The organism is Burkholderia sp. ABCPW 11 (genome assembly GCF_001523445.1).
GTDB lineage: Bacteria > Pseudomonadota > Gammaproteobacteria > Burkholderiales > Burkholderiaceae > Burkholderia.
The window spans coordinates 56,098-142,267 of sequence record NZ_LOVM01000098.1; the positions used below are offsets into that span (position 1 = coordinate 56,098).

Below are 86,170 nucleotides of genomic sequence, written 5' to 3' on the forward strand. Positions count from 1 at the left end.
AGCAGGCCGGGATGCCGGTCGTCAAACAAGGAGTGGCAAAGTGAACAAGGTTTTGATGTACAGCACGCAGGTGTGTCCGTATTGCATGCAGGCCGAGCGCCTGCTGAAGCTGCGCGGTGTCGAGCAGATCGAAAAGGTGCTGATCGACCGCGATCCGGCCCGCCGCGAGGAAATGATGACGCGCACGGGGCGCCGCACGGTGCCGCAGATCTATATCGGCGACACGCACGTCGGCGGCTACGACGATCTGTCGAAGCTCGACCGCGAAGGCGGCCTCGTGCCGCTTCTGCAAGCGGCCTGATTAGGGCAGAATGGCCGCCGGCCGCGCCGCGGCTTGGGCGCGCAGGATTCATCCGTGGCGGCCGGCGCACAGCCGGGCCGCCCCGTCACCACTTTTAGGGAAACACCATGTCCGACGTCGAAAACCAACCGTTCTTCAACATCCAGCGCGTCTACCTGAAGGATATGTCGCTCGAGCAGCCGAATTCGCCGGCGATCTTCCTCGAGCAGGACATGCCGTCGGTTGAAGTCGAAGTCGACGTCAAGGCCGACCGCCTCGCGGAAAGCGTCTTCGAAGTCGTCGTGTCGGGTACCGTCACCGCGAAGGTGAAGGACAAGGTCGCGTTCCTGATCGAAGCGAAGCAGGCCGGCATTTTCGATATTCGCAACATTCCGGACGAACAGCTCGACCCGCTCGTCGGCATCGCGTGCCCGACGATCCTGTTCCCGTACCTGCGCTCGAACATCGCCGACGCGATCACCCGCGCCGGCTTCCCGCCGATCCACCTGGCGGAAATCAACTTCCAGGCGCTGTACGAGCAGCGTCTCGCGCAGCTTCAGCAGCAGGCCGGCGGCGCAGCAGGTGCGCCGAACGGCGCGCCGAATGGCACGACGCTGAACTGACGTTTCGCTCGGACCGGTGCTGGGTATGAAAGTAGCCGTTCTCGGCGCCGGTGCCTGGGGCACCGCGCTCGCGGGCCATCTGGCCGCGCGGCACGATACGCTTTTGTGGGCGCGCGACGCCGCGCTCATCGCCGGGCTACAGGCCCGGCACGAAAATTCCCGCTATCTGGACGGCATCGCGCTGCCTGACGCGCTGCGCTACGACGCCGATCTCGGCGCCGCGCTCGCGCATGGCGCCGCGGACGACGCGCTGTGCGTGATCGCCGCGCCGGTGGCCGGGCTGCGCACGCTGTGTCGCGCGATGCGCGACGCAGGCTGCGTGCCCGCGCACATCGTCTGGGTCTGCAAGGGCTTCGAGGCCGGCACGCATCTGCTGCCGCATCAGGTGATCGCGGCCGAGCTGCCCGAACAGCGGAGCAACGGCGTGCTGTCGGGCCCGAGCTTCGCGCGCGAGGTCGGACAGTCGCTGCCCGTCGCGTTGACGGTGGCGAGCACGTCGGCCGAATGCCGCGAGCGCACGCTCGCCGCGTTCCATCACGGCGCGATGCGGATCTATACGGGCGACGACGTGGTCGGTGTCGAGGTCGGCGGCGCGGTGAAGAACGTGCTGGCGATCGCGACCGGCATTTCCGACGGCCTCGGCCTCGGGCTGAACGCGCGCGCCGCGCTGATCACGCGTGGCCTCGCCGAAATGTCGCGGCTCGGCGTGGCGCTCGGCGGCCGCGCGGAAACCTTCACGGGACTCACGGGCCTCGGCGACCTGATCCTCACCGCGACGGGCGACCTGTCGCGCAACCGCACGGTCGGCCTGCAACTGGCGGCCGGCCGCACGCTGAACGACATCCTCGGCGCGCTCGGCCACGTGGCCGAAGGCGTGCGCTGCGCGCAGGCCGTGCTGGCGCTCGCGCGCGCGCAGTCGATCGAAATGCCGATCACGGAAGCGGTGTGCGGCGTGCTGTTCGACGGCATCGCGCCGCGCGACGCGGTCAGCGGTCTGCTGCGCCGCGACGCGCGCGCGGAGTAGGCCCGGCGGGATCGCCCGGCACGGGTGCGCCGGGCACGCGGCGCCAAAGCGGACTACGCTTGAAGCGTCTCCTGCGTTCCGCGAGGTCGTCATGCTGCAAATCCATTCCACCACGCTCGATGCGCAGGTCGTCGACATCACGACGCTCGACGTCGATGCGATCGTCAACGCCGCGAACGGCTCGCTGCTCGGCGGGGGCGGCGTCGACGGCGCGATTCACCACGCGGCCGGCCCCGGCCTGCTCGCCGAGTGCCGCACGCTCGGCGGCTGCGACACCGGCGACGCGAAGCTCACGCGCGGCCACGGGTTGCCCGCGCGCTACGTGATCCACGCGGTTGGCCCGGTATGGTATGGCGGCGCGCGCGGCGAGGCCGAGCTGCTTGCATCGTGCTACCGGCGCGCGATCGAGCTGGCCGAAGAGGTTGCCGCGACGTCGATCGCGTTTCCGGCGATCAGTTGCGGGATTTACCGCTATCCGGCCGAGCAGGCCGTCGACATCGCGGTCGGCACGGTGATCGAAATGCTGCCGCAGGCGCCGACTCTCGCACGCGTGGTGTTCGCGTGCTTCTCGTCCGACATTTACGACCTGTATCGCGCGCGGCTCGCGCGGATCGAGCCGCGCTGAACGTCGCGCGTCATGCGCCGCCTTCGAAGCCGGCCTGACGCCACGCCTCGAACACGACCACCGCGACCGTATTCGACAGGTTCAGGCTGCGGTTGTCCGGCCGCATCGGCAGGCGCACGCGCTGTTCGTTCGGAAAGCGTTCGAGCAGTTCGGCGGGCAGGCCGCGCGTTTCGGAGCCGAACACGAACCAGTCGCCGGGCAGGAACGCACGATCGTGGAAGCGGCCCGAGCCGCGCGTCGTGAACGCGAACATCCGCGCAGGCTCCGGCGCTTCGGCGGCGACGAACGCGTCCCAGTCGCGGTGCACGCGCATCTGCGCATATTCGTGATAGTCGAGGCCGGCGCGACGCATCCGCGCGTCGTCGAGCGGAAAGCCGAGCGGCTCGATCAGGTGCAGGCGCGCGCCGGTGTTCGCGCACAGGCGGATCACGTTGCCGGTGTTCGGCGGAATTTCGGGGGCGACGAGAACGACGTTGAACATGTTTCGGTTGGGCTGGGGCGGCCGGAGCGGCGCAGCGCGCGCGTGCATCCGGCCGGCCGGTTCGTGACGGCCGCACGCGGGCGACCGGCTTCTCTATCTAATTAATCCCTGGCGGTGCGCAGCGCAACCAGATTCGTCACGCGCGCGGCGCCCGCCGCCTTCAACGCCTGCGCGGCCGCCGCGAGCGTCGCGCCGGACGTCATCACGTCGTCGACGAGCGCGATGTGGCGACCGGCGACGCTGCCTGCCACCGCGAAAGCCGCCATCACGTTGTCGCGTCGTGCGTGCCGGTCGAGCCGCGACTGCGGCGCGGTGTCGGCGACGCGCGCGAGCAAGGCAGCCTCCGCCCGCACGCCGAGCCTGCGCGCGAGCGGACGCGCGATCGCCCACGCCTGGTTGTAGCCGCGCGCGACGAGCCGCCGGTGCGACAGCGGCACCGGCGCGACGAGGTCGAAGCTGCGCGCATCACGCGTATCGTCGACCAGCCGTGCGAGCCGGGCCGCGAATTCGCCGCCGAGCGCGAGCCGCGCATGAAACTTCAGGCCGCGCGCGAGCCCGTCGAGCGGCGCGCGGTAATCGGCGAGCGCGAGCGTCGCGTCGAACGGCGGCGGCGCGGTGCGGCACGCGTCGCACCGGTACGCGGCCGCGCGGCCGGCGCCGGGGCGACTGCCGCCGGACGATCGCGCGTGCCCGACGCCGAGCGGCAGCGCGCAGACGTCGCAGCGCAGCCGCGCTTCATTCCAGTACGCGGCATCGCAGGCGCCGCAAATCACGATGTGTGACAAATTGCCGCATAGCGCGCACCGGTTCGGCAACGCGACCGCGGCAACACGCGCGACCCATGTTCCGACGTGCGACAAAACGACGCGCGCCGAGCGTTCGGCGGAACCGCGGACCATCGCAACACTCCTGGCATGCCGCCTCAATGAAGCTTGCGAGGCGAGCGAGTATACTTCGGGCTCTTCGCCAGTGTGCCCGACATGTCCCCAGCTTCGACTTCAACCGGCCGTCCGGCCAATGACGCCAGGCGCCTGCGGCGGATCTTCGACCGCCGTGCCGCCACGTTCGATGCGGTTGCGTTCCTGCCGCGCGAGATCGCGCAGCGGATGAACGAGCGCCTCGAATACATCAAGGTGAGCCCCGCGGCCGTGCTGGATGCGGGCTGCGGCCCGGGCGACGATCTCCCGGCGCTGCGCGCGCGCTTTCCGGAAGCGCCGGTGTTCGGCGTGGACCTGTCCGGCGCAATGCTCGCGCGGGCCGGTCAGCGCGAAGTCGAGCAGACCTCCTGGCGCCGCTGGCTGCCGGCGTCGCTCGGCCGGGCGCTGGGCCAGCGCGGCCCGCGCGTCGCGCAGGCCGACTTCGCCGCGCTGCCGTTCCCGGGCGGCGCGTTCGATCTGATCTGGTCGAATCTCGCGCTCCACTGGCATTCGCGTCCCGATACCGTCTTCCCCGAATGGCAGCGCGTGCTGCGCGTGAACGGGCTCCTGATGTTCAGCACGCTCGGCCCCGACACGCTGCGCGAGCTGCGCGCGGCCTGCGCGGACGCCGAAGCGGCGCTCGGCATCGCGCCGCCCGCCGCGCGTGTGATCGATTTCGTCGACATGCACGACCTCGGCGACATGCTCGTCGAGAGCGGCTTCGAGATTCCCGTGATGGACCAGGAAGTGCTGACCGTCACCTACAAATCCGCCGATTCCCTGCTGGCCGACGTGCGCCGCTGGGGCGCCTATCCGTTCGAGCGCACGGTGCCGCGGCACGCGACGCGGCGCTTTCGCGCGGCGCTCGGCGACGCGCTGGACGCGCGCCGGCGCGAGGACGGCACCATTCCGCTGACCTTCGAGGTGATCTACGGCCACGCGTGGAAGGCCGTGCCGCGCACGACCGCGGAAGGGCACGGGATCGTGCGCATCGAGGACATCGGCAAGGGGCGTCCGAAGAATCGGTAAAGCGGTAAAGAGGGGTTTTGTTATGTCTGAAATTAGCGGCGCAAAGCGGGGTCGAATTGGCGGCTAAAACGGCCGAAAAGCTTGTCGCGCTTGGCTTGGCGGGCGATAGGCGCTTGCTTGTGGATGCCATTGAACCCGCCTATAATGCGTCAGCTTGTCGTCCCGGGGTCCCCGCAATACGGGGCGACGAGTCCGATGCAGGCATGCATCGCATGCCATTCGCGTGAGGCGGCGATGGAAGCAGCGAGGGTTTTGGCGGAGACGGCGGACAGCGAACCGATCCTCGAAGATTGGCTCATGAAACGCAACTGTTCGGTGTCGCCACGCCAGTTCGTGCTGTTTTACGCGTCGCTCGCGGGCTTCTCGCTGGCGATCGCGGCGTTGCTGATGTGGAGAGGGGCCTGGCTCGTCATGCCCTTCACCGGCATCGAGTTGCTGGCGGTGGGTGTCGCATTTGCGATCTATGCTCGCCATGCGGTCGATTACGAGCGCATCAGGCTGTTTCCGCACCGGCTCGTGATCGAGCGGATGGATGCGGAGCGGCTCACGCAGATCGAATTCAACCCGCGCTGGGTGCGGGTCGAGCCGGGTGCGACGCCACGCGATCCGATTCGGCTGGTGTCGCGCGGGCAGACCGTCGTAATCGGGCAGCATCTCGCGCAGTACAAGCGTGCGCAGTTCGCCGACGAACTGCGCGTGTCGCTCAGGCGCTGCGGCTGACGAGGCGCAGCCATCGGCCGGAACGGGCCGGCGGCTTGCGACGGGGGAGGGTTTGAATGGAAATTTTGGGTAAGGATGCTATGAAAACAATCAAGCGAGCCCTCGCGGGCGTGCTGGCATGCAGCGGATTGCTCTTTGCCGGTGCGGCCCTGGCGGTCGGTGATAGCCCGGGCGGCCCCCGTGTCAACGAGATCAACTTTCAGCCGCCGGTCACGAAAATCGCCGAGGAGCTCTACGATCTCCACACGATGATGCTGATCCTGTGTACGGTGATCTTCGTCGGCGTGTTCGGCGTGATGTTCTATTCGATCTTCGCGCACCGCAAATCCAAGGGCCACAAGGCCGCCAATTTCCATGAAAGCACGACCGTCGAGATCATCTGGACGATCGTGCCGTTCGTCATCGTCGTGCTGATGGCACTGCCGGCGACGAAGGCCGTCGTCGCGATGAAGGACACGACGAACGCCGATCTCACGATCAAGGTCACCGGCTACCAGTGGAAGTGGGGCTACGACTACGTGAAGGGCCCGGGCGAGGGCATCGGTTTCCTGTCGACGCTGACCACCCCGCGCGACGAAGTGATGGGCAAGAAGCCGATCACCGACACCTATCTGCAGGAAGTCGACAATCCGCTCGTCGTGCCGGTCAACAAGAAGATCCGCATCATCACGACCGCGAACGACGTCGTCCACTCGTGGTACGTGCCCGCATTCGGCGTGAAGCAGGATGCGATCCCCGGCTTCGTGCGCGATACGTGGTTCAAGGCCGACAAGGTCGGGACGTTCCGCGGTTTCTGTACCGAGCTGTGCGGCAAGGAACACGCGTACATGCCGGTCGTGGTCGAAGTCCTGTCGGACGACGACTACGCGAAGTGGGTCACCGCGCAGAAGGCGAAGCTCGCCAGCGCGGCGGTCGATCCGAACAAGGTCTACACGATGGCCGAACTCGTCGCGCACGGCGAGGAAGTGTACAAGGCGAACTGCGCGGCCTGCCACCAGGTGAACGGCAAGGGCCTCGGCGCGTTCCCGGCGATGGACGGCAGCCCGATCGTGAACGGCCCGATCGCGGCCCACGTCGAGCGCGTGCTGCACGGCAAGGGCGCGATGCCGTCGTGGGCATCGCTGTCGGACCTCGACATCGCTTCGGTCGTCACGTACGAACGCAACTCGTGGGGCAACCACAAGAACGACCTGCTGCAGCCGAAGCAAGTGGCCGACGCACGCAACGGCAAGATGCCGGAAGACACGGCGGGCGCGGCACCGGCAGAAGCGGCTTCGGCACCGGCGCAAGCCGCGTCGGCCGCCGAGCAGCCGGCGGCAGCGGCATCGGCCGCACTGTCGACGATCTACTTCGAGACGGGCAAGAGCGTGCTGCCGGCCGACGCAAAGGCGGCGATCGCCGCTGCGGTCGACTATGCGAAGGCGCATCCGGACGCGAAGCTCGCGCTGTCGGGCTTCACCGACAAGACCGGCTCGGCCGACGCGAACGCCGAACTGGCGAAGCATCGGGCCCAGGCCGTGCGCGATGCGCTGAAGGCAGCAGGCGTGGCGGAAGACCACATCATTCTCAAAAAGCCGGAAACGATCACGGGCGGGGCTGACGCGAAGGAAGCCCGGCGTGTCGAGATCGGCCCGGCGGCTTGACGTGTCGCTGAGTTAGTCGACGTATTCGCATTAGGAGATTCTCATGTCTAGCATCGGGCACGACGTAGCCGCGGACCACGCGCACGACGACCACGCGCACGAAGCCCCGCACGGCTGGCGTCGCTGGCTGTTCGCCACCAACCACAAGGACATCGGTACGCTGTACCTGTTGTTCTCGTTCATCATGTTCCTGTCGGGCGGCGTGATGGCGCTCGGCATCCGTGCCGAGCTGTTCGAGCCGGGCCTGCAGATCATGCGTCCGGAGTTCTTCAACGAACTCACGACGATGCACGGCCTGATCATGGTGTTCGGCGCGATCATGCCGGCCTTCGTCGGCTTCGCGAACTGGATGATTCCGCTGCAGATCGGCGCATCCGACATGGCGTTCGCGCGCATGAACAACTTCAGCTTCTGGCTGCTGCCGGTCGCGGCCGTGCTGCTGGTCGGTTCGTTCTTCGCGCCGGGCGGCGCGACGGCCGCCGGCTGGACGCTGTACGCACCGCTGTCGACGCAGATGGGCCCGGGCATGGACTTCGCGATCTTCGCGGTCCACATCATGGGCGCGTCGTCGATCATGGGCGGGATCAACATCGTCGTGACGATCCTGAACATGCGCGCACCGGGCATGACACTGATGAAGATGCCGATGTTCGCGTGGACGTGGCTGATCACCGCGTACCTGCTGATCGCCGTGATGCCGGTTCTGGCAGGCGCGATCACGATGGTGCTGTTCGACCGCCACTTCGGCACGTCGTTCTTCAACGCGGCAGGCGGCGGCGACCCGGTGATGTACCAGCACATCTTCTGGTTCTTCGGCCACCCCGAGGTGTACATCATGATTCTGCCGGCGTTCGGGATCGTGTCGCAGGTGATCCCGGCGTTCGCGCGCAAGACGCTGTTCGGCTACAGCTCGATGGTGTACGCGACGGCGTCGATCGCGATCCTGTCGTTCATGGTCTGGGCGCACCACATGTTCGCCACGGGCATGCCGGTCACCGGCCAGCTGTTCTTCATGTACGCGACGATGCTGATCGCGGTGCCGACGGGCGTGAAGGTGTTCAACTGGCTCGCGACGATGTGGCGCGGCTCGATGACGTTCGAAACGCCGATGCTGTTCGCGATCGGCTTCCTGTTCGTGTTCACGTTCGGCGGCCTGACGGGCCTGATGCTCGCGATGGCGCCGCTCGACATCCAGTATCACGGCACCTACTTCGTGGTCGCGCACTTCCACTACGTGCTGGTGGCGGGCTCGCTGTTCGCGCTGTTCTCGGGCTGGTACTACTGGGCGCCGAAGTGGACGGGCTGGATGTACAACGAGACGCGCGGCAAGATCCACTTCTGGGCGTCGATGATCTTCTTCAACCTGACGTTCTTCCCGATGCACTTCGTCGGTCTCGCGGGCATGCCGCGCCGCTATGCGGACTACCCGGCGCAGTTCACGGACTTCAACCAGGTGGCGACGATCGGCGCATTCGGCTTCGGCCTCGCACAGGTGTACTTCCTGTTCGCGGTCGCGCTGCCGGCCTACCGCGGCGGCGGCGAGCTGGAAAAGGCGTCGGACAAGCCGTGGGACGGCGCGACCGGCCTCGAGTGGACGGTGCCGAGCCCGGCTCCCTTCCACACGTTCGAGCAACCGCCGCACGTCGAGTAAGTGTCACCCGGCGTTCCGCCGCTGCCTACCGCACAGGCAGGCAGCGGCGGGCGCCGAATCGATGGATCAGCGAAGTTTCAGCGAAGTTGCAGATGACCCGGAATCCACAAGAAAGACGAACGCCCGAGCAGATCCGCGCGGGCAACAAGCGGCTCGGCCTCACCCTGCTCGTCATCGCCGCCGTTTTTTTTGTGGGTGTCGTGATCAAGCAGTGGTGGCTGTCCACCCACTGATGCAGTAATTGACGCAGTAGCGAGGAAGTCGTCGTATGTCGAAGCCGGAAGAGGGCGCCGTGGATCGTGCGTTCAATCGTTCGATGCTGGTGAAGCTCTTCGTCGTGGCCGGGCTGATGTTCGGTTTCGGCTTCGCGCTGATCCCGATGTATCGGGCGATCTGCCAGATCACCGGCATCAACAACCTGGTGCAGCGCGATGTCAGCGAGCGCGAGGTGAAGAACTCGCAGGTCGACTATAGCCGCACGGTGTCGGTCGAGTTCGACGCGAACGCACGCGGGCCGCTCGGGTTCAAGCCGGAGCACAACAGTCTCGACGTGCATCCGGGCGAACTGACGACGATCGTGTACGACGTGACGAACGGGCAGGGCCGGCCGGTCGTCGCGCAGGCGATTCCGAGCTACGCGCCGAAGCAGGCGACGGAGTTCTTCAAGAAGATCGAGTGCTTTTGCTTCACGCAGCAGACGCTGACCGCGAACGAGTCGCGCAAGATGCCGGTGGTGTTCGTGATCGACCCGAAATTGCCGAAGGACGTAAAGACGATCACGTTGTCGTACACGTTCTTCGAACTGAATACACCGGCCACGCCGGCCCCGGCGCAGCGCAGTACGGCGGCGCAGGGTGCGGCGAAGCCGGACGCATGAAGACGGAGGCGGGGCGATGACGGAGGTCAAGCGGAGCGGAACGTTCGGTCAGGCGCTGAGAGCGGTGCTGTGGTCGTTCTTCGGGGTGCGCAAGCGGCGCGACCTGGAGGCCGATGCGACGCAGCTCAATCCGCTGCACGTGCTGATCGTCGCGTTGATCGCGGCCGGCGTGTTCATCGGCGTGCTGATCCTGATCGTGCGTGCCGTCGTGGGCTGAGGCGCGCGGCTGGCGGCCCGCGGCCACGAAAGAATGCAGTGCGCGGCGCCACGGCGCGGCGTGCAGGAAAGAGCGGCGGCAGTCTCGCCGCGCAAGAAATAAAGCCGGAGCGTTTCCGGTACACAAATTGGACTGAAGTGGAGAATCAAGCATGAGCGGTCAAAACCAGACCCCGTACTATTTCGTGCCGCATCCGTCGCAGCATCCGATCAGCGCGGCCATCGGCCTGCTGGTCATGCTCGGGTCGGTAGCGCTGTGGATCAACGGTCACGACTGGGCGCCGTTTACGGCGCTGCTCGGCCTGCTGTGGTTGCTCTTCACGCTGTATCACTGGTTCGGCGACGCGATTGCCGAATCGGAAGGCGGTCATTACGGCAAGAACGTCGACAAGTCCTACCGCTGGAGCATGAGCTGGTTCATCTTCTCGGAAGTCATGTTCTTCGGCGCGTTCTTCGGTGCGCTGTTCTATGCGCGTGAAATCGCGCTGCACCAGCTCGGCAGCCTCGACTACAAGCTGATCTGGCCGGACTTCTCCGCCGTGTGGCCGAACGAAGGCCCCGCCGCGCTCGCCGGTCACTTCAAGACGATGGGCCCGTGGCCGATCCCGACGCTGAACACCGCGCTCCTGCTGTCGTCGGGCGTGACGCTGACGATCTCGCACCACGCGCTGCGCGACGATCATCGCAAGAAGGCGATTGCGTGGCTGGCCGCGACGCTCGTGTTCGGGATCTGCTTCCTGTTCCTGCAGGGCTTCGAGTACTACCACGCGTACAACGAACTGAACCTGACGCTGAACTCGGGCGTGTACGGTTCGACGTTCTTCCTGCTGACCGGCTTCCACGGCTTCCACGTGTTCCTCGGCGGCACGATGCTCGCGGTGGTGCTGGTGCGGATGATCCGCGGCCACTTCAAGCCCGATCATCACTTCGCGTTCGAAGGCGCCGCGTGGTACTGGCACTTCGTCGACGTCGTCTGGCTCGGCCTGTACGTCGTCGTCTACTGGCTGTAAATGGAAAAACGGCCCGCGCAGCGATGCGCGGGCCGTTTTCATTGGTGTGCGGGCGCGGCGGCGAAGCCGCGGCCGACACCGCCCCGGCGCCGCCGCGACTCAGTCAGGCGGCGCTTTTGCTTGGTGGCGCGGCCGTGCGGCGAAATGTCACAGCGGTCGCGGCAGCCGGCGCGGCAACGGCATCAACGTCCGATCGGCAGGCCGGTCGAATGGATCCAGCCCATCCAGTTCGCGAACAGGATGAACAGGAACAGCGACACCGACAACCCGACGCGGGTGGCGAGCGACCAGACCATGCGCTTCGTATGGCCGCGGTCGTGCATCATGAAGTAGAGCGCCGAGCCCATGCTGGCAATGATGAGGACGAAGGCGATGGGAACGAGTATGTGCATGACACGAACCGGACGACGGCAATTCGAAAGGAAGAGGATAATTATCGCACTTCGCTTTCGCGCACGTGCCGGGCGGGCCGCACGATGAAGATTCGCTGGCTGCCTGCGCTGCTGATCCTCGTCGTCGTCGCCGTCACGATCCGTCTCGGTTTCTGGCAACGCGACCGTGCGCACCAGAAGGAGGCGCTGCAGGCGAGCATCGCGCGCTACGAGCAGGCGGCACCGGTCGACCTCGGCGCGCAGCCGGTTCCGCTCGAGTCGATTGAGTTTCACCGCGTGCGGGCGAAAGGCCGTTTCATGCCCGAGCAAGCGGTGTTCCTCGACAATCGGCCGTATAACGACCAGCCGGGTTTTTACGTCGTGATGCCGTTTAAACTCACGGGCGGCGGCGTCGTGCTGGTGAATCGCGGCTGGTTGCCGCGCAACATCGCCGATCGCACGGCGATCGAGCCGTTCGCGACGCCGGCGGGCGAGGTCGAGATCGTCGGCATCGCGCGCGCCGATGCGTCGCGCGCGTTCGAGCTCGGCGAAGGCGGGTCGGCCGCGCACCAGAAGATCCGCCAGAACCTCGACGTCGCCGCGTATGCGAAGGAAACCGGGCTGCCGCTGCAGCCGTTCGTGATCCAGCAGACGAGCGACGACGGCGACAAGCTCGTGCGCGACTGGCCGGCGGCGACGACCGGCGTCGAGCGCAATTACGGTTATATGTTTCAGTGGTGGGCGATGGCGGCGGCCGCGCTCGGCTTCGGCCTGTACGCCGCGCGGCGTGCGGCGAAGAAGTCGACCGGCGCGTGAGCGTCATGCCAGGACGCGGCGTCGGCGCCGCGGGTTCGTTTCGAGAGGTCTGATTTGTCCATGCAATCTTCCCGTCAAGGTCCGGCCGCAGCGCCGATGTCGCCCGCGGCCCGCAAGCGCGGCCGCTGGATGCTCGTGCTGCTGGGTCTCGTGTGCGCCGCACCGATGATCGCGTCGTACTTCACCTATTACGTGATCAAGCCGAAGGGTGGATCGACGAATTACGGCACGCTGATCGAGCCGCAGCGCCCGATCCCGGCGGATCTGCAGGTCACCGACGAAACCGGCAAGACGGTGCCGCTGTCGTCGCTGCGCGGTGTCTGGCTGTTCGTGATGACCGACCGCAGCGCGTGCGACGACGCCTGCGCGCGCAAGCTCTATTTCATGCGCCAGATTCGCGTCACGCAGGCGGGCGAACGGCACCGGATCACGATGGTATGGCTGCGCAGCGATGCGGGCGCGACGCCGCAAAAGGTGCTGGACGCGTATCCGGACACGCGCCGGCTCGTCGCGGATCCGGCCGCGGTGGCCGCGTGGCTGCCGGCCGATGCCGGCACGAAGGACAGCGACCACATCTACATGGTCGACCCGAACGGCAACCTGATGATGCGTTTCCCGAAAGACCCGAATCCCAGCAAGATCAAGTCGGACGTGACGAAGCTGCTGAAGTGGTCGAGTATCGGTTGAGGCAAGAGGACGAGGCACCATTCCGATGTCGTATCTACTGCAACTCGGCCTGATCGGCCTGTGCATCGCACTGCTGCCGCTGTCGTACGTGTGGGTGAAGGCCGACGACGACAAGTTCCGCAAGCTCGTGTGGATCACCACGTTCTTGACCCTCGACCTCGTGATGTTCGGCGGCTTCACGCGGCTGACCGATTCGGGGCTCGGCTGCCCCGACTGGCCCGGCTGCTACGGCACGTCGTCGCCGTTCATCGCGCATGCGGCGATCACGGCCGCGCACCAGGCGATGCCGACCGGGCCGGTCAGCATGACGAAGGCGTGGATCGAGATGATCCACCGCTATTTCGCGATGGCGATCGGCGTGCTGATCATCGCGCAGGTGGCGATCGCGTGGGCCGCGCGGCTGCGCCGCCGCCCGCTGCACGTGTCGCCGTGGTGGCCGACGAGCCTGCTGCTGCTGATCCTCGTGCAGGGCGCGTTCGGCGCATGGACGGTCACGATGAAGCTGCAGCCGGTGATCGTCACGATCCACCTGCTGCTCGGCCTCACGCTGCTCGGCACGCTGGGCTGGCTCGCGGCGCGGCAGACGCCGCTGCCGTCGCATGACCCGGAGGCCGGGCGTTACCGGGCGGCCGCGCTCGCGGCGCTCGTGCTGCTGGTCGTGCAGATCGCGCTCGGCGGCTGGGTGAGCACCAACTACGCGGTGCTCGCGTGCACCGACTTCCCGACCTGCAACGGCCAGTGGATTCCGCCGATGGATTTCCAGCACGGTTTTCACCTGTGGCGCGCGCTCGGGATGACGAAGGACGGCGACGCGATCACGCAGGACGCGCTGGTCGCGATCCACTGGACGCACCGCACGTTCGCGTTCGTCGTGGTCGCTTATCTGGTCGCGTTCGCGCTGAAGATGCGCCGCTTCGAATCGCTGCGGCGGCCCGCGAACGGCGTGCTGCTGGTCGTCCTGCTGCAGTTCGTGACGGGCCTGACCAACATCGTGCTGCAGTGGCCGCTGCCGGTCGCGGTCGCGCACAACGGCGGGGCCGCGATCCTGTTGCTGCTCGTCGTCATGTTAAACTTTCGCATCCTTTCAAGCCGCCCCGGCCGTGTCGCGCAGCCCGCGCGCGACGCCGCCCCGGCGTGACCGCCCCCATGCAAAGCACCCTCTCCCAATCGCCCGGTAGCCGCTTTTCCCAGTACATGGCGCTGACGAAGCCGCGTGTCACGCAGCTCGCGGTGTTCTGCGCGGTGATCGGCATGTTCCTCGCGACACCGGGCATGGTGCCGTGGCATGTGCTGATCGGCGGCACCGTCGGCATCTGGCTGCTGGCCGGCGCCGCGTTCGCGATCAACTGCCTCGTCGAGCAGAAGATCGACGCGATGATGCGCCGCACCGCGTGGCGCCCGTCCGCGCGCGGCGAGATCACGACGCCGCAGATCCTGCTGTTCTCGGCCGTGCTCGGCAGCGTCGGCGCATGGACGCTCTATACGTTCACGAATCCGCTGACGATGTGGCTGACGATCGCGACGTTCGTCGGCTACGCGGTGATCTACACGCTGCTGCTCAAGCCGATGACGCCGCAGAACATCGTGATCGGCGGCGCGTCGGGCGCGATGCCGCCGGCGCTCGGCTGGGCGGCGGTCACCGGCGCGGTGCCGGGCGACGCGTGGATCCTCGTGCTGATCATCTTCGTCTGGACGCCGCCGCATTTCTGGGTGCTCGCGCTCTATCGCCGCAAGGATTACGAGAACGCCGGGCTGCCGATGCTGCCCGTCACGCACGGCGAGAAGTTCACGCGCCTGCACATCCTGCTGTATACGGTGATCCTGTTCGCGGTCGCGCTGATGCCGTTCATTTCCGGGATGAGCGGGGCCGTCTACCTGACGAGCGCGGTGCTGCTCGGCGCGGTGTTTCTCGCGTATGCGTGGAAGATCCATCGCGACTATTCGGACGAGCTCGCCCGCAAGGCCTTCCGCTACTCGATCGTCTATCTGTCGCTGCTGTTCGCGGCGCTGCTCGTCGATCACTATGCACGCCCGCTGCTCGGCGTGTAACCGCACGGTTTGAACGCAATGCTCCAATCACGGTTCGGGCGCCGCGCGCGCCAAGGCTGGATGCTCGCGTGCGCATTCACGGCAGCGCTGCTGCTCGCCGGATGCGACAACGCGCCGAAATTCCAGAATCTCGACATCACCGGCAACACGCAGTTCGGCAGCGACTTCTCGCTGCCCGATACGACCGGCAAGATCCGCACGCTCGCCGACTTCAAGGGCCGTGCGGTCGTGATGTTCTTCGGCTATACGCATTGCCCGGACGTGTGCCCGACCACGATGGCCGAATTGTCCGAAGCGCTGAAGCAGCTCGGGCCGGATGCCGCGAAACGCGTGCAGGTGCTGTTCGTCACCGTCGATCCGGAGCGCGACACGCCGGCGCTGCTCGGTCAGTACGTGCCCGCGTTCGATCCGTCGTTCATCGGCCTGCGGCCTGCCGACGAAGCGCAGCTCAAGAAGGTCACGAAGGATTTCCGCGTGTACTACGCGAAGGTGCCCGGCAAGACGCCCGGCAGCTACACGATGGATCACACGGCCGCGAGCTACGTGTTCGACCGCGACGGCAAGCTGCGCCTGTTCGTGCGCGACGGCCAGGGCCCGGCTCCGTGGGTCCACGACCTGAAGCTGCTGGTCGACTGACCGGCGGCCGCCGGGCGCCGGGCCCGGCGTTTCGCGTGACGGCCGTCCTGCGCCGTCGCGCTTTCCCTTTCTCATCGTGGTGCGCATGCGCTGTCCGCCGGGCGGCGCGTCGGCATGCACGCGTTGCGCGGAAGTCGCGTTACGGCAGCGCCGGCACGTTGAAGCCGGAGGCGGCGCGCGTGACCCGGAATTCCGTCACGCGATACGTGGCGAGCCCCTCGGTGACGAACGGGTCGGTCTCGAGGATCGCGTCGAGCGCGTCGCGATCGATGCGGGCCGCGAGGATCATGCCGCCTTCGCGCGGCACCTTCGGCCCCGCCGCGATGAAGATGCCCTTGTCGAACTGCGGCTGCAGGTACGCGCGGTGGCGTTCGAGCGCGTCGTCGATGCGCTCGAGCGACGCGGTGTAGTGGATGTCGATGACGTACATGGATGGCCCTGGAATGATGCCGGCGCTTCGCGCGCCGGCCGGCCGATCTTTTTAGCACAGCGGACGCGGTCTGTCGCGCCGGCGCGGCCTCGCGACGGGCGCCGTGCCTGTCGATCGCCGGTTCGCTGCGGCCGCGCGTATTCAAGATGCAAGCCTCGTTGCCGTAAATGAAAGGGCAACCGTTTGCGCGCGGCAGGCCGTTCGCGCGCCGGATGCATCGACATCGACAGAGGCACGCAGATGAGCAGAATGAGTTTGAATCGCAAGCTGTGGCTCGCGCTTGCGCTGGTATGGATCGGTCTCCTGGGCGTCGGCGCATGGAGCGCCTACGAGACCCGCGCGACGATGCTCGCCGAACGCAAGGCCGGCATCGCGAATCTCGTCGACTCGGCGGCGGGCATCGTGAAGGCCTATTACACGCTCGCGCAGAACGGCACGCTGCCCGAGGCCGACGCGAAGCGCGACGCGCTCGCGCGCCTCGCCGCGATGCGCTACGGCGATTCGGGCTACGTGTTCGTGATGGATTCGAAGCCGGTCGTGCTGATGCATCCGACGCTGCCGAAGCTCGTCGACACGCAGGTCGGCGACTATCTCGATCCGGACGGCAAGCCGCTGTTCGTGACGATCCTGAACGCGGCGAAGGCGACCGGCAGCGGTTTCGCCGAATATCGCGGGCGGCTGCCGCACAGCGAGACGGCCGTACCGAAGATCAGCTATGTCACGCGGTTCGCGCCGTGGGACTGGAACATCTCGAGCGGCGTGTTCCTGAAGGACATCGACACCGTCTACTACCGGACGCTGCTTGGCCATCTGGCCGTGGTGTTCGTGATCGGCCTCGTGATCAGCGCGGCGATGCTGGTGATCATCCGCAACGTGCGCGGCAGCCTCGGCGGCGAGCCTGACGAAGCGGCCGCGCTCGCGACGCGCATCGCGCAGGGCGACCTGACGCAGCCGGTGCCGGTGCGCGCGGGCGACCGCACGAGCATGATGGCCGCGATGCACGACATGCAGGCGCGGCTGCAGGCGACGATTGGCGGGATTCGCCAGTCGGCCGAAGCGATCGCGTCGGCGAGCCGCCAGATCTCGGCCGGCAACGACGACCTGTCGCAGCGCACCGAGGAGCAGGCCGCGTCGCTCGAGGAAACGGCCGCGAGCATGGAGCAACTGACCGCGACGGTGAAGCAGAACGCCGACAACGCGCGGCAGGCGAGCGGGCTCGCGAACAATGCGTCGGACATCGCGCGCACGGGCAGCGACGTCGTGAACCGCGTGATCGGCACGATGGGCGAGATCGACGACAGCTCGCGCAAGATCGCCGACATCATCGGCGTGATCGAGGGCATCGCATTCCAGACCAACATCCTCGCGCTGAACGCGGCGGTCGAGGCTGCGCGCGCGGGCGAGCAGGGCCGCGGCTTCGCGGTGGTCGCAGGCGAGGTGCGCTCGCTCGCGCAGCGCAGCGCGACGGCCGCGAAGGAGATCCGCGCGCTGATCGTCGATTCGGTCGAGCGCGTGCGCAACGGCTCGACGCTGGTCGGCCAGGCCGGTACGACGATGGGCGAGATCCTGCAGGCGGTCGCGCGCGTGACCGACATCATGGGCGAGATCGCGGCGGCATCCGAGGAGCAGGCGAGCGGCATCACGCAGGTCGGGCGCGCGGTCACGCAGATGGACCAGGTGACCCAGCAGAACGCGGCGCTGGTCGAGGAAGCCGCCGCGGCGGCCGCGTCGCTGCAGGAACAGGCCGCGCGGCTGCGCGATGCGGTCGGCGCGTTCCGGGTCGGCGATGCCGGCGGCCCGTCGCCGCGCGGGGCCGGTGCGCGGGCGGCCGAACCGGCCTTCGGCGCGAAGGTTGCCGACGAGACGGTGGCGGCGTGATGCGTGTCGGCCGATGGGCCGATGCGGCGATGGACCGATGCGTCGAGAAAAACTGCAACTAACGGCCGAGTCGTGCGTCGGCCGCCGGCACGGCGCCGGTGCATACCCATATGAGCGGGATGTATTTCACTTCCCGCCGATCCTGTGACACCATTTGGCCCTTCCTGCGAGTCGGGGCATACCCGTATCGCGCCCCATTTCAAGTAAGCAAGAAAGCGAGAAACAGATGAAGCGTCGCAGTCTCCTGAAGGTATTTTCCGTGCTGGCCACCGGTGCCGCGCTGACGCTGTCGGTAGGCGCGCACGCCGAAGACAAGGTGATCAAGGTCGGCACGGTCGCCGGCCCGGATTCGGAAGTGTGGCAAGTCGTGCAGAAGGTCGCGAAAGAGAAGGAAGGCCTGAACGTGAAGGTCGTCGAGTTCAACGACTACGTGCAGCCGAACGCGGCGCTCGATTCGGGCGACCTCGATGCGAACAGCTTCCAGCACCAGCCCTACCTCGACAGCCAGGTGAAGCAGCGCGGCTACAAGATCGTCAGCGCGGGCCTGACCTACATCTCGCCGATCGGGGTGTACTCGAAGAAGTTCAAGTCGCTTAAGGACCTGCCGCAGGGCGCGAAGCTCGCGGTGCCGAACGATCCGTCGAACGAAAACCGCGCGCTGCTGCTGCTGCAGACGCAAGGCGTGATCAAGCTGAAATCGGGCGCCGGCACGGGCGGCAACAACGCGACGGTGCTCGACATCGCCGAGAACCCGAAGAAGCTGAAGATCTCCGAACTCGACGCCGCGCAACTGCCGCGTGTGCTGTCGGACGTCGACGCGGCCGTGATCAACACGAACTACGCGCTGGCCGCGAACCTGCAGCCGACCAAGGACGCGATCGCGCTCGAATCGCTGACGAGCCCGTACGCGAACCTGATCGCCGTGCGCGCGAAGGACAAGGATCAGCCGTGGGTGAAGAAGCTGGTCAAGGCGTACCAGTCGCCGGAAGTGAAGGAATTCATCAAGAAGCAGTTCAAGGGCTCGATGGTCGCGTCGTTCTGAACGCCGCTCACCGGTCGGACCGCTGAACGAACAGGGCCTGCTCGCGCAGGCCCTTTGTTCATTGGTGCGGCAGGCGCGCGCCGACCCTACATCTCGCCGCGCCGCGAGCAGATCGCCATGATCTGCTGGATCGCGTAGTTGTCGCGCACGCCGGGCAGCGACTGCACGATGCACTCGTGAACGCGCCGCTCGCGCGGCAGCAGCATCGCGTTGTTGCGGTACAGCGCGTCGCACGAGCGCTGGATCAACTGCGCGGCGGCGCCGTTGCGGCTTTCGCGCAGCGCATTGAGCATGCAGTCGTCATATTGCGCGCTGCCGTCGGTCAGCGCGAATGCCGCGCCCGGCAGCGCCTGCGCGACGGCCGCGAAGGCGATCGCACGAATCGTTCGTTTCATGTCCCCTCCGATGGTGTGGATCGGGTCGGCGGACAGCATAACGTAAAGCCGCGAGCGCGGCTGGCGCGTTGCGCCGGGACCGGCGCGGAGCGCCGCCAGCCGGGCTTTCCAGGCATTTCATGGCAGCGCGGCGGCGCCGCGTATCGGCCGCTCGCGCGAAAGCGCGGAGTCAGGCGGTGGTCTGCGGAAATGGTATCCTCGTGCGTTCGCCGCCGCACGCTTTCCCGGAGCGTGCGCGGGCCGATCGCCCGCGTCTCGCACGTGCGGCGGGCGCCCGCCCGACGGCGGCGGGAATCCATCATCCAGAACCGACACAATACGGGGGAGACTCACCCATGAATCGTTTCAAGACTTTCGCGATCCGTTCGATCACGGCCGGCGTCGCCGCCCTCGCGCTGGCCGGCGCCGCGCACGCACAGACGGTCAAGGTGCTGTCGATCGTCGACCATCCGGCGCTCGATGCGATCCGCGACGGCGTGCGCGCCGAACTGAAGGCGCAAGGTTACGGCGACGACAAGCTCAAGTGGGAATACCAGAGCGCGCAGGGCAACACGGGCACGGCCGCGCAGATCGCACGCAAGTTCGTCGGCGACAAGCCCGACGTGATCGTCGCGATCGCGACACCGGCCGCGCAGTCGGTCGTCGCGGCGACGAAGAGCGTGCCGGTTGTCTACTCGGGCGTGACCGATCCGGTCGCCGCGCAGCTCGTGAAGGGCTGGGGGCCGTCGGGCACCAACGTGACGGGCGTATCCGACAAGCTGCCGCTCGACCGCCAGGTCGCGCTGATCAAGCGCGTCGTGCCGAATGCGAAGACGGTCGGCATGGTCTACAACCCGGGCGAGGCGAATTCGGTCGTCGTCGTGAAGGAGCTCAAGGAGCTCCTCGCGAAGCAGGGAATGGCGCTGAAGGAAGCGGCCGCACCGCGCACCGTCGACATCGGCCCGGCCGCGAAGAGCCTGATCGGCAAGGTCGACGTGATCTACACGAACACCGACAACAACGTCGTGTCCGCGTACGAAGCGCTGGTGAAGGTCGCGAACGAAGCGAAGATTCCGCTCGTCGCGGGCGACACCGACAGCGTGAAGCGCGGCGGCATCGCGGCGCTCGGCATCAATTACGGCGATCTGGGCCGGCAGACCGGCAAGGTCGTCGCGCGCATCCTGAAGGGCGAGAAGCCGGGCGCGATCGCGTCGGAGACGAGCAGCAACCTCGAACTGTTCGTCAATACGGGCGCGGCCGCGAAGCAGGGCGTCACGCTGGCGCCGGATCTCGTGAAGGAAGCGAAGACGGTCATCAAGTAAGCCCGCGGCCCGACCGCCGCGCTTGCAGGCCCGATCCGGGCCTCGACGACATCGCCGGACGGGCGGCTCCCACCCGGGCCGCCCGTTCGCTTCGCCCGGCCGTACACGTCCGACCGGGAAGCAACAGGATTTTCCCATCATGTCTCTGTTCTCGTTTCTGGGCGCACTGGAGATCGGCCTGATCTTCAGCCTCGTCGCCCTCGGGGTGCTGATCTCGTTTCGCATCCTCAACTTCCCCGACCTCACCGTCGACGGCAGCTTTCCGCTCGGCGGCGCCGTCGCCGCGACGCTGATCTCGGCCGGCTACGACCCGTTTTCCGCGACCGCGCTTGCGATCGTCGCGGGCGCGCTGGCCGGCTTCGTCACCGGCTGGCTGAACGTGCGCCTGAAGATCATGGATCTGCTCGCCAGCATCCTGATGATGATCGCGCTCTACTCGGTGAACCTGCGGATCATGGGCCGGCCGAACGTGCCGCTGATCACCGAGCCGACGCTGTTCACCGTGCTGCAGCCCGACTGGATGCCCGATTACGTGCTGCGCCCGGCGCTGCTCGCGATCGTCGTCGTGGTCGCGAAGCTCGGCCTCGACTGGTTCTTCTCGTCGCAGCTCGGCCTCGCGATGCGCGCGACCGGCGCGAATCCGCGAATGGCGCGTGCGCAAGGCATCGCGACCGGTCGCGCGACACTCGCCGGGATGGCGCTGTCGAATGCGCTCGTCGCGCTCGCGGGCGCCCTGTTCGCGCAGACGCAGGGCGGCTCGGACATCTCGATGGGGATCGGCACGATCGTGATCGGGCTGGCCGCGGTGATCATCGGCGAGACGCTGCTGCCCGCACGCCGGCTGGTGCTGACGACGCTCGCCGTCGTGCTCGGCGCGATCGTCTACCGCTTCTTCATCGCGCTCGCGCTGAACAGCGAATTCATCGGTCTGAAGGCGCAGGACCTGAACCTCGTGACGGCCGCACTCGTCACGATCGCGCTGGTGCTGCCGGCGACGCGCAAGAAGCTGTTCGCGCGCAAGAACGGAGGGGCATGACATGCTGTCCGCACAAGACCTGAAACTCACGTTCAATCCCGGCACGCCGATCGAGACGCGCGCGCTGCGCGGGCTGTCGCTCGAGATTCCCGACGGCCAGTTCGTCGCGGTGATCGGCTCGAACGGCGCCGGCAAGTCGACCTTCCTCAATGCGGTCAGCGGCGATCAGCGCGTCGATGCGGGGCGCATCGTGATCGACGGCGCGGATGTGACGCGCAAGGCCGCGTGGGACCGCGCGCACCTCGTCGCGCGCGTGTTCCAGGATCCGATGGCCGGCACCTGCGAGGCGCTGACGATCGAGGAGAACATGGCGCTCGCGATGGCGCGCGGCGTGCGGCGCGGTTTCCGGGCCGCGCTCGATCGCCCGTCGCGCGAGCTGTTCCGCGACAAGCTGCGGCTCCTGAACCTCGGGCTGGAAAACCGGCTGACCGACCGGATCGGGCTGCTGTCGGGCGGGCAGCGGCAGGCCGTGAGCCTGCTGATGGCGTCGCTGCGGCCGTCGCGCATCCTGCTGCTCGACGAGCACACGGCCGCGCTCGACCCGAAGACGGCCGCGTTCGTGCTGGAGCTGACCGCGCGCATCGTCGCCGAGAGCAAGCTGACGACGATGATGGTCACGCACAGCATGCGTCAGGCGCTCGACTACGGCGATCGCACGGTGATGCTGCACCAGGGGCAGGTCGTGCTCGACGTGTCGGGCGACCAGCGCAAGGGACTCGACGTGCCGGACCTGCTGCAGATGTTCGAGAAGGTGCGGCACGAGCAGCTCGACGACGACGCGTTGTTGCTGGGGTGATTTGGGCTGCTTTCGGCTGTTTTGGCTGGTCTCTCGGGTGTTCCCGGCTGCTTTCGCCGGATCCCGGCTGATTCAGGCTGATCCGGGCTGATCGACCGGACGGCTGCTCGGGCCGCCCGGCCGGCGCGCAGGTTTGGCGTCGGTCGAGCGGTCCGTTTTCGTATGCGGAATACGGCCGTTCCGTCGCGTCGGCGCGACCTTCGATTTCGCAGCGGCGGACGCGTGCGTTCCGGCCCTCCCGGGCCTTCCGACGATCTGCATGTCCCTTTTTGTTGAGACCTGACAGCGCCCGGCACGATCCTCTATACTGTATATCCATACAGCATCGAGCCGCATGATGTCCGCGTCATCCCTGTCCCCCGAAACCCTTCATCCGTCGCTGTGGCGCGGCTCGCAGCTTGCGCGCGGCGGTCTGCGCACGATCGATACGGGCTTCGCGGCGCTGTCCGCCGAGCTGCCGGGCGGCGGTTGGCCGGTCGGCGGCCTCGTCGAACTGCTGGCCGCGCAGCCGGGTTGCGGCGAGATGCGGTTGCTCGCGCCCGCGCTTGCCCGCAGCGTCAGCACCCGGCGGCCGCTCGCGCTCGTCGCGCCGCCGCAGTCGCCGCATGCCACCGCGCTCGCCAGTCTCGGCGTGCCGGCCGACACGCTGCTGTGGCTGCGCGCCGGCAGTCGCACCGATGCGCTGTGGGCCGCCGAGCAGGCGCTCAAGACCGGCTGTTGCGGCGCACTGCTGCTCTGGCAGGACGCGCGGGCCGATGCGCTGCGGCGCCTGCATCTCGCGGCCGCGCGCACGGGCGACACGCTGTTCGTGATGCTGCGCCCGATGTCGGCCGCGCGGCAACCGTCGCCGGCCGTGCTGCGCGTCGCGCTGTATCCGGTGCCGGGCGGCGTGTCGCTCGACATCGTCAAGCGTCGCGGGCCTGCGCGTAGCGAGCCGCTCGTGCTCGATTTGCCGTCGCCCATCGTGGAGAGCCGCTATGCGCGTCTTGCTCGGCATCCATCTGCCGCGCCTGCCGCTCGACGTGTGCGTCCCGCCGCCGTCTGACGCAGCCGCCGGCCAGGCCGGCAGTGCGGTGCTCGAGCAGGGTGTCGTGCTGATTGCCGATGCGGCCGCGCGCCGGCAGGGCGTGCGTGCGGGCATGAAGCGCGGCGGCGTGCTCACGCTTGCGCCCGACACGCAGCTCGTCGAACGCGATCCCGCCCGCGAAGCCGATGCGCTGCGCGCGGTCGCGCTCGCGTTGCTGCGCTTTTCGCCGTGCGTTGCGTTCGACGACGAAGCCACGCTGATCGTCGACGTCGGTCCGAGCCTGCGCCTGTTCGGCGGCTTGCCGTCGCTGTGCCGCCAGGTGCGCGCGACGCTCGCGGCGCTCGGCTATGCGGCGCGCCTGTCCGCCGCGCCGACCGGGCGCGGCGCGTGGCTGCTCGCACGCACGTCGGCGCGAGCACGCATCCGGCGCCGCGTCGCGCGCCAGGCCTCGCTCGTCCGCACGCTCGACCGGCTGCCCTGTGTGCTGCTGCCCGATGCGCGTCCGTATGCGGGCTGGTTCGACGGCCTCGGCTGCCGCACGCTCGCCGATCTGCGCCGCCTGCCGCGCGCGGGGCTGCAGCGGCGCTGCGGTCCCGCGCTGCTGGCCGCGCTCGATCGTGCGTACGGCGAAGCGGTCGAGCCGCTCGCGTGGATGGCGGTGCCGCCCGTGTTCGACGTGCGGCTCGAATTGCCGGAGCGCGTCGAATACGCGGAAGCCGTGCTGTTCGCCGCGCGGCGGCTCGTCGTGCAGCTGTGCGGCTGGCTGGCCGCGCGGCAGCTGTCGTTGGCCGCGATGACGTTCGAGCTCGAGCACGAGCGCGGCCGTCAGACCGTGCCGCCGACGCCGCTCGAGCTCGCGTTTGCCGCACCCGTGCGCGACGACGCGCATTTCATGCGGCTGCTCGGCGAGCGGCTCGCACGTGTCGAGTTGCCGGCCGCGGTGATCGCGGTGCGCCTGAAGGCCACGCGCGTCGAATCGGTCGCGCCGCCGGCCGACGATCTCTTTCCCGAGCCGGGCGGGACGCGGGAAACCCGCGAGCGGTTGTTCGAACTGCTGGTCGCCCGGCTCGGCGCGGAGAACGTATTGCGCGCGGCGCCCGTCGCCGATTACCGGCCCGAGGTGGCGAACCGCTGGCTGCCGCTCGATGCGCAGGCGGGCAAGCCGGCCGGCGGGCCGCCGGCCGTGCCGCTGCGTCCCGCGTGGCTGCTCGCCGAACCGCTGCCGTTGCTGATGCGCGGCGAGCGGCCGGTATTTCATACACCGCTGCGGATGATGTCGTCGCCGGAGCGGATCGAGGCCGGGTGGTTCGACGGTCAGCTCGCTGCACGCGATTACCACGTCGCGCAGGACGAAGCCGGTGCGTGCTATTGGGTGTTCAGGGAGCGAGCGGGAAGCGAGTCCGAACCGCACTGGTTCCTGCACGGCCTGTTCGGGTGAACGAAGATGGTTGCGGATTTCAGCGGGCTGCCCGATTACGCGGAATTGTTCTGCCGCTCGAACTTTTCGTTCCTGCATGGCGCGTCGCATGCGGAAGAACTGGTCGAGCGCGCGGTGGAGCTCGGCTATCGCGGGATCGCGATCACCGACGAATGCTCGCTCGCGGGTGCGCCGCGCATGCATGTCGCGGCGAAGGCGGCCGGGCTGCCGCTGATCGTCGGTTCGTACTTCGAGGTGACACCGGATGACGTCGCGCCCGGCCACGATCCGGGCCCTGGTTCGTTCGGGCTCGTGCTGCTCGCGCAGAACCGCGAGGGGTACGGCGACCTGTCCGAGCTGATTTCGTGGCGGCGGATGGCGGCGCCGAAGGGGACGTACACGCTGACGCCGCGCATGCTGTCGGCGCCGCCGGCAGCGTTCGCACACTTGCGCGGCATGCCCGATTGCTTCGCGATTCTCGTGCCGGCGTATCCCGTTCGCGCGAATGTGCTCGATGCGCAGGTCGCGTGGTTCCGCGCGACGTTCGGTGAGCGGGCGCGGCTCGGGCTCGTGCAATTGCAGCGCGCGCTGGATGGTGTGCAGCGCGACGAGATTCGCGAGGCCGGCGAGCGACGCGGCGTGCGCGTCGTCGCGCTGGGCGACGTGACGATGCACCGGCGCTCGTGCAAGCCGCTGCAGGACGTGATGACGGCGATCCGCGTCGGGATGCCGGTGTCGGAATGCGGCCATGCGCTCGCACCGAACGCGGAACAGCATCTGCGTTCGCGCGGGCGGATCGCGAAGCTGTTTTCGTCGGCGGAGATCGCGGAGACGTGTGCGATGCTCGATGCATGCAATTTCGAACTCGCCGATCTGAAGTATGAATATCCACTCGAACTCGTGCCGCGCGGTCACACACCGACCAGTTACCTGAAGCAGGAGACGTGGGCAGGTGTCGCTCGACGCTATTGGAATGGTGTGCCGGCGAAAGTGGCGAAGCAGATTCGATATGAGCTTGCCCTGATCGCAAAGCTGGAGTACGAACCGTTCTTCCTGACCGTCTACGACATCGTCAAATACGCGCGCAGCCAGAACATCTTGTGCCAAGGGCGCGGGTCGGCCGCGAACTCGGTGGTCTGTTATTGCCTCGGCATCACCGAAGTCAATCCGGATCAAAGCACGATGCTGTTCGAGCGCTTCATCAGCGTGGAGCGCGGCGAGCCGCCGGATATCGACGTCGACTTCGAGCATCAGCGTCGGGAAGAAGTGATTCAGCACATCTACCAGAAATACGGACACGACCGCGCGGCGCTCGCGGCCGCCGTTTCGACGTATCGTCCGCGCGGCGTGCTGCGCGAAACCGGCAAGGCGCTCGGCGTCGATCCGATGCTGGTCGACCGTGTCGCGAAGGGGCATCGCTGGTTCGACGGCAGCCGCGATCTGCTGCAGCAATTCGCGTCGGTCGGGCTCGATCCGGCGACGCCGATCATTCGCGCATGGGCCGAACTGGCGGGGCGCCTGCTCAACTTTCCGCGTCATCTGTCGCAGCACTCGGGCGGCTTCGTGATCAGCCGCGGCAAGCTCACGCGGCTCGTGCCGGTCGAGAACGCGGCGATGGACGGGCGGCGCGTGATCCAGTGGGACAAGGACGATCTCGAAGCACTCGGGCTGATGAAGGTCGACGTGCTCGCGCTCGGCATGCTGTCGGCGTTGCATCGCGCGTTCGACCTGCGCACCGCGTGGCGCGGCCCGGCGAAGGACGGCAAGCCGTTCACGCTGAAGCACATTCCGCAGGACGACGAAGCGACCTACGACATGATCTGCCGCGCCGATACGGTCGGCGTGTTCCAGATCGAATCGCGCGCGCAGATGTCGATGCTGCCGCGGCTGCGGCCGCGCGACTATTACGATCTGGTGATCGAGGTTTCGATCGTGCGCCCCGGGCCGATCCAGGGCGGCGCCGTGCATCCGTATCTGAAGCGGCGCAGGATCAAGGCGGGGGAGGAGAAAGGGAAGATCACCTATCCGAGCGACGCGCTGAAGGAAGTGCTCGAACGCACGCTCGGCATCCCGATCTTTCAGGAACAGGTGATGCAGATCGCGATCGTCGCGGCCGGCTTTACACCCGGCGAAGCCGACAAGCTGCGTCGTGCGATGGCCGCGTGGAAGCGCCGGGGCGATCTTGGCCCTTACCACGACAAGATCGTCGACGGCATGCTGGCCCGCGGCTACACGCGCGAATTCGCCGAACAGATCTTCGAGCAGATCAAGGGCTTCGGCGAATACGGGTTCCCCGAAAGCCACGCCGCGAGCTTCGCGAAACTCGCGTACGCGAGCAGTTGGCTCAAATGCCACGAACCGGCGATCTTCCTCGCCGCGCTGCTGAACAGCCAGCCGATGGGTTTCTATCCGCCGTCGCAACTCGTGCAGGACGCAAAGCGCCACGGCGTGCAGGTCCTGCCGATCGACGTGACGCAAAGCGGTTGGGAGGCATCGCTCGAAGCGCTGCCCGGCCAGCCGCCGCCACACGGCCAGCCGGCCGTGCGGCTTGGCCTGTCGCTCGTGAGCGGCTTCGGCGAAGCCGCCGCGCGCCGCATCGAAGCCGCGCGCGTAGTGGGCCCGTTCATGAGCGTCGACGAACTCGCCCGCCGCGCGCAGCTCGAACGGCGCGACCTCGAAGCGCTCGCCGCCGCGAACGCGCTCGCGACGCTCGCCGGCCATCGCCGCGATGCGCTATGGCAAGCGGTCGCCGCGGCGCCGGAGCGCGACCTGCTCGCCGCCGCGCCGATCGACGAACCGGACAAGCCCGCGCTCGGCGCGCCGTCCGAAGCTGACGAGATCCTCGCCGATTACGACACCACCGGCCTCACGCTGAACCGCCACCCCGTCGCGTTGCTGCGGCCGGCGCTGCGCGCGCGGCGGCTGTCGTCCGCGGCCGAACTGCGCGATCGCCCCGACGGCCGGCTTGCCCGCGCGTGCGGGCTCGTGACCGCGCGGCAGATGCCGGGCACCGCGAAAGGCGTGATGTTCATGACGCTCGAAGACGAAACGGGCTGCGTGAACGTGATCGTCCGGCCCGAACTGCTCGCGCGGCAGCGTCGCGAAACACTCGATTCACGGCTGCTTGCGGCGTCCGGCGTGTGGCAGGTCGTGAGCGACGTGCGGCACCTCGTCGCGCAGCATTTCGAGGATCTGACGCCGCTGCTCGGCGGCCTGCGCACGTCGAGCCGCGAATTCCACTGACATTCCGCCGCCGTCCACGGCCCCCGAACGACTCCCCTGACGCGAACCGCCGGCCCGGCGGCACATCGCCACGCGATGCATACCAGTTGGCTCAATTGGTTCTATTCCGGTCTCATATCCACTCCCGAAACACGCCTGAATCCCACCCGGTAACTGTCCCCTTGCATACCACCCCGGGTAAATCCCTATCCTGCGCCGCGTTGTAAACAAAGGCTTTTCCGGCGCTAAAACGCTTGCCGTGCAAGGCTTTCGGCGATTTTCGCGGTGCTAATACCAGTTCGTTGACTGGTATTATGGTGGTTATATAATGCGTTCACTTTCGACGGTCCGAGATCGTCGTCCGACACGCGGAGGCACATGGAAACCGGCTGGTCCGAACTGGCGCCCGATCCCCTCGACGATACGCCGCTCTATCTGCAGCTCGCCCGCAAGCTGGCGAGCGCGATCCACGCCGGCGCATGGCGGGCCGGCGAGGCGCTGCCGTCGGAGCGGCTGCTGTCGGTGTCGGTCGGCGTGTCGCGGATCACCGCGCGTCGGGCGCTCGCGCTGCTGGTCGAGCAGGGACTGATCAAGCGGGCGCGCGGCGCGGGCAGCTTCATCACGCCGCGTGTCGCCGATCCGCTGTCGCATCTCGTCGGCTTCACCGCGAAGATGCGGCAGCGCGGCTTCGTGCCCGATTCGGTGTGGCTGTCGCGCACGCTGCGCGCCGCGAGCCGCGACGAGACCACGCATCTCGGCCTCGCGCCCGGCGCGACGGTGGCGCGGCTCGAACGGCTGCGCCGCGCGGACGGCATCGTGATGGCCGTCGAGCATTCGACGCTGCCCGCCGCGGTGGTGCCCGATCCGCAGGCGCTCGGCGCGTCGCTGTACGAATATCTCGACGCGCGCGGTATGGCCGTCGTGCGCGCGCTGCAGCACTTTCGCGCGGCGAACGCGACGCACGCGATCGCGAAATGGATGGCGGTGAAGCCGGGCTCGGCCCTGCTGGTGATCACGCGGATCGGCTACGGCGCCGACCAGCGCGCGATCGAAATGAGCGAAACGTATTGCCGCGACGACTACTACGACTTCGTCGCCGAACTGAAACGCTGACGCGGGAGACTGCCGGCGCACCACGCGCGATGGAACGCAATCGCGCGCGATGAATCGCAACGAATTGGCAAATCACGACGCGGATGCCCGCGTCACCGGATCATCAAGAGAACGTCATGCTGACTGGCAACATCCTCACCCCCGACGGCTGGATTCACGGTTCGCTCGATAGCGAGAACGGTCGCATCACCACGCTCGACGGCGTGCCCGTCGATCCCGCGCAGAACGACGCACCGTACATCCTGCCTGGCTTCATCGACCTGCACGTGCACGGCGGCGGCGGCGCCGACGTGATGGAAGGCGGCGACGCGATCGAAACGATCGTCCGCACGCACGCGCAATTCGGCACGACGAGCCTGCTCGCGACGACGATGACCGCGCCGCGCGACGAGCTGATGGAGGTCGTCGCGAACCTCGGCGCCGTCGCGCGCACCCGCACGCCGGGCGGCGCGCGCGTGCTCGGCGTGCATCTCGAAGGGCCGTACATCAACCCCGGCAAGCTCGGCGCGCAGCCCGACGCGGCCGTGTCGGCCGCGCTCGACGAGGTGCTGAAGTACCTGTCGATCGCGCCGATCCGCGTCGTCACGCTCGCACCGGAAATCGCGGGCCACATCGAGATCATCGGCGAGATGGCCGCGCGCGGCGTGCGCGTGCAGCTCGGCCACTCGCTCGCGACCTACGACGACGCGGTCGCCGCGCTCAAGCACGGCGCATGCGGCTTCACGCATCTGTTCAACGCGATGTCGCCGCTGCATCACCGCAACCCGGGCCTCGTCGGCGCGGCGCTCGCGCACGCCGAATACGCGGAAATCATTCCCGACCTGCTGCACGTCCATCCGGGTGCGATTCGCGCGGCGCTGCGCGCGATCCCGCGCCTGTACGTCGTGACCGACAGCACATCCGCCACCGGCATGCCCGACGGCGAATACCGGCTCGGCAGCCAGCACGTGACGAAGTGCCTCGGCGGCGTGCGGCTCGCCGACGGCACGCTCGCCGGCAGCACGCTGACGATGGACCAGGCGCTGCGCAACCTCGTGTCGCTCGGCCTGCCGATCGCCGACGTGTCGAACCGGATGTCGCGCTACGCGGCCGATTACCTCGGCGTCGCCGATCGAGGCCGCCTCGAGCGCGGCGCATGGGCCGACCTCGCGGTGTTCGATCGCGACCTGAACCTCACCGCGACCTACGTCGAAGGAGAATCGATTGTCGAATATGCTTAAGGAAGCGCGCGAGTCCGCCCAGGTCGTCGCCGCGCAGATCGCCGACACCGCGCGCGTCGAAGCGCTCGCCGGCCAGTTGCTCGATCACCCGCCGGCCGTCGCCTTGACGGTCGCGCGCGGCAGCTCGGATCACGCCGCCAGCTATTTCGCGAGCCTGACGATGAGCCGCCTCGGCGTGCCGGTCGCGTCGCTGCCGATGTCGGTCGCGACGCTGCAGCAGGCGCCGCTGAAGGTGCAGGACCAGCTCGCGATCGCCTTTTCCCAGTCGGGCAAGAGCCCCGACCTCGTCAATACGATGGCCGCGCTGCGCGAAGCCGGCGCACGCACCGTCGCCGCCGTGAACGTGCTGCCGTCGCCGCTCGCCGACGCGTGCGAGCACCAGTTGCCGCTGCTTGCCGGCCCCGAGCTGTCGGTCGCCGCGACCAAGAGCTATATCGCGATGCTGTCGCTGTCCGCGCAGATCGTCGCGTACTGGCAGCGCGACGCTGCGCTGATGACCGCGCTGCGCGGCCTGCCCGACGTGCTCGCACAGGCCGGCCGGCTCGACTGGTCGCAGGCCGTCGGGGCGCTCGCGGGCGTCGAGCGGATGATCGTCATCGGCCGCGGCCTGGGCCTCGCGATCGCGCAGGAAGCCGCGCTGAAGCTGAAGGAAACGTCCGGCATCCAGGCCGAGGCGTTCTCGAGCGCCGAAGTCCGTCACGGCCCGATGGAGCTGATCGACCGCGACTATCCGCTGCTCGTGTTCGCGCCGCCCGGGCCCGAGCAGGCCGGCCTGCTGCAGCTTGCCGCGGACATGCGCGCACGCGGCGCCGCCGTGCTGCTCGCGGCGCCCGCCGGCACGCCCGGCGTATCGGGCACCGTGCTGCCGCTCGCGCAGTCCGCCCATTCGGCGCTCGACCCGATCGCCGCCATTCTTTCGTTCTACGTGATGGCGGCGGATCTCGCCGTCGCGCGCGGCCGCAATCCCGACACGCCGCGCCACCTGAACAAAGTGACAGAAACGCACTGATAGCCGAGAAAGCCGATGAGACGCGCCGAGGAATCCCAGTTGAAGAGCCCCACCCACGATCAGATCGTTCTGCTCAGCCCGTTGACGGGGCCGATCGTCGCATTGGCCGACGTGCCCGATCCGGTGTTCTCCGGCGGGATGTTCGGCGACGGCATCGGCGTCGACCCGCTCGCGGGCCGGCTCGTCGCGCCGTGCGCGGGCGTCGTGTCGCATTTGGCGCGCACCGGCCACGCGGTGACGATCACGACGCCGCAAGGCGCGGAAGTGCTGCTGCACATCGGCATCGACACCGTCGAGCTGAACGGGCAGGGCTTCATCGCGCATGTCGAAGCCGGCGCGCGCGTCGAAGCGGGTGCGCTGTTGATCGAGTTCGACCAGGACGCGGTGGCGCGCCACGCGCATTCGCTCGTGTCGGTGATCGCGATCGCGAATTCCGACGCGTTCGAGGTCGTCGATCGCGCGAGCGGTTTCGCGACCGCCGGCGAGACGCCGTTGCTCGCGCTGCGCGGCAAGGGCGACGCCGCCGCGCAGGCGGCGCAGGCTGGTGCTGCCGCGCACAACGAAGTGCGCCGCGAGATCGTGCTCGCGCAGCCGGGCGGCCTGCATGCGCGGCCGGCCGCACGGGCGCGTGAAGCCGTGCGCGGGTTCGACGCGACCGTCGATGTGCTGTTCGACGGCCGCAAGGCGTCGATCGCGAGCGTCGTCGGCCTGCTCGGCCTCGGCGCCGGCGAAGGCGCGACGGTCGAACTGGTCGGCCGCGGCGCGCACGCACAACAGGCCGTCGATGCGGTCGAGCACGAGCTGCTGCGCGAAGCGCACGGCGAAGTGGAGGAACAGCCGGCGCGGCTGAAATCGCCCGCGCCGCAGACGGTCGCCCGCCACAGCGGCGCACCGCGCGATGGCGCGCCCATCGATCCGAACACGCTCGCCGGCGTATGCGCGTCGCCCGGCATCGCGGTCGGCACGCTGGTGCGTCTCGACGATGCGGACATCGTGCCGCCCGAACAGGCGACCGGCACGCCAGCCGCGGAAAGCCGCCGGCTCGATCAGGCCCTGAAGGCGGTCGACGCCGAACTCGGCGAAACGGTGCGCAACGCATCGGCGCGCGGCGCGGTCGGCGAAGCGGGCATCTTCGCGGTGCATCGCGTGCTGCTCGAGGACCCGACGCTGCTCGACGCGGCGCGCGACCTGATCAGTCTCGGCAAGGGCGCGGGCTTCGCATGGCGCGCGACGATCCGCACGCAGATCGACACGCTGTCGAAGCTCGGCGACGCGCTGCTCGCCGAACGCGCGGCCGACCTGCGCGACATCGAGAAACGCGTGCTGCGCGCGCTCGGCCACACGAACGGCGCCGCGCGTGCGCTGCCCGACGAGGCCGTGCTCGCGGCCGACGAGTTCACGCCCTCCGACCTGTCGTCGCTTGATCGCGAGCGCGTGACCGCGCTCGTGATGGCGCGCGGCGGCGCGACGTCGCACGCGGCGATCATCGCGCGGCAGCTCGGCATCCCGGCGCTGGTGGCGGTCGGCGACGCGCTGTACGCGATTCCGGACGGCACGCAGGTCGTCGTCGATGCGAGCGCGGGCCGGCTCGAACACGCGCCGACCGCGCTCGACGTCGAGCGCGCGCGGCACGAGCGCCAGCGCCTGGACGGCGTGCGCGAGGCGAACCGGCAACAGGCCGGCGAGGTGGCCGCGACGGTCGACGGCCGCGCGATCGAAGTCGCCGCGAACATCGCGACGCTCGACGACGCGAACACCGCGGTCGACAACGGCGCGGACGCGGTCGGCCTGCTGCGCACCGAGCTGATGTTCATCCATCGCCAGGCCGCGCCGACGGCGGTCGAACACCGGCAGAGCTACCAGTCGATCGTCGACGCGCTGCAGGGCCGCACGGCGATCATCCGCACGCTCGACGTCGGCGCGGACAAGGAAGTCGACTACCTGACGCTGCCGCCCGAACCGAACCCGGCGCTCGGCCTGCGCGGCATCCGTCTCGCGCAGGTGCGCCCCGATCTGCTCGACGATCAATTGCAGGGCCTGCTCGCGGTGAAGCCGTTCGGCGCGGTGCGCATCCTGCTGCCGATGGTGACCGACGCGGGCGAACTCGTGCGGTTGAGAAAGCGCATCGACGAATTCGCGCGCGCGCAGGGCCGTACCGAGCCGATCGAGGTCGGCGTGATGATCGAGGTGCCGTCGGCCGCGCTGCTGGCCGACCAGCTCGCGCAGCACGCGGATTTCCTGTCGATCGGCACCAACGACCTGACCCAGTACACGCTCGCGATGGACCGCTGCCAGGCCGACCTGGCCGCGCAGTCCGACGGCCTGCATCCGGCCGTGCTGCGCCTGATCGACATCGCGGTGCGCGGCGCGGCAAAGCACGGCAAGTGGGTCGGCGTGTGCGGTGCGCTCGGCGGCGATCCGCTCGCGGTGCCGGTCCTGGTGGGCCTCGGCGTGACCGAACTGTCGGTCGACCCGGTGTCGGTGCCGGGCATCAAGGCGCGTGTGCGCCGTCTCGATTACCAGTTGTGCCGTCAGCGCGCGCAGGATCTGCTCGCGCTCGATTCGGCACAGGCGGTAAGGGCAGCAAGCCGCGAGGTCTGGCCGCTCGACTGACGTCGACGGGGGGCGCGCGACCCGTTTTACTACGAAAGCAATTAGGTCAACGACGCTTAATGACGAGACATGGATTGGAGGACTGAATGGACGGGAACCCGTTTCTGAAGATACAGGGCCTGGGTCGGGCGCTGATGCTGCCGATCGCGGTATTGCCGGTCGCCGGCATCCTGCTGCGGCTCGGCCAGCCGGATGTGTTCAACATCAAGATGATCGCCGACGCCGGCGGCGCGATCTTCGACAACCTGCCGCTGCTGTTCGCGATCGGCGTGGCGGTCGGCTTCGCGAAGGACAACAACGGCGTGGCGGCGCTTGCGGGCGCGATCGGTTACCTGATCGAAACCGCGATCATGAAGGACATCGATCCCAAGCTGAACATGGGCGTGCTGTCCGGGATCATCGCGGGTGTCGTCGCGGGCCTGCTGTACAACCGCTACAAGGACATCAAGCTGCCGGACTACCTCGCGTTCTTCGGCGGCAAGCGGTTCGTGCCGATCATCACGGGGCTGGTCTGCGTGATATTGGGCATCGCGTTCGGGTACGTGTGGCAGCCGATCCAGCATGCGATCGATGCGGCCGGCCAGTGGCTGACGACGGCGGGCGCGATCGGTGCGTTCGTGTTCGGCTTCCTGAACCGTCTGCTGCTCGTCACCGGTCTGCACCACATCATCAACTCGCTCGCGTGGTTCGTGTTCGGCAACTTCACGCCGCCCGCCGGCGGCGAGATCGTGCACGGCGACCTGCACCGCTTCTTCGCGGGCGACCCGACCGCGGGCACCTTCATGGCCGGCTTCTTCCCGATCATGATGTTCGGCCTGCCGGCGGCGTGTCTCGCGATGCTGCACGAAGCGCCGAAGGAGCGCCGCGCGATGGTGGGCGGCCTGCTGTTCTCGATGGCGTTGACGTCGTTCCTGACCGGCGTGACCGAGCCGATCGAGTTCAGCTTCATGTTCCTCGCGCCGGTGCTGTACGTGATCCACGCGGTGCTGACGGGGTTGTCGCTCGCGATCTGCCAGATCCTCGGCGTGAAGCTCGGCTTCACGTTCTCGGCCGGCGCGATCGACTACGTGCTGAACTACGGGCTGTCGACGAAGGGCTGGATCGCGATTCCGCTCGGCATCGCGTATGGCGCCGCGTACTACGGGCTGTTCCGCTTTTTCATCCGCAAGTTCAACATGGCCACGCCGGGCCGTGAGCCGGCATCGACCGACGCAGCCGCGCAATCGTACGCTTCGGGCGGCTTCGTCGCGCCGGGCGTGGCTGCAACGGCTGCCGCACCGCGCGCGCAACGCTACATCGCCGCGCTCGGCGGGGCGGCCAACCTGTCGGTCGTCGATGCGTGCACGACGCGCCTGCGCCTGACCGTCGTCGATCCGGAGAAGGTATCGGAGCCGGAACTGAAGTCGATCGGCGCACGCGGCGTGCTCAAGCGCGGCGGCAACAGCGTGCAGGTGATCATCGGGCCCGAGGCCGACATCATCGCCGACGAGATGCGTGCCGCGATCGGCGGCGGCGCGGCCGGTGCCGCATCGGCGGCAACCGGCGCTGCCGCGCAGCCCGTCACGGGCGCGGCCGCCGGGCCGCTCGATCCGGAGCCGGCCCGCTGGCTCGCGGTGTTCGGCGGGGCGACCAACGTCGCGTCGCTCGAGGTGGTGGCCGCCACGCGCCTGCGTGTGGTCGTGCGCGATCCGTCGGCGGTCGATCGCGAGCGTCTCGGCACGCTCGACGTCGCATGGGTGTCGCTCGACACGTTCCACATCGTCTGCGGCAACGCGGCGGCGCGCTATGCCGAACAGCTCGGCGCGCGCCTGCCGCCGTCGGGCGGCGGCACGGCCGCACAACCGGCGTGATGCGGTGAAGCCGGCCTGATCGATCCGCGCGGCGGACTCGGGCAGGCGGTCAAAAGAAAACGGCTTGCGACGTACGCGTCGCAAGCCGTTTTTTCTTTTTGGGGCGGGCGATGCGCGATGCGTTTGCCCGCATCGCGCATCGCCGGATGCCTTCAGCCGTTCACGGATTCGTCAGCGTGAAGGTCGGCTTCCGGTAGCCGACGCCGGCGCGGTCGAGCTTCGGCAATTCGCGTTGCGTGAGCAGCGTCGCGAAGCCGGCCCAGTCGCGCTGCAGCGCGGCGATGTCGACGTGATGCGTGTCGCCGCGCTTGAAGCGCACGCCGGCCGCATACGGCAGCTCCCAGTCGGCCCGGTGCCACGCGCGCTCGGCGAGCGCGAGCAGCCGCGGATAGGCCATGTATTCGAGGAAGGTGTCGTTGCGCATCACTTCGCCCCACGCCTGGCCCTGCATGCCTTCGATGCGCGGCGCGGCCCCCGTGCCCGTCACCTCGAACGGGTTGCCGTCACGGTCGCCCATCACTTCGGCGTTCTGCGGCAGGTTCTCCGGCGCGAACGAGAACACCTTGTACTCGTCGGTTGCGTGCGAGCCCCAGTAGTAGCCGCGCTCGCGCGGATTGAGCGTGTACGGGAAGTCGAAGTACAGATAGTCGGGCAGCGCGAGCACCGTCAGGTAGCCCTTGCCGCTCAGGTCGCGCGCGCTGTCCGACGCACCCCAGAAGATCGTGTCCCACAGCGACACCATCACGTGGCGCGTGCTGAAATCCTGCGGCCCGTTGGCATGCTTGATGCCGTCCTGCCACGCGGCCATCGTGCCGATCCCGTTCGCGTTGACCGCCGCGCTCACCTGTTTCGCGAAACGCGTCGGCAGCTCGTCGATCGACTTGATCTCGCCGCGCTGGAGCAACGCCGTGCACGCGGGCGACCGCGCCCACGGCTTGTCCTGCGCGGCCAGATCGATGCGCCCCTTGTTCGGATCGGTGCCGTTCAGCGGCTGGAAGCCGCCGCCGAGGAAGATGTTCTTCGCTTCGTCGCCGCCGTAGTGCCAGGTCTGCAGCGGCGCCTGCGCGTCCGCGTGCATCGCCGCGATCTCGCGGATCACCTTCGACGCGAAGTTGAGCGCGCCCGGCACGCACGGGTTCAGGTCGCTGCGCCGGTCGTAGAACTGCACCGTCGTCAGGTTCGTCGTGTCCTGCGGGTCGAGCAGCCGATACGCGTTCGCCTCCTGCTCGCGGCCGGCCGCATGCAGCCGCCGGTAGCGCGCCTCCATCGTCACGACGGCCGCCCGTGCATGCGCGGGCATGTCGATCTCGGGGATGATCTGCACGAAGCGCGCGGCCGCGTAGCGCACGAGCGCCACGTAGTCGTCGCGCGTCAGGTAGCCGCCGCCGGAGCGGTTGTCGGGGCCGGAGCCGAGCTGCGGCAGCAGGCAGCGCGTCTCGCTCGGGTCGTGGCAGCGGCGTGCACCGATCTCGGTCAGCTCGGGCAGGCCGGGAATCTCGATGCGCCAGCCTTCGTCGTCGGACAGATGCAGATGCAGGCGGTTGAGCTTGTACGCGCTCATCTGGTCGATCAGGCGGCGCAGCGTCGCCTGATGCTTGAAATTGCGCGCGAGATCGACGTGCATGCCGCGATGCGTGAAGCGCGGCGCGTCCTCGACGAGCATCGCCGGGATCGGGCCGCCGCCGGCCGGCGCGAGCGAGAAGAGCGTCTGCACGCCGTAGTAGAGGCCCGCGCGATCGTAGCCTTCGATCAGCACGCCGCGCGGCCCGATCGCGAGCCGGTAGCCGCCCGGTGTCGCGAGGTCGGCCGGCAGCCGGCGCGGCGCGAGTGCGCCGCGAACCGGCACGCGCGCGCCGTCGAGCCCGAGGGTCGCCGCGCGCTCGCGCAGCGCCGCGACCTGAGCGTCCGGCAGGTCCGGCAGCGAGAGTTCGACGCCGCGCAGATCGAGCGTGCCGGGCAGCGGCTGTTCGCGCTTCACGCTCGGCAGCGCGCGGCCCGGATCGGGGTGTGCGGCCACCGGCGGCGCGTTGCCGGTCGAGTTGTTCTGCGCGTCGGCCGGCAGCGATTCGACGTAGCGCAGTTCGTTGTCGGTGTCGTCGTAGCGCAGCACGGCCGGAGGCGCGCCGTCGACGACGACATAGGGGCGCGGAATCACGTCGCTGTAACGCAGCAGCCAGTATTCGGCGACGAACGGCAGCTCGATGCGCTCGCCGGGCGCGAGCCGCACCGAGCCCGGCTGCGGCGTCAGTTCGTACAGGTCGCCGGTGAGCCGCCGCAGCGCGAAGCCCGGACGATCGATCCGCAGCAGGCGGCGGATGCTGTGCAGGTAGAGCTTCCAGCCGCCGTCGGCGATCGCCTGGTGGCCGCGGTTCTGCAGGATCAGGCGGCCCGTCGCGCAGGCGGCACCGTCGGCGCCGAGATCGGCGCACGGCACGCCGGCCGCGGCCGCGTGGTTGTTGTCGACCGCCACGCGCAACGCGAGGCCGTTCGACAGCAGCGCCGCGAGACCGGCCGCCTGGGCGGCGCCGGCGCTCGCGCCAGCAGCGGCCGACACCGGCGCTGATGCCGCCGAGATCGCGGCCGGCGACAGCACCGCGATCAGCAGACCGGCAATGAGGGAGGGCAAGGTAGGTTTCATTCGAACTCCTGAGAAAAAGGGGGGCGTAGCGGCGTCGTGACGCGACGTCGCTGCGAGCGGGTCTTTCAGTGGAGCTGCGGGCGATACCAGCACGCGGGGCGATGCGGGTGCCCCGCGTGCATTCGGCACGCGGAAGCGTGCGTTACGGAACGGGTGGCGGGCATGCGTGCCGATCGGACCGGCGCGGCGGCGGGCGCGGATTCATCGGCGGCAGTTGGCAATCGCCACGCCGGCGGGGCGGCGGCAGCCGGCGGCATTCGTCCGGCCGCGCACGGTCGCGACGACGGCGCGCGCTCTCGCACACGGACGTCGACACGGCGCGCAGGCGCACGCCATATATGGAATTCGCATGTCTCCCCCACCCGGAAGGAATCGGCCTGTTAGCGGCCGTGTCCAACGATCTTATGAAACCTTTTATTGGTATTCAAGTGGTATCAATCTGGCGCTAAATTGGCATCGACGTACGGCACCTGCCGGCGCGGCCGGGACGAAAAAAAACCTCGCGCGAAGCGAGGTTCTTTCCTTTCCTGACGGCGGCGGCGGCGCGCGCTCGGCCGCGCGCGTATCGCGCGTCGATGCCGTCAGTCGCGGCGCGCGCGCACCGGCGCTTCCTGCGGCTTCTGCCGCGCTTCGAGCCACATCGCGTTGACGATGCCGAACGACAGCGCGACGCCGATACCGAGAATCCAGCTGAAATACCACATGATTCGACTCCTTGCGAAACGGTGGACGAGGGCGCGTGCGCCCCGGTCGGTTCAATGCATCAATACATCGAGTGCTTGTTCTCTTCGAGCGTCTGGTGCGTGACCTTGCCGCGCATCACGCGATACACCCAGCTCGTGTAGAGCAGGATGATCGGCAGGAACACGATCACCGCGAACAGCATCACCTGCAGCGTCATGTGGCTCGACGTCGAATCCCACACGGTCAGGCTGCTGCGCGGGTCGAGCGACGACGGCATGATGAACGGGAACATCGAGAAGCCCGCGGTCAGGATCACGCCGACGATCATCAGGCCGGTGCAGAAGAACGCCGTCTTCTCCTGCTTCGAGCCGGCGAGCAGCAGCGCGAGCACGCCGCCGGCGATGCCGACGACGGGCGCCGCGATCATCCACGGATATTCGCCGTAGTTCGCGAGCCAGAGGCCCGAACCCGCGGCGACGTCCTTGAGCAGCGGGTTCGCGACGGTGTCGGTCGGCGCGGCGTGGGTGATGTGGAAGCCGCCGATGTAAGACGCCACCAGCACGCCGGCCAGCACGAACAGCACGACCGCGAGGAACGACGCGACGCGCAGCGCGATCGACGCGCGGCGCGCGATCGCGCCGTCGGTCTTCATCTTGATGAACGCGGCGCCGTGCGCGACGAGCATCGTGAGGCTGACGAGCCCGCACAGCAGCGCGAACGGGTTCAGCAGCGCCCAGAAGCCGCCGTAGTAGGTCACGCGCAGGTCGCTGTCGAACTTGAACGGCACGCCCTGCAGCAGGTTGCCGAACGCGACGCCGAACACCAGCGCCGGCACGAAGCCGCCGACGAACAGGCCCCAGTCCCAGCCCGCGCGCCAGCGCGGGTCGGGCCGCTTGCTGCGGTAGTCGAAGCCCACCGGCCGGAAGAACAGCGCGAACAGCACCAGCAGCATCGCGAAGTAGAAGCCGGAGAACGACGCCGCGTAGACGAGCGGCCACGCGGCGAACATCGCGCCGCCGGCCGTGATCAGCCACACCTGGTTGCCCTCCCACGTCGCGCCGACGGTGTTGATGATGATGCGGCGCTCCTCGTCGGTCTTGCCGAGGAACGGCAGCAGCGCGGTCGCGCCCATGTCGAAGCCGTCGGTGACGGCAAAGCCGATCAGCAGCACGCCGACGAGCAGCCACCAGATCAGCTTGAGAGTTGCATAGTCCATAGCGATTCCTTGTTCGGTTGCGAGGGCGTGCTCAGACTGCGGCCCGCTCGCCGGCTGCGGCGAGTTCGTGGTGATAGCGGCCGGTATGCAGCGACGACGGGCCGAGGCGCGCGTACTTGAACATCAGCTTGATCTCGATGACGAACAGCGCGGTGTAGAACGCGATGAAGCCGGCGAGGCTCAGGTACAGGTCGCTCGGCTGCAGGCTCGACGCGGACAGGTGCGTCGGCAGGATGCCGGCGATGGTCCACGGCTGGCGGCCGAGCTCGGCGACGACCCAGCCGAATTCCGCGGCGAGCCACGGCAGCGGGATCGCCCACACCGCGTAGCGGAGGAACCAGCGGCGGTTGTCCTGCAGCAGTTCGCGGCGCGCGCAGAACCAGAACGCGGCGGCGAAGGTCGCGAGGAACAGGAAGCCGAGGAACACCATGATCCGGAACGAGAAGAACACGGGCGCGACCGGCGGGATCGTCTTCTGCGCGGCGGCCTTGATCTGCTCGGGCGTCGCGTCGACCACGTTCGGCGTGAACTGCTTGAGCATCAACCCGTAGCCGAGATACTGCTTGTGCTGGTCGAACAGTGCGCGGGTCGCGTCGCTCGTGTCGCCTTCCTTGATCTTCTGCAGCGCGCCATACGCGACCATCCCGCTCTGGATGTGCTCCTCGCTGTGCTTCGCGAGCTCGCGCAGGCCGATCACCGGCTCGTCGATCGAGCGCGTCGCGATCAGGCCGAGCGCATACGGGATCTTGATCGCGTAGTCGGTGCGCTGTTCTTCCTGGTTCGGAATGCCGATCAGCGTGAACGAGGCGGGCGCCGGCTGCGTTTCCCATTCGGATTCGATCGCGGCGAGCTTCATCTTCTGTACTTCGCCGGTTGTATAGCCCGATTCGTCGCCGAGCACGATCACGCACAGCGTCGCCGCGAGGCCGAAGCCGGCCGCGACCGCGAACGAGCGCAGCGCGAAGTCGACGTCGCGCTTCTTCAGCAGGTACCACGACGACACGCCGAGCACGAACATCGCGGCCGTTACGTAGCCGGCCGACACCGTATGCACGAACTTCACCTGCGCGACCGGGTTGAACAGCACGTCGAACAGGCTCGTCAGCTCCATGCGCATCGTCTGGTAGTTGAACTCGGCGCCGACCGGGTTGTTCATCCAGCCGTTCGCGACGAGGATCCACAGAGCCGACAGGTTCGAGCCCAGCGCGACGAGGAACGTGACGATCAGGTGCTTGACCTTCGACAGGCGGTTCCAGCCGAAGAAGAACAGGCCGACGAACGTCGATTCGAGGAAGAACGCCATCAGGCCTTCGACTGCGAGCGGCACGCCGAAGATGTCGCCGACGTAGTGCGAGTAGTACGACCAGTTCGTGCCGAACTGGAATTCGAGCGTGATGCCGGTCGTCACGCCCATCGCGAAGTTGATCCCGAACAGCTTGCCCCAGAACTGGGTCATGTCCTTGTAGACCTGTTTGCCGGTCATCACGTAGACCGCTTCCATGATGACGAGCAGCCAGGACAGGCCGAGCGTCAGCGGCACGAACAGGAAGTGGTAGAGCGCCGTGATGCCGAACTGCAGACGCGACAGATCGACGACTTCGCTACTTATCATGGTGGTCTCCCTCGGTAGATGCAGGCGCCGGCACCGAGAGCAGCTTCTCGGCCACGGCGGCAGGCGGCAACGACATGTGCTCGGCCTGCGGATGATTGAAGAATGCGTATTTGAGCGACATCAGGAGGATCAGCTTGACGATCAGCACCAGGGTGATGTCGCGGGCGAGGGTCGGCCCGCGTGCCCACGCGGCGATGCGCGCGCGCCAGCCGCTCGTGCCGGCCGGCCGCGAAGGCGGCGGCGCAGGCTCTTTATTGATCGAGATCAAGGTGATTATCCTGAATCGATTTAGGTCGGATTGGGGGCGACTTTACGTCGGATTTATGACGGCCGTGAAGCTGTTTTAATCCTTTTGCGCCTGACATGCCAATTTTAAAAGGACGGCTTTCCGATGCCGAGTGCTGCGCTGCGGCAGACCGTCGCGAAACATGGGGTAAAAATTGAGGCAGATCAAGGTTATGCGGAAGGGCGCCGCAAATGACGTAATACCCGATGAATCAGGTCAATTAATCGGCGAAGAAGCGGAGCGCGAAAGGCGCTGAAAAGCGGATGAAAAGCAGTGGAAAACGGATGAAAAAAAACCGCTGCCGGTCGGGCAGCGGTTTTCGATGAAGCGCTCTGAATCGTCGGGGATTTACGCGTATTCGGCGAGGGCGGTGCGCATTTTTTTCATCGCGCTCGCTTCGATCTGGCGGATACGTTCCGCCGACACGCCGAACTCCGCGGCGAGATCGTGCAGCGTCGAGCCGCCCGAGCCGTCGTCGTCGACGTGCAGCCAGCGCGCCTCGATGATGCGGCGGCTGCGCGCGTCGAGCGCGTCGAGCGCCTGCGCGATGCCGTCCGTCTGCAACATGTCGCGCTGGCGCGCGGCGAGCACGGCGGTGGGCTCGTTGTGCGAGTCGGCTAGGTAGGCGATCGGCGCGTACGATTCCTCGCCGTCTTCCACCTGCCCTTCGAGCGCGATGTCGCCGCCCGACAGGCGCGTTTCCATCTCGGTCACTTCCTCGCGCTTGACGTTGAGCTCCTGCGCGAGGCCGTCGATTTCCTCGGGCGTCATCGCCTGCATGCTCTTCTTGTGGCTGCGCAGGTTGAAGAACAGCTTGCGCTGCGCCTTCGTCGTCGCGACCTTCACCATGCGCCAGTTGCGCAGGATGTACTCGTGGATCTCGGCCTTGATCCAGTGAATCGCATACGACACCAGGCGCACGTTTTGCGCCGGGTCGAACCGCTTCACGGCTTTCATCAGGCCGATGTTGCCTTCCTGGATCAGGTCGCCGTGCGGCAGGCCGTAGCCGAGATAGTTGCGCGCGATCGACACGACGAGACGCAGGTGCGACAGCACGAGGCGGCGCGCTGCGTCGAGGTTGTTGTCTTCGCGGAATTCGGTTGCGTACCGGCGTTCCTCCTCGGCGGTCAGCAGCGGAATACGGTTGACGGCCTGGATGTACGCGTCGATGTTGCCGAGCTGGCCGGGCAACATCGAGTGGGCTGCGAGCGCCAGCGAGCCTGCCGATTCGGCCTTGGCCGGCGTCGGGCTCAGGGTGTTCGGGAGGGTCAGGGCGTTGCTCACTAAAAACTCCTTTGGAATCAGGGACAAACCCCGGTCTCGGATGAGATTCCGGAAGTCATCTTAGCACTCCCGCAAGGTGAGTGCTAATTCCTTAGAGCAGGCGGGGGCATCCGAGTTCCCCATTTTTCTATCGAATCGGTCGAGTCGATAGTCTATCTTCCGACAAGGGGCGTGGCACGAAGTTCCGTAAGCCATTGTTTTCGATGGGAATCGGTAGACGATTTCGATTTTTGTCTTTTTGGAAGCAAGCTATTTCGCTTCGTGATGCCGATCCGAAAAGTCCTTTACCATACCATTCAGTTCGCTCGGGCCCGGCCGTTGCGGCAGGCTCCATTCAACCCACAAAGTTGGAGTGTCAGATGAACAATAAGAAGAATCGCCGGCCTCGCAGCCGGCTGGTGCTGCATGCGATGCTGGCAGCATCTCTTCTGGGTGGATCGGGTGCGGCTTTCGCGGATCGATGGGGGATCCAGGCGGGCGGCGGGTTTTCGGATCGTCGCGGGATCGACAAGGCCGATATCGGCGTGGTGTGGGATCCGGGCTGGAACTGGTGGGAAATCGGCGGCTGGCACTTCGCGTTCGTCGTCGAAGGGCACGCCGGCTACTGGCACACGGGCGGCAACGTCCATGGCAGTATCGGCGAGTTCGGCGTCACGCCGATGTTCCGTTTCATCAAGAGTAGCGGGGAGATTCGCCCGTTCATCGAGGCGGGCGGCGGCGTCCGGCTTCTGACGCACCCGACGATCTCGAACAATTTCTCGCTGTCGACCGCGTTCCAGTTCGCGCCGACCGGCGGCGTGGGCGTGCAGTTCGGGCAACGGCAACAATATCAGGTCGGCTACCGTTTCGAACATGTGTCTAACGCGGGTATCAAAGAGCCGAATCCTGGTATAAATTTCCACCAGTTCTACTTGCAGTACAACTTCTGATCCGTACGCCCGTGCAAGGCGGGCGCGTTGCCGAGGAGTCAGGCGATGGCGAAGGTGGTCGATGCGATCCGCGCGCTCGAGCGCGACCGGTTCCGGGCGATGGTGGACGGCGACGGCGAGGCGCTCGACGCGCTGTTGTCGGACAAGGTGTTTTTCGTCCACACCAACGGCAAACGCGAAACCAAGCAGCAGTTCATCGACGCCATCGTCGCCGGCCGCCGCCGCTATCGCCAGATCGAAATCCAGTCGCAGGACGTGCTGCCGGTCGGCGACGAGACCTGCGTCGTCACCGGGCGCGCGTTGATCGAGATGGAAACGAACAACGGCGGCCTCGTCTTCCCGATTGCCTATACGTCCGTCCATACGCACGCCCAGGGCCGCTGGTCCCTGTTCGCGTGGCAGGCGACGCGGTGCGCGACCGAGACGTGAGCGCGGGTGGCGCTCCTTTTCATGCCTCGACCGAAGCGGCCTTGTGAGCCGCTTTTTGCTGCCTCGTGCGGCGCGGATCGCGCGGCGCACGGGCGGTCACGCACCGCTCGCTGACGTTTCAACCCTGCATCGAAGCCCGCGCTCAGGCCGCCGCGCGGCGGTCCGCGCAGTGCCACGCCGAGCGGTTGATCGCGCTGACGACCGCATCGAGCGCTGCGCTCGCCGCATCGGCGTGCATGCCGACACCGTGCCGCAGCGGCGCCTCGCCGACCCGGCAGCCGACCGATACCGCGATCCGGCCGTCCGCGGCGCGCGTGTATTCGCACGATGCGACGTCGATCGCGACGCCGGCGGCCGCCGCAAATGCCGCGGCGAAATGCCGCACGGCGTCGTCGGGCGTCGCCTCGGCGGCAGGCGCCGCCGCGATCTCGCGGTTCTGCCAGCGCGCGCCGTTGCCGTGGCGCGCGGCCGGGCCGTCGGTCTCGAAGAATTCGCGTGCGAACAGCGCGCAGATCGCGTCGCCCGTCACTTCCTCGCCCGACGCATCGGCGAGCGTTTGCACCGCATGGCTGAACTCGATCTGGACGCGGCGGGTCGGCGTGAAGCCCATCCCGCGTTCGAGCAGGAACGTCGCGCCGCCCTTGCCGGACTGGCTGTTCACGCGGATCACCGCGTCATAGCTGCGGCCGAGATCGGCCGGGTCGATCGGCAGGTACGGCACCTCCCACATCGCGTCGGGGCGCTGCTGCGCGAAGCCCTTGCGGATCGCGTCCTGGTGCGAGCCCGAGAACGCGGTGAACACGAGGTCGCCCGCGTACGGATGGCGCGGATGCACGGGGATCTGGTTGCAGCGCTCGACGACGCGGTGCACGGCGTCGATGTCGGAGAAGTCGAGGCCCGGGTCGATACCTTGCGTGTAGAGGTTCAACGCGAGCGTGACGAGATCGACGTTGCCGGTGCGCTCGCCGTTGCCGAACAGGCAGCCTTCGATGCGGTCGGCGCCCGCGAGCAGCGCGAGTTCGGCCGCCGCGACCGCGGTGCCCCGATCGTTGTGCGGATGCACGGACAGCACGATGCTGTCGCGATACGCGAGGTTGCGGTCCATCCATTCGATCTGGTCGGCGAACACGTTCGGGCTCGCGGCCTCGACGGTGGCCGGCAGGTTGACGATCATCTTGTGGTCGCGGGTCGGGCGCCACGTCTGCGCGACCGCGTCGCAGATCTCGCGCGCGAACGTCAGCTCGGTCATGCTGAAGGTTTCCGGCGAGTACTGGAAAGTCCACTGCGTATCGGGGCGCGCGGCCGCGTGTTCCTTGATGATGCGCGTGCCGTCGATCGCGAGCGCCTTCACGTCGTCCTTCGACATCCCGAACACGATGCGGCGGAACGACGGGCAGACGGCGTTGTACAGGTGCACGATCGCGCGCGGTACGCCTTCGAGCGCCTCGAACGTGCGCGCGATCAGGTCCTCGCGCGACTGCACGAGCACTTCGATGGTCACGTCGTCGGGAATCCGCTCGTCGTCGATCAGCTTGCGGACGAAATCGAAGTCGGTTTGCGACGCCGACGGAAAACCGACTTCGATCTCCTTGAACCCGATGGCGACCAGCATTTCGAAGAACTCGAGCTTCTGCTCGATGCTCATCGGCTCGATCAGCGACTGGTTGCCGTCGCGCAGGTCGGTGCTCATCCATACGGGCGCGCGCTCGATGGTGCGGGCGGGCCAGCGGCGGCCATTGAGGCGGACGGGCTCGAACGGACGGTACTTGTCTTGCGGGTTGCGCATCATCTTCTGGACCTCGGGTCTCAAGTCGCGAGCGAAGACGGGCGGCAGGGCGGCGGTGGGCGCTGCCTCGCATCCGGCGCGCGATGGCGCCGCGGATGCGGATGATCTTCGCGAATCGGCCGACGGATGGACGGACGAATGCTGACGACTTCGGGTTGTAAAAATTACGAGAGGGGTACTGCGAGGAACTGCTGGGAGGACCGTGCGGACGGCACACGGCGCTACGACAGCCTTAGGCTAGTCGTAGCGATAGCGGCCGCGCTAGGCGGCCGGAGGTAATTCGGAGGGTGTTCGGAAAGGAACGCATGACGGCCACTCTATGCCAGGATGCGCCCGCGTGTCAAATGTCGGGATAAAGGGGCGGATCGCCGCGGCGCCCTCAGCGCGCGACGCGGGCGATCCGGACGATCGTCGCGACCTGTCGCGCCACCGTGTCGGGCACCGGCACCTCGCCGCGCAGCACGGCGTCCGTCCACGCGGCCGTGGTCGCCGCATCGCGCGACTCGGGTAGGGCGACGGGCGGTGCATCGCTCGACGAACGCTCGGCGTCGATCAGCGTGTCGCACACGCCGTCGTGCAGCCAGTCGACCTGCACCTGGCGGCGCGTGTCGGCCACCGCTTCGCCTTCGGTGCCGCGCGCGAGCAGCGCGCCGCCCAGCGCGGCGTCCGGATGGTCGCGGAACAACTGCGCGAGGCTGTCGCGGTACGGCGGATGCGTGTAGTTGACGAGCCGCAGCCCGGCCGGCGCGAACGGCTGCAGGATCTTCACGAGCGTATGCGTCGAATTGCGCACGCCGAGCACGCGGCGCATCGACAGCAGGTGCGCGATGCGCGGCGCCAGCACGTCGATCGGGGCGAACGCGACCCGGCGTTCGGCGAGCGTGTCCTCGATCGCATCGTGCGACGTCGACGGCGCGAGCGACAGTGCCGAGAAAATCTCGGCGCTCGTCACGCGGCCCGGATCGCATTCCACTCCATGCACCAGCACCGGCACGCCTTCGCGCGCGAGCAGCAGCGCGAGCAGCGGTACGAGGTTCGGCTGCTTGCGCGCGCCGTTGTAGCTCGGGATCGACACCGGCCGGAACGCGGCGTCCTGCACGTGCACGGGCTCGAACGATGCCTGCGCGGCGGCGAGCATCGCGGCCAGTTCGTCGGCGGATTCGCCCTTCAGCCGATAGGCGATCAGGATCGCGCCGAGTTCGACATCCGATACGCGCGCATCGAGCATCGCGCGATAGAGCTCGAACGTGTCCTCGGCGGATAGGGCGCGTGCGCCGTGCGGGCCGCGGCCGATTTCCTTGATGAAGCGGGCGCAAGGGAACGGCGCGGCGGCGGGATCGTGGGGAGCGGTCATCGGGGCGTGGGGCGGGCGGCCGGCATCGGGCCGCGCGGCAAGCGATCAGGAATGCCCCGAGTATCGCACGGGCGCGGCCGCGCATCGCGCCGCGCTACACTCTGGTTCCCGGCGACGCGCGCATCGGCTGCGCCGCGCCCGTGCCGTTGCCGGCCGAATACGACTACGAGAGACATCCCATGAAGCTCTACAGCTATTTCCGCAGTTCCGCGTCGTACCGCGTGCGGATTGCCCTGAACCTCAAGCAGTTGCCGTTCGACTACGCACCCGTGCACATGCTGCGCGACGGCGGCGAGCAACTGAAGGACGCGTACCGCGCGCTGAATCCGGATGCGGTCGTGCCGACGCTGATCGATGGCGACGCGACGCTGCAGCAGTCGCTCGCGATCATCGAATATCTCGACGAAACCCATCCCGAGCCCGCGCTGCTGCCGAAACAGCCGGTCGATCGCGCGTACGTGCGCGCGGTGGCGCTGCAGATCGCATGCGAAATCCACCCGCTCAACAATCTGCGCGTGCTCAAGTACCTGAAGCACACGCTGCAGGTGCCCGAGGACGCCAAGAACGCGTGGTACCGGCACTGGATCGAGGCCGGCTTCGAAACGCTCGAGACGCGTCTCGCGAACGATCCGCGCACCGGCACGCTGTGCTTCGGCGACACGCCGACGCTCGCCGACATATGCCTCGTGCCGCAGGTGTTCAACGCGAACCGCTTCTCGATCGACACGACGCGTTTCCCGACGATTCAGCGGATCGTCGATCATGCGGCGACGATCGATGCGTTCAAGGCCGCCGAGCCCGGCGTGCAACCCGACGCGGAATGAGCGCGGCGCCCGTGGCGGGCAACGACCGGGCGCGCATGAAAAAGGGCGCCCGAAGGCGCCCTGTGCGAGGTGCGACGCGAGCCGGCGGCGTTCAGCCGAGCAGCGCGTCCGCGAATTCCGCCGCGCTGAACGGCTGCAGGTCCTCGACCTTCTCGCCGACGCCGATGAAGTAGACGGGCACCGGGCGTTGCCGCGCGATCGCGGCGAGAATCCCGCCCTTCGCGGTGCCGTCGAGCTTCGTGACGATCAGGCCGGTGAGGCCCAGCGCGTCGTCGAATGCCTTCACCTGCGTGAGCGCGTTCTGGCCCGTGTTCGCGTCGATCACCAGCAGCACTTCGTGCGGCGCGCCGTCGTGCGCCTTCGCGATCACGCGCTTCACCTTCTTCAGCTCTTCCATCAGATGGAGCTGCGTCGGCAGGCGGCCGGCCGTGTCGGCCATCATCACGTCGATCTTGCGCGCGCGCGCGGCGCTGACCGCGTCGAAGATCACCGCGGCCGGATCGCCGCTTTCCTGCTGCACGACCGTCACGTTGTTGCGTTCGCCCCAGACCGCGAGCTGTTCGCGCGCGGCCGCGCGGAACGTGTCGCCGGCGGCCAGCAGCACCGACTGGTCGAAGCTCTGCAGATGCTTCGCGAGCTTGCCGATGCTGGTCGTCTTGCCCGCGCCGTTCACGCCGGCGATCATCATCACGAGCGGCTGCGCGCGGCCGAGCATCAGCGATTTCTCGAGCGGCGTCAGCAACTCGACGAGCAGGTCGCGCAGCGCATTCTTCACCTGCTGCGGATCGGTCAGCCGGCCCGCGCGCACCTTCTCGCGCAGCGCGCCGAGCAGGTATTCGGTCGCGTCGACGCCCGCGTCGGACATCAGCAGCGCGGTTTCGAGCTCCTCGTACAGATCCTCGTCGATCTTCGTGTTGACGAAGACGCCGGTGATGTTCGAGCCCGTCTTCGCGAGGCCTGTTTTCAGGCGCGCGAGCCACGACTTCTTCGCGGACGCGTCCTGCTGCGGCGGCGGGACGATCTCGACCGTCTCGACGACTTCGTCGCGGCCGTCGTTGGTCGGCGTGACCGTCATCACGACGGCCGGCGCGGCCGGTTGCGCGGGCGCCTGCGGCACGTCGGCCGCGGGCGGCGTCGCGCGCGCGTCGGCGTCGGACGCTTCGTCCGCTTGCTGCGCGTCGGCCGATGGCGATTCCGCCGGATCGGGCTCCTGCGTTTTCTTGAATCGTTTGAAGAAACTGAACATGGTCTGGCGTCGGGAAGAGGGCGGCCGCCGCCGAGGGCGGGGGCGCCGGACGGGCCGTTCTGCGTTCGCGCGGGCGCGGCGCACGGCGGCCGAAACCGTGCATTTTATCAGTGCGGCGTGGCGCTCGCGCCAGTGCGCGTCGCCGCTGTGGTAACGTGCGCCTGTTTGGCGGCGCCCCCCTGCGCGCGCCCGGTCCCTCCGTTGTCGATATCCCGTATGTCCCGTTCCTCTTCCGGCCGCCCGGCGGCCACCCCTGGCCGCGGCAAGCCGCACACGATCCGCATCATCGGCGGCGACTGGAAACGCACGCCGCTCGCGGTGCTCGATCTCGACGGCCTGCGCCCGACCCCCGATCGCGTCCGCGAGACGCTGTTCAACTGGCTCGGCCAGGATCTCGACGGGTGGCGCTGCCTCGACCTGTTCGCGGGCACCGGCGCGCTCGGCTTCGAGGCCGCGTCGCGCGGCGCGGCGAGCGTCGTGATGGTCGAGCGCCATCCGCGCGCCGCGCAGCAGCTTCGTGCGATTAAGGACAAGCTCGGCGCCCGCTCGGTCGAGATCGCCGAGGCCGACGCGCTGCGGCTCGCGGCCGGGCTCACGCCGGGCGCGTTCGACGTCGTGTTCCTCGATCCGCCGTTCGACGACCTGGCCGCGCTCGAGCGCGCGATCGCGTTGTCGGCGCCGCTCGTCGCGGCCGGCGGCGCGCTGTACGTCGAAACGGGGGCGGAATTCGATCCGGCCGCGCACGACGCGCTCGCGGGCTGGCAGGTGGTGAGGCACGGCAAGGCCGGTGCGGTTCACTATCATTTGCTGCGGCGCGAAAATGATGAATAATGCGCGTTCCATACGAGGCGGCGCGCCGCAAAGGCGACGCATGCCCATCTCGGCAGCGGCGTGCGCATCGCACGGCTGCCATCCCGTTTGCGTGATGACAGGAGGAGCGACATGGTAGTCGCCGTGTATCCCGGTACGTTCGATCCGCTGACGCGCGGGCACGAAGACCTCGTGCGGCGTGCGTCGAGCATTTTTGATACGCTGGTGGTGGGTGTCGCCGACAGCCGCGCGAAAAAGCCGTTTTTCTCGCTCGAAGAACGTCTGACGATTGCGAACGAGGTGCTCGGTCATTATCCGAACGTGAAGGTGATGAGTTTCACCGGCCTCCTGAAGGATTTCGTCCGGGTCAACAATGCGCGCGTGATCGTGCGCGGGCTGCGTGCCGTGTCCGATTTCGAATACGAGTTCCAGATGGCGGGCATGAACCGCTATCTGCTGCCCGACGTCGAGACGATGTTCATGACGCCGTCCGACCAGTACCAGTTCATCTCGGGAACGATCGTGCGCGAAATCGCGCAATTGGGCGGCGATGTCAGCAAGTTCGTGTTCCCGTCCGTCGAGAAGTGGCTGACCGAGAAGGTCGCCGCGATCGGAGGCCCTGCCGCGTGACGCGGCGCCGGCCGGTTTCGTTGCGAAGCCGGCCGGCGGCCTGAAGAAGTGAGATCAGTATGTCTTTGATGATTACCGACGAGTGCATCAATTGCGACGTGTGCGAGCCCGAGTGCCCGAACGGCGCGATTTCGATGGGCCCGGAGATCTACGTGATCGACCCGAACAAGTGCACCGAGTGCGTCGGCCATTTCGACGAACCGCAGTGCCAGCAGGTGTGTCCGGTCGAATGCATTCCGCGCGATCCGCAGCATGACGAATCGCACGCGCAATTGATGGAGAAGTATCACGCGTTGATCGCCGCCAAGGGCGACGACGCATCGTGATCCTGCGCTGACACGCGCGCCTCGATGGGCTCGCGCGCGTCGCGCTTTCGGATCGGCGCCGCCCGGCGCCGGTTCTTTCGTGTCAGGCCAGCAGCTCGTGCAACGCCGCGACGAGCGCATCGCATTCGGCATCGGTGCCGACGGTGATGCGCAGGTGCTGGTCGATTCGCGGCAGCCGGAAGTGCCGCACGAAAATTTCCCGTTCCTTCAGCTTCGCCGCGATCGTGCCCGCATCGTGCGCGGGATGGCGCGCGAACACGAAATTCGCGGCCGACGGCACGATCTCGAAGCCGAGTGCGTCGAGCGCATGCGTGAGCCGCGCCCGGCTGTCGATCACGCGCCGGCAGGTGGCGTGGAAATAATCGGCGTCCTCGTAGGCGGCCTGCGCGGCCACCTGCGCGAGCCGGTCGAGCGGATACGAGTTGAAGCTGTCCTTCACGCGGTTCAGCGCGTCGATCAGCGCCGCATCGCCGAACGCGAAGCCGACGCGCATGCCCGCGAGCGAGCGTGCCTTCGACGTCGTATGCACGACGAGCAGGTTCGGATGACGGTCGATCAGCGTGATGGCCGACTGCGCGCCGAAATCGACGTACGCTTCGTCGATCACGACGACCGACGACGGATTCGCGGCCGCGATCCGCTCGACGTCAGCGAGCGGCAACGCGCGCCCGGTCGGCGCATTCGGGTTCGGAAACAGTACGCCGCCGGCGTCGTCGAGATAGTCGTCGACGCGGATCGAGAAATCGTCCGCGAGCGGTACGACCGTGGTCTCGACGCCGTACAGGCGCGCGTAGGTCGGATAGAAGCTGTACGTGATGTCGGGAAAGCGTAGCGGCCGGTCGTGCTTGAGCAACGCCTGGAACGCGTGCGCGAGCACCTCGTCGGAGCCGTTGCCGACGAACACCTGCTCGGGCGCGATGCGGTGATGGGCCGCGACCGTCTCGCGCAGCGCGCGCGCGACCGGGTCCGGATAGCGGCGCAGCGTGTCGCCGGTGTCGCCGAGTTCGCGCGCGATCGCCGCGACGACGCGCGGCGACGGCGGATAGGGATTCTCGTTGGTGTTCAGCTTGACGGGATGCGCGAGTGCGGGCTGTTCGCCCGGCACGTAAGGCACGAGTTGCTGAACGACGTCGCTCCAGTAACGGCTCACCGCATGGCTCCTGTCGGGCAAAACGTCGAGAGTACCGCATGTGCGCGCCGCGGTGGGGCGAGCGAGGCCGCCCGGTTGCGCCGAACGGCCGATGCACCGGGCCGGTGCGACGGGCGGTCAGTTGCGATGCAGTTGCATCGTCGCGCGATCGAGTTCGCCCTTGACGACCATCGGCATCACGGCGAGCGCGCGCTCGATCGATGCGTCGATCACGTCCTGTTCCTCGCGGCGCGGCGGTTTCAGCACGAAGTTCGCAACGTCGGGCTTCGCGCCGGCGCGCGCACTTTCCGGAATCAGGTCGCGCGGATGGCCGATGCCGATCCGCAGCCGCCAGTACTGCTGCGACGACAGGTGCGCGGAGATGTCCTTCAGGCCGTTGTGGCCGCCGCTGCCGCCGCCGAGCTTCAGCTTCACGGTGCCGGGCGGCAGGTCGAGTTCGTCGTGCGCGACGAGGATCTGGTCGGGCAGGATCTTGAAGAATTGCGCGAGCGCGACGACCGATTGGCCGGAACGGTTCATGTAGGTTTGCGGCTCGAGCAGGTGGACTTCCTCGCCGTGCAGGCGCGCTTTCGCATAGAAGCCGTGGAAGCGGCGCTCGTCGCGCAGCGTCGTGCCGGCTTCGCGGGCGAGCTGGTCGATCAGCCAGAAGCCGGCGTTGTGGCGTGTCGCGGTGTATTCCGCCCCGGGATTGCCGAGGCCGACGATCAGTTTGATCATGACGTTTCGAAGGCGGCGGCTGCCGCCTGGGCGCAGAAAAAGAAAAACCCGCCGGGCAGGCCGCGGCGGGTTGCGTCGACCGTTTCGTGAAACGGATCGATTGGGCGCGTGAGCGGCCGCTTAGGCAGCCGGCGTTTCGCCTTCGTCTGCTGCGTCCGACACGGCGCCAGCCGGGATCGTCGCCGATGCGACGACCGGGTTTTCCGCGTCGACGTGCGCGACCAGCGCGACGCCCTTCGGCAGCGCGATGTCCTTCGCGTGCAGCGATTGACCGGCTTCGATCTTCGACAGGTCGACTTCGAGGAATTCCGGCAGGGCAGCCGGCAGGCACTCGACTTCGATTTCCGTCGCGACGTGCGAAACGACTGCGCTCGACAGCTTCACGGCCGGGCTGACTTCAGCGTTCAGGAAGTGCAGCGGCACCTTCGTGTGCAGCTTCTTCTTCGCGTCGACGCGCTGGAAGTCCACGTGCAGCACCAGTTGCTTGAACGGGTGGTATTGCACGTCGCGCAGCAGAACCTGTTGCGACTGGCCGGCCACTTCGAGGTCGAGGATCGACGAGTGGAAGGCTTCCTTCTTCAGGGCGTGCCACAGGGCGTTGTGATCGAGTTCGATCTTTTGCGGGGCGGCTTCGCCACCGTAGACGATACCCGTGGTCTTACCGGCGTTGCGCAGGCGGCGGCTCGCACCCGTACCTTGCTGTTGGCGCTCGAAAGCGACGACTTTCATGTGATTCTCCAATGGCTGCCCGCGACCAGGCAGTGAAACGGGGCCATCAAGCGGCCCCCGATGAAACGGCCGGGGTTTCGTCTATCCCGTCCGATTGTGCAAAAAGCGAAGCGTTGCCGCTTCGCTTTCCGCGCATACTTTGTTCCGTCGTTTCGCGATCAGGATTCCGCGAACAGCGACATCACCGAATCGCCGCGGCGAATCCGCGAGAACGTCTCGGCCAGCAGGCTCGCGCTCGTCAGCGAGCGGATCTTCGAGCACGCCAGCGATTCGGCCGACAGCGGAATCGTGTCGGTCACGACCAGCTCGTCGAGTGCCGACGCGGCGATGCGATCTGCGGCGCCGCCCGACAGTACCGGGTGTGTCGCGTACGCGAACACCTGTTTCGCACCGCGGTCCTTCAGCACTTGCGCGGCCTTGCAGAGCGTGCCGGCCGTATCGACCATGTCATCCATGATCACGCAGGTGCGGCCTTCGACTTCACCGATGATGTTCATCACTTCGGCGACGTTCGCCTTCGGGCGACGCTTGTCGATGATCGCGAGATCGCAGTTGAGCTGCTTCGCGAGTGCCCGGGCACGCACCACGCCGCCGACGTCCGGCGACACGACGAGCAGATCCGAGTAGTTCTGCTTGCGCAGGTCGCCCAGCAGGATCGGCGTGGCGTAGATGTTGTCGACCGGAATGTCGAAGAAGCCTTGAATCTGGTCGGCGTGCAGATCCATCGTGATGATCCGCTCGACGCCGGCGATTTCCAGCATGTTCGCGATGACCTTCGCCGAGATCGCGACGCGCGCCGAACGCGGGCGGCGATCCTGACGCGCATAGCCGAAGTAGGGGATGGCTGCAGTGATCCGGCCGGCGGATGCGCGCTTGAGCGCATCGACCATGATCATCAGTTCCATCAGGTTGTCGTTCGTCGGTGCGCACGTGGATTGCAGGACGAAGACGTCCTTGCCGCGCACGTTTTCCTGGATCTCGACCTGGATCTCGCCGTCGGAGAAACGGCTGACCATTGCTTTGCCGAGGGGGATACCAAGGATATTGACGACTTCCTGGGCGAGCGCGGGATTCGCGTTGCCAGTAAAGACCATCAGGCCATCATGGCTGTGGCTGCTCATCGTGCACCTGCTTCAGGCTTGGGCGGGAAATGCGGGAAAATTTTTGGCAGGGGAGGAAGGACTCGAACCCTCGCATGCCGGAATCAAAATCCGGTGCCTTGACCAACTTGGCGACTCCCCTACACTTAACTGATAACTTCACCGAACTCGTGTAGGCCGTTCGGCAAAGTAAAACTTCATGACGCGAAAGCGAAGAGCGGATGCTCGTTCAGGCTCTCGGCAACTGCGCCATTCCAACTGGCGGGCAGTCTGGCTTTCGCCGCTTCTGCCTCGTGCTTGCTGTGAAACGCTGCAAACACGCTTGCTCCGGAGCCGGTCATCCTCGCGGGGGTCACATCATACAACCATTTGACCACCTGCGCAACTTCCGCGTACTTCCTTGTTACAACTTCCTGCATATCGTTCCGGCCGAAGCTATCTGGCCATCCCGCATCGCTGGTTTGCTGTGCAAGAAAGTCAGCAATTGTGACGGGCTTCGTATCTCTTGTCAACAACTCATCTGAAAATATTTCAGCGGTCGGGACATGAACGCGTGGCGTCACAACCAGGAACCAGCGAGTCGGCAATTCTACCTCAGCTAATTCTTCTCCGATACCCTCTGCGAACGCATTTTTTCCAAAAATAAAAAACGGGACGTCGGCGCCGAGTTTGACCGCGAGCGACTGGAGTTCGGCGCGCGGCAAATCGAGTTGCCACAGGCGGTTCAGCGCGAGCAGCGTCGTCGCCGCGTCGGAGCTGCCGCCGCCGAGACCGGCGCCCATCGGCAGGATCTTGTCGATCTCGATGTCGACGCCGTGCGCGGTGCCCGTATGCGCTTTCAGCAGGTTGGCCGCGCGTACGACGAGATCGCTTTCCTCGGGCACGCCGGGCACGTCGGTGACGCGTGCGACGCGGCCGTCGTCGCGCCGCGTGAAGTGCAGCGTGTCGCCCCAGTTCAGCAGCTGGAATACGCTCTGCAGATCGTGATAGCCGTTCGGGCGGCGACCGGTGATGTGCAGGAACAGGTTGAGTTTCGCGGGCGCCAGGCAGTTGCGCAGCGAGCGGGTCGAATCGGTCATGCGGGTATCGGGGGCTAGGCGCGCGTGCTCACTGATCGAGCACGAGCTTGATGTCGAGCGGCGGCGTCGCGCGCACGAGGTTGACGCGTTTGACGCCCGTGGCCGGGGCATCCGCGTAGGCAAGGTAGTCGATCGTCCAGCCGTCCTGGCGGAGCTGCTTGATGCGCGTGCCGTCGGCCGGGTCGCGCACGGTTTCCGCGGGCGTCGCGGGCGCGGCGCTCGGCAGCAGCCAGTAGCGCAGGCCCGCGAGCGGCAGCTCGAAGCCGAGCGTCTTCTGCATCAGGTCGCCGACGTCCGGCGCATATTGGGTCGGACGGTTCGGCAATTCGAGCGACGCCGCGTGCGGCGTCGCTTTCACGACCGCGAGCGTCTGGCCGAGCGGGCTGCGCAGTTCGAGCGACACGTCGTCGCCGTGTTCCTGCCAGTCGAAGTTGCCGTACACGTTCTGCGGGTTGCCGAGACGATCGTCGTACCGCACCGCGAAGCGGCCGTGGTACGCATGCGTCGCCGCCGTCTGCAGGGCGGCGCCCGCCGGCGTGCCGGCCGACGGCGGCGTGCTCGCGCAGCCGGCGAGCGCGAGCGCCGCGCCGGCCGCGGCGAGCGTACGCCACGCGCGGGAGGACAGGGAAAACATCGGGAACATCCGCATCAGAGGCCGTTGATCTGCAGGCGTTTCAGCGTCTGCACGAGCGTTTCGTTGTCGGGCTCGAGCTTCTGCGCGGCACGCCACGCGTTGCGCGCGTCGTCCTGCGCGCCGCTCTTCCACAGCACCTCGCCGAGATGCGCGCCGATTTCGGCGTTCGGCTGCAGTTCGTATGCACGCTGCAGCACCTTCGTCGCGCCGGCCGTGTCGCCCATCCGGTACTTCACCCAGCCGAGGCTGTCCATGATGTAGGCGTCGTTCGGCGCGAGCGCCATCGCCTTGTCGATCAGCTTGCTGGCCTCGGGCAGGCGCTGGTTGCGGTCGGCGAGCGAATAGCCGAGCGCGTTGTAGGCCTGCGGGTTGTCGGGCTGCGTACGGATCAGCTCGCGCAACTGCTTTTCCATCGTCGCATAGTGGCCCGTCTTTTCGGCCGCCATCGCGTAGTCGTAGCGCAGGTCGGGATCGTCCGGGAAGTCCTGGACGGCCTGCCCGAGCCGCGCCTCCGCTTCCGGATAGCGCTTCGCCGTGAACAGGATCGACGCATCGGTGCGCGCCACCACGGCCGCGTCGCGCGGATCCGTGATCGGCAGGTTGTCGAGCACCTTGCGCGCCTCGTCGGTCTTGCCCTGTTTCTGCAGCAGTTGCGCGCGGGTGATCTGCGCGGGCAGGTAGTGCTGGCTCGTCTGGTCGACCTTGTCGAGCCATTGCGACGCCTGCGCGTCGTTGTTCTGGTCGATCGCGATCTGCGCGAGGTAGATGTAGCCCTGGCCGACGTCGAGATTCGGCTGCTTGTCGCCGAGCTGCACGTACTGCTTCAGGTAGCCGGTCGCCTCGTCGAGCTTCTTCTGCTGGATCTTGATCAGCGCGAGCGCCATCAGCGGCGTCGGATCCTTCGAGTCGAGCTTGCGCATCGTCTCGAACTGCTTCTGTGCGTCGTCGAGACGATCGTCGGCGAGATAGAGCTGCGACAGCGCGAGCCGTGCGTCGCGCGACTTCGGATTCTGCTGAACATACTTCTCGAACGACGCGATGCCCGCCGCGCGTTCCGCCGGCCCCATTTGCGACAGCATCAGCGCCGCCGGCAGGTAATCGGGGCGAATCTGCAGCGCCTGCTTCAGCGACTGCGCGGCGCCGTCCTTGTCGTCGACCGCGAGCTGCTGCCGCGCGATCGCGAGCTGCGCCTCGGGGCGATTCATGTCGTTCTTCAACATGTCCTTCAGCACCGCGAGGCCGCCGACGCGGTCGGGGCCGCGCACGAGCAGCGCCTGCAGCGCGAGGATCGCCGGGCCGCGCGTGTCGCCGGTCGCGCGGGCCAGCTCGCGCGCGAGCATCGGTTGCGCGTCGGCCGGCTTGCCGGCGAGCACCAGCAGCGCGGCGTCGACCTGCGACGCGCGGTTCGAATCCGGTGCGTACTGGCGCCACAGATTCGCGGCGGACAGCGCGTCGGCCGGGCTCTGCGCGCCGAGCGCGATTTCGGTCGCGCGCTGCGCCATGCGCGGATCGCGCGTGTCGCGGGCGAGCGCGAGGTAGGTCTGGTAGGCCGGTGCCGGCTGGTTGCGCTGGAGCGCGACCTCGGCGGCGAGCACCTGGTAGACGATCTGGCTCGTCAGCGGCACGCCGGGGAGATTCTTCTGCTCGTCCGGCATCACATGCTCGAACGCGCCCTGCGGCTCCGCGTCGTCCGAGGCCGGATCCTGCGCGTGGGCCGGAAAGGCGGTGAGGGTCCAGGCGGCAAGCAGCGCGGCACCGATTGCACGGCGGACCGGGAAGGCGCGCGCGCCGCGCACGGCGGCGGGGCGCTTCTGAAGCAGCTTCGAGGGCAGGGTCATGGAAATCCGTTCGATGTTTCAACCGATTGTAACGCGCTCGCTACAATACACGCACGATCGTGATAGGGTCCGCTTACCTGTGGAATCCCCATGCGAATGCCCGAAATCGCCCGTCTCGCGTGCTGCCGGGCGGGCGATTTCGGGCATTCCCGCGTCTCGTTCGGGGGCGCCGCGAGCGCGGCCGTTCTCGTGGCAGCGCTCGCGTTCCTATGTAAACAGACCGTAGCCTCAGACCCGCAAAACATGCCAGAGTTGCCAGAAGTCGAAGTCACGCGCCGGGGCATCGAGCCCTTTGTCGCGGGCCGCCGCGTCGAGCGTGTCGACGTCCGTACCGCGATGTTGCGCTGGCCCGTGCCGGCGGGGCTCGCCGAACAGTTGCGCGCGCGCGAGGTGCTCGCCGTCGAGCGCCGCGGCAAGTACCTGCTGTTCGAGGTCGATGCAGGCTGGTTCATCGTCCATCTCGGGATGACCGGCACGCTGCGCGTGCTGCCCGCAACTGGCGTGCCGGTCGCGGCGAAGCACGACCACATCGACTGGATCTTCGACGAATTCGTGCTGCGGTTCCGCGATCCCCGCCGCTTCGGCGCCGTACTCTGGCATCCGCGCGACGCAGGCGACGTGCATGCGCATCCGCTACTCGCGAGCCTCGGCGTCGAGCCGTTCTCGCCGGCGTTCACTGGCGCGTTGCTGCATGCGCGTACACGCGGCCGCACGGTATCGGTCAAGCAGGCGCTGCTCGCGGGCGACATGGTTGTCGGCGTCGGCAACATCTACGCGTCGGAGAGCCTGTTTCGCGCCGGCATCCGGCCGACGACGGCCGCCGGCAAGGTGTCGCTGCCGCGCTACGAGCGGCTGGCCGATGCGGTACGCGCGACGCTCGCCGACGCGATCGAGCGCGGCGGCAGCACGTTGCGCGATTTCGTCGGCAGCAACGGCGAAAGCGGCTACTTCCAGCTCGACTGCTTCGTCTACGATCGCGCCGGCCAGCCGTGCCGCGTATGCGGCACATCGATCCGCCAGATCGTGCAGGGCCAGCGGTCGACCTATTTCTGCCCGACGTGCCAGCGTTGAAACCCTTTTCCGCCATCAGACAAACTTGAAGCCGCCCCGCATCGCCCCCGCTCCGTTCCCCGTCACGCCGCTGCACGGCACGTTCGCCACGCGTCTCGTCGCGTGGCAGCGCGAGCATGGCCGCCATGACCTGCCGTGGCAGAACACCCGCGATCCGTACCGGATCTGGCTGTCGGAAATCATGCTGCAGCAGACGCAGGTATCGACCGTCATTCCGTATTACACGCGTTTTCTCGACCGCTACCCCGACGTCGCCGCGCTCGCGGCCGCGCCGAGCGACGACGTGATGGCGCTGTGGGCGGGGCTCGGCTACTACTCGCGCGCGCGCAATCTGCACCGCTGCGCGCAGGTCGTCGTCGCCGAGCACGGCGGCGCGTTTCCGGCGACACCCGACGCATTGGCCGAACTGCCGGGCATCGGTCGCTCGACGGCCGCCGCGATCGCGTCGTTTGCGTACGGCGCGCGCGCGACGATCCTCGACGGCAACGTGAAGCGCGTGCTCGCGCGGGTATTCGGTGTCGAGGGCTTTCCGGGCGAGAAGCGCGTCGAGAACGGCATGTGGGCGCTCGCCGAATCGCTGCTGCCCGACGCCGCGAACGCGGCCGACGTGAGCGCGTATACGCAGGGGCTGATGGATCTGGGCGCGACGCTATGCGTGCGCGGCAAACCCGACTGCGCGCGCTGTCCGTTCGCGGGCGACTGCGTCGCGCAATCGACCGGCCGTCAGCGCGAACTGCCGGCCGCGCGGCCGAAGAAGGCCGTGCCGACGCGCAAGACCTGGATGCTCGTGCTGCGCGACGGCGACGCCGTGCTGCTCGAGCGCCGGCCGCCGACCGGCATCTGGGGCGGACTGTGGAGCCTGCCGCAAGCGGACGGCGATGCCGCGCTCGCGGATCTCGCGCGCGGCTTCGGCGGCGGCGGCACGGTGCCGCTCGCGCCGCTCACGCACACGTTCACGCATTTCCGGCTCGAAATCGAGCCGCGGCTGAGCGATCTGACAGAGGGCAAGGGCCTACCGTCGCCGGCGCGGGACGCGGACACCGCATGGGTGCCGCTGAGCCGGCTCGACGCGTACGGCGTGCCGGCGCCCGTGCGCAAGCTGCTCGATGCGCTGAGCGGGCCGCTGCTGTAACGAACGGCGTAGGGCGCGGCGCGGGCCGCGTTCGGGAAGGCGCCTGACTGCCGCGGCTGTGCCGTCGCGCAGGCAGGCGTGCGCCGGGCAGGTGCGCTGCGCGACGGAGCCTGCGGCGTTACAGCCAGCCGTGCCGGTCGAGCACGTGGTGCACGGCGTCGATGCGCGCGCCGACGTCCGGAAACTCCATCAGCTTCTGCCGCGCGCGCAGGTCGAGCGGCAGCAGTTCCGCGAGGCGATTCGATACCCAGCTCGGATCGTCGAGGCGGAACGGTTCGCCGAACGGCATTTTCTCCGGATCCGACTTCTTCAGCGCGTCGATGATGCGCTCGAGCACCTCGGCGCACGAGCCGAACTGCGCGAGCGCCTGTTCGCCTTCGAGCGGGATGTCGTCGGGCAGCGGCTCCGCGATGCCGACCAGCAGCCCGTTGCTTTCGACGCGATACGACAGCAGCTCGAAACGCTGCGTGCCGACCGCCTGCAGATACAGCATCCCGAACTCGCCGGTATCGCACTCGGTGATGCGCGCCATGCAGCCGATGGTTTCGGGCACCGACACCGCGCCGTCCTGCGCGACTTCGGGCCCGCTCTTGAGCAGGCACACGCCGAACGGCGCATCGTCGCGCAGGCATGCGCGCGACATGTCGAGATAGCGCGCCTCGAACACCTTGAGCGGGAGCAGCCCTCCCGGAAACAGCACCGTGTGCAGCGGAAACAGCGGCAGGTCGATCAGGGTGGTCGAGAGGGAGGACATGGCGCGCGGGCGTGGGGGCGGGTGTCGCTAGGGTCGATCGACCTCGGAGACGAGCCGCGACGACGCGTCGACATCCACTGGCGCGTCACGATGCCGCACGATCACGTTCGCGTCGCGCGCGAGGCGCGCGGCGAGCGTTTCCGCGATGAACACCGAGCGATGCTGGCCGCCCGTGCAGCCGATGGCGACGGTCAGGTAGCTGCGGTTGTCATCGCGGAAGTGCGGTAGCCATTTCATCAGGAACGCATGGATGTCGTCGATCATCTGATGGACGATCGGCAGTGCGTCGAGAAAGGCGATGACCGGCTGGTCGAGCCCGGTGAGCGGGCGCAACTGGTGGTCGTAGTACGGGTTCGGCAACGCGCGCACGTCGAACATCAGGTCGGCGTCGAGCGGCACGCCGCGCTTGAAGCCGAACGATTCGAACATCACCATCAGGTCGTTGTTCTTCTGCTCGATGAAGCGCTTGACCCAGGTGCGCAGCGCGTTCGCGCGCAGCGTGCTGGTATCGATCTGGTGGCCGAATTCGGCGAGCGGCGCGACGAGCTCGCGCTCGCGCTCGATCGCTTCCTCGAGCGACGACAGCAAGCCGACGTCCGCATCGTGCGACCGCGAGCCGGACAACGGATGGCGGCGGCGCGTTTCGGAGAAGCGCTGGATCAGCGCCTGGGTGCTCGCGTTGAGGAACAGCACGCGCACGTCGTGCTCGCGGGACAGCTCGCGGATCAGGCCGGGCATTTCATCGAGCGACGCGCTGGAGCGCGCGTCGATCGCGACCGCAAGCCGGCGCTGGCCGTCCTGGGCGAGGTAGCGGGCGAGTTCGGGGAGCACGTGCGGCGGCAGGTTGTCGACGCAGTAATAGCCTGCGTCTTCGAGCGCGTTCAGCGCGACGGACTTGCCTGAGCCGGAGATGCCGGTAATGAGGACGATGCGCATGGGAACGGAGAATCCTGACGTTTCATCATAGCACCGGCTCGACGCGTCGGCGTTGCGCGGCCGGGCGCGTGCGGGTTACACCAGTTTGCCGGGGAACTGACTGTCGGGATCCTGCATCGCGAGTCGTTGTCGATCCATGAAATCGCGCAACGTGTCGATTCCGCGCAACTGCAGGATCGTGTTCCGGACGGCCGCCTCGACGAGCACCGCGAGGTTGCGGCCGGCCGCGACCTGGATCGTGACCTTGCTGATCGGCAAACCGAGCACGTCGACGGTCTGACTTTCGAGCGGCAGGCGCTGGAATTCGCCGTCGGGGCGCCGCACGAGCTGGACGATCAGCTTCAGCTTCATTTTCCGTCGCACCGCGGTTTCACCGAAGATCGTCTTGATGTCGAGCAGGCCGAGGCCACGCACTTCGAGCAGATTCTGCAGCAGCGGCGGGCAGCGCCCTTCGACGAAATCGGGGCCAAGACGGACGAAGTCGACCGCGTCGTCGGCGACGAGGCCGTGCCCGCGGCTGATCAGCTCGAGGCCGAGCTCGCTCTTGCCGAGGCCCGAATCGCCGGTCAGCAGCACGCCCATCCCGAGGATGTCGAGGAACACGCCGTGCAGCGTCGCGCGCGGCGCGAGGATGCGCGACATGTAGAGCCGCAGGCTGTCGATCACCGCGGCCGCCGACATCGGCGTCGTGAACAGCGGCGTGGACGAGCGCGTGCAGCGCAGCACCAGTTCGGGCGGCGCCGCGGCGCCACCGGCGACGACGAGGAACGGCGGTTCGAGCGCGATCAGCTCGGCCATGTGGCGCGAGCGGTCTTCGTCGGTCTGTCGCTGGTAGTAGTCGATTTCGGCTTCGCCGAGCACCTGGATCCGGTTCGGATGGATCAGGTTCAGGTGGCCGACGAGGTCGGCGCTCGACGTTGCGTTGCCGACCGTGTCGGCCGAAAAGCCGCGTTCCCAGCCTTCATGCCCCGTCAGCCAGCTCAGTTTCAGCGTGGCTGCGTTGTCGTCGAAGATGCTCTGGGCGTTGATGCTGGACGTATCCATGACTCTCGTCACTCCAATGGGCCGGTGCGGGCGCGCGGCGACGGACGTCGCCATGCCGGGCCGGCGCCGGGCGGCCCTGGACGGCGACGCGTGCCGCCTGGTACGGGGAAATATTCCGCCCGGAACAACTCAAGGTTGCCACTGAGTGAGCAGGCGATGCAACTCGGCGATATCCGTTTCGTTGTGCAGACGCTCGCGTGCGTCGCGATCGGACAGCAGTTGCGCGATTTCCGACAGGATCTCGAGGTGCTGCTGGGTAGCTTGCTCGGGGACGAGCAGGAAGATCAGAAGGCCGACCGGCTGGCCGTCGGGCGCTTCGAACGGGATCGCATCGGCGAGGCGGACGAACGCGGCGAGCGGGTGCTTGAGGCCCTTGATGCGGCCGTGCGGAATCGCGACACCTTCGCCGAGCCCGGTCGAACCGAGGCGCTCGCGTGCGAACAGGTTGTCCGTGACGGTGCTGCGGCCGATGCCGTTCTGATTCTCGAACATCAGCCCGGCTTGTTCGAAGACGCGTTTCTTGCTGGTGACCGAGAGGTCGATGACGACGTTCTCTATGGGCAGGATTTTGGCTAGGCGATTCATGTTGGCAGGCGATTGGGCGGCCTGGGGTCTCCTTGCGGCGGCGGACTGATTTTCCATGTTCGGCGATATCAAGGCATGTGGCATGGCAACCTGCAACGCCGCTACCGCATCCAACACCCCCCGGCGATAACCGGAACATTATAGAGCACAGCCGCGTGCGTGGCGCAGCACGGACCGACCGGTTGCACCTTCGCGCGGAGTCGCAAAAAAAACGCCCGGCGAACCGGGCGGCGTGCGTGTTGCAGTGACGGTTATTGCGGCGGCAGTTCGATCTGGTCGATCGACGGCTGCAGCTTGATCGGGTCGTGCGCGTGCGTTTGCAGGCGCTCCATGTGCTTGACGACCTGGCGATCCAGCTTGTCGATCAGCAGATCGATCGCGGCGTACAGGTTGCCGTTCGCGCTTTCGACGAAGATGTCCTTGCCCTTCAGGTGCAGATTGATTTCCGCGCGCTGCTGCTTGTCCTTTTCCTTGTGGTTGTCGACCGAGAGGATCACAGTGCCATCGATCACCTGATCGCTATGCCGTAGCACCCGGTCCAGCTTGGTGATCACGTATTCGCGAATTGCAGGCGTGACTTCGAGATGATGTCCACTGATCTTCAGGTTCATAGTGCTTCTCCAAGCGAGTGACCACCCGGCCGCATCGAGGCGGCGCTCCGGTCGACTTGCCCGTGCCGCACGAGGCGGCGTATCGCGGACAGGTCGCCCGGCCTGTTCCCCGTGTGCGCGGTGGCCGGAACACGCCTGCCGCCGGGCAGGCAGCAGGCTTAAAGAGACTTGCGCAGATTCACTGCCGGGATCTTGAGGGCTTCGCGATATTTCGCAACCGTGCGGCGCGCGACCACGAAACCCTGTTCTGCCAGCAGCTCGGCAATGCGGCTGTCCGAAAGTGGCGATTTTGGGTCTTCAGCTCCTATCAGTTGCTTGATGAGGGCTCGGATGGCGGTCGACGAGGCGGCGCCACCGGTGTCGGTCGAAACGTGAGATCCGAAGAAGTACTTAAATTCGAGCGTCCCGAACGGGGTCAGCATGTACTTCCCGGTTGTCACACGGCTGACAGTCGACTCGTGTAGGCCCAGCGTATCAGCTATTTCCCGCAAAACCAAGGGGCGCATGGCAATTTCACCGTGCGCAAAGAAATTCTTCTGACGCTCGACAATAGCCTGCGCGACACGCAGGATCGTGTCGAAACGCTGCTGGATGTTTTTGATCAGCCAGCGCGCTTCCTGAAGCTGCTGCTTCAGCGATCCGGCCGACGGATCGCCGCGGCTGTTGCGCAGGATGTTCGCGTACAGGTTGTTGATCCGCAGGCGCGGCACGACCTCCGGATTGAGCTCCGCGAGCCATCCCTGGCCGGCCTTCTTCACGATGATGTCGGGCACGACGTAGTCGGCCTCGGCCTTGCCGTATGCGGCGCCGGGGAACGGCTCGAGCGAGCGGATCAGCGCGTGCGCGTCGCGCAGCGCGTCGTCGCTCGCCTTCAGGTGCTTGCGCAACCGTGTGAAGTCGCGGGCGGCGAGCAGTTCGAGATGCTGCGACACGATGTCGAGCGCGAGCGTGCGCGTCGGGGACGGATCGAGACGCAGCAACTGCAGCTTCAGGCATTCGGAGGCCGAGCGCGCGCCGACGCCGGCCGGGTCGAAGCTGTGCAGCAGCGCGAGCGCCGCGTTCAGTTCGTCGCAGTCGATTTCCAGTTCGGGCGGCAGGTCGGCGAGCACTTCGTCGAGCGTGGCGGTCAGGTAGCCGTCGTCGTCGAGCGATTCGATCAGGAACATCACGAGCGCGCGATCGCGCGGGCCGGCCTGCGTGACGCGCAACTGCGCGGACAGGTGGTCGCGCAGCGACGTCGCGGCTTCCTGCACCTGCAGCGGCGGCAGGTCGTCGTCGTCGGACGCGCCGCCCGAGCGGCCGTATTCGTCGAGGTTCCACTGCGGGCCGTCGTTGCCGTCGCTGGACCCGTAACCGTCGTATTCGTCGGCGCCGGCCGGCTCATCGCGCTCCGCGCGATCGCTTGACGTGCCGCTGCCGTTCGTCGCGGCGGGCTCGGTGTTCTGTGCGGGCGGCGTCTGCGCGATCAGCGATCCGTCCGCCGCGACGCGCAGCGGGCTCGCGATCCATTCGTCGTCGTTCTCGAGCAGCGGGTTTTGCGCGACGGCCATCGCGACTTCCTGCTGCAATTCGAGCGTCGACAACTGCAGGAGCCGGATCGACTGCTGCAGCTGCGGCGTCAGCGCCAGATGTTGCGACAGGCGAAGTTGGAGGCTGGCTTTCATGGCAAGGAGGGAGTCATACCGGCAGTTTGCCACGACCCAGGCGCATTGAGCCATCCGCGATTACGCGCGGCGCGCCGCCTGGCCGCGGGCGTGGATGCAAGCGGGGCGCGGCTCCGCGCGGCGATGCCGGGCGGGGTGCAGCCAGCCACGAGGAGAAAGTTACATGCGGAAGTGTTCGCCGAGGTACACGCGGCGCACGCTTTCGTTTTCGATGATTTCGCTCGGCGCGCCGGCGGCCAGCACCGAACCGTCGCTGATGATGTACGCGTGGTCGCAGATGCCGAGCGTTTCGCGGACGTTGTGGTCCGTGATCAGCACGCCGATGTTGCGCTGCTTCAGGAACTTGACGATCTTCTGGATCTCGAGCACCGCGATCGGGTCGACGCCGGCGAACGGTTCGTCGAGCAGGATGAAGCTCGGGTTGGTCGCGAGCGCGCGCGCGATTTCGACGCGGCGCCGTTCGCCGCCCGACAGCGACAGCGCGGGGTTCTCGCGCAGATGGCCGATCTGCAGCTCGTCGAGCAGCGCTTCGGTGCGCGACGAGATCGCGTCCTTCGACAGCCGCTTGCCGTCTTCGCCGTGCTGCAGCTCGAGCACCGCGCGGATGTTCTCCTCGACGGTCAGCTTGCGGAACACGGACGCCTCTTGCGGCAGGTACGACAGGCCGAGCGACGCGCGCTTGTGGATCGGCAGCAGGCCGATCGAGCTGCCGTTCAGCGAGATCTCGCCTGCGTCCGTCGGCACGAGGCCGACGATCATGTAGAACGACGTGGTCTTGCCGGCGCCGTTCGGGCCGAGCAGGCCGACGACCTCGCCGCTCTTCACGTCGAGCGACACGTCCTTGACGACCGTGCGCGAGCCGTAGCGCTTCTTCAGGTTGCGGACGACGAGCGAGCTCGTGGTGCCGGCCGGCTGGCGGTTCGGGAGCGCGTTCATTGGCCGGGCGCTCCCTGGATCGTGGTCGACGGCGACAGCTTGGCCGGCGCCCCGTTCAGCGGCGCGGGGCCGCCGTTCTTCGGCGACAGCATCGCGCGCACGCGGCCGTTCGGGTTGCCCGGCGCCGCGACGTCCTTGCCGCCCTTCGCGGTGTAGAAGTCGCGCTGGCCGTCATACGTGATCACGCTGCCGTGCACGGTATCGGCGACGGTCGACGTGCCCTGCAGGCGGCGCACGGTCGCGGCGGTGGTCAGCGTGGTCAGGTCCTGCTTGCCGTCGTAGTCGATGCGCTCGGCGTCGCCGTCGATGTATTCGTCGAGGCCTTCGCGCTTCTGGCGGAACGTCGCGTGCTTCTTGCCGCTGCCGAACGAGGTGGCGTACTGGTAGCCTTCCGGGTCCTGGCGCACTTCGACGCGATCGCCCTTGATGATGATCGTGCCCTTCGTGATCACGACGTTGCCGGTCGCGACCGTGACCTGCTTCAGATCGTCGTAGGTCAGATTGTCGGCCTCGACGTTGATCGGCTTGTTCTGGTCGGCCTTCTCGGCATGGGCGAGCGGCGCCAGCCCGACGAGCGGGAGCGCCACGAGCGTCGCGGCGAGCGCGGCGCGGACGGCGCGCGCAGCGCCGCCGGAAATCTGTCGAGGGAACGGTTCGTTCATGCAGTCACGTGAGGGATGCGTCACTTGGGTTGACCTTTCGAGCCGCCGGACGTGTCCGCCGCGGCGATCGTGCCGCGCACGTTGCCGTAAAGCTCGATGACCCGGGTGACGTTGTTGTACTTCATGCCGTCGGTCGCGTTGACGAGCGACAGGCCGCGCTGAAGTTTAACCGGCTTTTCGGTCTGGATCACATCGTCATTGACGAAGATCCGGAAATGCTGGGAATCGGCCTGCATCTGCGGATCGCCGCCGCCGGCCGCGCGCAGGATGCGCGCATCGTCGTACAAATCGACGATCGACACGTCGCCGTTGACGGTGCCGCGCTTCGCGGTGGTCGTCACGACGGGCTTGCCGGGCTGGAACGCGCGCATGGCCGGATCGGTCAGGTCGCTGCTTTCGGTGTCTTCGTAATGGACCAGCTTCGCGGCCGTCAGCCGGTACTGGGTCGTGCCGGACTGGTCGAGCTCGGTGACCGAGAAGTTGTCCGCGAAGTAGTCGGGCGTATGGCGCTTCGGCTGCGCGGCGCCCTCGCCGGGCGGCGGCAGCGTGGCCTGCAGCAGCCACCAGGTGACGCCCGCGAGCGCGGCGACCGCGGCGAGCGGCAGCATCTGGGTCCAGCGGAAATGCGTGCTCATCGGTCAGGCTCCGCAGGCGGCGGCGAGCAGCGCGTCGTAGCGGCGCTGCGCGCGCAGGATCGCATCGCAGACCTCGCGCACGGCGCCGTGGCCGCCGCGGGCTTCGGCGACCCAGTGCGCACGGGCGATCACCTCGGGGTGCGCGTTCGCGGGGGCTGCTGCGAAGCCGCAGCGCAGCATGACCGGCAGGTCGGGCCAGTCGTCGCCCATGTAGCCGCAGGCGTCGGCCGTCAGGCCGAGCGACGCGATCAGGTCGGCGAACACGGCGAGCTTGTTCTCGACGCCCTGGAACAGGTGCGCGATCTTCATTTCCTTCGCGCGCGCCGCGACGATGTCCGAGCGGCGGCCCGTGATGATCGCGGTCGCGATGCCGGCTTCGCCGAGCAGCTTCACGCCGTGGCCGTCGAGCGAATTGAACGACTTCATCGCGTCGCCGGCCGCTGTAAACAACAGGCCGCCGTCGGTCAGTACGCCGTCGACGTCGAAAATCATCAGCTTCACGCGGCTCGCGCGTTCGGCCGCAGTCAGCGCTGCGCTCATCAGATCACCTTCTTCGAAAACAGGTCGTGCATGTTCAGCGCGCCGATCAGCGCGCCGTCGGCATCGACGACCAGCATCTGGTTGATCCGGTGGCGCTCCATCAGTTCCACGGCCTCGACCGCCAGGTGATCCGGCGCGATCGTGCGCGGGTCGCGCGTCATGACTTCGGTGATCGGCAGCGAGCGGAAGTCGCCGTCGCGCGCGAGCACGCGGCGCAGGTCGCCGTCCGTGAAGATGCCGACGACCTTGCCGTCGGCGTCGACCACGGCCGTCATGCCGAGGCGCTTCGCGGTGATCTGGAACAGCGCGTCCGACAGCGTCGCGTTCAGCCCGACGGACGGGACGTCGTCGCCCGAGCGCATCACGTCGCGCACGTAGGTGAGCAGGCGCCGGCCGAGCGCGCCGCCCGGGTGCGAGCGCGCGAAATCTTCCGAGCCGAAGCCGCGCGCGTCGAGCACGGCGACGGCGAGCGCGTCGCCGAGCGCGAGCGCGGCGGTCGTGCTCGCGGTGGGCGCGAGGTTCAGCGGGCACGCTTCCTTCGACACCGCGGCGTTCAGGTTCACGTCGGCGAGCGTGCCGAGGCTCGACCCCGCGCGGCCCGTGATCGCGATCAACTTCGCGCCGATCCGCTTCACGAGCGGCAGGATCGCGACGAGCTCTTCCGATTCGCCGGAATAGGAGATGCCGATGAAGACGTCGTCGGAGGTGACCATCCCGAGGTCGCCGTGGCTGGCCTCGGCAGGGTGGACGAAGAAGGCCGGCGTACCGGTGCTGGCCAGCGTGGCCGCGATCTTGCGGGCGATATGCCCCGATTTGCCGATCCCGGAGACCACGACGCGGCCGCGGCAGCCGAGCAGCAGCGCAACGGCCTGGACGAAGCCGCCGTCGAGCTGGTCGCGCAGCGCGCGCACGGCGTCCGCCTCGATGTCGAGCACGTCGCGGGCGAGCGCGAGCGCCCGATCATCATTGATTTTCGCTATCATGCGCGGAGTATAGCAAAGGCGTTTGTTCGCCGCGCCGCGCCTTCGGACTCGTCCGATGTCGCCTGCCCACCGCCACCACCCGCGCCCGCATTGCCGTGGCCCCGACGAACGAGGACGCTTCGCCTGTGATTTCCCCGCTCGAAATGACCCTGCTGCTGCTGCTGGCCTCGGTGGTGGGCGTCGTCGTATTCCGCTCGCTGAACCTGCCGCCGATGCTCGGCTACCTGACCGTCGGCATCCTGGTCGGCCCGCACGCATTCGGCGTCGCGGCAGATCTCGAACGGGCCGAGCACCTCGCGGAATTCGGCGTGGTGTTCCTGATGTTTTCGATCGGCCTCGAATTCTCGCTCGCGAAGCTGAGGGCGATGCAGCGGCTCGTGTTCGGGCTCGGCCTGCTGCAGGTCGTCGCGACCCTCGTGCTCGCGCTCGTGCTCGGCGTGCTGTTCGAGCGCTGGGTGCACATCACGTGGCAGGGCAGCATCGCGCTCGGCGGCGCGCTCGCGATGTCGTCGACGGCGATCGTGTCGAAGATGCTCGCCGAGCGGCTCGAGATCGAGACGGAGCACGGCCGCAACATCTTCGGCGTGCTGCTGTTCCAGGATCTCGCGGTCGTGCCGCTGCTGATCGTGATCGCCGCGTTCGGCGCCGAATCGTCGAAGGATCTCGCGATCACGCTCGGTTTCGCGGCGGTCAAGATCGTGATCGCGCTCACGCTGCTGCTGGTCATCGGCCAGCGTTTCATGACGCGCTGGCTCAACGTCGTCGCGCGGCGCCGCTCGCAGGAGCTGTTCGTGCTGAACCTGCTGCTCGTCACGCTCGGCGCCGCGTTCGTCACCGACCGCTTCGGCCTGTCGCTCGCGCTCGGCGCGTTCATCGCGGGGATGCTCATTTCCGAGACGCCGTTCCGCCATCAGGTGGAAGAGGACATCAAGCCGTTCCGCGACGTGCTGCTCGGCCTGTTCTTCGTGACGACGGGGATGCTGCTCGATCCGCGCGTGATCTGGGAGCATCCGTTGATCGTGCTCGGCTTTTTCGTCGGGCAGATCCTGTTCAAGGCGACGATGATCGCGGGGCTCGCACGGCTGTTCGGCGCGACGCCGGGCGTGGCGATGCGCACGGGGATCGGCCTCGCGCAGGCCGGCGAATTCGGCTTCGTGCTGCTGAACCTGATCCTCGACCGGCATCTCGTCGACTCGACGCTGCTGCAGGCGATCCTCGCATCGATGCTGCTGTCGATGCTCGCCGCGCCATTCCTGATCCAGAACGCCGACCGCATCGTGATGCGGCTGTCGTCGACGGAGTGGATGCAGCAATCGCTGCAGATGACGCGGATCGCGACGCAAAGCCTCAAGCAGCGCGGCCACGTGATCATCTGCGGCTATGGCCGCGCGGGCCAGAACCTGGCGCGCATGCTCGAGCAGGAAGGCATTTCGTACGTCGCGCTCGACCTCGATCCCGATCGCGTGAGCGCGGCCGCGACGGCCGGCGAATCGGTCGTGTTCGGCGACGCGGCGCGCCGCGAGTCGCTGCTCGCGGCCGGTATCCACCGTGCGGCGGCCGTCGCGATCACCTACGCGAACACGCCGTCCGCGCTGCGCGTGCTGCACCACGTGCACGAGCTCGAGCCGACGCTGCCGGCGATCGTGCGCACGGTCGACGATGCCGATCTGGAGAAGCTGCTCGCAGCCGGCGCGACCGAGGTGATTCCGGAGATCGTCGAGGGCAGCCTGATGCTCGCGTCGCATACGCTGGTGCTGGTCGGCGTGCCGATGCGCAAGGTCGTGCGGCGCGTCGAGGAGATGCGCGACGAGCGCTACAGCCTGCTGCGCGGCTATTTCCGCGGCGCGGACGATGCGGACGACGACGATCACGAGCAGGTGCGGCTACAATCGGTGCCGGTCGATGCGCGCGCGGACGCGGTCGGGCGTTCGCTGGAAGAACTCGGGCTGTACGCGCTCGGGCTGGAAGTCACCGCGATCCGCCGGCACGGTATTCGCGGCGTCGAACCCGATCCGCAAACCAAGCTGCGCGCGAGCGACATCGTGGTGCTGCGCGGGCTGCCCGAGGCGCTCGCGCTCGCGGAGGAGCGGTTGTCGCGCCATCGGCGCGATCCGCCCGCCGCGGCCGCGTGAGCCGCGATTCGCAACCTGACCCGTATTGATCAGAAACGGTGCCCGATCTTCGCGCACCGTTTTTTTCGGAGAGTTTCATGCCGCATTCGTCGTCGGGCGCACCGCTCGATCCGGTCGCCTTCATCCATAGCCAGATCCGCACGGTGCCCGACTGGCCGCAGCCGGGCGTGCAGTTCCGCGACATCACGACGCTGCTGCAGAGCCCGAAGGCGCTGCGCATCCTCGTCGACCTGTTCGTCGAACGCTATGTCGATGCGAAGCTCGATTACGTCGCGGGCCTCGACGCGCGCGGCTTCATCATCGCGCCGATCGTTGCGTACGAGCTGAGCGTCGGCTTCGTGCCGATCCGCAAGGTCGGCAAGCTGCCGTACAAGACCCGTTCGGAATCGTACGACCTCGAATACGGCAGCGCGACGGTCGAGATCCACGAAGATGCGTGCCGCCCCGGCGACCGCGTGATCATCATGGACGACCTGATCGCGACCGGCGGCACGATGATGGCGGGGCGCAACCTGCTGCAGCGGCTCGGCGCGGTGGTCGTCGAAGGCGCGGCGATCATCGACCTGCCCGATCTCGGCGGCTCCGCGCTGCTGCGCAACGCCGGCCTGCCCGTCTATACCGTTACCGAATTCTCCGGCCACTGAACGCCGGTCCGCCCCGGGGTACCGCCCCGGCTTGCCCGGTTCACCCGGGTCACGCTACGCAGCGAGGTCACGATGCCCAACTTCATGCTGTTTCTCGCCACGTCGATCGCGATCACGCTCGCGCCGGGGCCCGACAACCTGCAGGTGCTCGCACGCGGCATCTCGCAGGGCCGCGCGGCCGGCTTCGTCGCCGCGCTCGGCTTCACGGCGGGGATCCTGTTCCACACGACGCTCGCGGCGCTCGGCGTCGCGGCCGTGCTGCGTTCGTCGCCGGTCGCGTTCCAGATCCTGAAGCTCGCGGGCGCCGCGTACCTCGTGTGGATCGGTATCAAGGCGCTGCGCAGCCAGGGCCTCGCGAATGCGCATGCGCGCCCGCCGCAGCCGCTCGGCGCGATTTTCCGGCAGAGCGTGATCGGCAACCTGATGAACCCGAAGGTCACGCTGTTCTTCGTCGTGTTCCTGCCGCAGTTCGTCGATCCGCACGGCGCGCAGGGCGTGACGCTGCAGATGTTCGAGCTCGGCGCGCTGTTCATGCTGCAGACGGCCGCGGTCTTCTCGCTGTTCGGCGTCGGCGCGGGCATGATCGGCGCGTGGCTGAAGCGTCGCCCGAAGGCCGGCGTGTGGCTCGACCGGATCGCCGGCGCGACGTTCATCGCGATCGGCATCCGGGTCGCGCTGAAGGATTGAGCGCGATGACGTTTCCCTGCATCGCGGCCGCGCGCCGCTTCGATCCGGCCGCGCACCTGCGCTTCGAGATCGCCGGCCAGGCGGTCGGCTGGGTGCGCCGCCGGGACGTCGCGAAGCTCGCGCGCTGGCCCGACGTGTTCGAGCTGACCGGCGAGCGGGTCGTGCTGTCGGCGCGCTACGATTCGGTCGACGCGCGCAGCATGGCGCTCGCCAGCGCGATCGGCGCGCTCGCCGCCGAAGGCGCGATTCCCGGCTGGCGCGACGAGATCTATGCGATACGCAACCGCTTCGACGATCTGCCGCTCGCGTACATCGAGCGCGCCGCTTCGCGCTTCTTCGGCACGCAGACCTATGCGGTGCACGTGAACGGCATCGTAGAATACGCGGTTACGCCGGGCGAGCCGGCCGCCGCGGCCACGCCGAAGCTGTGGCTCGGCCGCCGCAGCGCGACCAAGGCCACGGACCCCGGCATGCTCGACAACGTCGTCGCCGGCGGGATCGGCTGGGGGCTGGGCGTTCACGAGACGCTCGCGAAGGAATGCTGGGAAGAAGCCGGCATTCCGGCCGACCTGGCGGCGCGTGCGATCGCGGGCCGCGCGGTACAGGTGCTGAACGCGCTGCCGGAAGGCACGCAGTCTGAACTGATCTTCGTGTACGACCTGCCGCTGCCGCACGACTTCGCGCCGCGCAACCAGGACGGCGAAGTGGCCGAACACCTGCTGGCCGGCGTGCCGGAGGTGATCGGCTGGTTGCGCGAAGGCCGCGCGACGATGGATGCGAGCCTCGCGACGCTCGATACGCTGCTGCGCCACCGCTGGATTCCGGCGGCCGACGCGGCCGGCATCGACGCGCTGTTCGTACCGGCCGCGTGACGCGCGCCGCGCGGCGCGAACGGGCAATTTGACGAATACGGAAACAATGGGAGTAGCGGTCATGCCGACCGATCACAGCTTTATCTTGAAACTGTCGTGCCCCGACCGGCACGGCATCGTCCATGCGGTCTCGGGCTTCCTGTTCGAGCGCAGCAACAACATCCTCGATTCCGCGCAGTTCGGCGACAGCCGCACCGGCGAGTTCTTCATGCGCGTGCACTTCGAGCAGGACGGCGGCGGCGTGGATGCCGCGTCGGCGCTCGACACGCTTCGCAAGGAATTCGCGCCGCTTGCCGAACAGTTCTCGATGCGCTGGGAGCTGCACGATGCGGCCGTGAAGCCGCGCGTCGTGATCATGGTGTCGAAGATCGGCCACTGCCTGAACGACCTGCTGTTCCGCTATCGCACCGGCCAGTTGCCGATCGAGATTCCGGCGATCGTGTCGAATCACAAGGAGTTCTATCAGCTCGCCGCGAGCTACAACATTCCGTTCCATCACTTCCCGCTGGTCGGCGGGTCGTCCGATGCCGCGAAGGCGGCGCAGGAAGCGCGCGTGCTGGAAGTGATCGACGAGCATCAGGCCGATCTCGTCGTGCTCGCGCGCTACATGCAGATCCTGTCGCCGAACATGTGCGAGCAGCTCGCCGGGCGCGCGATCAACATCCACCATTCGTTCCTGCCGAGCTTCAAGGGCGCGAAGCCTTACTACCAGGCGTTCGACCGCGGCGTGAAGCTGATCGGCGCGACCGCGCACTACGTGACGACCGATCTCGACGAAGGCCCGATCATCGAGCAGGAAGTCGAGCGCGTCGACCACAGCATGACGCCCGACCAGCTGACCGCGATCGGCCGCGACGTCGAGTGCGTGACGCTCGCGCGCGCGGTGAAGTGGCACGTCGAGCACCGGATCGTGCTGAACGGGACGAAGACGGTCGTGTTCCGCTGATCGGCCAACCCGAACAGCGGGTTCCGGAAGCAAAAATGCCGCGCCCTTCACCGGGCGCGGCATTTTTTTCGCCGTTGGCGAGCGGGCGGCTTCAGATCAGCCGCAGCAGGTACAGCTCGCGTTTCAGGTACGCATAGAAGATCGGCGCGGCGATCACGCCCGGCAGCCCGAACGCGGCTTCCATGATCAGCATCGCCAATAGCAGCTCCCACGCGCGCGACTCGATCTGGCCGCCAATGATCTTCGCGTTCAGGAAATATTCGAGCTTGTGGATGACCACGAGGAACGCGAGCGACGCGATCGCGGTGCCCATGCTGACCGACAGCGACACCGCGACGATCAGCGTGTTCGAGATCAGGTTGCCGATCACGGGCAGCAGGCCGACGATGAACGTGACGAGCACAAGCGTTTTCGACAGCGGCAGCCGCTGGTGGAAGATCGGCAGCGCGACGAGCAGGTAGATGCCGGTGAAGGCCGCGTTGATCGCCGAGATCTTGATCTGCGCGAACACGATGCGGCGGAACGCATCGGCGAAGCGCGACACGCGTGTGACGAGCGCGGTCGACAGCGGCCGGCGCACCTTGCCCTGCTCGACGCCGATCGCGATCATCGCGCCGATGATCATCCCGAACAGCACGTGGCCGAAGCCGCGCGCGACGCTCTTGCCGCTTTGCTGGAGCTGGTCCATGTGCGAATGCATCAGCACGGCCGCCTTCGTCTTCATCTGTTCGACGTCGACGGGCAGCAGATTGGCGATCCACGCCGGCGTGCGCGCGCGCGTCTGCTCGACGATCTGCATCAACTGGTCGAGCAAGCTCTGCAGGTTCGGCACCGTGTGCTCGAAATGCTCGATGATGCCGATCGTCAGGCCGGTGAGCCCGCCGACGATCGCGATCGACAGCAGCACGACGGCGACCCAGCGCGCGCGCATGCTCGTGGTATGGCGTTCGATCACGGGCGCGATCGTGTGGATCAGCTGATAGACGAGCAGGCCGGCCAGCATCCCGCCGAGCAGCCGGAGCTCGAGGACGAGCCACATCATGACGAGCGCGAAGAGATAACTGCCGATCTCGAGCGCCGACAGCTTCGGCAGGCTCAAGTCGCTCGTCAGCCGCACGCTGCGCAGGTGCGGCTCGCGGTTCTGCGTGTCGCGCGACTCTTGTTGCTTCTCCATCGTGGATTCCTGTCCCTCGGTGTGTCGTGCCGCGCAGCGCGAGGCAGAGCGCCGGTCGCCCGATGCCGGTCGCCCGATGCTGCACCGGATTGGTGCGGATGGCGAACCTTACGACCGTAAAGTATAGCTGCCATTATGGTCCGCAAACGGGCCGTTTGGCGCGTGGTGTAAACGCAGAAGGGAAAACGAGGGGGCGGCCTGCCGTCGACACGCGCGCGGCTGGGCCGCCGCGCGCGGGGAAGGGCGGAACCGGCGGAACGGCGTCAGCCGGCCGCGACTTTGCGGGTCGGACGCTTGAGCAGCGGCGCGAGGTACTTGCCGGTGAAGCTCGCCTTCGTCTTCGCGACCTGCTCGGGCGTGCCCTGCGCGATGATCTGGCCGCCGCCGGCGCCGCCTTCGGGGCCGAGGTCGATCACCCAGTCGGCCGTCTTGATCACGTCGAGGTTGTGCTCGATGATCACGACCGTGTTGCCCTGGTCGCGCAGCCGGTGGATCACTTCCAGCAGCAGCGCGATGTCGTGGAAGTGCAGGCCGGTGGTCGGCTCGTCGAGGATGTACAGCGTGCGGCCGGTGTCGCGCTTGCTCAGCTCCAGCGACAGCTTCACGCGCTGCGCCTCGCCGCCCGACAGCGTCGTGGCCGACTGGCCGAGGCGGATGTAGCCGAGGCCGACGTCGAGCAGCGTCTTCAGCTTGCGCGCGATGACCGGCACCGCGCTGAAGAACTCGTACGCGTGCTCGACCGTCATGTCGAGCACTTCGCTGATGTTCTTGCCCTTGTACTGCACTTCGAGCGTTTCGCGGTTGTAGCGCTTGCCGTGGCACACGTCGCACGGCACGTAGACGTCCGGCAGGAAGTGCATCTCGACCTTCAGCACGCCGTCGCCCTGGCACGATTCGCAGCGGCCGCCCTTCACGTTGAACGAGAAGCGGCCCGGATCGTAGCCGCGCTCCTTCGCGGTCGGCACGCCCGAGAACAGCTCGCGGATCGGTGTGAACAGGCCCGTGTACGTGGCCGGGTTCGAGCGCGGCGTGCGGCCGATCGGCGACTGGTCGACGTTGATCACCTTGTCGAAGTGCTCGAGGCCCTCGATCGCCTCGTGCGGCGCCGGCTCGGCAGCCGAGCCGTACAGGTGGCGCGCGACCGCGTGATACAGCGTGTCGTTGATCAGCGTCGACTTGCCGGAGCCCGACACGCCGGTGATGCAGGTCAGCAGCCCGACCGGCAGTTCGAGATCGACGTGCTTCAGGTTGTTGCCGTGCGCGTCGACGATGCGCAGCATCCGCTCCGGATCGGGTGCGAGCCGCTCGTCCGGGTACTCGATGACGCGCTTGCCGACCAGATACTGGCCGGTCAGCGATTGCGGATTCGACTGCACCTGCTTCGGCGTGCCTTCGGCGACCACGATGCCGCCGTGCTCGCCCGCGCCGGGGCCCATGTCGACGACGTAGTCGGCCGTGCGGATCATGTCCTCGTCGTGCTCGACGACGATCACCGAGTTGCCGAGGTCGCGCAGATGCTTGAGCGTCGCGATCAGGCGGTCGTTGTCGCGCTGGTGCAGCCCGATCGACGGCTCGTCGAGCACGTACATCACGCCCGTGAGGCCCGAGCCGATCTGCGACGCGAGCCGGATCCGCTGCGCCTCGCCGCCCGACAGCGTTTCGGCGCTGCGCTCGAGCGACAGGTAATCGAGGCCGACGTTGTTCAGGAACGTCAGGCGCGCGACGATTTCCTTGATCACCTTGTCGGCGATCTCGCGCTTCGCGCCTTCGAGCGTCAGCCCGTCGAAATAGCCGAGCGCGTCGCGCAGCGGCCAGCCGCTGATTTCATAGATGCCGCGCGCGTGGTCGCCGGTGCCGATCCGCACGTGGCGTGCCTCGCGACGCAGGCGCGTGCCGTCGCACGACGGGCACGGCTGGTTGTTCTGGTATTTCGACAGCTCTTCGCGCACCGCGACCGAATCGGTCTCGCGGTAGCGGCGCTCCAGATTCGGGATGATCCCTTCGAACACGTGCTCGCGGATCGTCGTGCGGCCGCGCTCGTTGATGTACGAGAACGGAATCGTCTGCTTGCCCGAGCCGAACAGCAGCACCTTCCGGATCTTTTCGGGCAGATCCTCGAACGCGGCGTCGATGTCGAATTCGTAGAAGGCCGCGAGGCTCTGCAGCATCTGGAAGTAGAACTGGTTGCGGCGGTCCCAGCCCTTCACGGCGCCGGCGGCGAGCGACAGCGACGGGTGCGCGACGACCCGCTTCGGGTCGAAGAACGTGATCTGACCGAGGCCGTCGCATTCCGGGCACGCGCCCATCGGGTTGTTGAACGAGAACAGGCGCGGCTCGAGCTCCTGCAGCGAGTACGAGCAGACCGGGCACGCGAACTTCGAGCTGAACAGGTGCTCGCGGTCGGTATCCATCTCGAGCGCGATCGCGCGGCCGTCGGCGAGGCGCAGCGCCGTCTCGAACGATTCGGCGAGCCGCTGCTTCATGTCCGGGCGCACTTTCAGGCGATCGACGACGACGTCGATCGTGTGCTTGTCGTTCTTCTTCAGCTTCGGCAGCGACTCGACCTCGTAGATCTTCGCGACGCCTTCGTTCGCGGCGCCGCCGCCCGAGCGCACGCGAAAGCGCACGAAGCCCTGCGCCTGCATCTCCTCGAACAGCTCGACGTGCTCGCCCTTGCGGTTCGCGACGACGGGCGCGAGGATCATCAGCTTGGTTTCCTCGGGCAGCGCGAGCGCCGCGTCGACCATCTGCGACACGCTCTGCGCCTCGAGCGGGATGTCGTGGTCGGGGCAGTACGGGGTGCCGACACGTGCGTACAAAAGTCGCAGGTAGTCGTGGATTTCGGTGACCGTGCCGACGGTCGAACGCGGATTGTGGGACGTTGCCTTCTGCTCGATCGAGATCGCCGGCGACAGCCCCTCGATCAGGTCGACGTCGGGCTTCTCCATCAGCTGCAGGAACTGGCGGGCGTACGCGGACAGGCTTTCCACGTAGCGGCGCTGGCCTTCGGCATAAAGGGTATCGAACGCGAGCGACGACTTGCCCGACCCGGACAACCCGGTAATCACGACCAGCTTGTGGCGCGGCAGGTCGAGATTGACGTTTTTCAGGTTGTGGGTGCGTGCCCCACGGATACGGATCTGTTCCATGAACCTGGCGAAAATGGAGGGAACCAAACCTGCTACTATAACGGCTTTTCGAGACCGTCGTTTACGGCCCCCAGCCTTTACAGCAGGTGGCAGCAAGGCGATACCTGCGCCGGGGAAAGCGGTCGCGCCGCACGTTCCGGGCGGCCCGCAGGCCGCCTGCATCCGGCCCCGACGTGTGGCCCCGAAAGGCCGCCAGGCCGCCGGTCCTGATCTTCCGCCGCCCGCCGCCGGGCGGACATTCCGATCATTCGAAATTCATTCCCGATGTCCAATCCGTCTGCCACGTCTTCCCGCATGACCGCGCCCGAACTGCGCGCGACCACGTCGCTCGCGGCGATCTTCGCGCTGCGCATGCTCGGCCTGTTCATGATCATGCCGGTGTTCTCGGTCTACGCGAAAACCATCCCGGGCGGCGACAACGTGTTGCTCGTCGGCATCGCGCTCGGGGCCTACGGCGTCACGCAGTCGCTGTTCTATATCTTCTACGGCTGGGCGTCCGACAAGTTCGGCCGCAAGCCGGTGATCGCCACGGGCCTCGTGATCTTCGCGCTCGGCAGCTTCGTCGCCGCGTTCGCGCACGATATCACGTGGATCATCGTCGGCCGCGTGATCCAGGGGATGGGCGCGGTGTCGTCCGCGGTGCTCGCGTTCATCGCCGACCTGACCTCCGAGCAGAACCGCACGAAGGCGATGGCGATGGTCGGCGGCTCGATCGGCGTGTCGTTCGCGGTCGCGATCGTCGGCGCGCCGATCGTGTTCCACTGGGTCGGGATGAGCGGACTGTTCGCGATCGTCGGCGTGCTGTCGATCCTCGCGATCGGCGTCGTGCTGTGGATCGTGCCCGACGCGGCCAAGCCCGTGCACGTGCCCGCGCCGTTCGCCGAGGTGCTGCACAACGTCGAGCTGCTGCGCCTGAACTTCGGCGTGCTGGTGCTGCATGCGACGCAGACGGCGCTGTTCCTCGTCGTGCCGCGCCTGCTGGTGGACGGCGGGCTGCCGGTCGCCGCGCACTGGAAGGTCTACCTGCCGGTGATGGGGCTCGCGTTCGTGATGATGGTGCCGGCGATCATCGTCGCGGAAAAGCGGGGCAAGATGAAGCCGGTGCTGCTCGGCGGCATTCTGGCTATCCTGATCGGCCAATTGTTGCTCGGCAGCGCACCGCATACCATTCTGATTGTGGCGGCGATCCTGTTCGTGTACTTCCTCGGGTTCAACATCCTGGAGGCGTCGCAGCCGTCGCTCGTGTCGAAGCTCGCGCCGGGTTCGCGCAAGGGCGCGGCCACGGGTGTCTACAACACCACGCAGTCGGTCGGGCTCGCGCTCGGCGGCATCGTGGGCGGCTGGCTGCTGAAGCACGGCGGGGCGAACACGGTGTTTTACACGTGTTCGGGGCTCGTTGCCGCGTGGCTTATAATCGCGGCCAGCATGAAAGCGCCGCCGCGCAAGGCCTGAATCTGATCGTCGGGCAGGCACGGGCGGCGTTCGCCGGCTCGCCCGGCGGGCCGCTCCGACGGCTTTCGCGGGCGGCCCCGCATCGAATTTACTGGAGAAACACATGGCATCCGTCAACAAGGTCATCCTCGTCGGCAATCTCGGCGCCGATCCTGAAGTCCGTTACCTGCCGAGCGGCGACGCGGTTGCGAACATCCGTCTCGCGACGACCGATCGCTACAAGGACAAGGCGAGCGGCGATTTCAAGGAAATGACCGAGTGGCATCGCGTCGCGTTCTTCGGCCGTCTGGCGGAAATCGTCAGCGAATACCTGAAGAAGGGTTCGTCGGTCTATATCGAAGGCCGCATCCGTACGCGCAAGTGGCAGGGCCAGGACGGCCAGGACCGTTACTCGACCGAAATCGTTGCCGAACAGATGCAGATGCTCGGCGGCCGCGGTGGTTCGGGCGGCGGCGGTGGCGGTGGTGACGAAGGCGGTTATGGCGGCGGCTACGGTGGTGGCGGCGGCCGCGGCGAGCAGGCGGAGCGCGGCGGTGGCGGCGGTCGTGCCGGCGGCGCGACGCGTGGCGGTGCGGGTGGTGGCGGCCAGAGCCGTCCGAGCGCACCGGCAGGCGGCGGGTTCGACGAGATGGACGACGATATTCCGTTCTGATCGCAAGTCGCACCCCCGCATCACGATGGGCCCGAATGTCCGAGTCAAGCCAGTCGCTTGGCCCGGGTTTTCGGGCCTTGCTTCGTTTACGTCGCGCCTGCCCGCCGCGCTCGGGATGAAACGTGGCTGACGCACTCCCCGACCTCATCGCTCCCCGTCTCGACGTCCTGTTCTGCGGGATCAATCCCGGCCTGATCGCGGCCGCGACCGGCCATCACTTCGCGGGAAGAAACAACCGCTTCTGGCGCGTGATCCATCTCGCGGGTTTCACGCCGACGGAGCTTGCGCCGCAGGACGATCGCGCGATACTCCGTTACGGCTGCGGGCTGACGGCCGTGGTGCCGCGACCGACCGCGCGTGCCGATCAGCTTTCGCGCGCGGAATTCATGGCCGCGGCCGCCGCGTTCGAACACAAGGTCGCGCAGCATGCGCCGCGCTTCGTCGCGTTTCTCGGCAAGGCGGCGTATTCGGCGCTGTCGGGGCAGCGCGAAGTCGCGTGGGGATCGCAGCCATCGCGCATCCGGCAAGCGCGGGTGTGGGTGCTGCCCAACCCCAGCGGGAGAAACCTCGCATTCGCGCTCGACGATCTGGTCGATGCGTATCGTGAGCTTCATCTCGCGGCGACGGCGGAGAAGCACGATGCGACGCAGTAAGACCGCGGCTCCATGGCCCGGCACCATCGTGCCGCGCGCATTCTTCAACCGCATGGCCACCGAGGTGGCGCCGCAGCTGCTCAACAAGATCCTCGCGGCCGCGGACGGCCGGGCCGGCCGCATCGTCGAAGTGGAAGCGTATGCGGGCGCGCTCGATCCGGCCGCGCACACCTATCGCGGCAAGACGCCGCGCAATGCGACGATGTTCGGGCCGCCCGGGCACTTCTACGTTTATTTCACGTACGGCATGCACTGGTGCTGCAACTGCGTATGTGGCCCGGACGGCGCGGGAACGGGCGTGCTGATCCGCGCGCTGGAGCCGCTGCACGGGCTCGAGCGGATGCGTGCGGCGCGGCCGCCGCGCACGCGCGATCGCGACCTGTGCCGCGGGCCGGCGCGGTTGACGCAGGCGATGGGGATCGGCGGCGCGCAGGATGGCGTCGACCTGGTCGGCGCGCATGAAGGGTTCGCGATCGTCGACGACGGGATGGCGCCGCCCGCCGACCCGGCGGGCGGGCCGCGCATCGGCATTCGCGTCGGCCGGGATCTGCCGTGGCGGTGGAGCGTGCCCGGCAACCGGTACGTATCGGGCGCGGTGCCGCGCAGGTAACGGCTGCCGCACAAGTCGCGCCCAATTCGACCCGCGTCACGCCGCCGCCATGATTGACCGGCTAAGCTGGCCGTTTCGACGTTTCGATCGAGGGGACACCATGCGGCGGGTCGTATTCAACCAGAAGGGCGGCGTGGGCAAGTCGACGATCGTCTGCAACCTGGCAGCGATCAGTGCGAGCGAAGGATTGCGCACGCTCGTCATCGATCTCGATGCTCAGGCGAGCTCGACGCGCTACCTGCTCGGCGACGCCGCGGCCGACGCGCAACCGGGCGTCGCCGGCTTCTTCGAAACCGCGCTGACCTTCAACTTCCGTCCGGTGGACATCGCGTCGTTCATCCACGCGACCCCGTTCGACGGGCTCGACGTGATGCCTGCGCATCCGGATCTCGACACGCTGCACGGCAAGCTCGAATCGCGCTACAAGATCTACAAGTTGCGCGATGCGCTGAACGAGCTCGACATGTACGACGCCGTATACATCGACACGCCGCCCGCGCTGAATTTCTATACGCGCTCGGCGCTGATCGCGGTCGAACGCTGCCTGATCCCGTTCGACTGCGACGATTTCTCGCGCCGCGCGCTGTACACGCTGCTCGAGAACGTGAAGGAAATCCAGCAGGACCACAACGCGGCGCTCGAGGTGGAAGGGATCGTCATCAACCAGTTCCAGCCGCGCGCGAGCCTGCCGCAACGGCTGGTCGACGAACTCGTCGACGAAGGGTTGCCGGTACTCGCGTCGCGGTTGTCCGCGTCGGTGAAGATCCGCGAATCGCATCAGCAGTCGACGCCGGTGATCCATCTCGAGCCGACGCACAAGCTCGCGCAGGAGTTTCGCGCGCTGCATCGCGAACTGGCTGGCTGATCCCGCGCCCGACCGCGTCGACCGGGGCCGCTTCAAGCGGCCTTTTTTTATCGCGTCCCGTAATTCGTCCGATTATTGAATTCGTTATTAATAAGGCCGAAAACGATTTCATGGCAAATCCAGAAAAACGATTACACAGATGGTTTTTGATTTCCAAAGAGGGCCGGTTTTCTAATAAGCAGAATAATGAATTGGTAAATATTGCGCGACACCAGGTTGCGCTATGCTGCAAAAGGTAAAAATGCATTGCGGGTCGGAGCAGGCGAGATCGGGGTTGCGAGGTCGGCGCCCCGCAAGCTTCGGCGGTCGCTCTAAAGGGTAATAAGGGTTTATACCTATCATTAATGCCACTTAATTGACAATTAATCGCTCTAGAATGGCTTCCTTCAACTGCCCGCGCCCAAATGGGTGACGGGTTGTCAATAAGGAAGCGGGTGTCGATCAAGCTTCCATTTTTTCTCAAGTCGTCTCTCGCATTGCTAACAGGAGCGTGCCCGATGTCCGTATTTGCCCCCGAAAAACTCGCCGCCGATTATCAATCCGGTATCGCCGCCTGGTTCGCGATCGCCCGTCCGGCGATCCACGGTTTCGAGGCCGTCGTCGAACTCAACCTGCAGGCGGCCAGGACGGCGCTCGAGGAATACGAGGACAAGCTGAAGAACGCGTTCAACGGCAACAACCCGGCCGCAGGCTTCGCGCAGCAGGTTGCCGCGCCGCAGGAAGCGGCCGGCAAGGTCGTGTCGTACGGCCGCCATCTGTTCGACATCGCGGTGTCGACCCAGTCCGAATGGGCGAAGGTCGCGCAGGCGCAGTACGAGCAGAACGACAAGCGTCTGAAGGACGTGCTCGGCGAACTGTCGAAGCATGCGCCGGCCGGCTCGGCGCCGGTAGTAGCCGCGCTGAATTCGGCGCTGTCCGCGGCGAGCGCCGCGGCCGACTCCGTGCGTGCGGCGACGGGTCAGGCGCTCGAAGCGGCGCAGAGCGGCTTCGATGCGGTCAGCGAAACGGCCACGCGCGGCGCCAAGCAGACGGCGGCCGCCGCCCGCAAGGACGCAGCGGCTGCGCGCGAATCGGCAGCGTAACCGCGTGAGTGCGTGTCGCGCGCAGGCGCGACACGATTGACCGGCGCCGGATGACGCCGGACGCCGCGTGTGCCACGCGGGGTCCGGCGAACGCCCGGTGCGCCGCAAGACGACCGTGCACGGTTGCCCGTGCCGCGGTGTGCCGTGCCGCCGGTGCGAACGGATGCTGCCCGCCATGCGGCGGCATGCGGCCGCGCTCGCGCCGGATGGCCCGGCGCACGCCATCGCCACGTGCAGCCGCCTCGTGCCGGCGTCAGAACGACGAACTGATTTCAACGCAGGGATTGAACATGACGGATGTAGTGATCGTATCGGCCGCGCGGACCGCGGTCGGCAAATTCGGCGGCTCGCTGGCAAAGATTGCGGCGCCGGAACTGGGCGCGACGGTGATCCA

General features: G+C 67.4%; 84 protein-coding genes and 1 tRNA gene (1 of these 85 cut by a window edge). 50 read left to right on the forward strand and 35 right to left on the reverse strand.

From position 1 onward, the window contains the following. The 5 genes from WS61_RS31755 to WS61_RS31775 all read left to right on the forward strand — a co-directional run. Positions 1–44, forward strand: the 3' end of a protein-coding gene (locus WS61_RS31755; protein WP_059506565.1) for a rhodanese-like domain-containing protein. 379 nt of this gene lie to the left of the window's left edge; the window shows 44 of its 423 coding nt (coding positions 380–423); its start codon lies beyond the left edge, outside the window; the stop codon is at positions 42–44. After that, positions 41–301 (forward strand): glutaredoxin 3, encoded by a 261-nt coding sequence (grxC, locus tag WS61_RS31760; RefSeq protein ID WP_006477722.1) that lies wholly within the window; start codon positions 41–43, stop codon positions 299–301. The genes WS61_RS31755 and grxC overlap by 4 nt, the downstream gene beginning before the upstream one ends. 107 nt (positions 302–408) lie before the next feature. Next, a complete protein-coding gene (gene secB / locus WS61_RS31765; RefSeq protein WP_059506567.1) occupies positions 409–903 on the forward strand; it encodes a protein-export chaperone SecB in 495 nt (164 codons plus the stop codon). 25 nt (positions 904–928) lie between these two features. Next, positions 929–1,927 (forward strand): NAD(P)H-dependent glycerol-3-phosphate dehydrogenase, encoded by a 999-nt coding sequence (locus WS61_RS31770; RefSeq protein WP_059506569.1) that lies wholly within the window; start codon positions 929–931, stop codon positions 1,925–1,927. A 91-nt stretch (positions 1,928–2,018) separates the two neighbouring features. Further along, positions 2,019–2,552, forward strand: a complete 534-nt coding sequence (locus WS61_RS31775; RefSeq protein WP_059506571.1) for an O-acetyl-ADP-ribose deacetylase — start codon at positions 2,019–2,021, stop codon at positions 2,550–2,552. A gap of 10 nt (positions 2,553–2,562) precedes the next feature. On the opposite strand, the gene trmL is transcribed toward WS61_RS31775, so the two are convergent. Both trmL and WS61_RS31785 read right to left on the reverse strand, forming a co-directional pair. Further along, positions 2,563–3,033 carry a tRNA (uridine(34)/cytosine(34)/5-carboxymethylaminomethyluridine(34)-2'-O)-methyltransferase TrmL gene (gene trmL, locus WS61_RS31780; protein ID WP_059506573.1) on the reverse strand — a complete coding sequence of 157 codons (471 nt, stop codon included), beginning with the start codon at positions 3,031–3,033 and terminating at the stop codon, positions 2,563–2,565. Between the two features lie 101 nt (positions 3,034–3,134). Further along, entirely contained in the window at positions 3,135–3,932 is a 798-nt protein-coding gene (locus WS61_RS31785) for a ComF family protein (protein ID WP_059506575.1), read from the reverse strand. A gap of 81 nt (positions 3,933–4,013) precedes the next feature. On the opposite strand from WS61_RS31785, the gene WS61_RS31790 reads away from it, so the two are divergent. The 8 genes from WS61_RS31790 to WS61_RS31820 all read left to right on the forward strand — a co-directional run bounded on the left by WS61_RS31790 (position 4,014) and on the right by WS61_RS31820 (position 11,096). Further along, entirely contained in the window at positions 4,014–4,979 is a 966-nt protein-coding gene (locus WS61_RS31790) for a methyltransferase domain-containing protein (protein WP_059506577.1), read from the forward strand. A gap of 195 nt (positions 4,980–5,174) precedes the next feature. Further along, complete coding sequence (locus WS61_RS31795) at positions 5,175–5,699, forward strand: DUF2244 domain-containing protein (RefSeq protein WP_052100358.1); 525 nt, start codon at positions 5,175–5,177, stop codon at positions 5,697–5,699. A 56-nt stretch (positions 5,700–5,755) separates the two neighbouring features. Further along, positions 5,756–7,342, forward strand: a complete 1,587-nt coding sequence (gene coxB / locus WS61_RS31800) for a cytochrome c oxidase subunit II (RefSeq protein ID WP_059506579.1) — start codon at positions 5,756–5,758, stop codon at positions 7,340–7,342. A gap of 43 nt (positions 7,343–7,385) precedes the next feature. After that, positions 7,386–8,993 carry a cytochrome c oxidase subunit I gene (gene ctaD, locus WS61_RS31805; protein WP_006477731.1) on the forward strand — a complete coding sequence of 536 codons (1,608 nt, stop codon included), beginning with the start codon at positions 7,386–7,388 and terminating at the stop codon, positions 8,991–8,993. Positions 8,994–9,085: 92 nt separating this feature from the next. Continuing rightward, the gene (locus WS61_RS35360) at positions 9,086–9,226 is read left to right on the forward strand and encodes a cytochrome oxidase small assembly protein (protein ID WP_006486385.1); all 141 of its coding nucleotides are present in this window, start codon (positions 9,086–9,088) and stop codon (positions 9,224–9,226) included. A gap of 35 nt (positions 9,227–9,261) precedes the next feature. After that, the gene (locus WS61_RS31810; RefSeq protein ID WP_012329268.1) at positions 9,262–9,870 is read left to right on the forward strand and encodes a cytochrome c oxidase assembly protein; all 609 of its coding nucleotides are present in this window, start codon (positions 9,262–9,264) and stop codon (positions 9,868–9,870) included. A gap of 16 nt (positions 9,871–9,886) precedes the next feature. Then, positions 9,887–10,087, forward strand: a complete 201-nt coding sequence (locus WS61_RS31815; protein ID WP_027785505.1) for a DUF2970 domain-containing protein — start codon at positions 9,887–9,889, stop codon at positions 10,085–10,087. A gap of 151 nt (positions 10,088–10,238) precedes the next feature. Continuing rightward, the gene (locus WS61_RS31820; RefSeq protein ID WP_034208451.1) at positions 10,239–11,096 is read left to right on the forward strand and encodes a cytochrome c oxidase subunit 3; all 858 of its coding nucleotides are present in this window, start codon (positions 10,239–10,241) and stop codon (positions 11,094–11,096) included. Between the two features lie 182 nt (positions 11,097–11,278). Here WS61_RS31820 and WS61_RS31825 read toward each other — a convergent pair whose 3' ends face one another. Beyond that, positions 11,279–11,488: a twin transmembrane helix small protein gene (locus WS61_RS31825; protein ID WP_006752055.1), complete on the reverse strand. Its 210-nt coding sequence runs from the start codon at positions 11,486–11,488 to the stop codon at positions 11,279–11,281. 84 nt (positions 11,489–11,572) lie between these two features. Between WS61_RS31825 and WS61_RS31830 the strand changes: the two genes are divergently transcribed. Genes WS61_RS31830 through WS61_RS31850 form a run of 5 tightly spaced genes read left to right on the forward strand, consistent with a single transcriptional unit; the run spans position 11,573 to position 15,655 of the window. Continuing rightward, a complete protein-coding gene (locus WS61_RS31830; protein ID WP_059506580.1) occupies positions 11,573–12,283 on the forward strand; it encodes an SURF1 family protein in 711 nt (236 codons plus the stop codon). Positions 12,284–12,343: 60 nt separating this feature from the next. Then, the gene (locus WS61_RS31835) at positions 12,344–12,970 is read left to right on the forward strand and encodes a hypothetical protein (protein WP_059506582.1); all 627 of its coding nucleotides are present in this window, start codon (positions 12,344–12,346) and stop codon (positions 12,968–12,970) included. Between the two features lie 25 nt (positions 12,971–12,995). Beyond that, positions 12,996–14,108, forward strand: coding sequence for a heme A synthase (locus WS61_RS31840; RefSeq protein WP_059506584.1), 1,113 nt, complete (start codon positions 12,996–12,998; stop codon positions 14,106–14,108). An 8-nt stretch (positions 14,109–14,116) separates the two neighbouring features. Continuing rightward, positions 14,117–15,019: a heme o synthase gene (gene cyoE / locus WS61_RS31845; protein ID WP_059506586.1), complete on the forward strand. Its 903-nt coding sequence runs from the start codon at positions 14,117–14,119 to the stop codon at positions 15,017–15,019. A gap of 18 nt (positions 15,020–15,037) precedes the next feature. After that, positions 15,038–15,655 (forward strand): SCO family protein, encoded by a 618-nt coding sequence (locus WS61_RS31850; RefSeq protein ID WP_059506588.1) that lies wholly within the window; start codon positions 15,038–15,040, stop codon positions 15,653–15,655. A 139-nt stretch (positions 15,656–15,794) separates the two neighbouring features. On the opposite strand, the gene WS61_RS31855 is transcribed toward WS61_RS31850, so the two are convergent. After that, positions 15,795–16,085 carry a YciI family protein gene (locus tag WS61_RS31855; RefSeq protein WP_059506591.1) on the reverse strand — a complete coding sequence of 97 codons (291 nt, stop codon included), beginning with the start codon at positions 16,083–16,085 and terminating at the stop codon, positions 15,795–15,797. A gap of 240 nt (positions 16,086–16,325) precedes the next feature. Here WS61_RS31855 and WS61_RS31860 point away from each other — a divergent pair, with 240 nt between their 5' ends. Together WS61_RS31860 and WS61_RS31865 are read left to right on the forward strand one after the other, a co-directional pair. Next, a complete protein-coding gene (locus tag WS61_RS31860) occupies positions 16,326–17,963 on the forward strand; it encodes a methyl-accepting chemotaxis protein (RefSeq protein WP_059506593.1) in 1,638 nt (545 codons plus the stop codon). A gap of 226 nt (positions 17,964–18,189) precedes the next feature. Then, positions 18,190–19,005, forward strand: a complete 816-nt coding sequence (locus tag WS61_RS31865) for a MetQ/NlpA family ABC transporter substrate-binding protein (RefSeq protein WP_059506595.1) — start codon at positions 18,190–18,192, stop codon at positions 19,003–19,005. 86 nt (positions 19,006–19,091) lie between these two features. Here the strand turns inward: WS61_RS31865 and WS61_RS31870 are convergent, their stop codons facing one another. Further along, positions 19,092–19,400, reverse strand: a complete 309-nt coding sequence (locus tag WS61_RS31870) for a VF_A0006 family four-cysteine protein (protein WP_059506597.1) — start codon at positions 19,398–19,400, stop codon at positions 19,092–19,094. A gap of 335 nt (positions 19,401–19,735) precedes the next feature. Between WS61_RS31870 and WS61_RS31875 the strand changes: the two genes are divergently transcribed. The 11 genes from WS61_RS31875 to nagE all read left to right on the forward strand — a co-directional run bounded on the left by WS61_RS31875 (position 19,736) and on the right by nagE (position 36,004). After that, a complete protein-coding gene (locus WS61_RS31875; protein ID WP_059506599.1) occupies positions 19,736–20,701 on the forward strand; it encodes an ABC transporter substrate-binding protein in 966 nt (321 codons plus the stop codon). Positions 20,702–20,840: 139 nt separating this feature from the next. Further along, positions 20,841–21,737 (forward strand): ABC transporter permease, encoded by an 897-nt coding sequence (locus WS61_RS31880; protein ID WP_059506601.1) that lies wholly within the window; start codon positions 20,841–20,843, stop codon positions 21,735–21,737. Between the two features lies 1 nt (position 21,738). Beyond that, positions 21,739–22,533: an ABC transporter ATP-binding protein gene (locus tag WS61_RS31885; protein ID WP_059506603.1), complete on the forward strand. Its 795-nt coding sequence runs from the start codon at positions 21,739–21,741 to the stop codon at positions 22,531–22,533. A gap of 337 nt (positions 22,534–22,870) precedes the next feature. After that, complete coding sequence (gene imuA, locus WS61_RS31890; protein ID WP_059506698.1) at positions 22,871–23,578, forward strand: translesion DNA synthesis-associated protein ImuA; 708 nt, start codon at positions 22,871–22,873, stop codon at positions 23,576–23,578. After that, positions 23,511–24,998 (forward strand): DNA polymerase Y family protein, encoded by a 1,488-nt coding sequence (locus WS61_RS31895; RefSeq protein WP_059506605.1) that lies wholly within the window; start codon positions 23,511–23,513, stop codon positions 24,996–24,998. The genes imuA and WS61_RS31895 overlap by 68 nt, the downstream gene beginning before the upstream one ends. Positions 24,999–25,004: 6 nt before the next feature. Further along, entirely contained in the window at positions 25,005–28,220 is a 3,216-nt protein-coding gene (locus tag WS61_RS31900; RefSeq protein ID WP_059506607.1) for an error-prone DNA polymerase, read from the forward strand. Between the two features lie 357 nt (positions 28,221–28,577). Beyond that, positions 28,578–29,312 carry a GntR family transcriptional regulator gene (locus tag WS61_RS31905; RefSeq protein ID WP_059506609.1) on the forward strand — a complete coding sequence of 245 codons (735 nt, stop codon included), beginning with the start codon at positions 28,578–28,580 and terminating at the stop codon, positions 29,310–29,312. Positions 29,313–29,428: 116 nt separating this feature from the next. Further along, complete coding sequence (gene nagA, locus WS61_RS31910; protein WP_059506700.1) at positions 29,429–30,532, forward strand: N-acetylglucosamine-6-phosphate deacetylase; 1,104 nt, start codon at positions 29,429–29,431, stop codon at positions 30,530–30,532. Next, the gene (locus tag WS61_RS31915) at positions 30,525–31,541 is read left to right on the forward strand and encodes an SIS domain-containing protein (protein WP_059506611.1); all 1,017 of its coding nucleotides are present in this window, start codon (positions 30,525–30,527) and stop codon (positions 31,539–31,541) included. Before nagA ends, WS61_RS31915 begins: the two co-directional genes overlap by 8 nt. Positions 31,542–31,556: 15 nt before the next feature. Then, the gene (gene ptsP, locus WS61_RS31920; protein WP_059506613.1) at positions 31,557–34,154 is read left to right on the forward strand and encodes a phosphoenolpyruvate--protein phosphotransferase; all 2,598 of its coding nucleotides are present in this window, start codon (positions 31,557–31,559) and stop codon (positions 34,152–34,154) included. 86 nt (positions 34,155–34,240) lie between these two features. After that, positions 34,241–36,004, forward strand: coding sequence for an N-acetylglucosamine-specific PTS transporter subunit IIBC (gene nagE, locus WS61_RS31925; RefSeq protein WP_059506615.1), 1,764 nt, complete (start codon positions 34,241–34,243; stop codon positions 36,002–36,004). Between the two features lie 160 nt (positions 36,005–36,164). Here the strand turns inward: nagE and WS61_RS31930 are convergent, their stop codons facing one another. The 6 genes from WS61_RS31930 to rpoH form a co-directional block, all read right to left on the reverse strand. Further along, entirely contained in the window at positions 36,165–38,642 is a 2,478-nt protein-coding gene (locus tag WS61_RS31930; RefSeq protein ID WP_059506617.1) for a family 20 glycosylhydrolase, read from the reverse strand. A gap of 581 nt (positions 38,643–39,223) precedes the next feature. Next, entirely contained in the window at positions 39,224–39,346 is a 123-nt protein-coding gene (gene cydX / locus WS61_RS31935; RefSeq protein ID WP_006483737.1) for a cytochrome bd-I oxidase subunit CydX, read from the reverse strand. A gap of 59 nt (positions 39,347–39,405) precedes the next feature. After that, the gene (gene cydB / locus WS61_RS31940) at positions 39,406–40,542 is read right to left on the reverse strand and encodes a cytochrome d ubiquinol oxidase subunit II (protein ID WP_059506619.1); all 1,137 of its coding nucleotides are present in this window, start codon (positions 40,540–40,542) and stop codon (positions 39,406–39,408) included. A 31-nt stretch (positions 40,543–40,573) separates the two neighbouring features. Continuing rightward, positions 40,574–42,154 carry a cytochrome ubiquinol oxidase subunit I gene (locus WS61_RS31945; protein WP_059506621.1) on the reverse strand — a complete coding sequence of 527 codons (1,581 nt, stop codon included), beginning with the start codon at positions 42,152–42,154 and terminating at the stop codon, positions 40,574–40,576. Continuing rightward, positions 42,144–42,422: a cytochrome oxidase putative small subunit CydP gene (cydP, locus tag WS61_RS31950; RefSeq protein WP_059506623.1), complete on the reverse strand. Its 279-nt coding sequence runs from the start codon at positions 42,420–42,422 to the stop codon at positions 42,144–42,146. Before cydP ends, WS61_RS31945 begins: the two co-directional genes overlap by 11 nt. Positions 42,423–42,788: 366 nt before the next feature. Continuing rightward, positions 42,789–43,724 (reverse strand): RNA polymerase sigma factor RpoH, encoded by a 936-nt coding sequence (gene rpoH / locus WS61_RS31955; RefSeq protein ID WP_059506625.1) that lies wholly within the window; start codon positions 43,722–43,724, stop codon positions 42,789–42,791. A 359-nt stretch (positions 43,725–44,083) separates the two neighbouring features. Here rpoH and pagL point away from each other — a divergent pair, with 359 nt between their 5' ends. Further along, positions 44,084–44,653: a lipid A 3-O-deacylase PagL gene (gene pagL, locus WS61_RS31960; RefSeq protein WP_034208431.1), complete on the forward strand. Its 570-nt coding sequence runs from the start codon at positions 44,084–44,086 to the stop codon at positions 44,651–44,653. Positions 44,654–44,698: 45 nt separating this feature from the next. Then, positions 44,699–45,082 carry a nuclear transport factor 2 family protein gene (locus tag WS61_RS31965; RefSeq protein WP_059506627.1) on the forward strand — a complete coding sequence of 128 codons (384 nt, stop codon included), beginning with the start codon at positions 44,699–44,701 and terminating at the stop codon, positions 45,080–45,082. A 142-nt stretch (positions 45,083–45,224) separates the two neighbouring features. Here the strand turns inward: WS61_RS31965 and leuA are convergent, their stop codons facing one another. Both leuA and ybiB read right to left on the reverse strand, forming a co-directional pair. Then, the gene (gene leuA / locus WS61_RS31970; RefSeq protein ID WP_059506629.1) at positions 45,225–46,871 is read right to left on the reverse strand and encodes a 2-isopropylmalate synthase; all 1,647 of its coding nucleotides are present in this window, start codon (positions 46,869–46,871) and stop codon (positions 45,225–45,227) included. 376 nt (positions 46,872–47,247) lie between these two features. Further along, positions 47,248–48,222: a DNA-binding protein YbiB gene (gene ybiB / locus WS61_RS31975; RefSeq protein WP_059506631.1), complete on the reverse strand. Its 975-nt coding sequence runs from the start codon at positions 48,220–48,222 to the stop codon at positions 47,248–47,250. 179 nt (positions 48,223–48,401) lie between these two features. Between ybiB and maiA the strand changes: the two genes are divergently transcribed. Beyond that, the gene (maiA, locus tag WS61_RS31980; protein ID WP_059506633.1) at positions 48,402–49,046 is read left to right on the forward strand and encodes a maleylacetoacetate isomerase; all 645 of its coding nucleotides are present in this window, start codon (positions 48,402–48,404) and stop codon (positions 49,044–49,046) included. 91 nt (positions 49,047–49,137) lie between these two features. Here the strand turns inward: maiA and ftsY are convergent, their stop codons facing one another. Then, positions 49,138–50,292 carry a signal recognition particle-docking protein FtsY gene (gene ftsY / locus WS61_RS31985; RefSeq protein WP_059506635.1) on the reverse strand — a complete coding sequence of 385 codons (1,155 nt, stop codon included), beginning with the start codon at positions 50,290–50,292 and terminating at the stop codon, positions 49,138–49,140. A 216-nt stretch (positions 50,293–50,508) separates the two neighbouring features. On the opposite strand from ftsY, the gene rsmD reads away from it, so the two are divergent. The 3 genes from rsmD to WS61_RS32000 all read left to right on the forward strand — a co-directional run bounded on the left by rsmD (position 50,509) and on the right by WS61_RS32000 (position 52,058). Beyond that, positions 50,509–51,123 carry a 16S rRNA (guanine(966)-N(2))-methyltransferase RsmD gene (rsmD, locus tag WS61_RS31990; protein WP_059506637.1) on the forward strand — a complete coding sequence of 205 codons (615 nt, stop codon included), beginning with the start codon at positions 50,509–50,511 and terminating at the stop codon, positions 51,121–51,123. A gap of 111 nt (positions 51,124–51,234) precedes the next feature. Further along, the gene (coaD, locus tag WS61_RS31995) at positions 51,235–51,732 is read left to right on the forward strand and encodes a pantetheine-phosphate adenylyltransferase (RefSeq protein ID WP_027785472.1); all 498 of its coding nucleotides are present in this window, start codon (positions 51,235–51,237) and stop codon (positions 51,730–51,732) included. A 59-nt stretch (positions 51,733–51,791) separates the two neighbouring features. Then, positions 51,792–52,058: a YfhL family 4Fe-4S dicluster ferredoxin gene (locus WS61_RS32000; RefSeq protein ID WP_059506639.1), complete on the forward strand. Its 267-nt coding sequence runs from the start codon at positions 51,792–51,794 to the stop codon at positions 52,056–52,058. Between the two features lie 82 nt (positions 52,059–52,140). Here the strand turns inward: WS61_RS32000 and hisC are convergent, their stop codons facing one another. The 8 genes from hisC to WS61_RS32040 form a co-directional block, all read right to left on the reverse strand. Next, positions 52,141–53,208, reverse strand: a complete 1,068-nt coding sequence (gene hisC / locus WS61_RS32005) for a histidinol-phosphate transaminase (protein ID WP_059506641.1) — start codon at positions 53,206–53,208, stop codon at positions 52,141–52,143. Between the two features lie 117 nt (positions 53,209–53,325). Further along, positions 53,326–53,925 (reverse strand): aminoacyl-tRNA hydrolase, encoded by a 600-nt coding sequence (gene pth / locus WS61_RS32010; protein ID WP_048246979.1) that lies wholly within the window; start codon positions 53,923–53,925, stop codon positions 53,326–53,328. 120 nt (positions 53,926–54,045) lie between these two features. Further along, entirely contained in the window at positions 54,046–54,654 is a 609-nt protein-coding gene (locus WS61_RS32015; RefSeq protein ID WP_034208424.1) for a 50S ribosomal protein L25/general stress protein Ctc, read from the reverse strand. Positions 54,655–54,812: 158 nt separating this feature from the next. Further along, positions 54,813–55,775, reverse strand: a complete 963-nt coding sequence (locus tag WS61_RS32020) for a ribose-phosphate pyrophosphokinase (RefSeq protein ID WP_006483739.1) — start codon at positions 55,773–55,775, stop codon at positions 54,813–54,815. 44 nt (positions 55,776–55,819) lie between these two features. Next, positions 55,820–55,896 (reverse strand) — tRNA-Gln (locus WS61_RS32025). A 55-nt stretch (positions 55,897–55,951) separates the two neighbouring features. Beyond that, positions 55,952–56,833 (reverse strand): 4-(cytidine 5'-diphospho)-2-C-methyl-D-erythritol kinase, encoded by an 882-nt coding sequence (gene ispE / locus WS61_RS32030; protein ID WP_059506643.1) that lies wholly within the window; start codon positions 56,831–56,833, stop codon positions 55,952–55,954. A 28-nt stretch (positions 56,834–56,861) separates the two neighbouring features. Then, entirely contained in the window at positions 56,862–57,482 is a 621-nt protein-coding gene (gene lolB / locus WS61_RS32035; RefSeq protein WP_059506645.1) for a lipoprotein insertase outer membrane protein LolB, read from the reverse strand. After that, the gene (locus WS61_RS32040; protein ID WP_059506647.1) at positions 57,482–59,305 is read right to left on the reverse strand and encodes a tetratricopeptide repeat protein; all 1,824 of its coding nucleotides are present in this window, start codon (positions 59,303–59,305) and stop codon (positions 57,482–57,484) included. Before WS61_RS32040 ends, lolB begins: the two co-directional genes overlap by 1 nt. Positions 59,306–59,548: 243 nt before the next feature. On the opposite strand from WS61_RS32040, the gene mutM reads away from it, so the two are divergent. After that, positions 59,549–60,376 carry a bifunctional DNA-formamidopyrimidine glycosylase/DNA-(apurinic or apyrimidinic site) lyase gene (gene mutM, locus WS61_RS32045; protein ID WP_059506649.1) on the forward strand — a complete coding sequence of 276 codons (828 nt, stop codon included), beginning with the start codon at positions 59,549–59,551 and terminating at the stop codon, positions 60,374–60,376. Positions 60,377–60,401: 25 nt separating this feature from the next. Continuing rightward, positions 60,402–61,508 carry an A/G-specific adenine glycosylase gene (mutY, locus tag WS61_RS32050; RefSeq protein WP_059506651.1) on the forward strand — a complete coding sequence of 369 codons (1,107 nt, stop codon included), beginning with the start codon at positions 60,402–60,404 and terminating at the stop codon, positions 61,506–61,508. Between the two features lie 118 nt (positions 61,509–61,626). Here mutY and WS61_RS32055 read toward each other — a convergent pair whose 3' ends face one another. The 11 genes from WS61_RS32055 to kdsD form a co-directional block, all read right to left on the reverse strand. After that, the gene (locus WS61_RS32055) at positions 61,627–62,262 is read right to left on the reverse strand and encodes an LON peptidase substrate-binding domain-containing protein (protein ID WP_034208417.1); all 636 of its coding nucleotides are present in this window, start codon (positions 62,260–62,262) and stop codon (positions 61,627–61,629) included. Between the two features lie 27 nt (positions 62,263–62,289). Beyond that, complete coding sequence (rapZ, locus tag WS61_RS32060) at positions 62,290–63,198, reverse strand: RNase adapter RapZ (protein WP_006477783.1); 909 nt, start codon at positions 63,196–63,198, stop codon at positions 62,290–62,292. Positions 63,199–63,273: 75 nt separating this feature from the next. Continuing rightward, positions 63,274–64,242, reverse strand: a complete 969-nt coding sequence (gene hprK, locus WS61_RS32065; RefSeq protein ID WP_006483133.1) for an HPr(Ser) kinase/phosphatase — start codon at positions 64,240–64,242, stop codon at positions 63,274–63,276. Between the two features lie 129 nt (positions 64,243–64,371). Continuing rightward, positions 64,372–64,884, reverse strand: a complete 513-nt coding sequence (locus WS61_RS32070; protein WP_027806888.1) for a PTS sugar transporter subunit IIA — start codon at positions 64,882–64,884, stop codon at positions 64,372–64,374. A gap of 194 nt (positions 64,885–65,078) precedes the next feature. Beyond that, positions 65,079–65,438 (reverse strand): ribosome hibernation-promoting factor, HPF/YfiA family, encoded by a 360-nt coding sequence (hpf, locus tag WS61_RS32075; RefSeq protein WP_006477786.1) that lies wholly within the window; start codon positions 65,436–65,438, stop codon positions 65,079–65,081. A 158-nt stretch (positions 65,439–65,596) separates the two neighbouring features. Next, positions 65,597–67,102, reverse strand: coding sequence for an RNA polymerase factor sigma-54 (locus WS61_RS32080; RefSeq protein WP_059506653.1), 1,506 nt, complete (start codon positions 67,100–67,102; stop codon positions 65,597–65,599). Positions 67,103–67,261: 159 nt separating this feature from the next. Then, complete coding sequence (gene lptB / locus WS61_RS32085) at positions 67,262–68,038, reverse strand: LPS export ABC transporter ATP-binding protein (protein WP_059506655.1); 777 nt, start codon at positions 68,036–68,038, stop codon at positions 67,262–67,264. Next, the gene (gene lptA, locus WS61_RS32090) at positions 68,035–68,700 is read right to left on the reverse strand and encodes a lipopolysaccharide transport periplasmic protein LptA (RefSeq protein ID WP_006483139.1); all 666 of its coding nucleotides are present in this window, start codon (positions 68,698–68,700) and stop codon (positions 68,035–68,037) included. The genes lptB and lptA overlap by 4 nt, the downstream gene beginning before the upstream one ends. A 20-nt stretch (positions 68,701–68,720) precedes the next feature. Beyond that, positions 68,721–69,335, reverse strand: coding sequence for an LPS export ABC transporter periplasmic protein LptC (gene lptC, locus WS61_RS32095; protein ID WP_059506659.1), 615 nt, complete (start codon positions 69,333–69,335; stop codon positions 68,721–68,723). A gap of 3 nt (positions 69,336–69,338) precedes the next feature. Continuing rightward, on the reverse strand, positions 69,339–69,875 hold the full coding sequence (locus WS61_RS32100; protein ID WP_059506661.1) for an HAD family hydrolase: 537 nt from the start codon (positions 69,873–69,875) through the stop codon (positions 69,339–69,341). Continuing rightward, a complete protein-coding gene (gene kdsD, locus WS61_RS32105; RefSeq protein ID WP_059506663.1) occupies positions 69,875–70,858 on the reverse strand; it encodes an arabinose 5-phosphate isomerase KdsD in 984 nt (327 codons plus the stop codon). The genes WS61_RS32100 and kdsD overlap by 1 nt, the downstream gene beginning before the upstream one ends. A gap of 125 nt (positions 70,859–70,983) precedes the next feature. Here kdsD and WS61_RS32110 point away from each other — a divergent pair, with 125 nt between their 5' ends. From WS61_RS32110 to purU, 5 genes are all read left to right on the forward strand, one after another. Further along, positions 70,984–72,990, forward strand: coding sequence for a monovalent cation:proton antiporter family protein (locus WS61_RS32110; protein WP_059506665.1), 2,007 nt, complete (start codon positions 70,984–70,986; stop codon positions 72,988–72,990). A gap of 77 nt (positions 72,991–73,067) precedes the next feature. Next, positions 73,068–73,634: an adenine phosphoribosyltransferase gene (locus tag WS61_RS32115; protein WP_034178636.1), complete on the forward strand. Its 567-nt coding sequence runs from the start codon at positions 73,068–73,070 to the stop codon at positions 73,632–73,634. Between the two features lie 72 nt (positions 73,635–73,706). Further along, positions 73,707–74,321, forward strand: coding sequence for a LysE family translocator (locus WS61_RS32120; protein WP_059506667.1), 615 nt, complete (start codon positions 73,707–73,709; stop codon positions 74,319–74,321). A 5-nt stretch (positions 74,322–74,326) separates the two neighbouring features. Then, positions 74,327–75,193: an NUDIX hydrolase family protein gene (locus WS61_RS32125; RefSeq protein ID WP_059506702.1), complete on the forward strand. Its 867-nt coding sequence runs from the start codon at positions 74,327–74,329 to the stop codon at positions 75,191–75,193. 61 nt (positions 75,194–75,254) lie between these two features. Further along, complete coding sequence (gene purU / locus WS61_RS32130; protein ID WP_059506669.1) at positions 75,255–76,139, forward strand: formyltetrahydrofolate deformylase; 885 nt, start codon at positions 75,255–75,257, stop codon at positions 76,137–76,139. A gap of 91 nt (positions 76,140–76,230) precedes the next feature. On the opposite strand, the gene WS61_RS32135 is transcribed toward purU, so the two are convergent. After that, positions 76,231–77,313 carry an AI-2E family transporter gene (locus WS61_RS32135; RefSeq protein WP_059506671.1) on the reverse strand — a complete coding sequence of 361 codons (1,083 nt, stop codon included), beginning with the start codon at positions 77,311–77,313 and terminating at the stop codon, positions 76,231–76,233. Positions 77,314–77,576: 263 nt separating this feature from the next. Beyond that, positions 77,577–80,462 (reverse strand): excinuclease ABC subunit UvrA, encoded by a 2,886-nt coding sequence (uvrA, locus tag WS61_RS32140; RefSeq protein WP_059506673.1) that lies wholly within the window; start codon positions 80,460–80,462, stop codon positions 77,577–77,579. Positions 80,463–80,726: 264 nt separating this feature from the next. On the opposite strand from uvrA, the gene WS61_RS32145 reads away from it, so the two are divergent. The 6 genes from WS61_RS32145 (at position 80,727) to phaP (ending at position 85,776) form a co-directional block, all read left to right on the forward strand. Beyond that, complete coding sequence (locus WS61_RS32145; protein WP_059506675.1) at positions 80,727–81,914, forward strand: MFS transporter; 1,188 nt, start codon at positions 80,727–80,729, stop codon at positions 81,912–81,914. A 103-nt stretch (positions 81,915–82,017) separates the two neighbouring features. Further along, entirely contained in the window at positions 82,018–82,566 is a 549-nt protein-coding gene (locus tag WS61_RS32150) for a single-stranded DNA-binding protein (protein WP_059506677.1), read from the forward strand. Between the two features lie 122 nt (positions 82,567–82,688). Then, the gene (mug, locus tag WS61_RS32155) at positions 82,689–83,219 is read left to right on the forward strand and encodes a G/U mismatch-specific DNA glycosylase (protein ID WP_059506679.1); all 531 of its coding nucleotides are present in this window, start codon (positions 82,689–82,691) and stop codon (positions 83,217–83,219) included. Then, positions 83,206–83,829, forward strand: coding sequence for a DNA-3-methyladenine glycosylase (locus tag WS61_RS32160; protein ID WP_059506681.1), 624 nt, complete (start codon positions 83,206–83,208; stop codon positions 83,827–83,829). Before mug ends, WS61_RS32160 begins: the two co-directional genes overlap by 14 nt. Positions 83,830–83,929: 100 nt before the next feature. After that, positions 83,930–84,694, forward strand: coding sequence for a ParA family protein (locus WS61_RS32165; protein WP_059506682.1), 765 nt, complete (start codon positions 83,930–83,932; stop codon positions 84,692–84,694). A gap of 497 nt (positions 84,695–85,191) precedes the next feature. Then, a complete protein-coding gene (gene phaP, locus WS61_RS32170) occupies positions 85,192–85,776 on the forward strand; it encodes a TIGR01841 family phasin (RefSeq protein WP_059506684.1) in 585 nt (194 codons plus the stop codon). Positions 85,777–86,170 lie beyond the last annotated feature (394 nt).

Bases quoted from the DNA above. Each gene is read 5' to 3' on its own strand.
- WS61_RS32000 (WP_059506639.1), top strand. From the start codon at position 51,792: ATGTCTTTGATGATTACCGACGAGTGCATCAATTGCGACGTGTGCGAG.
- WS61_RS31820 (WP_034208451.1), top strand. From the start codon at position 10,239: ATGAGCGGTCAAAACCAGACCCCGTACTATTTCGTGCCGCATCCGTCG.
- lptB (WP_059506655.1), bottom strand. From the start codon at position 68,038: ATGAACGCGCTCCCGAACCGCCAGCCGGCCGGCACCACGAGCTCGCTC.
- WS61_RS31830 (WP_059506580.1), top strand. From the start codon at position 11,573: ATGAAGATTCGCTGGCTGCCTGCGCTGCTGATCCTCGTCGTCGTCGCC.
- WS61_RS32165 (WP_059506682.1), top strand. From the start codon at position 83,930: ATGCGGCGGGTCGTATTCAACCAGAAGGGCGGCGTGGGCAAGTCGACG.
- ptsP (WP_059506613.1), top strand. From the start codon at position 31,557: ATGAGACGCGCCGAGGAATCCCAGTTGAAGAGCCCCACCCACGATCAG.
- WS61_RS31835 (WP_059506582.1), top strand. From the start codon at position 12,344: ATGCAATCTTCCCGTCAAGGTCCGGCCGCAGCGCCGATGTCGCCCGCG.
- WS61_RS31865 (WP_059506595.1), top strand. From the start codon at position 18,190: ATGAAGCGTCGCAGTCTCCTGAAGGTATTTTCCGTGCTGGCCACCGGT.
- ftsY (WP_059506635.1), bottom strand. From the start codon at position 50,292: ATGTTCAGTTTCTTCAAACGATTCAAGAAAACGCAGGAGCCCGATCCG.
- WS61_RS31880 (WP_059506601.1), top strand. From the start codon at position 20,841: ATGTCTCTGTTCTCGTTTCTGGGCGCACTGGAGATCGGCCTGATCTTC.
- hpf (WP_006477786.1), bottom strand. From the start codon at position 65,438: ATGAACCTGAAGATCAGTGGACATCATCTCGAAGTCACGCCTGCAATT.
- uvrA (WP_059506673.1), bottom strand. From the start codon at position 80,462: ATGGAACAGATCCGTATCCGTGGGGCACGCACCCACAACCTGAAAAAC.
- WS61_RS32160 (WP_059506681.1), top strand. From the start codon at position 83,206: ATGCGACGCAGTAAGACCGCGGCTCCATGGCCCGGCACCATCGTGCCG.
- WS61_RS31860 (WP_059506593.1), top strand. From the start codon at position 16,326: ATGAGCAGAATGAGTTTGAATCGCAAGCTGTGGCTCGCGCTTGCGCTG.
- cyoE (WP_059506586.1), top strand. From the start codon at position 14,117: ATGCAAAGCACCCTCTCCCAATCGCCCGGTAGCCGCTTTTCCCAGTAC.
- coaD (WP_027785472.1), top strand. From the start codon at position 51,235: ATGGTAGTCGCCGTGTATCCCGGTACGTTCGATCCGCTGACGCGCGGG.
- WS61_RS31900 (WP_059506607.1), top strand. From the start codon at position 25,005: ATGGTTGCGGATTTCAGCGGGCTGCCCGATTACGCGGAATTGTTCTGC.
- nagE (WP_059506615.1), top strand. From the start codon at position 34,241: ATGGACGGGAACCCGTTTCTGAAGATACAGGGCCTGGGTCGGGCGCTG.
- cydB (WP_059506619.1), bottom strand. From the start codon at position 40,542: ATGGACTATGCAACTCTCAAGCTGATCTGGTGGCTGCTCGTCGGCGTG.
- trmL (WP_059506573.1), bottom strand. From the start codon at position 3,033: ATGTTCAACGTCGTTCTCGTCGCCCCCGAAATTCCGCCGAACACCGGC.
- WS61_RS31815 (WP_027785505.1), top strand. From the start codon at position 9,887: ATGACGGAGGTCAAGCGGAGCGGAACGTTCGGTCAGGCGCTGAGAGCG.
- WS61_RS31945 (WP_059506621.1), bottom strand. From the start codon at position 42,154: ATGATAAGTAGCGAAGTCGTCGATCTGTCGCGTCTGCAGTTCGGCATC.
- pth (WP_048246979.1), bottom strand. From the start codon at position 53,925: ATGATCAAACTGATCGTCGGCCTCGGCAATCCCGGGGCGGAATACACC.
- imuA (WP_059506698.1), top strand. From the start codon at position 22,871: ATGTCCGCGTCATCCCTGTCCCCCGAAACCCTTCATCCGTCGCTGTGG.
- WS61_RS32055 (WP_034208417.1), bottom strand. From the start codon at position 62,262: ATGTCCTCCCTCTCGACCACCCTGATCGACCTGCCGCTGTTTCCGCTG.
- pagL (WP_034208431.1), top strand. From the start codon at position 44,084: ATGAACAATAAGAAGAATCGCCGGCCTCGCAGCCGGCTGGTGCTGCAT.
- rapZ (WP_006477783.1), bottom strand. From the start codon at position 63,198: ATGCGCATCGTCCTCATTACCGGCATCTCCGGCTCAGGCAAGTCCGTC.
- hprK (WP_006483133.1), bottom strand. From the start codon at position 64,242: ATGGATACGTCCAGCATCAACGCCCAGAGCATCTTCGACGACAACGCA.
- lptC (WP_059506659.1), bottom strand. From the start codon at position 69,335: ATGAGCACGCATTTCCGCTGGACCCAGATGCTGCCGCTCGCCGCGGTC.
- kdsD (WP_059506663.1), bottom strand. From the start codon at position 70,858: ATGATAGCGAAAATCAATGATGATCGGGCGCTCGCGCTCGCCCGCGAC.
- WS61_RS32100 (WP_059506661.1), bottom strand. From the start codon at position 69,875: ATGAGCGCAGCGCTGACTGCGGCCGAACGCGCGAGCCGCGTGAAGCTG.
- rsmD (WP_059506637.1), top strand. From the start codon at position 50,509: ATGTCCCGTTCCTCTTCCGGCCGCCCGGCGGCCACCCCTGGCCGCGGC.
- WS61_RS32070 (WP_027806888.1), bottom strand. From the start codon at position 64,884: ATGGAAAATCAGTCCGCCGCCGCAAGGAGACCCCAGGCCGCCCAATCG.
- WS61_RS31790 (WP_059506577.1), top strand. From the start codon at position 4,014: ATGTCCCCAGCTTCGACTTCAACCGGCCGTCCGGCCAATGACGCCAGG.
- ybiB (WP_059506631.1), bottom strand. From the start codon at position 48,222: ATGACCGCTCCCCACGATCCCGCCGCCGCGCCGTTCCCTTGCGCCCGC.
- ctaD (WP_006477731.1), top strand. From the start codon at position 7,386: ATGTCTAGCATCGGGCACGACGTAGCCGCGGACCACGCGCACGACGAC.
- WS61_RS32015 (WP_034208424.1), bottom strand. From the start codon at position 54,654: ATGAAAGTCGTCGCTTTCGAGCGCCAACAGCAAGGTACGGGTGCGAGC.
- WS61_RS31965 (WP_059506627.1), top strand. From the start codon at position 44,699: ATGGCGAAGGTGGTCGATGCGATCCGCGCGCTCGAGCGCGACCGGTTC.
- WS61_RS31840 (WP_059506584.1), top strand. From the start codon at position 12,996: ATGTCGTATCTACTGCAACTCGGCCTGATCGGCCTGTGCATCGCACTG.
- coxB (WP_059506579.1), top strand. From the start codon at position 5,756: ATGGAAATTTTGGGTAAGGATGCTATGAAAACAATCAAGCGAGCCCTC.
- WS61_RS32150 (WP_059506677.1), top strand. From the start codon at position 82,018: ATGGCATCCGTCAACAAGGTCATCCTCGTCGGCAATCTCGGCGCCGAT.
- WS61_RS31930 (WP_059506617.1), bottom strand. From the start codon at position 38,642: ATGAAACCTACCTTGCCCTCCCTCATTGCCGGTCTGCTGATCGCGGTG.
- WS61_RS32120 (WP_059506667.1), top strand. From the start codon at position 73,707: ATGCCCAACTTCATGCTGTTTCTCGCCACGTCGATCGCGATCACGCTC.
- WS61_RS32115 (WP_034178636.1), top strand. From the start codon at position 73,068: ATGCCGCATTCGTCGTCGGGCGCACCGCTCGATCCGGTCGCCTTCATC.
- WS61_RS32125 (WP_059506702.1), top strand. From the start codon at position 74,327: ATGACGTTTCCCTGCATCGCGGCCGCGCGCCGCTTCGATCCGGCCGCG.
- WS61_RS31825 (WP_006752055.1), bottom strand. From the start codon at position 11,488: ATGCACATACTCGTTCCCATCGCCTTCGTCCTCATCATTGCCAGCATG.
- leuA (WP_059506629.1), bottom strand. From the start codon at position 46,871: ATGATGCGCAACCCGCAAGACAAGTACCGTCCGTTCGAGCCCGTCCGC.
- WS61_RS31895 (WP_059506605.1), top strand. From the start codon at position 23,511: ATGCGCGTCTTGCTCGGCATCCATCTGCCGCGCCTGCCGCTCGACGTG.
- maiA (WP_059506633.1), top strand. From the start codon at position 48,402: ATGAAGCTCTACAGCTATTTCCGCAGTTCCGCGTCGTACCGCGTGCGG.
- lolB (WP_059506645.1), bottom strand. From the start codon at position 57,482: ATGCGGATGTTCCCGATGTTTTCCCTGTCCTCCCGCGCGTGGCGTACG.
- WS61_RS32020 (WP_006483739.1), bottom strand. From the start codon at position 55,775: ATGAGCAGCCACAGCCATGATGGCCTGATGGTCTTTACTGGCAACGCG.
- secB (WP_059506567.1), top strand. From the start codon at position 409: ATGTCCGACGTCGAAAACCAACCGTTCTTCAACATCCAGCGCGTCTAC.
- WS61_RS31810 (WP_012329268.1), top strand. From the start codon at position 9,262: ATGTCGAAGCCGGAAGAGGGCGCCGTGGATCGTGCGTTCAATCGTTCG.
- WS61_RS35360 (WP_006486385.1), top strand. From the start codon at position 9,086: ATGACCCGGAATCCACAAGAAAGACGAACGCCCGAGCAGATCCGCGCG.
- WS61_RS31795 (WP_052100358.1), top strand. From the start codon at position 5,175: ATGCAGGCATGCATCGCATGCCATTCGCGTGAGGCGGCGATGGAAGCA.
- WS61_RS32135 (WP_059506671.1), bottom strand. From the start codon at position 77,313: ATGGAGAAGCAACAAGAGTCGCGCGACACGCAGAACCGCGAGCCGCAC.
- WS61_RS31850 (WP_059506588.1), top strand. From the start codon at position 15,038: ATGCTCCAATCACGGTTCGGGCGCCGCGCGCGCCAAGGCTGGATGCTC.
- WS61_RS32080 (WP_059506653.1), bottom strand. From the start codon at position 67,102: ATGAAAGCCAGCCTCCAACTTCGCCTGTCGCAACATCTGGCGCTGACG.
- WS61_RS31915 (WP_059506611.1), top strand. From the start codon at position 30,525: ATGCTTAAGGAAGCGCGCGAGTCCGCCCAGGTCGTCGCCGCGCAGATC.
- WS61_RS31905 (WP_059506609.1), top strand. From the start codon at position 28,578: ATGGAAACCGGCTGGTCCGAACTGGCGCCCGATCCCCTCGACGATACG.
- WS61_RS31875 (WP_059506599.1), top strand. From the start codon at position 19,736: ATGAATCGTTTCAAGACTTTCGCGATCCGTTCGATCACGGCCGGCGTC.
- cydX (WP_006483737.1), bottom strand. From the start codon at position 39,346: ATGTGGTATTTCAGCTGGATTCTCGGTATCGGCGTCGCGCTGTCGTTC.
- WS61_RS31855 (WP_059506591.1), bottom strand. From the start codon at position 16,085: ATGTACGTCATCGACATCCACTACACCGCGTCGCTCGAGCGCATCGAC.
- phaP (WP_059506684.1), top strand. From the start codon at position 85,192: ATGTCCGTATTTGCCCCCGAAAAACTCGCCGCCGATTATCAATCCGGT.
- mutM (WP_059506649.1), top strand. From the start codon at position 59,549: ATGCCAGAGTTGCCAGAAGTCGAAGTCACGCGCCGGGGCATCGAGCCC.
- WS61_RS31870 (WP_059506597.1), bottom strand. From the start codon at position 19,400: ATGAAACGAACGATTCGTGCGATCGCCTTCGCGGCCGTCGCGCAGGCG.
- purU (WP_059506669.1), top strand. From the start codon at position 75,255: ATGCCGACCGATCACAGCTTTATCTTGAAACTGTCGTGCCCCGACCGG.
- WS61_RS31770 (WP_059506569.1), top strand. From the start codon at position 929: ATGAAAGTAGCCGTTCTCGGCGCCGGTGCCTGGGGCACCGCGCTCGCG.
- WS61_RS31775 (WP_059506571.1), top strand. From the start codon at position 2,019: ATGCTGCAAATCCATTCCACCACGCTCGATGCGCAGGTCGTCGACATC.
- lptA (WP_006483139.1), bottom strand. From the start codon at position 68,700: ATGAACGAACCGTTCCCTCGACAGATTTCCGGCGGCGCTGCGCGCGCC.
- WS61_RS31785 (WP_059506575.1), bottom strand. From the start codon at position 3,932: ATGGTCCGCGGTTCCGCCGAACGCTCGGCGCGCGTCGTTTTGTCGCAC.
- WS61_RS32040 (WP_059506647.1), bottom strand. From the start codon at position 59,305: ATGACCCTGCCCTCGAAGCTGCTTCAGAAGCGCCCCGCCGCCGTGCGC.
- nagA (WP_059506700.1), top strand. From the start codon at position 29,429: ATGCTGACTGGCAACATCCTCACCCCCGACGGCTGGATTCACGGTTCG.
- ispE (WP_059506643.1), bottom strand. From the start codon at position 56,833: ATGACCGATTCGACCCGCTCGCTGCGCAACTGCCTGGCGCCCGCGAAA.
- WS61_RS31885 (WP_059506603.1), top strand. From the start codon at position 21,739: ATGCTGTCCGCACAAGACCTGAAACTCACGTTCAATCCCGGCACGCCG.
- WS61_RS32145 (WP_059506675.1), top strand. From the start codon at position 80,727: ATGTCCAATCCGTCTGCCACGTCTTCCCGCATGACCGCGCCCGAACTG.